The 110,042-nt window shown below is 72.1% G+C and carries 111 protein-coding genes, 1 tRNA gene and 3 pseudogenes (2 of these 115 running past the window's edge); 60 read left to right on the forward strand and 55 right to left on the reverse strand.

Features of this window, described 5'->3' with window-relative positions; translation table 11 throughout:
• Positions 1-695, reverse strand: partial view of an anthranilate synthase component I gene (locus HNR25_RS01015; RefSeq protein WP_184632613.1) — the beginning only. Its footprint begins 1,543 nt before the window's first position; only the first 695 of its 2,238 coding nucleotides appear in the window; the start codon lies at positions 693-695; its stop codon lies beyond the left edge, outside the window.
• A gap of 338 nt (positions 696-1,033) precedes the next feature.
• Here HNR25_RS01015 and HNR25_RS01020 point away from each other — a divergent pair, with 338 nt between their 5' ends.
• Positions 1,034-3,475 carry a HelD family protein gene (locus HNR25_RS01020; RefSeq protein WP_184632615.1) on the forward strand — a complete coding sequence of 814 codons (2,442 nt, stop codon included), beginning with the start codon at positions 1,034-1,036 and terminating at the stop codon, positions 3,473-3,475.
• Positions 3,476-3,541: 66 nt separating this feature from the next.
• On the opposite strand, the gene HNR25_RS01025 is transcribed toward HNR25_RS01020, so the two are convergent.
• Complete coding sequence (locus HNR25_RS01025) at positions 3,542-4,402, reverse strand: DNA glycosylase AlkZ-like family protein (RefSeq protein WP_184632617.1); 861 nt, start codon at positions 4,400-4,402, stop codon at positions 3,542-3,544.
• 88 nt (positions 4,403-4,490) lie between these two features.
• Complete coding sequence (locus tag HNR25_RS01030; RefSeq protein WP_184632619.1) at positions 4,491-4,679, reverse strand: hypothetical protein; 189 nt, start codon at positions 4,677-4,679, stop codon at positions 4,491-4,493.
• Positions 4,680-4,697: 18 nt separating this feature from the next.
• Here HNR25_RS01030 and HNR25_RS01035 point away from each other — a divergent pair, with 18 nt between their 5' ends.
• Together HNR25_RS01035 and HNR25_RS01040 are read left to right on the forward strand one after the other, a co-directional pair.
• Complete coding sequence (locus HNR25_RS01035; RefSeq protein WP_184632621.1) at positions 4,698-5,594, forward strand: alpha/beta hydrolase; 897 nt, start codon at positions 4,698-4,700, stop codon at positions 5,592-5,594.
• Between the two features lie 156 nt (positions 5,595-5,750).
• On the forward strand, positions 5,751-6,983 hold the full coding sequence (locus HNR25_RS01040) for an MFS transporter (protein WP_184632623.1): 1,233 nt from the start codon (positions 5,751-5,753) through the stop codon (positions 6,981-6,983).
• Here the strand turns inward: HNR25_RS01040 and HNR25_RS01045 are convergent.
• The 5 genes from HNR25_RS01045 to HNR25_RS01065 form a co-directional block, all read right to left on the reverse strand.
• Positions 6,946-7,977, reverse strand: coding sequence for a LacI family DNA-binding transcriptional regulator (locus HNR25_RS01045; RefSeq protein WP_221457396.1), 1,032 nt, complete (start codon positions 7,975-7,977; stop codon positions 6,946-6,948). The two genes, HNR25_RS01040 and HNR25_RS01045, sit on opposite strands and share 38 nt — an antisense overlap.
• Positions 7,978-8,236: 259 nt before the next feature.
• Positions 8,237-8,881 carry a TetR/AcrR family transcriptional regulator gene (locus tag HNR25_RS01050; protein WP_184632625.1) on the reverse strand — a complete coding sequence of 215 codons (645 nt, stop codon included), beginning with the start codon at positions 8,879-8,881 and terminating at the stop codon, positions 8,237-8,239.
• 61 nt (positions 8,882-8,942) lie between these two features.
• Positions 8,943-9,713, reverse strand: coding sequence for a methyltransferase family protein (locus tag HNR25_RS01055; RefSeq protein ID WP_184639723.1), 771 nt, complete (start codon positions 9,711-9,713; stop codon positions 8,943-8,945).
• 21 nt (positions 9,714-9,734) lie between these two features.
• A complete protein-coding gene (locus HNR25_RS01060; protein ID WP_184639725.1) occupies positions 9,735-10,241 on the reverse strand; it encodes a hypothetical protein in 507 nt (168 codons plus the stop codon).
• Positions 10,229-11,065: a hypothetical protein gene (locus HNR25_RS01065; RefSeq protein ID WP_184632627.1), complete on the reverse strand. Its 837-nt coding sequence runs from the start codon at positions 11,063-11,065 to the stop codon at positions 10,229-10,231. The genes HNR25_RS01060 and HNR25_RS01065 overlap by 13 nt, the downstream gene beginning before the upstream one ends.
• Before the next feature lie 118 nt (positions 11,066-11,183).
• On the opposite strand from HNR25_RS01065, the gene HNR25_RS01070 reads away from it, so the two are divergent.
• Both HNR25_RS01070 and HNR25_RS01075 read left to right on the forward strand, forming a co-directional pair.
• Positions 11,184-11,831 (forward strand): TetR/AcrR family transcriptional regulator, encoded by a 648-nt coding sequence (locus HNR25_RS01070; RefSeq protein ID WP_184632629.1) that lies wholly within the window; start codon positions 11,184-11,186, stop codon positions 11,829-11,831.
• 89 nt (positions 11,832-11,920) lie between these two features.
• Positions 11,921-12,439: a GNAT family N-acetyltransferase gene (locus HNR25_RS01075; protein WP_184632631.1), complete on the forward strand. Its 519-nt coding sequence runs from the start codon at positions 11,921-11,923 to the stop codon at positions 12,437-12,439.
• Positions 12,440-12,698: 259 nt separating this feature from the next.
• Here HNR25_RS01075 and HNR25_RS01080 read toward each other — a convergent pair whose 3' ends face one another.
• From HNR25_RS01080 to HNR25_RS01090, 3 genes are all read right to left on the reverse strand, one after another.
• Positions 12,699-12,905: a BBE domain-containing protein gene (locus HNR25_RS01080; RefSeq protein ID WP_184632633.1), complete on the reverse strand. Its 207-nt coding sequence runs from the start codon at positions 12,903-12,905 to the stop codon at positions 12,699-12,701.
• A 393-nt stretch (positions 12,906-13,298) separates the two neighbouring features.
• Positions 13,299-14,537 carry an acyl-CoA dehydrogenase family protein gene (locus tag HNR25_RS01085; RefSeq protein WP_184632635.1) on the reverse strand — a complete coding sequence of 413 codons (1,239 nt, stop codon included), beginning with the start codon at positions 14,535-14,537 and terminating at the stop codon, positions 13,299-13,301.
• Between the two features lie 255 nt (positions 14,538-14,792).
• Positions 14,793-16,229 (reverse strand): helix-turn-helix transcriptional regulator, encoded by a 1,437-nt coding sequence (locus HNR25_RS01090; RefSeq protein WP_184632637.1) that lies wholly within the window; start codon positions 16,227-16,229, stop codon positions 14,793-14,795.
• 215 nt (positions 16,230-16,444) lie between these two features.
• Between HNR25_RS01090 and aceA the strand changes: the two genes are divergently transcribed.
• The 3 genes from aceA (at position 16,445) to HNR25_RS01105 (ending at position 19,465) form a co-directional block, all read left to right on the forward strand.
• Positions 16,445-17,743, forward strand: coding sequence for an isocitrate lyase (gene aceA / locus HNR25_RS01095; RefSeq protein ID WP_184632639.1), 1,299 nt, complete (start codon positions 16,445-16,447; stop codon positions 17,741-17,743).
• A 236-nt stretch (positions 17,744-17,979) separates the two neighbouring features.
• Entirely contained in the window at positions 17,980-18,867 is an 888-nt protein-coding gene (locus tag HNR25_RS01100; protein ID WP_184632641.1) for a CPBP family intramembrane glutamic endopeptidase, read from the forward strand.
• 67 nt (positions 18,868-18,934) lie between these two features.
• Positions 18,935-19,465 carry a VOC family protein gene (locus tag HNR25_RS01105; protein WP_184632643.1) on the forward strand — a complete coding sequence of 177 codons (531 nt, stop codon included), beginning with the start codon at positions 18,935-18,937 and terminating at the stop codon, positions 19,463-19,465.
• A 42-nt stretch (positions 19,466-19,507) separates the two neighbouring features.
• Here HNR25_RS01105 and HNR25_RS01110 read toward each other — a convergent pair whose 3' ends face one another.
• Positions 19,508-20,755 (reverse strand): CynX/NimT family MFS transporter, encoded by a 1,248-nt coding sequence (locus tag HNR25_RS01110; RefSeq protein WP_312862288.1) that lies wholly within the window; start codon positions 20,753-20,755, stop codon positions 19,508-19,510.
• A 167-nt stretch (positions 20,756-20,922) separates the two neighbouring features.
• Here HNR25_RS01110 and HNR25_RS01115 point away from each other — a divergent pair, with 167 nt between their 5' ends.
• Positions 20,923-21,615 carry a FadR/GntR family transcriptional regulator gene (locus tag HNR25_RS01115; RefSeq protein ID WP_184632645.1) on the forward strand — a complete coding sequence of 231 codons (693 nt, stop codon included), beginning with the start codon at positions 20,923-20,925 and terminating at the stop codon, positions 21,613-21,615.
• Here the strand turns inward: HNR25_RS01115 and HNR25_RS01120 are convergent.
• On the reverse strand, positions 21,579-22,253 hold the full coding sequence (locus HNR25_RS01120) for a TetR/AcrR family transcriptional regulator (protein WP_184632647.1): 675 nt from the start codon (positions 22,251-22,253) through the stop codon (positions 21,579-21,581). The genes HNR25_RS01115 and HNR25_RS01120 overlap by 37 nt on opposite strands.
• Positions 22,254-22,382: 129 nt before the next feature.
• Positions 22,383-23,012, reverse strand: coding sequence for a TetR/AcrR family transcriptional regulator (locus HNR25_RS01125; RefSeq protein ID WP_184632650.1), 630 nt, complete (start codon positions 23,010-23,012; stop codon positions 22,383-22,385).
• A 148-nt stretch (positions 23,013-23,160) separates the two neighbouring features.
• On the opposite strand from HNR25_RS01125, the gene HNR25_RS01130 reads away from it, so the two are divergent.
• Positions 23,161-23,694 carry a cupin domain-containing protein gene (locus tag HNR25_RS01130; RefSeq protein WP_184632652.1) on the forward strand — a complete coding sequence of 178 codons (534 nt, stop codon included), beginning with the start codon at positions 23,161-23,163 and terminating at the stop codon, positions 23,692-23,694.
• Between the two features lie 402 nt (positions 23,695-24,096).
• The gene (locus HNR25_RS01135) at positions 24,097-25,722 is read left to right on the forward strand and encodes an alkaline phosphatase D family protein (protein WP_246463495.1); all 1,626 of its coding nucleotides are present in this window, start codon (positions 24,097-24,099) and stop codon (positions 25,720-25,722) included.
• Between the two features lie 99 nt (positions 25,723-25,821).
• Here the strand turns inward: HNR25_RS01135 and HNR25_RS01140 are convergent, their stop codons facing one another.
• A complete protein-coding gene (locus HNR25_RS01140; RefSeq protein ID WP_184632656.1) occupies positions 25,822-26,397 on the reverse strand; it encodes a TetR/AcrR family transcriptional regulator in 576 nt (191 codons plus the stop codon).
• Positions 26,398-26,486: 89 nt separating this feature from the next.
• On the opposite strand from HNR25_RS01140, the gene HNR25_RS01145 reads away from it, so the two are divergent.
• The gene (locus HNR25_RS01145) at positions 26,487-26,918 is read left to right on the forward strand and encodes a nuclear transport factor 2 family protein (RefSeq protein ID WP_184632658.1); all 432 of its coding nucleotides are present in this window, start codon (positions 26,487-26,489) and stop codon (positions 26,916-26,918) included.
• A complete protein-coding gene (locus HNR25_RS01150; protein WP_184632660.1) occupies positions 26,915-27,763 on the forward strand; it encodes an NAD(P)H-binding protein in 849 nt (282 codons plus the stop codon). The genes HNR25_RS01145 and HNR25_RS01150 overlap by 4 nt, the downstream gene beginning before the upstream one ends.
• Before the next feature lie 52 nt (positions 27,764-27,815).
• Here HNR25_RS01150 and HNR25_RS01155 read toward each other — a convergent pair whose 3' ends face one another.
• The 3 genes from HNR25_RS01155 to HNR25_RS01165 form a co-directional block, all read right to left on the reverse strand.
• Positions 27,816-28,490, reverse strand: coding sequence for an RraA family protein (locus tag HNR25_RS01155; RefSeq protein ID WP_376767396.1), 675 nt, complete (start codon positions 28,488-28,490; stop codon positions 27,816-27,818).
• A 205-nt stretch (positions 28,491-28,695) separates the two neighbouring features.
• Complete coding sequence (gene folP, locus HNR25_RS01160) at positions 28,696-29,571, reverse strand: dihydropteroate synthase (protein ID WP_184632662.1); 876 nt, start codon at positions 29,569-29,571, stop codon at positions 28,696-28,698.
• Between the two features lie 115 nt (positions 29,572-29,686).
• Complete coding sequence (locus HNR25_RS01165; protein ID WP_184632663.1) at positions 29,687-30,586, reverse strand: Lrp/AsnC family transcriptional regulator; 900 nt, start codon at positions 30,584-30,586, stop codon at positions 29,687-29,689.
• Positions 30,587-30,945: 359 nt separating this feature from the next.
• Here HNR25_RS01165 and HNR25_RS01170 point away from each other — a divergent pair, with 359 nt between their 5' ends.
• On the forward strand, positions 30,946-32,508 hold the full coding sequence (locus tag HNR25_RS01170; RefSeq protein WP_184632666.1) for an LCP family protein: 1,563 nt from the start codon (positions 30,946-30,948) through the stop codon (positions 32,506-32,508).
• Positions 32,509-32,652: 144 nt separating this feature from the next.
• Here HNR25_RS01170 and HNR25_RS01175 read toward each other — a convergent pair whose 3' ends face one another.
• Both HNR25_RS01175 and HNR25_RS01180 read right to left on the reverse strand, forming a co-directional pair.
• A complete protein-coding gene (locus HNR25_RS01175; protein ID WP_184632667.1) occupies positions 32,653-33,123 on the reverse strand; it encodes a GNAT family N-acetyltransferase in 471 nt (156 codons plus the stop codon).
• Between the two features lie 123 nt (positions 33,124-33,246).
• Entirely contained in the window at positions 33,247-33,696 is a 450-nt protein-coding gene (locus HNR25_RS01180) for a flavin reductase family protein (RefSeq protein ID WP_184638670.1), read from the reverse strand.
• 417 nt (positions 33,697-34,113) lie between these two features.
• On the opposite strand from HNR25_RS01180, the gene HNR25_RS01185 reads away from it, so the two are divergent.
• The 3 genes from HNR25_RS01185 to HNR25_RS01195 all read left to right on the forward strand — a co-directional run bounded on the left by HNR25_RS01185 (position 34,114) and on the right by HNR25_RS01195 (position 37,886).
• Positions 34,114-34,860 (forward strand): VldE C-terminal domain-containing protein, encoded by a 747-nt coding sequence (locus tag HNR25_RS01185; RefSeq protein WP_221457400.1) that lies wholly within the window; start codon positions 34,114-34,116, stop codon positions 34,858-34,860.
• Positions 34,861-34,974: 114 nt separating this feature from the next.
• Positions 34,975-36,462: a TldD/PmbA family protein gene (locus HNR25_RS01190; protein WP_184632670.1), complete on the forward strand. Its 1,488-nt coding sequence runs from the start codon at positions 34,975-34,977 to the stop codon at positions 36,460-36,462.
• Complete coding sequence (locus HNR25_RS01195) at positions 36,459-37,886, forward strand: metallopeptidase TldD-related protein (protein ID WP_312862290.1); 1,428 nt, start codon at positions 36,459-36,461, stop codon at positions 37,884-37,886. Before HNR25_RS01190 ends, HNR25_RS01195 begins: the two co-directional genes overlap by 4 nt.
• Positions 37,887-38,013: 127 nt before the next feature.
• On the opposite strand, the gene HNR25_RS01200 is transcribed toward HNR25_RS01195, so the two are convergent.
• Positions 38,014-38,223: a dodecin gene (locus HNR25_RS01200; protein ID WP_184632672.1), complete on the reverse strand. Its 210-nt coding sequence runs from the start codon at positions 38,221-38,223 to the stop codon at positions 38,014-38,016.
• 459 nt (positions 38,224-38,682) lie between these two features.
• Here HNR25_RS01200 and HNR25_RS01205 point away from each other — a divergent pair, with 459 nt between their 5' ends.
• The gene (locus HNR25_RS01205; protein ID WP_184632674.1) at positions 38,683-38,910 is read left to right on the forward strand and encodes a hypothetical protein; all 228 of its coding nucleotides are present in this window, start codon (positions 38,683-38,685) and stop codon (positions 38,908-38,910) included.
• A 266-nt stretch (positions 38,911-39,176) separates the two neighbouring features.
• Here the strand turns inward: HNR25_RS01205 and HNR25_RS01210 are convergent, their stop codons facing one another.
• Positions 39,177-42,371, reverse strand: coding sequence for an AfsR/SARP family transcriptional regulator (locus tag HNR25_RS01210; RefSeq protein WP_184632676.1), 3,195 nt, complete (start codon positions 42,369-42,371; stop codon positions 39,177-39,179).
• 224 nt (positions 42,372-42,595) lie between these two features.
• Here HNR25_RS01210 and HNR25_RS01215 point away from each other — a divergent pair, with 224 nt between their 5' ends.
• A complete protein-coding gene (locus HNR25_RS01215) occupies positions 42,596-44,224 on the forward strand; it encodes an MFS transporter (RefSeq protein ID WP_184632678.1) in 1,629 nt (542 codons plus the stop codon).
• An 85-nt stretch (positions 44,225-44,309) separates the two neighbouring features.
• Here HNR25_RS01215 and mobA read toward each other — a convergent pair whose 3' ends face one another.
• The 3 genes from mobA to moaA form a co-directional block, all read right to left on the reverse strand.
• The gene (gene mobA / locus HNR25_RS01220; RefSeq protein ID WP_184632680.1) at positions 44,310-44,915 is read right to left on the reverse strand and encodes a molybdenum cofactor guanylyltransferase; all 606 of its coding nucleotides are present in this window, start codon (positions 44,913-44,915) and stop codon (positions 44,310-44,312) included.
• A gap of 113 nt (positions 44,916-45,028) precedes the next feature.
• Positions 45,029-45,334 (reverse strand): RtcB family protein, encoded by a 306-nt coding sequence (locus HNR25_RS27000; RefSeq protein WP_376767399.1) that lies wholly within the window; start codon positions 45,332-45,334, stop codon positions 45,029-45,031.
• A gap of 25 nt (positions 45,335-45,359) precedes the next feature.
• A complete protein-coding gene (gene moaA / locus HNR25_RS01230) occupies positions 45,360-46,349 on the reverse strand; it encodes a GTP 3',8-cyclase MoaA (RefSeq protein WP_184632682.1) in 990 nt (329 codons plus the stop codon).
• Positions 46,350-46,668: 319 nt separating this feature from the next.
• On the opposite strand from moaA, the gene HNR25_RS01235 reads away from it, so the two are divergent.
• Complete coding sequence (locus HNR25_RS01235) at positions 46,669-47,151, forward strand: cation:proton antiporter regulatory subunit (protein WP_184632684.1); 483 nt, start codon at positions 46,669-46,671, stop codon at positions 47,149-47,151.
• A gap of 12 nt (positions 47,152-47,163) precedes the next feature.
• Positions 47,164-48,339 (forward strand): cation:proton antiporter, encoded by a 1,176-nt coding sequence (locus HNR25_RS01240; protein ID WP_184632686.1) that lies wholly within the window; start codon positions 47,164-47,166, stop codon positions 48,337-48,339.
• A gap of 62 nt (positions 48,340-48,401) precedes the next feature.
• Here the strand turns inward: HNR25_RS01240 and HNR25_RS01245 are convergent, their stop codons facing one another.
• A complete protein-coding gene (locus tag HNR25_RS01245) occupies positions 48,402-48,881 on the reverse strand; it encodes a DUF2000 domain-containing protein (protein WP_184632688.1) in 480 nt (159 codons plus the stop codon).
• Between the two features lie 103 nt (positions 48,882-48,984).
• Between HNR25_RS01245 and HNR25_RS01250 the strand changes: the two genes are divergently transcribed.
• The gene (locus HNR25_RS01250; RefSeq protein ID WP_184632690.1) at positions 48,985-49,488 is read left to right on the forward strand and encodes an Lrp/AsnC family transcriptional regulator; all 504 of its coding nucleotides are present in this window, start codon (positions 48,985-48,987) and stop codon (positions 49,486-49,488) included.
• Between the two features lie 97 nt (positions 49,489-49,585).
• A complete protein-coding gene (locus HNR25_RS01255) occupies positions 49,586-50,410 on the forward strand; it encodes an alpha/beta hydrolase (RefSeq protein WP_184632692.1) in 825 nt (274 codons plus the stop codon).
• Positions 50,411-50,536: 126 nt separating this feature from the next.
• Here the strand turns inward: HNR25_RS01255 and HNR25_RS01260 are convergent, their stop codons facing one another.
• Positions 50,537-51,052 (reverse strand): CGNR zinc finger domain-containing protein, encoded by a 516-nt coding sequence (locus HNR25_RS01260; RefSeq protein ID WP_184632694.1) that lies wholly within the window; start codon positions 51,050-51,052, stop codon positions 50,537-50,539.
• A gap of 108 nt (positions 51,053-51,160) precedes the next feature.
• Between HNR25_RS01260 and HNR25_RS01265 the strand changes: the two genes are divergently transcribed.
• Positions 51,161-52,036 carry an alpha/beta fold hydrolase gene (locus HNR25_RS01265; protein ID WP_184632696.1) on the forward strand — a complete coding sequence of 292 codons (876 nt, stop codon included), beginning with the start codon at positions 51,161-51,163 and terminating at the stop codon, positions 52,034-52,036.
• A 450-nt stretch (positions 52,037-52,486) separates the two neighbouring features.
• On the opposite strand, the gene HNR25_RS01270 is transcribed toward HNR25_RS01265, so the two are convergent.
• Both HNR25_RS01270 and yczR read right to left on the reverse strand, forming a co-directional pair.
• A complete protein-coding gene (locus HNR25_RS01270; protein ID WP_184632698.1) occupies positions 52,487-54,403 on the reverse strand; it encodes an AMP-dependent synthetase/ligase in 1,917 nt (638 codons plus the stop codon).
• A gap of 103 nt (positions 54,404-54,506) precedes the next feature.
• Positions 54,507-55,931 carry a MocR-like transcription factor YczR gene (gene yczR, locus HNR25_RS01275; RefSeq protein WP_184632700.1) on the reverse strand — a complete coding sequence of 475 codons (1,425 nt, stop codon included), beginning with the start codon at positions 55,929-55,931 and terminating at the stop codon, positions 54,507-54,509.
• Between the two features lie 112 nt (positions 55,932-56,043).
• On the opposite strand from yczR, the gene yczE reads away from it, so the two are divergent.
• From yczE to HNR25_RS01300, 5 genes are all read left to right on the forward strand, one after another.
• Positions 56,044-56,832 carry a membrane protein YczE gene (gene yczE, locus HNR25_RS01280; RefSeq protein ID WP_312862292.1) on the forward strand — a complete coding sequence of 263 codons (789 nt, stop codon included), beginning with the start codon at positions 56,044-56,046 and terminating at the stop codon, positions 56,830-56,832.
• 376 nt (positions 56,833-57,208) lie between these two features.
• Positions 57,209-58,996: a glycoside hydrolase family 15 protein gene (locus tag HNR25_RS01285; RefSeq protein ID WP_312862293.1), complete on the forward strand. Its 1,788-nt coding sequence runs from the start codon at positions 57,209-57,211 to the stop codon at positions 58,994-58,996.
• Between the two features lie 23 nt (positions 58,997-59,019).
• Entirely contained in the window at positions 59,020-59,754 is a 735-nt protein-coding gene (locus tag HNR25_RS01290; protein WP_184632703.1) for an MgtC/SapB family protein, read from the forward strand.
• A gap of 100 nt (positions 59,755-59,854) precedes the next feature.
• Positions 59,855-60,529, forward strand: a complete 675-nt coding sequence (locus HNR25_RS01295) for a uracil-DNA glycosylase (protein WP_184632704.1) — start codon at positions 59,855-59,857, stop codon at positions 60,527-60,529.
• 165 nt (positions 60,530-60,694) lie between these two features.
• Entirely contained in the window at positions 60,695-64,057 is a 3,363-nt protein-coding gene (locus HNR25_RS01300) for an NACHT domain-containing protein (RefSeq protein WP_184632706.1), read from the forward strand.
• Positions 64,058-64,104: 47 nt separating this feature from the next.
• Here the strand turns inward: HNR25_RS01300 and HNR25_RS01305 are convergent, their stop codons facing one another.
• Positions 64,105-64,878: an SIR2 family NAD-dependent protein deacylase gene (locus HNR25_RS01305; protein ID WP_184632708.1), complete on the reverse strand. Its 774-nt coding sequence runs from the start codon at positions 64,876-64,878 to the stop codon at positions 64,105-64,107.
• A 466-nt stretch (positions 64,879-65,344) separates the two neighbouring features.
• Here HNR25_RS01305 and HNR25_RS01310 point away from each other — a divergent pair, with 466 nt between their 5' ends.
• Complete coding sequence (locus HNR25_RS01310; RefSeq protein WP_184632710.1) at positions 65,345-66,250, forward strand: sulfotransferase; 906 nt, start codon at positions 65,345-65,347, stop codon at positions 66,248-66,250.
• 69 nt (positions 66,251-66,319) lie between these two features.
• On the opposite strand, the gene HNR25_RS01315 is transcribed toward HNR25_RS01310, so the two are convergent.
• Positions 66,320-67,060 carry an alpha/beta hydrolase family protein gene (locus tag HNR25_RS01315; protein WP_184632712.1) on the reverse strand — a complete coding sequence of 247 codons (741 nt, stop codon included), beginning with the start codon at positions 67,058-67,060 and terminating at the stop codon, positions 66,320-66,322.
• A 227-nt stretch (positions 67,061-67,287) separates the two neighbouring features.
• On the opposite strand from HNR25_RS01315, the gene HNR25_RS01320 reads away from it, so the two are divergent.
• Entirely contained in the window at positions 67,288-67,446 is a 159-nt protein-coding gene (locus HNR25_RS01320; protein ID WP_184632714.1) for a hypothetical protein, read from the forward strand.
• A gap of 121 nt (positions 67,447-67,567) precedes the next feature.
• On the opposite strand, the gene HNR25_RS01325 is transcribed toward HNR25_RS01320, so the two are convergent.
• Entirely contained in the window at positions 67,568-68,398 is an 831-nt protein-coding gene (locus tag HNR25_RS01325) for an aldo/keto reductase (RefSeq protein ID WP_184632716.1), read from the reverse strand.
• Between the two features lie 234 nt (positions 68,399-68,632).
• Positions 68,633-68,953, reverse strand: coding sequence for a hypothetical protein (locus tag HNR25_RS01330; RefSeq protein ID WP_184632718.1), 321 nt, complete (start codon positions 68,951-68,953; stop codon positions 68,633-68,635).
• A gap of 195 nt (positions 68,954-69,148) precedes the next feature.
• Between HNR25_RS01330 and HNR25_RS01335 the strand changes: the two genes are divergently transcribed.
• Both HNR25_RS01335 and HNR25_RS01340 read left to right on the forward strand, forming a co-directional pair.
• Positions 69,149-69,742: a 2-thiouracil desulfurase family protein gene (locus HNR25_RS01335; protein ID WP_184632720.1), complete on the forward strand. Its 594-nt coding sequence runs from the start codon at positions 69,149-69,151 to the stop codon at positions 69,740-69,742.
• 113 nt (positions 69,743-69,855) lie between these two features.
• Positions 69,856-69,929, forward strand: a tRNA-Pro gene (locus HNR25_RS01340).
• A gap of 79 nt (positions 69,930-70,008) precedes the next feature.
• On the opposite strand, the gene HNR25_RS01345 is transcribed toward HNR25_RS01340, so the two are convergent.
• The 9 genes from HNR25_RS01345 to HNR25_RS01385 form a co-directional block, all read right to left on the reverse strand.
• Positions 70,009-71,247 carry a tyrosine-type recombinase/integrase gene (locus HNR25_RS01345; protein WP_184632722.1) on the reverse strand — a complete coding sequence of 413 codons (1,239 nt, stop codon included), beginning with the start codon at positions 71,245-71,247 and terminating at the stop codon, positions 70,009-70,011.
• 28 nt (positions 71,248-71,275) lie between these two features.
• Positions 71,276-71,488: a helix-turn-helix transcriptional regulator gene (locus HNR25_RS01350; protein ID WP_184632724.1), complete on the reverse strand. Its 213-nt coding sequence runs from the start codon at positions 71,486-71,488 to the stop codon at positions 71,276-71,278.
• On the reverse strand, positions 71,485-73,176 hold the full coding sequence (locus tag HNR25_RS01355) for a replication initiator (protein WP_184632726.1): 1,692 nt from the start codon (positions 73,174-73,176) through the stop codon (positions 71,485-71,487). The genes HNR25_RS01350 and HNR25_RS01355 overlap by 4 nt, the downstream gene beginning before the upstream one ends.
• Complete coding sequence (locus HNR25_RS01360) at positions 73,176-74,594, reverse strand: FtsK/SpoIIIE domain-containing protein (protein WP_184632728.1); 1,419 nt, start codon at positions 74,592-74,594, stop codon at positions 73,176-73,178. Before HNR25_RS01360 ends, HNR25_RS01355 begins: the two co-directional genes overlap by 1 nt.
• Complete coding sequence (locus tag HNR25_RS01365) at positions 74,594-74,845, reverse strand: hypothetical protein (RefSeq protein ID WP_184632730.1); 252 nt, start codon at positions 74,843-74,845, stop codon at positions 74,594-74,596. The genes HNR25_RS01360 and HNR25_RS01365 overlap by 1 nt, the downstream gene beginning before the upstream one ends.
• 108 nt (positions 74,846-74,953) lie before the next feature.
• Positions 74,954-75,391, reverse strand: a complete 438-nt coding sequence (locus HNR25_RS01370; RefSeq protein ID WP_184638678.1) for a plasmid replication, integration and excision activator — start codon at positions 75,389-75,391, stop codon at positions 74,954-74,956.
• A 121-nt stretch (positions 75,392-75,512) separates the two neighbouring features.
• On the reverse strand, positions 75,513-76,244 hold the full coding sequence (locus tag HNR25_RS01375) for a GntR family transcriptional regulator (RefSeq protein WP_184632732.1): 732 nt from the start codon (positions 76,242-76,244) through the stop codon (positions 75,513-75,515).
• A 70-nt stretch (positions 76,245-76,314) separates the two neighbouring features.
• The gene (locus HNR25_RS01380; protein WP_184632735.1) at positions 76,315-76,533 is read right to left on the reverse strand and encodes a hypothetical protein; all 219 of its coding nucleotides are present in this window, start codon (positions 76,531-76,533) and stop codon (positions 76,315-76,317) included.
• Positions 76,526-76,816 (reverse strand): hypothetical protein, encoded by a 291-nt coding sequence (locus tag HNR25_RS01385; RefSeq protein ID WP_184632737.1) that lies wholly within the window; start codon positions 76,814-76,816, stop codon positions 76,526-76,528. The genes HNR25_RS01380 and HNR25_RS01385 overlap by 8 nt, the downstream gene beginning before the upstream one ends.
• A 289-nt stretch (positions 76,817-77,105) precedes the next feature.
• On the opposite strand from HNR25_RS01385, the gene HNR25_RS01390 reads away from it, so the two are divergent.
• The 3 genes from HNR25_RS01390 to HNR25_RS01400 are packed head-to-tail and all read left to right on the forward strand — an operon-like array spanning position 77,106 to position 79,727.
• Entirely contained in the window at positions 77,106-78,530 is a 1,425-nt protein-coding gene (locus tag HNR25_RS01390) for a helix-turn-helix domain-containing protein (protein WP_184632739.1), read from the forward strand.
• Positions 78,527-79,060, forward strand: coding sequence for a flavoprotein (locus HNR25_RS01395; protein ID WP_184632741.1), 534 nt, complete (start codon positions 78,527-78,529; stop codon positions 79,058-79,060). Before HNR25_RS01390 ends, HNR25_RS01395 begins: the two co-directional genes overlap by 4 nt.
• Positions 79,061-79,106: 46 nt before the next feature.
• Positions 79,107-79,727 (forward strand): hypothetical protein, encoded by a 621-nt coding sequence (locus HNR25_RS01400; protein WP_184632743.1) that lies wholly within the window; start codon positions 79,107-79,109, stop codon positions 79,725-79,727.
• 19 nt (positions 79,728-79,746) lie between these two features.
• Here the strand turns inward: HNR25_RS01400 and HNR25_RS01405 are convergent, their stop codons facing one another.
• From HNR25_RS01405 to HNR25_RS01415, 3 genes are all read right to left on the reverse strand, one after another.
• Complete coding sequence (locus HNR25_RS01405) at positions 79,747-80,640, reverse strand: hypothetical protein (protein WP_184632745.1); 894 nt, start codon at positions 80,638-80,640, stop codon at positions 79,747-79,749.
• 950 nt (positions 80,641-81,590) lie between these two features.
• Positions 81,591-81,800, reverse strand: a complete 210-nt coding sequence (locus HNR25_RS01410; protein ID WP_184632747.1) for a helix-turn-helix domain-containing protein — start codon at positions 81,798-81,800, stop codon at positions 81,591-81,593.
• A complete protein-coding gene (locus tag HNR25_RS01415) occupies positions 81,791-82,078 on the reverse strand; it encodes a hypothetical protein (protein ID WP_184632749.1) in 288 nt (95 codons plus the stop codon). Before HNR25_RS01415 ends, HNR25_RS01410 begins: the two co-directional genes overlap by 10 nt.
• Between HNR25_RS01415 and HNR25_RS01420 the strand changes: the two are divergent.
• The 4 genes and pseudogenes from HNR25_RS01420 to HNR25_RS01435 all read left to right on the forward strand — a co-directional run.
• Positions 82,032-82,658: pseudogene (locus HNR25_RS01420) on the forward strand (transposase family protein); the annotation flags it as partial. The gene HNR25_RS01415 and the pseudogene HNR25_RS01420 overlap by 47 nt on opposite strands.
• Positions 82,659-82,670: 12 nt before the next feature.
• Entirely contained in the window at positions 82,671-82,814 is a 144-nt protein-coding gene (locus HNR25_RS01425) for a VOC family protein (protein WP_312862294.1), read from the forward strand.
• A gap of 62 nt (positions 82,815-82,876) precedes the next feature.
• Positions 82,877-83,317 (forward strand): nucleotidyltransferase domain-containing protein, encoded by a 441-nt coding sequence (locus HNR25_RS01430; protein ID WP_184632754.1) that lies wholly within the window; start codon positions 82,877-82,879, stop codon positions 83,315-83,317.
• A gap of 22 nt (positions 83,318-83,339) precedes the next feature.
• Positions 83,340-83,498 (forward strand): NlpC/P60 family protein, encoded by a 159-nt coding sequence (locus HNR25_RS01435; RefSeq protein ID WP_312862295.1) that lies wholly within the window; start codon positions 83,340-83,342, stop codon positions 83,496-83,498.
• Between the two features lie 392 nt (positions 83,499-83,890).
• On the opposite strand, the gene HNR25_RS01440 is transcribed toward HNR25_RS01435, so the two are convergent.
• Positions 83,891-84,337, reverse strand: a complete 447-nt coding sequence (locus HNR25_RS01440) for a hypothetical protein (RefSeq protein ID WP_184632758.1) — start codon at positions 84,335-84,337, stop codon at positions 83,891-83,893.
• Between the two features lie 221 nt (positions 84,338-84,558).
• Between HNR25_RS01440 and HNR25_RS01445 the strand changes: the two genes are divergently transcribed.
• Positions 84,559-84,759 (forward strand): transposase, encoded by a 201-nt coding sequence (locus HNR25_RS01445; RefSeq protein ID WP_221457402.1) that lies wholly within the window; start codon positions 84,559-84,561, stop codon positions 84,757-84,759.
• Positions 84,760-84,773: 14 nt separating this feature from the next.
• On the opposite strand, the gene HNR25_RS01450 is transcribed toward HNR25_RS01445, so the two are convergent.
• Together HNR25_RS01450 and HNR25_RS01455 are read right to left on the reverse strand one after the other, a co-directional pair.
• Positions 84,774-84,923: a hypothetical protein gene (locus HNR25_RS01450; protein WP_184632760.1), complete on the reverse strand. Its 150-nt coding sequence runs from the start codon at positions 84,921-84,923 to the stop codon at positions 84,774-84,776.
• A gap of 132 nt (positions 84,924-85,055) precedes the next feature.
• A complete protein-coding gene (locus HNR25_RS01455) occupies positions 85,056-85,223 on the reverse strand; it encodes a hypothetical protein (RefSeq protein WP_184632762.1) in 168 nt (55 codons plus the stop codon).
• Between the two features lie 60 nt (positions 85,224-85,283).
• Between HNR25_RS01455 and HNR25_RS01460 the strand changes: the two are divergent.
• Positions 85,284-85,787, forward strand: a pseudogene (locus HNR25_RS01460) (transposase family protein); the annotation flags it as partial.
• 157 nt (positions 85,788-85,944) lie between these two features.
• On the opposite strand, the gene wrbA reads toward HNR25_RS01460, so the two are convergent.
• Both wrbA and HNR25_RS01470 read right to left on the reverse strand, forming a co-directional pair.
• Entirely contained in the window at positions 85,945-86,565 is a 621-nt protein-coding gene (gene wrbA, locus HNR25_RS01465) for an NAD(P)H:quinone oxidoreductase (RefSeq protein ID WP_184632766.1), read from the reverse strand.
• Between the two features lie 45 nt (positions 86,566-86,610).
• The gene (locus HNR25_RS01470) at positions 86,611-88,020 is read right to left on the reverse strand and encodes an MFS transporter (RefSeq protein WP_184632768.1); all 1,410 of its coding nucleotides are present in this window, start codon (positions 88,018-88,020) and stop codon (positions 86,611-86,613) included.
• A gap of 118 nt (positions 88,021-88,138) precedes the next feature.
• On the opposite strand from HNR25_RS01470, the gene HNR25_RS01475 reads away from it, so the two are divergent.
• The 3 genes from HNR25_RS01475 (at position 88,139) to HNR25_RS01490 (ending at position 91,645) form a co-directional block, all read left to right on the forward strand.
• Positions 88,139-88,789, forward strand: coding sequence for a TetR/AcrR family transcriptional regulator (locus HNR25_RS01475; RefSeq protein ID WP_184632770.1), 651 nt, complete (start codon positions 88,139-88,141; stop codon positions 88,787-88,789).
• Between the two features lie 285 nt (positions 88,790-89,074).
• Positions 89,075-89,860 carry an IS701 family transposase gene (locus tag HNR25_RS01480; protein WP_184632772.1) on the forward strand — a complete coding sequence of 262 codons (786 nt, stop codon included), beginning with the start codon at positions 89,075-89,077 and terminating at the stop codon, positions 89,858-89,860.
• 948 nt (positions 89,861-90,808) lie between these two features.
• Positions 90,809-91,645: an SAM-dependent methyltransferase gene (locus HNR25_RS01490; RefSeq protein ID WP_184632776.1), complete on the forward strand. Its 837-nt coding sequence runs from the start codon at positions 90,809-90,811 to the stop codon at positions 91,643-91,645.
• A gap of 171 nt (positions 91,646-91,816) precedes the next feature.
• Here the strand turns inward: HNR25_RS01490 and HNR25_RS25580 are convergent.
• Positions 91,817-92,230, reverse strand: a pseudogene (locus HNR25_RS25580) (DUF2243 domain-containing protein); the annotation flags it as partial.
• A gap of 26 nt (positions 92,231-92,256) precedes the next feature.
• On the opposite strand from HNR25_RS25580, the gene HNR25_RS25585 reads away from it, so the two are divergent.
• The 13 genes from HNR25_RS25585 (at position 92,257) to HNR25_RS01555 (ending at position 103,700) form a co-directional block, all read left to right on the forward strand.
• On the forward strand, positions 92,257-92,484 hold the full coding sequence (locus HNR25_RS25585) for a hypothetical protein (RefSeq protein ID WP_246463496.1): 228 nt from the start codon (positions 92,257-92,259) through the stop codon (positions 92,482-92,484).
• A gap of 624 nt (positions 92,485-93,108) precedes the next feature.
• Positions 93,109-93,891, forward strand: coding sequence for an ABC transporter ATP-binding protein (locus HNR25_RS01500; RefSeq protein WP_221457403.1), 783 nt, complete (start codon positions 93,109-93,111; stop codon positions 93,889-93,891).
• Between the two features lie 2 nt (positions 93,892-93,893).
• Positions 93,894-94,733 (forward strand): ABC transporter permease, encoded by an 840-nt coding sequence (locus tag HNR25_RS01505; RefSeq protein ID WP_184632777.1) that lies wholly within the window; start codon positions 93,894-93,896, stop codon positions 94,731-94,733.
• Between the two features lie 84 nt (positions 94,734-94,817).
• The gene (locus HNR25_RS01510; RefSeq protein WP_184632779.1) at positions 94,818-95,888 is read left to right on the forward strand and encodes an ABC transporter substrate-binding protein; all 1,071 of its coding nucleotides are present in this window, start codon (positions 94,818-94,820) and stop codon (positions 95,886-95,888) included.
• A gap of 54 nt (positions 95,889-95,942) precedes the next feature.
• Positions 95,943-97,094: an FAD-dependent oxidoreductase gene (locus HNR25_RS01515; RefSeq protein WP_221457404.1), complete on the forward strand. Its 1,152-nt coding sequence runs from the start codon at positions 95,943-95,945 to the stop codon at positions 97,092-97,094.
• 71 nt (positions 97,095-97,165) lie between these two features.
• The gene (locus HNR25_RS01520) at positions 97,166-97,765 is read left to right on the forward strand and encodes an amino acid synthesis family protein (protein ID WP_184632781.1); all 600 of its coding nucleotides are present in this window, start codon (positions 97,166-97,168) and stop codon (positions 97,763-97,765) included.
• A gap of 53 nt (positions 97,766-97,818) precedes the next feature.
• On the forward strand, positions 97,819-98,559 hold the full coding sequence (locus HNR25_RS01525) for a class II aldolase/adducin family protein (protein ID WP_184632783.1): 741 nt from the start codon (positions 97,819-97,821) through the stop codon (positions 98,557-98,559).
• Between the two features lie 50 nt (positions 98,560-98,609).
• Complete coding sequence (locus HNR25_RS01530; protein ID WP_184632785.1) at positions 98,610-99,542, forward strand: 3-hydroxyacyl-CoA dehydrogenase NAD-binding domain-containing protein; 933 nt, start codon at positions 98,610-98,612, stop codon at positions 99,540-99,542.
• Between the two features lie 9 nt (positions 99,543-99,551).
• Positions 99,552-100,430 (forward strand): alpha/beta fold hydrolase, encoded by an 879-nt coding sequence (locus HNR25_RS01535; protein WP_184632787.1) that lies wholly within the window; start codon positions 99,552-99,554, stop codon positions 100,428-100,430.
• Complete coding sequence (locus HNR25_RS01540) at positions 100,421-100,882, forward strand: YbhB/YbcL family Raf kinase inhibitor-like protein (RefSeq protein WP_184632789.1); 462 nt, start codon at positions 100,421-100,423, stop codon at positions 100,880-100,882. Before HNR25_RS01535 ends, HNR25_RS01540 begins: the two co-directional genes overlap by 10 nt.
• 150 nt (positions 100,883-101,032) lie before the next feature.
• Positions 101,033-101,797, forward strand: coding sequence for an IclR family transcriptional regulator (locus tag HNR25_RS26710; RefSeq protein ID WP_221457405.1), 765 nt, complete (start codon positions 101,033-101,035; stop codon positions 101,795-101,797).
• 136 nt (positions 101,798-101,933) lie between these two features.
• A complete protein-coding gene (locus HNR25_RS01550; protein ID WP_184632791.1) occupies positions 101,934-103,376 on the forward strand; it encodes an aldehyde dehydrogenase family protein in 1,443 nt (480 codons plus the stop codon).
• 27 nt (positions 103,377-103,403) lie between these two features.
• The gene (locus HNR25_RS01555; protein WP_184632793.1) at positions 103,404-103,700 is read left to right on the forward strand and encodes an aldo/keto reductase; all 297 of its coding nucleotides are present in this window, start codon (positions 103,404-103,406) and stop codon (positions 103,698-103,700) included.
• An 88-nt stretch (positions 103,701-103,788) separates the two neighbouring features.
• Here the strand turns inward: HNR25_RS01555 and HNR25_RS01560 are convergent, their stop codons facing one another.
• The 4 genes from HNR25_RS01560 to HNR25_RS01575 form a co-directional block, all read right to left on the reverse strand.
• Positions 103,789-104,646, reverse strand: a complete 858-nt coding sequence (locus HNR25_RS01560; protein WP_184632795.1) for a polysaccharide deacetylase family protein — start codon at positions 104,644-104,646, stop codon at positions 103,789-103,791.
• 13 nt (positions 104,647-104,659) lie between these two features.
• Complete coding sequence (locus HNR25_RS01565) at positions 104,660-105,418, reverse strand: SDR family NAD(P)-dependent oxidoreductase (protein WP_184632796.1); 759 nt, start codon at positions 105,416-105,418, stop codon at positions 104,660-104,662.
• Positions 105,415-106,755 (reverse strand): M20/M25/M40 family metallo-hydrolase, encoded by a 1,341-nt coding sequence (locus HNR25_RS01570; protein ID WP_246463497.1) that lies wholly within the window; start codon positions 106,753-106,755, stop codon positions 105,415-105,417. The genes HNR25_RS01565 and HNR25_RS01570 overlap by 4 nt, the downstream gene beginning before the upstream one ends.
• Before the next feature lie 98 nt (positions 106,756-106,853).
• On the reverse strand, positions 106,854-108,479 hold the full coding sequence (locus HNR25_RS01575) for a PucR family transcriptional regulator (RefSeq protein ID WP_184632800.1): 1,626 nt from the start codon (positions 108,477-108,479) through the stop codon (positions 106,854-106,856).
• Positions 108,480-108,600: 121 nt separating this feature from the next.
• Between HNR25_RS01575 and HNR25_RS01580 the strand changes: the two genes are divergently transcribed.
• Both HNR25_RS01580 and HNR25_RS01585 read left to right on the forward strand, forming a co-directional pair.
• Positions 108,601-109,716, forward strand: a complete 1,116-nt coding sequence (locus HNR25_RS01580) for a M20/M25/M40 family metallo-hydrolase (RefSeq protein ID WP_184632802.1) — start codon at positions 108,601-108,603, stop codon at positions 109,714-109,716.
• Between the two features lie 17 nt (positions 109,717-109,733).
• A protein-coding gene (locus tag HNR25_RS01585; RefSeq protein WP_184632804.1) for a DUF997 family protein crosses the window boundary here: on the forward strand, positions 109,734-110,042 show its 5' portion. 12 nt of this gene lie beyond the right edge of the window; the window shows 309 of its 321 coding nt (coding positions 1-309); it begins with the start codon at positions 109,734-109,736; its stop codon lies off the right edge, out of view.

The raw sequence follows: 110,042 nt of genomic DNA on the forward strand, positions 1-110,042 counted from the left end.
CGCGGGGCCGCCCCGGTGTCGGCGTCGGCGGGCACGGTGAACTCGTAGGTGTAGCGCAGGCAGGTCTCGCGCTTGCGGTCGTGCACGATGACGGCGTCGGGCAGGTGCAGTACCAGGTCGCGGTCGTCGGGGTCGCGTTCCAGGACGGGGGCGACGGGCTCGAACTGGAAGGCGAGATCGTAGCCGAAAGCGCCGTAGAGGCCCAGATGGCGGTCGTCGGGTGCGTAGAACAGGGCCACCGTCGAGCGCAGGACGGAGAAGACGCTGGGGCGGCGGCTGCGCTGCTCTTCGGTGAAGAACTCCCCGGGTGCGGGTTCGGGGACGGTGACGTCGACGGCCTCGCCGGGGCGGTGGTCGGCGTCGCCGTGCTCGGCGAAGGCCGCGGCCACCAGGGGCAGCAGCACCCGGCCGCGGTCGTTGAGCGCGGTGGCGCTGACGCGGCGGCCGCGTGCGGCGATCTCCAGGCAGGGGTCGACGTAGCCCATGTGCCAGCGGCTGTAGCGGCCGGGGTACTCCATGCCCGAGGACAGCACGCCGCCGCGGCGGTGCTCGACGGAGGCCACCAGGGCGGTGAGAGTCGCGGGGTCGCAGGGTGCGGCGGTGCGGTCGACGGTGACGCCGCCGGAGGTGCGGTAGGTGGTGTGGGCGTCCGCGGGCGTGCCGCCCGGGGTGTCGGTGCCTGTCGGTGTGGTCACGGCCGGTCCTTTGCGCTGGGCTGGGCGGTTGCACGTGGAGCGGCACCGGACCGGGGCCGGAAAAGGCGAAAGCGGCCGCCGGTACGGGCGGCCGCTGGGCTGATCCGGGGGAATCGCGTACCTGCAGGCGCCGCCTAGGAGCGGCGCCACCACTGTTGCCGAGCGGACGCGATTCGCATGCTGCCGAGCATAGCGCATGCTTCCCGCGGTGCGGGAGGGGATTCGCCCAGGACGCCCTCCACCCGCACAGACGGGGCGCGCGAAAACCGCCGTGCTATACTGGAGAGCTACCCAAATCAATCACAGAGCACAGGCTTCACTAGAAGTATATCAGGAGCATGCACGAAGTTCAACACAGCGGTCGGAGCGAGGACCGCGAGCAGGGGCGCGCCGCGGCCGTGCGCGCCGAACAGGGCTACGTCGACCTGCTCTACGCGCGCCTGGACGTGCTGCGGACGCGCACCTCGCAGTCGCTGTCGGAGGCGTTGGGCCGCGGCGGGGGCGGGGGCTACGCCATTCGGACCGAGCGGGAGGCCCAGGCCCACGAGAACGGGCGGCGACTGGCCCAGCTCAACTCCGTCGAGAACGGCCTGTGCTTCGGCCGCATCGACGCCGGCGACCGGGGTGCGGCCGCCGAGATCCGCTACATCGGCCGCATCGGCCTGCGGGACGAGGACCACGAGACGATCCTGATCGACTGGCGCGCTCCCGCCGCACGCCCCTTCTACGCGGCCTCGCCCTCCTCCCCCGAGGGCCTGGTGCGCCGCCGCCACCTGCACCTGCGCGACCGCACCGTCGTCGACATCGACGACGAGGTGTTCGACCTCGACGGCCTCACCGAGGACGACCGCCGCCACCTGGTCGGCGAAGCCGCGCTGCTGGCGACCCTGAACCGCGGACGCACCGGGCGCATGGGCGACATCGTCGCCACCATCCAGGCCGAGCAGGACCGCGTCATCCGCGCCGCCCTGGCCGGCGCCCTGGTGGTCCAGGGCGGCCCGGGCACCGGCAAGACCGTCGCGGCGCTGCACCGCGCCGCCTACCTGCTCTACACGCACAGGCGGACCCTGGAGCGCCGCGGCGTTCTCGTCGTGGGCCCCAACCCGACGTTCCTGCGCTACATCGGGCGGGTCCTGCCCTCCCTCGGCGAGACCGACGTCGTGGTGCAGACCGTCGGGCAGCTGTATCCGGGGGTGGCGGCCGGCACCGAGGACGCCCCCGAGGCGGCGGCCCTCAAGGGATCGGCGCGTATGGCCGCCGTCGTGGAAGCCGCGGTGGCCGACCGCCAGCGCGTCCCGGAGGGCGATCTGGTGGTCGAGACCGACGGGACCGAGTTGCGCGTGCCCCACGAGATCTGCCGGCACCTGCGTGACCGGGCCCGCGAGCTCGGGTTGGCGCACAACCGGGCCCGCAAGCTGTTCGCCACTGAGATGCTGTGGGAACTGGCCCGGGCGCAGGACGAATGGCTGGAGGCATCGCTGCGCGACGCCGAGGCGCTGCTGGAGGAGGCCGGACAGGCCGGCCGGGCCGGGCTTTCCGAGCTGGAGGACCCCGACGCGCGGCTGCGCAGCGAGGACGACACCGCCCATGCGCGCGAGACGCTGTGGGCCGACCCCGGGGTACGCGCGGCCGTGGACGCGCTGTGGCCGCTGCTCACCCCCGAGCGGCTCGTCGGCGACCTGCTGAACGATCCCGGACGGCTCGCCGCGGCGGCCGCGGGGGCCGAACGGATCAGCGCCGGTCAGGGCTTGGCCGACGGCGAGATGCGGCTGCTGTCGCGCCCGCCCGGGGCGCCGTGGACCGTCGGCGACGTCCCGCTGCTGGACGAGGCCGCCGAACTGCTGGGCACCGACGGCGGCGAAGAGCAGGACCGCGACCGCGAGGCCCGGCAGCGCCGGGAGCAGGCCGAGCTCTCCGCCCAGGATGTGGTGGAATACCTCGGCACGTATGAGACCGGGATGATGGTCGACTCCGCCGCCCTGCTCGCCGACCGGCAGGAGGAATCCTCGGCGCTGACCACGGCCGACCGCGCCGCTGCCGACCGCACCTGGGCCTACGGCCACGTGATCGTGGACGAGGCGCAGGAACTGTCGGAGATGGCCTGGCGCACGGTGATGCGCCGGGTTCCGGCGAAGTCGCTGACCGTGGTGGGCGACCTCGCCCAGACCGGCAGCGCGGCGGGTGCACGCTCCTGGCAGGAGGTGCTGGAACCCTACGTCGGCGACCGGCTGCACGAGGAGCGCCTGCTGGTGAACTACCGGACCCCGGCCGAGATCATGGCGGTGGCGGCCGACGTGCTGGCCGAGATCGCGCCGGAGCAGCAGGTTCCGGAATCGGTTCGCGAGGGCGGCGACGCACCTCGGGCGGTGCGGGTCGACGGCGCCGGCGGCCTGGCGGAACGGCTGGCCGAAGTGGTCGCGGCCGAACTGGCCGCGATCGGCGAGGGCCGGGTGGGCGTCCTCACCCCCGCGGCGCGCATCGCCGCCGTCGCCGCCGCCCTTCCCGACGCCGCAGCGCAGGCCGATCCCACCGCACTGGACTCCCCCGTGGCCGTGCTCACTCCCACCCAGAGCAAGGGTCTGGAGTTCGACGCGGTCGTGATCGTCGACCCGGGCGGCATTCTCGCCGCCTCGCCCTCGGGGGGCCGCGACCTCTACGTCGCCGTCACCCGCGCCACCCGCCGCCTCACCGTGGTCCACGAGGGCGGGCTGCCCGCGATGCTGTCGCGCCTCGGCGACGGCGGCCCCGTACCTGCGGCCACGGTGGGCGACCACGGCTGAGCGGGGGCGCGAGCGGCGGGACGGGGCCGGTGCGAGAGGGAGGTGCCCGCGGACCGCACCGGCCCGTCAGTCGAAGCTCACCGTCGCGCGGGAGGCCTTGCGGAGTGGTGCGACGGCTCGGGCCTCCTGTTCGATCGCCTCGCGATCCTTCGCCCCGAGGGACTCGAACGCGCTCACGGTCACGTTCAGCTGCGCGCCCTGTTTGCGGACGTTCCAGGCACCGACGATCCGGCCGTCGAGCAGGACGGCGCCGGGTGCACCGACCGAACGCCAGGTTCTGCGGTGCAGGGAGGTGTCCGCCAGGATCGTTTCGCGGTCCCGCTGCTGGGTGTAGGGGTCACCGGTGGGCAGCAGGCGCACACCGCGCACCGTCGCGGGCGACTCCAGCGCGTCCCGGTCTGCGTCCAGGATCCACAACGCCCGCCCGTTGTAGTCCACCTCCGCGAGCTCCTCCTCCAGCTCCTTGCCCAGTTCGTTGATCGCCAGCTCCCGGCCCGTCAGCACGCCCGGGAGCTTCTCCTCGGTCCGCTGCACCGCCTCGGTCAGGCTCATGTCCAGCTTCTTCAGGGCCGGTTCCACCCCGAAGACGAACGCGACGGTGTCCTGCTCCGTACGGGGAAGCAGACCGGTGGTGAAGACCGCGGTGTCGGCAGCGGGGAAGAAGAACGGCGAACCGCGCATGCACCACGTCTGCAGAAGTGTCTTGTCGTCCTCCACCGCCTGGTCGAACGCCTGCAGGGTCAGGTCGGCCACCCGGGCGTGCAGAGCCACAGCCGCGGAACCCGGCGGGCTGTTCTGCACGGCGCAGGCGCCCGCCACGTCGACCAGTTCCGAGAGTGAACGGCGCCGGTGCAGGTTGTGCCGCGCCAACCGGAAGGACCGCACCTGGTCGCCACCGACCCGCGGGACGGATCCGCCCTGTCCCATTCCACACTCCAATGCTGTCGTCGCCGGGGATAGGATTCCACTGGCTCCCGTGTCCGGCCACCTTCGAAGGAACCCTCGAACGGGCGTGTCACGAAAGGCGGTCGAGCGGCGGGAACGGGCACGAGCGGATCCACATGGAGAACGACGGCGGCGTGCCCTGCAGTGCGCGATCCGAAACGCTCGCACCGACCGCCGCGTGCCGGATCGATCGCCCGGGCGGCGCGCGTCCGGCCGTGGAGGCGGGCAGGGCGTCAAACGCGTTGCCGAAGCCGGTCATCGCCGATAGTCCTGGAGTATGAACGTCAACCACATCACCGCCGAACCCGACCCCGAGACGGCCGTCGCGGCCTACACGTCGCAGGCAGCGAAGCTGGGTGATCCTCCCACGCTTCCCGGCGACGCCGAGGTCGGGCCGGCGCTGCCCGGGGCGGCCGATCTGCCCGCGGTCCGGGTTTCGGCGGGCGGGGCCGCACCCGTTGCGGACGGGGCGGTGATCTACGTCCACGGAGGCGGGTTCGAGCACCGGATGCCGAAGGTGATCAACCTCGTCGCCCACCGTTTCAGCCGGACCGTCCGGTGTCCGGTGCTGTCCGTGCACTACCGGCTGGCGCCTGAGAATCCGTACCCGGCGCCGCTGGAGGACGTGCTGACGGTGTACCGCACGGCGCTCGAGCAGGGCGTGCCCGCCGAGCGCATCGTCCTGCTCGGAGAGTCGGCCGGCGCCGCGCTCGTACTGTCGGCCCTGCTCAAGCTCCGGGACTCGGATACGCCCCTGCCCGCGGGCGCGGTGACGTTCTCCGCGATGACGGACATGACCGCCTCCAGCTCCTCCGTCGACGCCGACACACCCGACGACCCCGTCGACCGGGCCATGCTCACCCGGATCATCGGCCGGTACCTGGGCGACGCGCGAGCGGACGAGGCCCCGCAGTCGCCCCTCCACGGGTCGCTGGAAGACCTGCCGCCCCTGCTCATGGCGGTCGGCGGGGCCGAGGCCCTGATCGACGACACCCTCCGTTTCGCCGAGTCGGCCCGGGCCGCGGGCAGCGCCGTGGAGGTGGACGTCTACGAGGCGATGCCGCACGTCTTCCACATCACGAGCATCGACGAGGACGATCCGACGGGCAGGAAGGTGCTGGAGCGCACCGGGGCCTGGATCGCCTCGCGGATCGGCAGCGCGGGCAGCGCCTGAGTAAGGCGCGGACGGCGGCGGGCCGTCCCCGCCCTCCGCTGCGCTTGCCGGTCGGCGCAGGGGTGTGCGAATCTGCCCGCACGGGAGTACTACGTAGTACTTCCCGCTTTCCCGCTCGCTTCCGCCCCTCCCCGACCCGGCGACGAAGGACCGCACGTGCTGCAGCCGTATCTCGCCCTGCTCCGCAAACCGCATGTCTTCGCGGCCCTGGCGACCAACATCGCGGGCCGGCTGCCCAACGGCATGGCGGTCCTCGCGCTCACCCTGCTGTTCCGGCACGAGGGCGTGGACTTCGGCGCCGTCGGCATACTGATCGCGGTCTACGGCGTGGGAACCGCGGTGGGCGGACCCGTGCTGGGCCGGATCGTCGACTTCTACGGCCAGCCGCTCGTCCTCGTCACCAGCGGCGCGGTCTCGGCCGGCGCCTTCCTCGCGCTCGCGCTGGCTCCGGGAGCGCCGCTGGCGGCGACGCTGCCGCTGACGGCCGTCGCCGGGGCGCTGACCCCGCCGCTGGAGTCGTGCCTGCGGTCGGTGTGGCCCACGCTCGTGACCGGCGAGCAGGAGCGCGAGACCGCCTACTCGCTGGACGCCGCGCTGCAGGAGCTCATCTTCGTGGCCGCTCCCCTGCTGGTGAGCGCGGTGGCGGCGCTGTTCCTGCCGATGCACGCGGTCGTCGCCACCGCGCTGATCACCCTGGCCGGCGCCGCCGTCTTCGCCGCTCTGCGGCCGGTGCGCCGGTGGCGGCCGGTCCCGCGCACGGCCAACTGGCTGGGCCCGCTGATGGAACCGCAGGTGCGCCGCGTTCTGGTGTGCTTCGTGTTCGTCGGGGCGGCCTTGGGGGCGCTCGCGGTGGGCGCCGTGGCCTATTCCGAACAGGCCGGCGACCGCGACGTCTCCGGGTTGCTGCTCAGCGCCAACGGCTTCGGCGCACTGGTGGGCGGGCTGACCTACGGCACCGTGCGCATCCCCCTGCCGCCGGCGCGGCGCTTCCGCGTGCTGCTGGCGGGGTTGGCGCTGGGCTACCTGCCGCTGCTGCTGATGCCCGGTCCGGCGCTGATGACGGTGCTGGCGGCACTGTCGGGCCTGTTCCTGGCGCCCGCCCTGGCCTGCACGTTCCTGCTGCTGGGCCGGCTTGCTCCGCAGGGCACCACGACCGAGGCGTTCTCCTGGCTGATCTCGGTGTTCATGTGCGGCAGCGCCCTGGGCACCGCGGCCGCCGGCGCGGCCGCCGACGCGGCGGGGGCGCTGGGCGTCTTCGCGGTCACGGGTGCGGTGACGGTGACCGCGGCGCTGCTGTCGCTGCGCGTCAGGGGCGATGCGGCGGCCGGAGGCGCGGCGGAGGCCGCCGAGGTCAGCGGCGCGGCTCCGGATCGGCCGGCGGAGCCGTAGAGCCGCGGACGACCAACCGCGCGGGCAGGCGTACGCACGCGCCGGCGCCGTCCGGCGCTCCGCCGTCCGGCGCCAGGCGGGCGATGAGCCGGCGCATGCCCGTCGCCCCGAGCTCTTCGCCGGGCAGGTCGACGGTGGTCAGTTCCGGCGTGACGGCGGTCGCGAGGTCGACGTCGTCGATCCCGGTGACCGACAGGTCGCGGGGAACGCACAGCCCGCGCGCCTGGGCGGCTTTGTAGACGCCGACCGACAGGAGGTCGTCGTCGCAGACCACTGCGGTGAAGGGGGGCCGGCCGCCGGAGTCGGCCGGCGGCAGCAGCGCGTCCGCCGCCGCGCGTGCGCGGTCGAGGTCCAGTGCGGAGTCGGCCTGCACGCGGTCCATGCCGCGTTGCGCGCAGGCGGCGTCGACGGCTTCGCTGCGCTCGCGGAAGGTCGCGGTACGCACCTCGGAGCGCAGGTGGGCGATGGAGCGGTGCCCGAGCCGGTGCAGGTGGTCGACGAGCTCCGTCAGCGCCGGCGCGATGTCGAACCGGACCGCCCCCTGCCCCTGCGGCGGTTCGGCGTCGAGCACGACCGCGGGGACGGGGGCCTCCAGCGGCGGGCCGCCGTCCTGCAGGGAGCACGCGAGCACGGCGTCGATCCGCTGGCCCGCCACGTCGGCGGCGACCGAGTCGAGGTCGCGCTGAACGGAGAGCACCACCTGGAATCCGGCATCGCGGGCCGCGGCGCGCGCGCCGGTGAAAACCCGCGCGAAGAACGGGTTCACGATGTCGGGGACGGCGATGAGCACCATCGGCGGCCCGCCCACGCGCAGCCGGCGGGCGTCGGCGTTGGGCCGGAAGCCGAGCCGGCGGGCGGCGTCGACCACGGCGTGCTGGGTGCGCTCGCCGACGCGGCCGCTGGCGGCCCCGCGGAACACCAGTGAAACGGTCGACTGCGACACTCCGGCCATCCGGGCGACGTCGTGGCTGGTGGGGGCTTTGCCGTTGCTCACGGACACCACCCTAGACGGGTAGGGCGGCAGGCGGGAGCTCGGCGCCGAGCGGGCTCACCCTAGTCCGGAACGACGCCTTCGGACGGGCCGACGGTGCCGGCCTCGGGCCCGAACCTGGCGGTGTAGGCGTCCTCGGTTCCCGGAAGCGGCCGCCGATCCGCGGCGGCTCGCCCTCCAGGTGGGCGGCCAGGACATCCAGACAGACGTGCCGGCCGGCGGTGCCGGGACGCCGATTCCGAAGTCCGGCACGTCCCGCTGGTCAAACCCTTTTCTGCGCACCGGGCTCCTGTGCCGGGCGGTGACCGGTGATCGCGCCGACGACGGCCGAGGTCAGGTCGTCCACGACCGCCTCCGCGGCGACCTCGGGGTGCTCCAGCCACCACTCCCCCGCCGCCTGGACCATGCCCACCACCGCGTGGGCGGTGATCTGGGCGCGCACCGGGTCGGCGACGCGCAGGTCGTCACGCAGCACCCCGGCCAGCTCCTCGCCGAGGCGGCGCACCATCATGCCCAAGTCGCCGCGGGTGCGCGGGTCCTCGGACGTGGCCCGGTCCATGAGGAACCGGTACAGGTTCAGATTGCCGCGGATCATGCCGAGGTAGGCGCCCACGGTCGCGCGGGTGCGCACGCGCAGCGAGGATCCGGCGTGCAGTTCGCCGCGGACTCGCTCCATCAGGGGGTCGACGTGGCGCTGCGCGAGAGCGCGGTACAGGCCGCTCTTGTCGCCGAAGTGGCGGTAGAGGATCGGCTTGCTGATGCCGGCCTCGGCGGCGATGGCCGACATCGAGGCGTCGGGGCCGTCGCGCTGGATGACGCGGTCGGCGGCGTCGAGGATGGCGCGGCGGCGCGCGGGGCTGCGGCCGCGGCCGGCGGGGGCGGTCTGCGGTACGGGTCGGGAAGCCACGCCTCAGACGGTAGCGCCCGGCCGCCCGCTGCGCAGGATCAGGGCCGCGAGGGCCGCTCCGCTACGGGTACTCGCGGTCGACGGCCGGGCGGGCGGGCCCGGGCAGGCGCCGGGGACCGGCGCCGAAGGCGTCGGCGGCGAGCTGCGCGAAGCCCGCCACCCCCGGAAGGCCGATCGCCCAGCCGCACAGCGCCCAGCCCAGGTGGATGTGCTCCATGGCGCGGGCGAGCGCGGCCACGCCGCTCGCGCGCACCCCCGCGGCGCTGGCGTAGGTGAGCCGGCGGGGCCGGCCGGGGTGCGTCTCGGCGGGCAGCAGGCGCAGCGCCACCGGGGCGCGGGCGGCGAGCCACCCGCCCAGTCCCGAGCACATGGAGCAGCTCCCGGCGATGTACAGGGTGGCGGGTGTGCGACCCGGCCAGGGGGGCAGGCGGGGCAGCCACGCGCGCACGGCGGTGCGGTAGACGAGCCACCGCTCGCCGTGGGCCCGGCGGAGCTGCGCGTCTTCATGCCACGCGGCCAGCCCCGCCGAATAGGCGGCTGCCACGACCGCGCCCAGCAGCAGCCGCGGGTCGGCGAACAGCGCGGCGCATCCGAGGTAGCCGAGCACGGCGGAGAGCTGCATGGGGTTGCGGACATAGGCGTAGGGTCCGCCGGTGACCAGGCGGCGGGGCGGATCGTAGGGCAGCGGGGTGCCGCGGCCGGCGGTCGCGAACTCCCGGGCGGCGGCCAGGCCCGGCAGCAGCGCCGGCGCGAGCAGCTGGACGCCCGCGGCGGTCCAGACCGGAGGCCACGGCGGGAGCGCTCCGAGAACGTACAGCGGAAGGGCGAACATGAGCGCGGCGGCGAGCCCGGCCTAGGCCGCGGCGCGGACCGGGCGGTGCCGGTCCAGCCGGGTCCAGCGCGCCAGGGCGACGGCCGGGACGAGGCAGGCGGCGATCCCGGCGCCCTCCCCCAGCAGCCAGGCTCCGCCGAGCCGGACGACGGGCTCGGCCGGCGGCATCAGGATCAGGTCCAGCCACGCCAGTACCGCCACCACGAGCGTGGCCGGCAGCGTGCGGATCAGGACCGCCGGAAGCGCGCCCCACAGCAGCGACCAGCCCAGCCACAGGTCCGCCGGGACGCCGCGCACGACGGCCCCGTGGGCGTCGAAGGTCCACCAGCCCAGCCGCAGCGCGGCGATGTTGAGAGCGAAGACGGTGGCGGCGCTCCAGGCGGTGGCCACGACGGCCGCGGCGGTGTCGGCCGCGGTGGGGCGCCGCAGCGCGAGCGCCGCCACCAGGGCCAAGGCGGGGGCGAACAGGGCCGCGGCGCGGATCAGGGCGGGGTCGGCCGCCGCCGCGGCGGGTGTCAGCGGTGGCACCGGGCAGCGCTGCCGGAGAGGGGCTCCGCCGGGTCGGCGGGTGCGGCCGCGCAGGCGAAGGTGTCGGCGAGGTAGCCGGCCGCGCGGTCCATTCCGTAGGACTGCAGGGGGCCCCAGTACCACGAGGGGTCGAAGGTGCGTTCGTAGTGCAGCGTCCATGCGAGGCGGGTGCCGCCCTGAGGCGTCGCGTGCCACTGGGCTTGGGCCCGGTCCAGGCGCAGCCACCGGGCGAGGGTGGTGTCGTCGGCGACGGTGAACACCGCCCGCCCCCCGTCCGGCCCGGTCCGGGCCTCGGTGACGCGCAGCACCATGCGGGTGGGGCGGTGCCCGCCGGTGAACCGCACGGTCCGCTCGTCGCCCGCCTGCAGGCCGGTCCCCTCGGCCCGCTCGGGTCGGGGGAAGGGCACCAGGCGCAGGAAGGCCGATCGGGGGGCGCTGTAGTCGGGGGCGCCGGCCAGGGAGGCGATGAGCCCGAACAGCACGGCGACCAGGTAGAACAGCGGGGCCGCCATGACGAGGCAGACCACGCCTTCGTCGAGCAGGGGGCCGGCCAGCAGCAGCCCGATCGTCGTGACGGCGACGGCGGTGCCGGCGGCGCTGCGCGGGCGGGCGCTGGACACCACGACGAGAGCGATCAGCGCCGGCAGGCCGACGTAGAACAGCGCGCTCTGTTCCAGGCCGCCCGCGCGCAGCACCTTGTAGCCCAGCATCGCCCCGAACAGGGCGAGGAGCGTGCCCGCGAGCAGCAGGCGCGCCCGCCCGGTCGCGGGGGGCTCGGGCGGCTCCTGATCGGGCGGTCGTCCGGGGTCCGCGTCTGCGGTCATACGTTCTCCTCCGCCGACTCTCTTCATCGGTCGTTTTAATCGGATGATTAAACCGTACGATGAAAGGGCCGGGTTGCACAGGGCCGCCCGGCGTCGGATTCGGGATGAGGGCAGGACCGTGGCACGAGGAACGGCACGGACACGCCAGTCCAGCGAAGAGACCCGCGAGCGGTTGATCACCGCGGCCGGGCGGGTGCTGCGGGAGGACGGCTACACCGCCGCATCGGCGCGCACCGTCGCGGCGACCGCCGGGGTGAACTCGGCACTGGTCTTCTACCATTTCGGTGGCGTCGACCCGCTCCTACTCGCGGCGCTGGACCGCTCTTCGGCCGAGCGCATGGCCATGCACCAGCCGGTGGCGGCACGCGCCGCGACACTGGAGGAGCTGGTCGAGGCGGCGATCGAGATCTACCGCACCGATCTGCGGCACGGCTACACGGCGGAGTTCTGCGAGCTGGCGGCCGCCGCGGTCACCAAGCCGCAACTGCGCACGGAGATCAGCACCCGCGCCGACCCCTGGATCGCGTTCGTCGAGGAGCACTGGGAGCGCGTCGTCGGCGGCTCCCCGCTGGGCCGGCTGCTGCCCGCGCGCGAGGTCGCCCACGGGGCCATCACCTATTACCTCGGTGTCAACTTCTTCTCCGTGCTGGACGAGGACAGCAGCCGCACCGAGGCGGTCTTCGGCCTCGCCGAACGACTGGCCCCCCGGGCGCGGCTGCTGACCATGCGCCTGCCCCGCCGCTCCGCCCCCGCCGAGGATCCGTAGCGCCGGGCGGGGCGGAGCGGAACTCCGCGAGCGCGCCGGCACTGCACCCGAGCGCCCCAGCGGCTCTCGGCCACCGAGAGGACGGCCCTGTGTTCACCATGCGCCCCGCCACCGGCGGCGACCCCGACGCCGTCGCGGCGATGATCCACGCGCGCTGCGACTGGATGGAGGCACGCGGCGTGCCGTCGTGGCGGGAGGACGCCGGGGATCTGGCCGGGCAGGCCGCGAGCGGCGCCATGTGGGTTCTCCACGCCGGCGGGCGCGTCGCCGGGTGCACCACGGTCCTGCCCCAAGCGCCGCCCGGGGACTGGACACCGGAGGAGACGGCCGACCCGTCCCTGTACCTGTTCACCATGGTGACCGACCCTGCCTACCGCCGGCACCGGCCCGGAACGCTCATCGCATCGTGGGCGGTCGACCATGCGGCACGGCACGGCCGAACCCGGGTCAGGCTCGGCTGCTTCTCCCCCGATCTCGCGCGCTACTACGAGCGGCAGGGATTCACGCCGGTACGCAAGCAGCAGCGCGCGGGGGCCCTCCAGTACCTGCTCGCCCGCCGAGCGGAGCGCCTCGACCTCGGCGCGCTCGGGCTGAGCTGCGGCACGTAGGGCCGGCCCCGGTCCGCTGAGCCCGGCCCCGCCTCGTTCACCGCGCAGCGCTCGGCGTAGACATCCGCCGAGCGCCGGCACGACCTGCGGCGCTCATCGGGGAGCGACCGGTGGGGCGCGGTGAAACCGCCCCGCGCACCGGCCCCACCCCGTCGACAGGGCGTACGCACCCCGCGGATGCGCTTCGTAGCGGATGGACCTCCCGCCGGACCGGCCGCGGTGGTGCGGTCGGCCCGGCGCACGTTCGACCGCTGCGGAATCAGGTCCCGTCTTCGGGCAGGGGCTCGATCGACTGGCGGTGCCGGAACACGTTGTGCGGGTCCCAGCGCGTCTTGACCGTGCGCAACCCCGGATAGGCGTCCTTGTAGTACAGCTGCGCCCACGTCTGCTCGGAGTAGTTCCACTCGTCGGCGAGATCGGCATCGGGATGATCGATTTGACTTCCCGGCCTAAGGGCTCTCCTCAAACCCGGGGATTCCTACAGCGGCCGGGCGACCGCTTCGGTGGGTTCCTGCTTCATCGCGCTGCGCCCGACCAGGGTCCGGTCTTACCTGCGCTCCCTCCCCTACTGTGCGAGCTCCGCATATTCGCACAGCGGCGCCCAGGCTGATGCCGCCGGCCCGGCGGCCGTGGCGACGTTGACCGCCGCATTGATGTCCCGGTCGAGGAAGGCCCCGCAGCCTTCGACTCGTCCTCGCCGCGGCTGTGCAGCCCGGCCCCGGCGCGGGACCGGCCGGCGACCGCGCTCGGCCCGCCCCGCGACGCGAAGCGGCGCCGCGCCCGTACCGGCGCGTCTCGGGCGCGGCGCCGCAGTCCGGGTGCTGCGTGCTCGCTTCGCACAGGAGCAACGGCCGAAGCGTCACCGCACCGGCAGCCCCGTGACCGCGCGGCCGATGATCAGGCGCTGGATCTCGCTGGCGCCCTCGAAGATGGTGAAGATGGTGGCGTCGCGGTGCCAGCGCTCCACCGGGTATTCGCGGGTGTAGCCGTTGCCGCCGAGGATGCGCACGGCGTTCTGGGTGACCCAGGTGGCGGTCTCGCTGGCGTAGAGCTTGCTCATCGACCCTTCGGCTTGGGCGAAGTCCTTGTCGTTGCGCGCCATCCAGGCGGCCCGCCACACCAGCAGCCGGGCGGCGTCGATGCGGGTGGCCATGTCGGCGAGGGTGAAGGCGACGGACTGGTTGTCGGCGATGGGCTTGCCGAACTGCTCCCGCTGGACGGCGTAGTCGCGGGCGTACTCGTAGGCGGCGCGGGCGCAGCCCACCGCCATGGCGCCGACGCTGGGGCGCGAGGCCTCGAAGGTCTTCATCGCGGCCTGGCCCTTGGACGTGCGTCCTTCTCGGGCCCGGGCCAGCCGCTCGTCGAGGCGTTCCTTGCCGCCGAGCAGGCAGTGGCCGGGCACGCGGACGTCGTCGAGGACGACTTCGGCGGTGTGGGAGGCGCGGATGCCGTGCTTGGAGAACTTCTGGCCTTGGGACAGCCCGGGCGTGCGGGGCGGGACGACGAAGCTGGCCTGCCCGCGCGAGCCGAGTTCGGGGTCGACGGAGGCGACGACCACGTGGACGTCGGCGATACCGCCGTTGGTGGCCCAGGTCTTGGTCCCGTTGAGCACCCACTCGTCCTTGGCCTCGTCGTAGACGGCGCGGGTGCGGATGGCGCCGACGTCGCTACCGGCGTCGGGTTCGGAGGAGCAGAAGGCGCCGAGCTTGATGTCGTCGGTGCTGCCGAACATCTGCGGCGCCCATTCGAACAACTGCTCCTGGGTGCCGTTGCCGGCGACGGCGACGGCGGCCAGCGCGGTGCCGGTGATGGACAGCGCGATGCCGGGGTCGCCCCAGTAGAGCTCCTCGAAGGAGGCGGGGATGCCCACGCCGCTGGGCTCCAGCCACTGGTTGGCGAAGAAGTCCAGCGAGTACAGCCCGATCTTGGAGGCCTCTTGCAGGACCGGCCAGGGGGTCTCTTCGCGCTCGTCCCATTCGGCCGCGGCCGGGCGGATGACGTCGCGGGCGAATCCGTGCGCCCAGTCGCGGACGTCGCGGACGTCCTCGTCGAGTTCGAAGCCGAATCCGGTGGCGGGGGTGTCGGCGGTGTCGCTCATCTGCACTCGTCCTAACTCGTCCTTGGGAGGGGTCTGGACCGGGAGGCCGCGGCGGCAGGGAGGCGGATCGCCGGTCCGGAGCCGGCGGGCGCGGCCGACTTACTGTTACCAACGGTAACATTAGGATGGGATCCGGGGAAGCGCGCCCGCGCCGGGCGCCGCTCGCAGGAGCGGCCCCGGACACGACGCGGCCCCGGACCCCGCCCTGTGCGGCGGGTTCCGGGGCGCGGCGGCGTACAGCGGCACGGCCGGCGGCTACTCCTCGGCGTGGCGCTCCAGGAAGGTGTAGACGTCGGTCTCGTCCACGCCGGGGAAGGTGCCCGAGGGCAGGGCCGAGAGCACGTGGGAGTGGGCGCGCGCCGACGGCCAGACCTGGCCCTCCCAGCGCGCGGCCAGGTCGGCCGGCGGGCGCACGCAGCACTCGCCGGTAGGGCAGTCGGACTGCGTGCGGTTGGTGGTCTCGCGGCCGCGGAACCAGCGCGAGTCCTTGTAGGGCACGCCCAGCGTTATGGCGAAGTTCTTCTCGCGGCTGGGGTCGACGTGGGCCACGCAGAAGTGGGTGCCGTTGGGCTTGTCGGTGTACTGATAGTAGATCGAGAACCGGTCGGGCGAGGCGAAGACCTGGCGGCCCGACCAGTAGCGGCACATCCGCTGGCCCTCGATCGCACCGGTGTCGTCGGTGGGGAAGGTCAGCCCGTCGTTCTCGTAGGCCTTGTAGATGATGCCGGTCTCGTCGTTGCGGATGAAGTGGCACACGAGGCCGAGGTGGCGGTTGGCCAGGTTGGTGAACCGGTGCGCCGCCATCTCGTAGGAGACCGAGAACACGTCGCGCAGGTCCTCCACCGACAGGTCGCGTGCCTGCTTGGCCTCCTGCAGGTAGGGCACCGCGCTGGACTCGGGGATGAGCACCGCCGCGGCGAAGTAGTTGGCCTCCACCCGCTGGCGCAGGAAGTCGGCGAAGTCGCGCGGTTGCCCGTGGCCGAGCACGAAGTGGCCCAGGGTCTGGAGCAGGATCGTACGCGGGCTGTGCATGCCCAGCGACTCGCGCTTGAGGTAGAGGCGCCGGTTGCGGGTGTCGGTGACCGACCGCACCGAACGCGGCAGGTCCTGCACGTAGCGCAGCGTGAAGCCGTGGTGGGTCACCATCGACAGGATCTGGCCCTGGGAGAGCGCACCGCTGCTGTAGCCCACCGCGTTCAGGGTCTCCTGGGCGGCCTTCTCGATGTGCTCGAAGTAGTTGCCGCGCTCGCGCATCTGCCGGCGCAGGTCGGCGTTGGCCCGCCGGGCCTCCTCCGGGGTGGCGGTCGGTTTGACGCTGCGCCGCTTGAGCTCGTCGTAGAGGCCGACGATGTGCTCCAGGACGTCGTTGGGCACGCGCTTGCCGACTTTGAGGTGGGGCAGGTTGAGCGACTGGTAGACGGGATCGCGCTGGGCCTCCTCGACCGCGATCTCCAGTTGCGCGCGCCGGCTCGGGGGCTGGCGCGAGAGCAGTTCCTCGACCGAGACGCCCAGCGCCTGGGAGACCGAGGTCAGCAGCGACAGCTTGGGCTCGCGCTTGCCGTTCTCCAGCAGCGACAGCTGCGAAGGCGCACGGCCGACGCGTTCGCCCAGGTCGGACAGGGTCATGCCGCGTGTGCGGCGCAGGTGCCGCAGTCTCTGCCCAAAGGTGACGAGATCCAGGTCACTTGGCAAAGACGGTATTTCTTCAGTCCCGAAGTACGCCATGGGTTCATGGTAGGGAAAGATCTTAAGATCTTCATCCCGATTGGGGTCGAAAAACCCTGGATCTTTGCAGAAGAATCGTTGTTACCGGCGGGGAACACGACCGCAGCAGGGCTCCGGCTCTGTCAGGCCCCGCTCCCGGCCGGCACGACTTCCAGGGGAAACACGTAAGGCGGTGACAGACCATGAGCATCAGCGGTCGTCAGCAGGAAGCGGCAGCGGCACTCCGGCAGGAGTGGGAGACCAACCCGCGCTGGGCCGACGTCCAGCGCACCTACTCCGCTGAGGACGTGGTCCGGCTCCGCGGATCGGTCACCGAGGAGCAGACGCTGGCCCGGCTCGGCGCGGAGCGCCTGTGGAACCTGCTGCAGAGCGAAGAGTACGTGCACACGCTGGGCGCACTCACCGGCAACCAGGCCGTCCAGCAGGTCCGGGCGGGCCTGAAGGCCATCTACCTCTCCGGATGGCAGGTCGCCGCCGACGCCAACCAGGCCGGCCAGACCTACCCCGACCAGAGCCTCTACCCGGCCAACTCGGTGCCGCAGGTCGTCCGGCGCATCAACAACGCCCTCATGCGCGCCGACGAGATCACCTGGTCCGAGGGCGACGAGGACGCCCCCCACTGGATGGCGCCGATCGTCGCCGACGCCGAGGCCGGCTTCGGCGGCGTCCTGAACGCCTTCGAGCTGATGAAGGGCATGATCGAGGCGGGCGCGGCCGGCGTGCACTGGGAGGACCAGCTCGCCTCCGAGAAGAAGTGCGGCCACCTGGGCGGCAAGGTCCTCATCCCCACCGGCCAGCACGTGCGCACGCTCAACGCAGCGCGCCTGGCCTCCGACGTCGCCGACGTCCCCTCGCTGGTCATCGCGCGGACCGACGCCCAGGCCGCGACGCTGATCACCAGCGACATCGACGAGCAGGACGCGCCGTTCATCACCGGCGAGCGCACCGCCGAGGGCTTCTACCGGGTCCGCAACGGCCTGGAGGCCTGCGTCGCCCGCGGCCTGGCCTACGCCCCCTACGCCGACCTGCTGTGGATGGAGACCTCCACCCCCGACCTGGAGGTGGCGCGGGAGTTCGCCGAGCGCATCAAGGCGCAGTACCCCAACCAGATGCTGGCCTACAACTGCTCGCCGTCGTTCAACTGGCGCCGCCACCTGGACGAGGCCACCATCGCCAAGTTCCAGCGCGAGCTGGCCCACATGGGCTACAAGTTCCAGTTCATCACCCTGGCCGGGTTCCACGCCCTGAACAACTCGATGTTCGACCTGGCCAAGGGCTACGCCGAGAGCGGCATGAGCGCCTACGTCAAGCTGCAGGAGGCGGAGTTCGCCGCCGAGGAGCGCGGTTACACCGCCACCCGCCACCAGCGGGAGGTCGGCACCGGCTACTTCGACCTCGTCAGCACGGCGATCTCGCCCGAGGCCTCGACCACCGCTCTCACCGGCTCCACTGAAGAGGACCAGTTCTCAGCGGCTCACTGATACTGGTCCTCGTCCCCCGACGGACGGCCCGCCCCGCTTTCGTGGCTGGGGCGCGGCGGGCCGCCGTCCTACCGCCGGCCCCGCGGCTCCGTGTCACCCGCGGGGCCGGCGGATTCGTCCGCGGCCGGCCCGGCGCTTCACGAACGCGCCGGGCCGGCCGCCGCCGTATGTGCGGCCCGGGGATGCGCCGCCGCCGGAGTGCGGCCGGGCGCACCCGCCGTGCGATCATCGGGACCATGCCCGACCCCGCCTCCTCCGACGCGCGCGAACGGCCCTCCGCAGACGGCTTCCCCGAGACGCCCCTGCGCGCCGGCAGGGCCCCGCGGCCCGAGAGCGCCGACCGGCTTCCCGCGGCGGCGCCGCTGACGCACCGGGGACTGGCCGGAGAGGTCCTGCTCGTCCTGTCCCTGTCGCTGGCCGCATCCGCGGTGGCGGCGGTGATCTCCTTCGTCGGCTCGCTGACGGCGCCCGAGTCGCTGTCGGAGCAGACCGCCGGCCTGGTCGGTTCGCAGGCGGCCGCCGAGCGCCCCTGGCTGGACCTCGCGCGCCAGATCGCGTCGCTGGTGTTCGCGATGGCGCCGGTGGCCCTGGTGGTCTACCTGCTGCACCGCAGCCGGGAGTCGGCGCGCACCATCGGCTTCGACCTCGCCCGCCCCGGCCGCGATCTGCTCGGCGGCGCCGTGCTGGCGGCGGTGATCGGCGGCGGCGGACTCGCGGTCTACCTGGTCTCCCATCAGCTGGGCCTGTCGGTGACCGTGGCGCCCAGCGCCCTCAACGAGCACTGGTGGTCGGTTCCGGTGCTGCTCCTGCAGGCCGTCAAGAACGGGGTGCTGGAGGAGGTCGTCGTGGTCGGCTACCTGCTGCTGCGCCTGGAGCAGCTGGGGTGGTCGCCGCTGCGCGCGATCGCGGCCGGTTCGCTGCTGCGCGCGGTCTACCACCTGTACCAGGGAGTGGGCATGTTCGTCGGAAACCTGATCATGGGCCTGGTGTTCTGCTGGTTCTACCGCCGCTACGGCCGCGTGATGCCCCTGGTGGTCGCGCACTCGGTCATCGACATCGTCGCCTTCGTCGGCTCGGCCGCCCTGATCGGCCACGTCGGCTGGCTGCCGGGCGCGGACGGCTAGGCGGTGCCGGGCCTGCCCCGGCGGAATGCGGACAGGATCCGGCCGCGTCGCTTCCTAGGCTGACGGCATGGACACCACGCAGGCCGGGCCGCAGCCCGCAGGAGAACGCACCGTCAACCCGTTCGTCGTCGTGGACGGCGTGGACGGCTTCATCGCGTTCCTCGCCGACGTCTTCGGAGCGACCGAACGGGCCGAGGCCCGCACCCCCGACATGTTCGCCGACGACGGCACCCTGATCCACGCCGAGGTGGCGATCGGCGACTCGCTCCTCATGATGGTCGACCGCAAGCGGGGGTGGCCGTTCATCCCCGCCCTCACCCAGGTGTGGGTGGCCGACCCGGCCGCGACCCTGCGCCGCGCGACGGCCCGGGGCGCCCGGGTCGTCACCGAGGTGCTGCCGTTCTACGGCGGATCCGACATCGCCCGCTTCCAGGACCCCTGGGGAAACCTGTGGTGGCTGTTCTCCCCGGCCGCCGACGCCGACGCCTCCGCGCAGGAATGGGACGAGGAGTCCTGGGAAGCGCCGAGCGAACCCGGCCCCGTCTACACCACGATCGTGGATGCGCTGCGCGACCTGGAAGACCCGGGGGTGGGCTGACGGTTTCCGTCGGGCTCGCATCCGGCGAGGCCCGCGGTTCCGTCAGCGCGAGTCCAGGGAGTCCTCCAGGTAGCGGGGGCGGCCCAGGAAGAGGCCGGAGACGAAGTTGGCGGTGATCATGACGCCCACCAGGGCCAGCGGCGCGTGCCAACCGCCGGAGACCTCGTGCAGCATGCCGAACAGGAAGGGGCCGGCTCCGGCCATCAGGTAGCCGATGCTCTGTGTGGAGGCCGACATCGCCGCCGTTGCGCCGGAGGTGCGGGTGCGCACCGCGAAGAAGGTCAGGGCCAGCGTGAAGGCCGCCATGCCGATCCCGATCAGCGTGGTCCACACCCAGGTTCCCTGCAGCGGCCAGAGCCACAGGCCCGTCACGCCTGCGGCGTAGCAGGCGAAGAAGGCGGCCACGAAACCGCGGTGGTCGCGCACGCGGGCCATCAGGCTCGGCAGCACCAGCGACGTGGGCACCGCCAGCGCGGTCAGGTACGACAGCATCAGTCCGGCCTCGGCGGCGCCCATGCCCTGGTCGCGCAGCATCTCGGCATACCAGCCGAACATGATGTAGGCGACCGCCGACTGGGTGCCGAAGAACAGCACACTCTGCCACCCCATAGCCGTGCGCAGGACCCGGCCCAGCGCGACCGGCGCCGATCCCGAGCCGCGCGGGGGCTCGTGGCGCAGCAGCGCCAGCCAGGGGATCAGTGCGATCAGCCCGAAGGCGCCGTAGAAGCCCAGTGCCAGCCGCCAGCTTCCGCCGGCCTGCTCGACGGGTACCGTGGCGGCGGCCGCCATGGTCGTGCCCAGCGCCAGGAAGGTGGTATAGACCGTGGTCATAGCGCCCACCCGGTCCGGGAAGTGCTGCTTGACCAGGGTGGGCAGGAGCACGTTGCCCACCGCGCCGCCCGACAGCGCCACGGCGCTCAGCGCGAGGAAGGGCAGCGGATGGTCGACCAGCGGCCGCGTACTCAACCCGAGCGTCAGCGCCAGCAGCGCCGCCGCCAGCAGGCGGTGCTCGCCCAGTGCGCGGATGAGCGCGGGGGTCAGCGACCCGAACAGCGCGAAGCACAGCACCGGCAGCGTGGTCAGCACTCCGGCCAGCACCGCCGACATCTGCAGTCCGTCGCTGACCTCGGTCAGCAGCGGCCCGACGCTGGTGATACCCGTGCGCAGATTCAGCGCGGCCAGCGCCACACCCAGGACCAGCAGCCACACGACGTGGCGGGGACGCCGTCCGGTGGCGGGTCCGGTGCCGCCCGCGGACGGCGCGGGAGGATTGGTCGAGGCGCCCGGCACGCTGGCCTCCGCATAGAAGAGATGGGATCACAGGATCTACATCATGACCGTAACGCATTCGGCGTCGGCACCGCCGTGAAGCCCGATGTGATCTAAGCTCCGCCCTGAACCGCCCGCACACCCGAACGGCCATTCCGAGCATGGCCGCCACCTGTAGGAGGTAACGCGTGCCTCTCGCTTCGACGCGCCGTACTGGCCTTGTCGACCAGGTCATCAGTCAATTGCGCGCCCAGATCGACTCCGGCGAGTGGGGCATCGGCGACCGCATCCCCACCGAATCGGAGCTCGCCGATCAACTGGAGGTGGGGCGCAACACCGTCAGGGAGGCGGTCCGCGCACTGGCGCATGCGGGACTGCTGGAGATCCGCCAGGGCGCCGGAACGTTCGTGCGCGCCTCCAGCGAACTCGGCGGGGCACTGCGCCGCCGGCTGGAGCGTTCCCGGCTGCGGGAGAACCTGGAGGTGCGGCGGGCCCTGGAGATGGAGGCGGCCCGCCTGGCCGCGCTGCGCCACACCGACGCCGACCTGGCCGACATCGACCACGCCATCGCGCTGCGCGATTCGGCCTGGCGGGACGGCGACATGGCCGACTTCGTCGAGGCCGACTTCTCCTTCCACCGCACGATCGTCAACGCCACGCACAACGCGCTGCTGATCGACCTCTACGACGACATCTCCCAGGCCGTCTACGACAGCATCGCCCACACGGCCTACGGCATCCCCGGCGACGACGGCGAGATCGACCACCGCGGCATCGACCACAAGGGCCTCGCCGAGGCCGTCCGGGCAGGCGATGCGGACCGGTCCCTGCACGAGGCCGCCTGCTATCTCGACGAGCTGCTTTCGCTGGCGGGCGAGTGAAGCAGCAGGCTGGAGCCCACGCGCCACATGGCCTCCAGCAGTTCGGCACGCGGCGGGTCGGCGTCGCCGCTGAGCGCCTCGGCCATGAGTTCGCGGAAGGCGCCCAGGGTGGCGGCCGCGGCGAACCGCGGTGAGAAGGAGCCGTCCAGCTCGCCCTCGCGCTGGGCCTTGGCGATGCTGCGCGCGGCGAGGTCGATCTGACCCGCCAGACGCTGGGCGTCGGTCTGGGCGGCGGCGCGCTCGCACAGCCGCCGGCCGATGACCATGCGTCCCAGCGGGGCGTCGCACAGGAAGTCGATCTCGCGGCGCAGGCGCGCGTGCTCGCGCTCGGGCCAGCTCAGCGCGCCGTCGAGGCGGGTGGCGAAGACTTCGCGGTCGTAGCCGTCGTAGAAGTCGTCGACGACGGCGGCCACGAGGCCGTCCTTGCCGGTGAAATAGCGGTAGAGCAGCCCTGCCGAGACCCCGGCCCGGCGCGCGACGGCGGCCACCTCCACGGTGCCGTCGCCCTCCAGGATCGCGGTGCGGGCCGCGGCCAGTAACCGCGCCCGGGTGGCCCGGCCGCGCGCCGAGACGGATCCGCCCGCCCCGCTGGATCCGCCTGCGGCGGCGTCGCCGCACGCATCCGCTTCGTCGCTCATCGTGGTCACCGGTTCCGAACCTGTTACCCGCGCTTGCCCGGGATCGCCTGGTACCAGTGTGCCGGGCGCGAGCGCTCCGCGGCGCCGCCTCTCCGGATCCGGCGGCGCGGAGGCCGGGCGGCGCCGCGGTCAGGCGCGGCCGCGGAAGGCCTCCTCGATGTCGTCGGCGCGCACGGCCGGGCCGGGCAGCTCGGACGGGCCTTCGGCCGCGAGTCCGTTGATGAATACGGCGATCTGGCGGCGTGCCATGCGGTCCCAGTCCGGGCCGTGTTCCAGCGGCTGGGTGATGAGCGCGCTGAAGGTGATGACGTCGGTGGCGTTGACGGGCGCGCGGACGGTGCCGTCGCTGCGTCCGGCCTCGATGAAGGCCTCCAGCCGCCGGTCGATCGATCGGCGCGCCTCCTGGGCCTCGGCGGTGACCAGCGGGGGCGCGCCGTGCAGAGGCAGGAACAGCCGGTCGCTGACGGCGCAGGTACCGGCCAGGAACGCCTCGATCGCGTCCGGGCCCCTGCTTCCGCGGTCCTCGATGTCGTCCAGGAGGCCGTTGAGCAGTCCGTAGGCGCGGTACTCCAGCGCGTGGAGCAGGGCTTCGCGGTCGGGGTAGCTGCGGTAGAGGGTCCCGACGCCGACGCCGGCGTCGGCGGCGACGGTGGCCAGCGGCACGTTGCGGCCTTCCCGCAGCATCGCCGAGGCGGCCGCGTCGAGCAGTCGGCGGCGGTTGGCCTCGGCGTCGCGGCGGGGACGGCGTGGGGCGGGCATGGCGCTCCTCAGCGGAGGCGGGGCGGCTCTGGGGCGTCTTGACGGGGGTGACCCGCCGAGACTAGTTTCCATTGAAACGGACGAAAAATTCCGCTTCAGTGTAGCCGAGGCGGGGCCGTTGCCAGCGCGCCTTTCGGAAGGAGTGGCCATGACCGGCCCCACGCCCTCGCAGTCCCCGGACCCGCCGCCGATCCCGCCGGACGATCCCCAGCGCCGGCTCACGGTCGCACACCCGGAATCGGACGGCCTCCAGCGCGTCGCGCTGGCCGGCGGCCGCTACACGATCCTGGTGCCGGGCGCGCGGACCGGGGGCCGGTACTGCCTGATCGACATGCGGATACCGCCGGGCGGCGGCCCTCCCCCGCACCGGCACGACTTCGAGGAGATGTTCACGGTCGTGTACGGGCGGATCCGGTTCACCTTCCGCGGCGAGGACGTGTCCGTCGGCGCCGGCGAGACGGTGAACATCCCGGCCAACGCGCCGCACTTCTTCCGCAACGCCGCCCCGGAGCCGGCGCGGATGCTGTGCATGTGCACGCCGGCGGGCCAGGACGAGTTCTTCCTGCAGGTCGGATCCCCGATCGACGGAGCGGCGCCTGGGGAGGCGGCCGAGGCGCCGCAGGGGGCGGGCCGGCCGCGGGCCGCCGAGCTGGCCGCCCGGTACCGCACCGAGCTCCTTTGACAAGGCCCGCGCCCGGCGGATCGCGCGGGTGCGCGGGATCCGCCGCCGCGCAGCGGGCGCGGCGGCGCCGTAGGCGGCCCCGCCCGCCCGCAAGCGGCTGACCGCGGCGCCGGCGGGCTCCGGCCTCCCCGCGCCCCGCCCCTGCTCCGCCGGGCCTTCGGCGTATCCGCGCCGGAGGCCTCCTCCGCGTTCGGGCGCCCTCCGCCCGCGCCCTCCTCCCGGCGCCCGCCCCGGCCGACCCCGGGGGCTCGCACACGCCTGCCCCGCAGCACTCCGGCGACGGTGTGTCACCGAGACTTCACCGCTGGGTGACTATAGCCTCGTCCTGCGGCCATGACGGGACCGGACGATCGCTTGCGGACGCATCGCCCGTCCGCGGCACGACCCTGCAGGAGGTCCTCATTGTCCCTCACCCCCGGACGTACCGCCGCCGCCTCCGCCCGATCCCGCACGGCCGCCCGCGTCGGCCGGCGCCGATTCCTCGGCATCGGTTCCGCCTCGGCCACCGCCGTCGCGCTGGGGACCGGCCTGGTCTCGGCCACCGCCGCCGCCCAGCCGGCCGACAAGAAGCGCGACTACCCCTTCACTCTCGGCGTCGCCTCCGGGGATCCGACCGAGGACGGTTTCGTGCTGTGGACCCGCCTGGCACCCGACCCGCTGGCCGCCGACGGCACGGGCGGCATGCCGGCGCGCCCCGTCACCGTGGAGTACCAGGTGGCGCTGGACGCGCGCTTCCGCCGGGTGGTCCACCGCGGCAGCGCGATCGCCGATCCCGAGCTGGGGCACTCCGTGCATCCGGAGGTGACCGGCCTGCCGGCGGGACGGGAGTACCACTACCGCTTCCGCGCGATGGGCGACATCAGCCCGGTCGGCACCACCCGCACCGCGCCCCCGGCGGCGTCGATGGCGCCGTCGCTGTCCTTCGCCTTCGCCTCCTGCCAGAAGTGGGACCAGGGCCACTACACCGCCTACGAGCATCTCGCCCGGGAGGACCTCGACCTGGTGCTGCACCTGGGCGACTACATCTACGAGTACCCCGTGCAGGACGGGCTGCGCGGCGGCGTCCCCGAGCACCTTCGGGTGGAGACCACCCGGCTGGAGCATTACCGGGTGCGCTACGCGCTGTACAAGTCCGACATCCACTTGCAGAACGCCCACGCGCGCTTTCCGTGGCTGGTGGTTCCCGACGACCACGAAGTCGACAACAACTGGGCCGACGCGACCTCCCAGGACGACGACCCGCCCGAGGAGTTCCTGCAGCGGCGCGCCGACGCCTTCCAGGCCTACTACGAGAACATGCCGCTGCGCCGCTCCTCGATGCCGGTCGGGCCCGACATGGGCCTGCACCGCCGGATCGCCTACGGCCGCCTCGCCGAGGTCACCATGCTCGACACCCGCCAGTTCCGCGACGACCAAGCCTGCAGCGGGCGGTTGGAGGCCGACTGCGACGCCCGGTTCGACCCGGACCGCTCCATCCTGGGCGAGCGGCAGCGCGAATGGCTGACCGACGGATTGGCCTCGTCGCAGGCGCGCTGGCAGGTCCTGGGCAACCAGTCGCCGATGACCCGCACCGACAGCACGCCGGGCGAGGGCACCGACGTGTGGATGGACCCCTGGGACGGCTACGCCGCCGACCGCGAACGGGTGCTGGACGCCGCGGTGCAGCGGGGCGTGCGCAACCTGGTGGTGGTCACCGGCGACCGGCACGAGAACTACGCGGTCGATTTGAAGGCCGACTACCGCGACGCGGACGCACCGACCGTGGGCACGGAGTTCGTGGGCACCTCGATCTCGACCAACGGCGACGGCGCGGACCTGAGCGAGCAGGGGCGGCGGCTGAAGGAGGCCAATCCGCACTTCGCGTTCGTCAACGAGCAGCGCGGCTACGTGCGCTGCACGGTCACGCCCGAGGAATGGCGCACCGACTTCCGGGTGGTGCCCTATGTGTCCCGGCCGGGCGCACCGGTGTCGACGCGGGCGAGCTTCGTGGTCGCCGACGGCTCGCCGGGCGTGGTGCAGCGGCCCTGACGCTCCGGAACGTTCACTGTGCCGTCGCCGTCGTCGGTCTCGTGCCTACCGGCACGGCACGCGTTTCCCGCTGCTGTGGGGACGGGGTCGACGGCGGCATCACCCCAGGACGCGGGCGGTGAAGGCGGCCAGGTCCGCACGCAGCCGCTCCCGGCCCAGCCCCTGCCGGCCGGCCAGGTGGTCGACCAGGTCGGCGCGTACCGCCGCGAGCAGCGCGTGGGCGGCGAAGTCGCCGTCGCCGAATCCGGGGACGGCCTCCAGCATGGCGCGGACCATGCCGTGCGCCCGGTCGTAGTGCGCGGCGCTGTAGGGGCTGTCGGCCCCGTCCGCTTCCAGCGCCACGGACAGGTGGCGGTTGTCGAGCTTGAGGCACAGCAGCGCGTCGAGGACCGCGGGCACGCGTCGGGCCGGCGGCGTTTCGGGGCCGAGGGGGGCGGGGCCTTCGGCGACGGCCCGCAGGAGCGGTTCGGACCGGGATCCGTAGAGCGCGCGGATCAGGCCGGTGCGATCGCCGAAGCCGCGGAAGAGCGTGCCTTTGCCGACTCCGGCGGCGGAGGCGATCTCGGCCATGGTCACCTCCTCCGGGTCGCCGCAGCGGGCGAAGAGGTCGTCGGCCGCCGCGAGGACCGCCTCGCGGTTGCGTTCGGCGTCGGCGCGGGGCTTGCGCTCGGGCACGGGTCTCCTCCGGTTGCATAAGCGAACCCTCGGTCCGTATATTCCTAGAAGCGGACCGACAGTCCGAATTCTACCGGAAGGGACCCCCTGTGACCCCACCGATGCGACCGGCGGAGCTGATCCGCCACAGCCTGCGGCTGCTGCTGGACAAGGACATCCCCGCCTGGGTCGGGCTGTGGTACGACGACGGCGTCGCCGAATTCCCCTTCGCCCCCGAAGGGTGGCCCAAACGGCTGGAGGGCAAGGCGGCCGTCGCCGGCTACATGCGCGCCTACCCCGACCACATCGACCTGCACGACATCCCCGACCTGCACATCCACGGGACCGACGACCCGGCGACCGCCGTGGTGGAGATGCGCGCGACGGGGCGGCTGGTGCAGACCGGCGACCCGTTCGAAATGGACTACATCACCGTGGTGACCGTCGAGGAGGGCCGCATCACCCGCTTCCGCGACTACTGGAACCCTCTTGTCCCGACCGGACACGGCGCGGCGGCCGACTTCGCCCGGAGCCGGGAGTGACCGGCGCCGCGGCCGTCCTCGTCGTCGGCGCCACCGGCACCACCGGCACCCGCGTGGCCGCCCGGCTCACCGCGCAGGGCGTCCGGGTCACGGCCGCGAGCCGCGGCGCCGCGCCCGTCGCCGGCGCCGAGGCCGTGCGCTTCGACTGGTACGACCCGGGCACGCACGACCGGGCGCTGCGGGGCGCGGACGGGCTCTACCTGATCCCGCCCCTCGGGTCCGCGGAGCCCGCCGGGACCGTACTGCCCTTCCTGGAGCGCGCCCGCGCAGCCGGGGTGCGCCGCGCGGTGCTACTCAGCTCCTCGGCGATCCCCGCCGGAGGCATGGCCGCCGGGCGCGTCCACGCGCAGCTGCCGGAGGTGTTCGGCGAGTGGGCGGTACTGCGGCCGTCGTGGTTCATGGACAACTTCACCGGCGACCACGCGCACGCGCGCAGCATCCGCGAGACCGGAGAGGTGCTGACCGCCACGGACGGGGGCCGGGTGGGCTTCGTCGACGCCGACGACATCGCGGCCGTGGCCGCCCGCGCGCTGACCGCGGACCGCTCGCCCGACACCGATCTGGTCCTCACCGGCCCCGAGGCGCTGAGCTACGCCGACGCCGCCGCGGTCATCGCCGAGGAGACCGGACGCGCCGTGGTCCACCGGCGGCTGACCCGCGAGGGGATGCGCGACCGGCTGGCCCGCGAGATACCGGAGGAGTTCGCGGCCGTGCTCGCCGACCTGGACGCGGCCATCGCCGAGGGAGCCGAGGACCGCACCACCGACACCGTCGAGCGGATCACCCAAAGCCCGCCGCGCGACTTCCGCACCCATGTGCGGCGGCACGCGCAGAGCCTGGGGTAGGGGGCCGCGCGGGCGGCAGCGGCCGGTGCGCGGGGTCGCTCCTGCGCCGCGCTCAGCCCGCGCGTTCGGCGGAGTGGCCGGCGGCGGCACCCGCACCGTCCCATCCGGCGACCCGTGAGGGGTCGAGGTTGAGCAGCTCCAGGGTGCTGCCGCCCGCGATCACCGCGTCGACGATGCGCTCTTCGGCGGCGACGGCTTCGACGGTGTCGGCGACGATGGCGGTGGCCCGGCCGCGCGGCAGGCACACCGCACCGTCGTCGTCGGCGACGATCCAGTCGCCGCGGCGCACGGGCGCAGTCGTGCGCTCGTCGCCGAAGGGCACGTCGCGGCCGACCTCGCCGCCGGCGTCGTGCCCGGGTGCGCGCACCGAGACGCCGGCGCTGACCACGGGGAGTCCGGAACGGGCGATGGCGGCGACGTCGCTGACGCAGCCGTCGATGATGATCCCGCTGAGGCCGCGCATGCGGGCGGCCACCGTCAGGATCTCGTCGACGTAGCCGTACTCGGGTTCGCCGGCGACGTCGACGACCAGGGCGGTCTCGGGCGGAGCCTGGGCCACGGCCACGTGCAGGGCGAGGTTGTCACCGGGTGCGCAGCGCACCGGCAGCGCGGTGGCGGCGAAGGACGCCCCGGGCCAGACCGCGAACAGGTGCGAGCCCAGGGGTCTGGCTCCGCACCGTGTCAGCGCGGCCGTACCCATCGCCGTCATGGTTTCCGCAAGCGCCACGTCAGCCTCCAATTGCAAGCGCGCCGTGCGGGCCGCGTGCGCCTCCTCGGCCCCGGCGGGGCGCACCCGGCGTCCCGACCGCGGGCGGCGCGGCGGGAGAGCCGGAGCTTCTCCCCCTGCGGCCCGACTGCTCTTATACTCACGGGTAACTTAACTGGCACGCAAGACGTGGGGAAGGGAAAAAACAAAAAGGCGCTACCGTCGGTTACATGCTGCGACCTCCGCTGCGGCCTGTGCCGAGTGCGGCGACCGCGTCCAGCGCGGCCCGCGCGGCGCCCACGTCGTGGACCCGGAACACCCGCGCCCCCTGCCAGGCCGAGACCGCCAGCGCCGCCAGCGTGCCCGGGCCGCGCCCGTCGACGGGGGCGGCCAGCGTCTCGCCGATGAAGTCCTTGTTGGACACCGCCACCAGGACCGGCCACCCGGTTTCGACCAAGCCGTCTAGGCGGCGGGTGAGCTCCAGCGAATGGTAGGTGTTCTTGCCGAAATCGTGGGTGGGGTCGACCAGTACCCGGTCGGGGCGCACCCCCAGCTCCACCGCGCGGTGCGCCAGGCCGCCGACGGTGGCGGCCACGTCGGCGAGCACGTCGGCGTAGTGCACCCGGTGGGGGTCGGTGCGCGGCGCCAGTCCGCCGGTGTGGCTGCACACCAGCCCGGCGCCGGCCTCGGCGGCCACCGCGGCCAGGGCGGGGTCGGCGCCCGCCCAGGTGTCGTTGATCAGGTCGGCGCCGGCCTCGGCGCAGGCGCGGCCCACCTCCGAGCGCCACGTGTCGACGGAGACGATCACCCCGGAGTGGCGGGCGCGCAGCGCGGCGACGAACGGCGCGGTGCGCCCGATCTCCTCGGCGGCGGTGACGTGGGCGCCGTGGCCCGCCTTGACACCGCCCACGTCGACGATGTCGGCGCCGTGGGCGACGGCCGCGTCGGCGGCGGCCAGCGCCGCGTCGAATCGGAACGTCGCGCCGCGGTCGTAGAAGGAGTCGGGGGTGCGGTTGACCACCGCCATCACCGCGTGGGCCCCGGGGCCGAATTCGCGTCCGCGCAGCCGCAGCACCCCTCCCGGCGCCGCCTCGTCGCTCATCGCCCCCCCCGTTTCCCCTCGATCGCCGCCCGTGCCGCCGGTCACGGCACCGCACCGCATCGGCCCCGCCGCGAAGCCGCTCGCGGCGGGGCCGATGCGGTCCCGGCGCGGCCGCTCAGTCGGCGGGCGCGGAGTCGCCGCCGTAGCGCTCCTTGGCCACCGCCAGGTGCTCCCAGGTCTCGACGTAGGTGACGTCGGAGCAGGAACGCACGGACTCCAGCGCCTCCACCAGCGACGGGCGGTCGGCGGCGCTGGCCGCGCCGATGGCGTCGTAGCGCCCGAAGCCGGTGGCGAGGAACGTGACCCCCGCCAGGCTACCGAGCCGCGAGGCGACCGCGCCCGAGTCGCCGCGGCAGCGCAGGCCGAATCCGACCTTCTCGCTGGCGCCCACCGCGGCCGGTTCGGCGATCGCGGTGACGTGGACGACGCCGGCCTCGATCAGGCGCACCACGCGCGAGCGCGCGGCGGCCTGGGAGAGGCCGACCTGGCGGGCGAGCTCGGCGTAGGACGCGCGCCCGTCCCGCTGGAGATGGCGGACCAGCCGCCAGTCCAGCGGGTCGATCGCAACGTCGCGCAGTTCGCGCACACTGCTGTAGGCGTCCTTGGCGATCGCTCCACCGCGGAAGGCCTCGGCCCCGGTGACGCCGGTCAGCGAGCGCAGCACGCCCAGCTCCTTGGCCAGCGCCTCGTCGTCGCGCACCCGGACGTGGGCCACGACCGGGAAGCGCCCGGCGGTCTGCGCTGCGAAAACCACGGCTTCGCGCTCGGCCAGCTCCTCCAGCACCGGACCCAGGGGCCCGGTGACGCGGAAGGATATGTGGGCGAACACCTCCATTCCCAGTACTCCGGCGTGCAGCACTCCCACGATCCGGATGGCACCCGCGCCGACGAGCTGCTTGACGCGCGCCCGGACCGCTGTCCGGGACAGCCCTACGCCGTCGGCGAGTGCCTGGTATGTCGCTCTTCCGTCCCCCTGCAGCGCTCTGATGAGCGCGGCATCGACCGCATCGAGCACGATTGCATGCCTTTCCCTTACATGACGGCACCCATTCCCCCCGGGCGCCGCCCCCTCCTGCGGCCAGATCATGGCAGTTGTTGCGACGGTTAACTACTGATCACGAAAGAAACAAGGACGACTTTGCCCCTCCATCGCCGGAGATACGGACAACCAGGTGGGTATACCGACATCCCGGGCAGACAACGATCATGGTGCGGATGGCCGTGCGTGTGCGAACAGCTCCGGCGAAGCGAGACACTGTTCTGCGGCATATCCGACGCCGTGTGCGGTAGGAGAAGGAAACGACGCCCCGCCGTCCGACGACCGCTGTCGTCGGACGACGCGCATGTGGGGACGGTCGGCTAGAAGGGGAGTCCATGGCACAAGCACGCGATCGCGAGGAGCCGGAGGAGCCCGGTGCGCCCGAGGCCGCCTCCCGCCCTGCGACCACCGCGCGAGCGCTGCTGTGGACGGCCGCCTCATTGCCCGTGCCCGGTATCGCCCACCTGCGCATGCGCCGGCGCGCCGCCGGATGGGCGATCCTGTGCTGCTACCTCGTGCTCGTGGCCGCCGCAGCGGTGGGCGCCTTCCTCGTCAACGGCGACGTCATGCGCGGCGCGCAACTGGCCGTGCAGGGGCGCTGGCTGCTGACCGCCTCGGTCGCAGCGTTCGCGATCGCCGTGCTGTGGATGACCGTGATCGTGCACGCCTGGACGATCCTGCGGCCTCCGGGATCGCGCCTGCTGCTGCGCACCGCGAGCGCCGTGGCGGTGGCCGTGCTGTGCCTGGCGGTGGCCGTACCGGCGGCCGCGGTGGTGCGCACGGCCTACACCGCCTACGACACCCTCAACTCCGTCTTCGGAACCGAGCCCGAGGGCGAGCCGCCGCACGACGCGTCCGACCCGTGGACCGGGCGCGACCGGGTCAACGTGCTGCTGCTGGGCGGCGACGCCGGCAGCAACCGCTACGGGATGCGCACCGACTCCATGATCGTGGCCAGCATCGACGTGGACCACGGCGACGTGGTGCTGATCGGGTTTCCACGCAACCTGGAGAACGCGCAGTTCCCCGACGACACCGCCCTAGCGGAGCGCTACCCGCCGCCCTACGGCTTCGACCATCTCCTCAACGACGTCTACCAGACCGTCGCCGAGGAGCCCGAGGAGCTGGCTATCGATCCCTCGGCCGACGATCCGGCCGCCGACACGCTCAAGCGCGTCATCGGCAACCTCGTCGACCTGGACCTGGACTATTACGCGCTGGTGGACATGAAGGGCTTCTCCTCGCTGATCGACGCCGTCGGCGGCATCGACGTGCACATCGAGGACCCCATCCCCTACGGCCAGGAGGGCAACATCCTGGAGGAGGGCGACCAGCACCTCGACGGATACGAGGCGCTGTGGTACGGCCGCAGCCGCGTCAACAGCGACGACTACGCGCGCATGGGCCGCCAGGGGTGCCTGCTGAAGTACGTCGCCGAGCAGACCGACCCCGCAACGGTGCTGACCAGTTTCCAGGAGCTGGCGGGGGCCACGAAGAAGACGCTGCGCACCGACATCCCCCAATCCAAGGTCGCGTCCTTTCTGGACCTGGCCGACCTGGTGACCGACCAGGGGCGGATGTCGACGCTGCAACTCTCGCCGCCCCAGGTCACCACCGCCCACCCGGACTGGAAGAAGATCCGCGGGCTGATCGCCGAAGCGATCGGTGATCAGGAGGAAGCCCAGGCGGCCGAGCAGGAGGGCCAGGCCGACGGCGACGACGAGGTCGCCCCCTCGGCCTCGCCCGGCGACGGCGGCTCCGGCGGCGCCGAGGACGGCGCGGGCGGCGCGGGCGAAACCGCATGGCAGGAGTACACGGGGCTGAACGAGCCCTCGCCCGAGGCGCCGGGGCGCCAGGTCGGCGACGACGCTACCGCCCTGGACGCGCTGTGCCCCTGACGCGGCGGCGGCACGGCACCGCGTGACCCCGGCCCCCGCGCCGGTCGGCGGGACCGGGGTCCAGTGCACCAGGGCGGCGCCCACGCCCGGCCGCGGCGGCGTCGGTGCCGACCGCGGGAGTGCGGCGACGGAGCGCCTCCCGGATCACCCGTCAGCGGACCCGGGGCGCCACGAATACCGGATGTCCGGCTCGCGTTCGGCGTTGCCCCGGCCGTCGGTGCGCTCCGCAGCGACGAAGCCGTGCCGCTCGTAGAAACGCCGTGCCGATTCGTTGACCTGGAAGGTCCACAGCGCCAACCCGGCCGGGCGACGCTGTTGGGCCAGGCGCACGAGGCGCCCGCCGATGCCCCGGCCCTGCCAGCGCGGATCGAGATAGAGCTGGGCGAGGTCCTGGCCGTCCAGCACCATCATCGCGACCACCGAGCCTGCGACGGTCGCCGCCCACGTCTCCTGCCCGGGTACGACGATCTCCCGGATCCAGGACCGGACCTGTTCGTCCGTATGGGCTCGGTCCACGGTCGGAAGCGCCGCTGCGAACGAACGCAGCCAGCCTCCGGCCACCGCGGCGGCGTCGGTGCCGACCGCACGGCGGACGGCGAAATCGGGTGGCTCCACAGACGCATACTCGCAGCGGCACGGCGCCGCCGCACCCGGAATTCTCCGCGGCACTGCGCGGCCGGTCCGCCGCCAGGAGCCGTCCGCGGGCGGCACAGCCTGCCGGCGTTTCCGGCCGCCGTACTAGGCGGAGAACCCGCCGTAGCGGCCGCGGTGGTACACCAGCGGGCGGCCGGCCTCGGCCGAAACCCGGGACTGGGCGACGCGGCCGACCACCAGCCAGTGGTCGCCGACGGCGAGGACGTCGTGCTTGCGGCACAGCAGGTGGCCCGCCGCACCGTGCAGCAGCGGCAGGTCCTCGGAGCCGCGCCGCCACCGCGTCGGCGGCGCGAAGCGGTCGACGCCGCGGGCGGCGAAGCGCGATGCGACTTCCTGCTGGTGCTCGCCGAGGATGTTGACCGCGAAGGCGGGGGCCTCACGCAGGCCCTGCCAGGTGGAGGAGCGGTCGTCGATGTAGAAGGACACCAGAGGGGGGTCCAGGCTCACGCTGGTGAACGAGGTCGCGGTCACCCCGACGGGCCCGTGCGGCGCCTCGGCCGTCACCACCACCACCCCGGCGGCGTGCTCGCCCATCACGCGGCGGAACCCCTCGGCGGCGACGTCGCCGTCCCGGTCCAGCCGCTGTGCATACCCGCCGTCCGAGCCGGGTTCCGCCTCCGCCGATCTGCGCACGCGCGCCTCCGTCCTGTGTGTGGGGCGTCCGCCCGTCGACACCGGTGTCCTCCGTCGGGTCAGCCGATCGCGTAGGCGCGCTATTCCCGCTCCACGCCCCGTGTGCGCAGGTTCTCACACGGCGTTCCGCCGCCTGCGGGCCGCTCGGCTCCCGTTCCCCGCACTCCGTCGCAGCGGGTGAAGGATTTCGCCGACAGCGAACGGGGGTGCCGCCTCATCGGCGGATGCGGTGCGCGTGCGCCCCCGACCGGTGCGGCGGCCGCGCACCGCACGGATTCGAACGCGACGCCGCGCACCGGGCCGACTAGAGTCCGGCATATGCGCACGTCTTCGTCTCGGGGCCGCCGTACCCTGGTGATCGTTGCGGTCCTGGCGGTGTGCGCCGGCGGGGTCGCCGTCGGCGGGCCGTGGCTGCTGGCCCGGGCCGGGCTCGACGGAACCGTGCTGCCCTGGGCCGCCCCGTGTTCGGTGGACACCGCCGACGGAACGGTCATGCTGTCGTCGGACGAGGCCCGCCGGGCGACCACGGCGGTGGCGCTCCGGGCCCGCGGCGCCGACGCGCCCGACACCTCCGGAATCGACGGCGACGCGCTCCGGCGCCTGCGCGAGGGACCGACCGACGGCCCCGGACCCAGCCTGACCTGCCGGGTCTCCACCGGGAGCGGGCTCGGCGAGCAGGAACTCACCGACAGCGGGCTCACCCCGCGCGCCCAGGCGCTGCTCGACTCCGCCGGCGAGGTTTTCGGCACCATGAGCGTCGGCGGCTACGAGACCGGCGGCGTCTCCTCCGGCCACGGCGAGGACTCCGCGCACTACGACGGGCGCGCCGTCGACGTCTTCTACCGTCCCGTCAGCGAGGAGAACCGGCGCGAGGGGTGGCTGCTGGCGCACTGGCTGGTCGCCCACGCCGAACAGCTGCACGTGGCCCACGTGATCTTCGACGACGAGATCTGGAGCGCGCGGGACCCCCGCGGCGGCTGGCAGCCCTACGAGGCCGGCGACCCCGACAACGCGATCCTGCGCCACCTCGACCACGTCCACGTCGACGTCCAGCGCGGCGGATGACCCCTGACCGCGGGCACGGCACGGCCGCGCACATCCGGGGCGCCGCGCGGGAACGCGTCCACAGGCCCGCGCGGTCCTGGCACCGGAGTGCGCGCTGTCGCTAGGTTGGCACCCGTGCCTGATATCGATGCTGACTTCCTCGCCCTGCCGATGCGGCGGCTCGCCGACGCCGCGCTGCAGCGGGCCCGCGACCTGGGCGCCGAGCACGCGGACTTCCGCCTGGAACGGATCCGCGGCCGCTACCTCGCCCTGACCGACGCTGCGCTGGACAGCGAGTCCGACAGCGACACCCTCGGCTTCGCCGTGCGGGTCGTGCACGACGGCGTGTGGGGCTTCGCCGCCGCGACCGAGCTGAGCCCCGACACCGCGGCGGCCGTCGCCGAGCGCGCCGTGCAGGTCGCCGCGGTCTCGGCCGCGGCCGCCACCGACCGCATCGAGCTCGCCGCCGAACCGGCCCACCCCGACGCCACCTGGGTGTCCTCCTACGAGATCGACCCCTTCGAGGTCGCCCCGCGCGAGCAGACGTCCATGCTGGCCGGCTGGAGCCGCCGCCTGCTCGACGACAGCCGGGTCGACCACGTCGACGCGTCGATGCTGGCGGTCAAGGAGCAGAAGTTCTACGCCGACACCGCCGGTACGACCACCACCCAGCAGCGGGTGCGCATCGCGCCGGGCGCCGAGGTGTTCGCCGCCCGCGACGGCGTCCTCGACAGCATGCGCACGATCGCGCCGCCGGCCGGGCGCGGATGGGAGTACCTCGCCCGGGTCGAACCCGAGATCGACTCGCTTCCGGAGCTGCTCGCCGAGAAGCTGGCCGCGCCCAGTGTCGAGCCCGGGACCTACGACCTGGTCCTGCACCCCTCCAACCTGTGGCTGACCATCCACGAATCCGTCGGCCACGCGACCGAGCTGGACCGGGCGCTGGGCTACGAGGCCGCCTACGCCGGCACCTCGTTCGCCACACCCGACCGGCTGGGCGGCCTGCAGTACGGCTCGCCGATCATGAACGTCACCGGCGACCGCACCGTGGAGCACGGCCTGGCCACCGTCGGCTACGACGACGAGGGCGTGGCCACCTCCTCCTTCGACCTCGTCCGCGACGGCGTCCTGACGGGCTACCAGCGCGACCGCCGGATCTCGCACGTGCAGGGCTACGCCTCCTCCAACGGCTGCGCCCACGCCGACTCCCCCGCCACGATGCCGATCCAGCGTATGGCGAACGTGTCGCTGGCAGCCGATCCCGACGGCCCGTCCACCGACGGGCTGATCGCCGGTGTCGAGGACGGCGTCTACGTGGTCGGTGACAAGAGCTGGTCCATCGACATGCAGCGCTACAACTTCCAGTTCACCGGGCAGCGGTTCTACCGCATCGCCGGAGGCCGCATCACGGGGATGCTGCGCGACGCGGCCTATCAGGCCACCACGACCGACTTCTGGGGTGCGATGCGCGCGCTGGGCGGCCCGCAGACCTACGAGCTGGGCGGTTCGTTCATGTGCGGCAAGGGACAGCCGGGGCAGGTGGCCGCGGTCAGCCACGGCTGCCCCAGCGCGGCCTTCTCCGGCATCCGCATCCTCAACACAGTGCAGGAGGCAGGCAAGTGAGCGGCACGACTCCGCAGGCGGTGGTGGAGCGGGTCCTGGGGCTGGCCCGCGCGGACGGCTGCATGGTGCTGGTCGAGGACGGCGCGAGCGCCAACCTGCGCTGGGCCGGGAACTCGCTGACCACCAACGGATCCACGCAGTCCCGCACGGTCACGGTGATCGCGCTGTGCCGCTCCGACCGCGGCGTGTCGGTGGGTGTGCGCACCCGTACCGGCGTGGCGGGCGGCGACCTGGAGGACCTGGTGCGCGCGGCCGAGGCGGCCGCATCCCAGGCCCTTCCGGCCGAGGACGCCGTGGCCCTGCTGGAACCCGGCGACACGGCGGTGTCGGAGTCCACCGACTGGGACGCCCCGGTCCCCACCACCGACATCTCGGTGTTCTCCGGACTGGCGCCGGGCCTGGGGCGGGCCTTCCGACGCGGGTCGGCGGCGGAGCGGCGGTTCTACGGCTACGCCGAGCACACCGTCGCCTCCACCTTCTTCGGCAGCTCCACCGGGGTGCGGCTGCGCCACGACCAGCCCTCGGGAACGGTCGAACTCAACGCCAAGACCGGAGTGTCCTTCTCCACCGCCGACGGCGGCCACTCGGCGTGGGCCGGACGGGCCACGCGCGACTTCGCCGACGTCGACGCCGAGGAGCTGGAGGACGAACTGGCGCGGCGGGTGCGCTGGTCCCGGCAGCGGGTCGACCTTCCAGCCGGGCGCTACGAAACCCTGATGCCGCCCAGCGCGGTCGCCGACATGATGGCGCTGCTGTACTTCTCCGCCACGGCCCGCGACGCCGCCGAAGGGCGCACCGTGTTCTCCGGCTCCGGTGGCGCCGGCGCCACCCGCGTGGGCGAACGGCTCGCGGACATGCCGCTGACCCTGTTCAGCGACCCTGCCTATGCGGGCCTGGAGTGCGCTCCCTTCGTCGCGGCCGGCGCGCCGGGGCGGCGGGTGACCGCCTTCGACAACGGCCGGCCGCTGGGGCGTACCGAGTGGATCTCCGACGGCACGCTCGCCGCTCTGCCCCAGACCCGCCGGTCGGCGGAGCTGACCGGTCTGGCGCTGACCCCGCACGTCGAGAACCTGGTGCTGGAGTCCGGATCCGCAACGGCGAGCCTGGACGAGATGATCGCCCGGACCGAGCGGGGCCTGCTGCTGACGTGCCTGTGGTACGTGCGCGAGGTCGACCCGCAGAGCCTGCTGCTGACCGGGTTGACGCGCGACGGCGTCTACCTGGTCGAGGACGGCGAGGTCACCGGCGCGGTGAACAACTTCCGGTTCAACGAGTCGCCGGTGTCGCTGCTCGACCGCGCCACCGAGGCCGGAGCCACCGTGCCCGCCCTGGGCCGCGAAATCGGCGACAGCTTTCCCCGCACGGCCATGCCGCCGCTGCGGATCCCCGATTTCAACATGTCCACGGTCAGCCAGGCGTCCTGACACCGCGCCGCCCGCCGCGTCCCGGACCCCGCACCGCCGGAACCGGGGCGGGGCGGGCCCGCCGGCCACCGGAGCCCGCCCCGCGGCACCGCCGGCGCCGCTGCAGGGCGTCGGCGGCGGTCCTTGGCTACTCGTCGAGGCGGAAACCGACCTTCATCCCCACCTGGAAGTGGCCGATCGCGCCGTCCTCCAGATGGCCGCGGATCTCGGTGACCTCGAACCAGTCGAGGTGGCGCACGGTGGCGGCCGTGCGGTCGATCCCGTTGCGGATGGCCTGCTCCAGGCCGTCGGGCGAGCTGCCGACGACCTCGGTGACGCTGTAGGTGCTGTGCGACATGGGTACTGCCTCCTCCTCGAGCGTATTCCCTCACACTTGCCGCCGCCGCGCTCGGCGGCAACGGGGGCTCGCCGGGACCGCTGACCGCTTTGCGTCGAGATAAGCACGCCGTTGCTTTTCCATGGCCCGCCGCGACCGCGCAGCGTGACAGACGTGATGTATGGGCGTTTGTTCATGTTCTGGGACTTTGGGCTCTCCGGGCACTGCACCCTCCCGAGACAACGTCGTAACTGAGTCTTGACGTACATCCGGGGTGTGCCGTGTACATTGGTGTCCAGCGCTTCGGTCCCCCGTCGGAGCGCTACCGCGGTGTTTCGAGCCCCCGTCGGAGCACCGCATGCGACGTCGGGTGGTTTGCCCCCGTAGCCACCCGACGTCGCTTTTTCATGCGCACCGACCGGTACTTTGCGTATCAGCGTCCGGGTGCGCCGGAGAACGAGCAGGAGGGGGAGGACCCCGGTGACGGAAAGCGGAGCAGCGCCCGAGGAAGAGGCGCCGCACTGCTCCCGCAAGGACTGCCGCGCCGATGCCGCGTGGGTCCTGGTGTGGAACAACCCGAAGGTGCACACTCCCGACCGCCGCAAGACCTGGGTGGCCTGCGACGAGCACCGCGCTTACCTGGCGGAGTTCCTCGACCGGCGCGGGTTTCTGTCGGAAACCGTGGCCGTGGCCGACTTCGAGGGCTAAGGGGCGTCCTGCGCAGGGGCGCGGCGCGCCGAGGCCGGCCCGAAACGTCGTTGCCCCCACAGGGCGCCGACGGCGGGGCCTCTGGAAGCCGCGGCGACGGGGCCGTGCGGCGCGCAGCGCCGTCCGCGTACTCGTCGGCGCACACCGGCCGCACCGTAGCGCGGGCCCGGTCGCTCCGTCGCGGACGGCGGTGCACCGACGCGGATCCACGCCGTCGGCCCCTCGCCGCACCCTCGCGGGATGACCGACCCGCAGATCGTGAAACGTCACGGTTGTCCGGTGTCGACCTCGTCGGGCCCCGCCGCGCGGCCGGCGGCGGTCTCGGCGGCGAACGCCCCGGCGCCGAGGATCCGGCGGGCGGCGGCGGCGATGCGGTCGACGTCGCCGCGTTCACCCGGGGGCAGGGGCATGCCCAGCGACTCCCGGGCGGCGGCGGCCGCTGCCAGCAGGCGGGCGCCGCGGGCGGCGTCGCCGGCCAGGATCCAGGCCCCGGCCATCCCTTCCAAGGCGAGGGCGAGCGCCAGCGGCGATCCCGTCGCGCGAGCGGCCGCCAGGCCCTGGGTGTGCACGCGCAGCGCTTCGCCGGCGTCTCCGCGCTGCTCGGCGACGAAGCCCAGTTCGGCCAGCACCACGGCCAGGGCCGAGGGCCCCTGGGACGCCCGGTGCCGGCGGAGCCAGTCGGCCAGGCGCTCGGCCGCCCGGTCCAACCGGCCCCCGCGGCGGTCGCCCATGGCCAGGCCCAGCTCGGCGAACCGCTCGCCGAACCGGTCGCCCTGCTCGCGCGCGAGGCCGGCGGCCCGGCGGTGGAATTCCTCGGCCGCGCTGTGATCGCCGCTGAGCAGGGAGAGCCGGCCCAGCTCGGACAGCCGGTAGGAGACCTCGGTCCACAGCCCCAGCCCCTCGGCGATGCGCAGGCCCGCGCGGTCGAGGCGGAACGCCTCGGTGTAGTCGCCGGCCGCCTTCGCGCGCTGGCTGAGCGCCGGCATCGCCTGCAACTGGCCCCATTGGTCGCCGACCTCGCGGAACAGCTCCAGCGCGCTGCGGGCGTCGGTCTCGAACCGCTCCAGGCGTCCGCGCGCGTGGGCGATCCAGGCGCGGGCGTTCAACGCGGCGGCGGTGCCCCAGCGGTCGCCGCGTGCGCGCACGGCCTCAAGGGCCTCCTCGACCAGCGGTTCCCCGGCGGCGGCTTCGCCGAACTCCAGCAGGACCGATCCCAGGAACCAGCCCACGCGCGCACGCTCGGCCTCCTCGTCGGTGCCGAGTGCGGCCAGGCCCGCGCGCGCCACCTCCACCGGTTCCTCGGGCGCGGTGACCAGCAGCTCGGCGGCGCACCGCCAAGCGCGCGCGGGCCCCGCTCCGCCGACGCGTTCGTCGGCGCGGACGAGCAGCCGGTGCGCCTCGCCGAAGCGGCCCCGCAGGTAGCGGTACCAGAACGGGGCGAGGGCCAGCCGCACGGCGGCGCCGGTGTCGCCGATGCGTTCGGCGGTGTCGAAGGCGGTGCGCAGGTTGGCGCTCTCCTGGTCGAGGCGGCGCAGCCACGACTGCTGGTCGTGGCCCCGCAGCAGTGCCTCGGCACGTTCGGCGACGTCGGCGTAGTGGCGCATGTGCCGTTCGCGCACCGCCGCGGCTTCGCCGGCCTCGGCCAGGCGCTCAGCGGCGTAGGCGCCGACGGACTCCAACAGCCGGTAGCGGGGTCCGTCTCCGCTGTCGACAGCGGTGACCAGGGACCGCTCGACCAGGCGGGCCAGCGTGTCCACGACGTCGCCGGGGCGGTCTTCCCCGTCGGCGCACACCTTCTCGACCGCCTCCAGATCGCAGCCCTCGGCGTGCACCGCCAGACGGCGCAGCACCGTGCGCTCGTCCTCGGAGAGCAGGTCCCAGCTCCAGTCGAAGACCGCCCGCAGGGTCTGCTGGCGGCGCGGCGCCGCGCGTCCGCCGGCGCCGAGCACGCCGAACCGGTCGTCCAGTCGGGCGGCGAGTCCGTCGGCGCCCAGCGTGCGGACCCGGTTGGCGGCCAGTTCCAGCGCGAGCGGCAGGCCGTCCAGGCGGCGGCAGATGTCGGCCACGGCCGGCGCGGTGCGTTCGTCGAGGACGAATCCGGGCGCGGCGGCCGCCGCGCGGGCGGCGAACAGCCGCACCGACCCGGGCAGGGCCGTCGCGTCGTCCACGCGCAGTTCGCCCTCCGGCACGGCGAGCGGGCGGACGTCGTAGACGTGCTCGCCGGGGATACCCAGCGGCTCGCGGCCGGTGGCCAGGCAGCGCAGGCCGCCGACGGCCCCCAGCAGCTCGGTGATCAGCCCGGAGACGGGCTCCACGAGGTGCTCGCAGTTGTCGAGCACGAGCAGGCCGCCGCCGGCGCGCAGCCGGTCGGCCAGCCGGGCGGCGGGGCTCGCGCCGGCGTCGCCGGCGTCGTCGCGCACGCCCAGGGCGACGGCGATCGCCTCGGCCACGCGCTCGGCCGGGTCGGTCCCGGCCGCGGGGGCCAGCGAGCCCAGTTCGACCAGGCATACCGCGCCCGCCGCACCGCCGGCGGATCCGCTCGCCGCCTCCTGGGCCAGCCGGGTCTTGCCGACTCCACCGGGCCCGGCCAGGGTGACCAGGCGTTCGTCGGCCAGCAGCGCCCGGACCTCGGCGACCTCGCGCTCGCGGCCCACGATGCCGCTGAGCGGGACGGGCAGGTTGGTTCGCGGACGCTGGGGCGCGGCGCCCTCCGAAGGGACGGGGACCTGGCGCAGGATCTGCCGGTGCAGCGCGGCGGTCTCCGGGGCGGGATCGGCGCCCAGATCCTCGGCCAGGCGGCGGCGCAGCCGGTCGAAGGCGTTCAGAGCCTCGGCCTGGCGGCCCGAACGGTACAGCGCACGCATGTGCACGCCGACGAGCCGCTCGCGCAGCGGGTGTTCGGCGACCGGATCGCGCAACTCGTCGGCGAGCAGGGCGTGCTCGCCCAGCTCCAGCCGGCACCGGGCCTGCTCCTCCACCGCGGTCAGCCGCTCCTCGGCCAGGCGGGCGGCCGGGGCTGCGGCGAACGCGTCGTCGGCGACGTCGGCATAGGCGGGGCCCCGCCACAGCGCCAGCGCCTCGGCGTAGCGGGCGGCGGCGACGCGGGGGTCGGAGGCCCGGCGGGCGCTCTCCACCAGGGCGCGGAACCGCCCGGCGTCGACCTCGTCGGGCTCGGCGGCCAGCCGGTAGCCGGCCGGCCCGTGCCGGAGGCGGTCGCGTCCCCCCTCCTCAGCGTGCCCCAGCACTCGGCGCAGCTGCGAGACCTTCGCCCGCAGCACGCGGGCCGGGTTCGCCGGCAGGTGCTCGCCCCACAGCTCGTCGACGAGGCGCTCGGCTGCGGCCGGGCGGCCGTCGCGCACCAGCAGCGCGGCCAGCAGCGCGCGCACCTTGGCCTCGGGCACGCGCACGGGCTCGCCGTCGGCGCGGCGGAGCTCCAGAGCGCCCAGCACCCCGAATCGCATGGCCCCACCGTAGTGCAGCGGGCACGCACGCGGCGGAGGGCGGAGCCGTCCCGGAGCCTTTCCGGAACCCGCGTGCGGAACGGTCGGACTGTGAGCGGCGGCAGGCCGCGGTTCCCGCGCGGTGGCCGGGCCCTGTGCGGCCACCGCCGACCGCCTGCCGCCGAACCCGTGCACCCGAGAGGCTCCACGGCGCCGCCTGGAGTCCGCTGACAGGAGGCCCCTCGATGTCGTCCGACACCGGAACCCCGCATGCCGGCCCCCGGGCCGGTATGCGGGAGTGGATCGGACTGGCGGTGCTGGCACTGCCGACCGTCCTGCTCGCTCTCGACTTCACCGTCCTGCACCTCGCGCTGCCGCACCTGACCGCCGAACTGGGACCCAGCAGCAGTCAGCAGCTGTGGATCCTGGACATCTACGGCTTCATGATCGCCGGATTCCTCATCACGATGGGCACACTGGGAGACCGGATCGGCCGCCGGCGCCTTCTGATGATCGGTGCGGCCTGCTTCGGCGCCGCCTCGGTCCTGGCGGCCTACGCGGTCAGCGCCGAGATGCTGATCGCCACGCGCGCACTGCTGGGCATCGCCGGGGCGACGCTGATGCCCTCGACACTGTCGCTGATCAGCACCATGTTCCACGACCCCAAGCAGCGCGGATTCGCGGTGGCGGTGTGGCTGAGCTGCTTCAGCGCGGGAGGCGCGATCGGCCCGCTCATCGGCGGCGCCCTGCTGGAGTGGTTCTGGTGGGGGGCGGTCTTCCTCATGGGCGTTCCGGTGATGGTGCTCCTGCTGATCACCGCACCGCTCCTGCTGCCGGAGTACCGCACCCCCGATCCGGGGCGCATCGACCTCATCAGCGTCGCGCTGTCGCTGGCCGCGATCCTGCCGATCGTCTACGCGGTCAAGGACGCCGCCGGGAACGGCTGGAGCGCGCCGGCGGTGGGCATCGTGCTGGTCGGCTTCGTGTTCGGCGGGGTGTTCGTGCGGCGGCAGCGGTCGCTGGAGGACCCGCTCATGGACGTCGGCCTGTTCCGGTTCCGGGCGTTCACCGTCGGGCTGGGCAGCCTGCTGCTGGGCACGCTGGCGCTGGGCGCGTTCGTGCTGCTGTTCGCACAGTACTTGCAGATCGTGCAAGAGCTGCCGCCGATCCGGGCCGGGCTGTGGATGGCGCCCTACGCGGTGGCCAACATCGCCGGCGCCATGATCGCGCCGGCGGTTGCCGCCAAGCTGCCCGCCAATCGCACGATCGCGCTGGGCCTGCTGGTGGCCGCGATCGGGTTCGCGATGTTCACCCGGATCGGCGGCGACGGCGGCCTGGTGCTGGGCATCGTGGCCAGTACGCTGATCACCTTCGGGCTCAGCCCTCTCATGGTACTCGTGATCGACCTGGTGATCGCGGCGGCGCCCAAGGAGCGCAGCGGGTCGGCGTCGGCGATGTCGGAGACGTGCTCGGAGCTGGGCATGGCGCTGGGCGTGGCGACCCTGGGCGCGGTCGGCACAGCCGTCTACCGCGCCGTGATCGAGCTGCCGGCGGGCGTGGCGGGCGCAGCCGCCGAGCAGGCTCGCGACGGCCTGCCCGGTGCCGCCGCGGCGGCCGCGGACCTTCCCCCGAACCCGGCCGGGGATCTGCTCGCTTCGGCGCAGAACGCGTTCATGACCGGCCTGTCGGCGGTCGGCTGGGCGAGCGCGGTGATGTGCGTGGCGATCGCGGGACTGACGTGGCTGTTCCTGAAGCCCGGGGGCGAGCAGAACGAGGACAGCGGCAGCAACGGCGAAGGCGACGCGGGGGATTCCCTCGGCGCCTCCGACGCCGGGGCGCACAGCGGGGAAGGGATTCCTACCGAGGGCCGCTGATTCCGCTCGCCGCGTCGCGTCCGGCCGCGGTGCCGTCCCCGGGGCGCCGCGGCCCGGGGACGGCAGCAACCGGACACGAAACGGATCAACCGGACGTGCCGTGCCCGCCGCGCGCATCCTGCACCGCGGCGTCGCCGGTGGCGCGGGCCAACTCTTCGGGGGTGTCGCAGTCCAGCGCCGCACGCGCGAGTGCGCCCTCGGCCGCGACCTCGCACGGATCCAGCGGAGCCAGCAGGCCGCGCAGCGAACGGCCGGTGTAGTCGGCCAGAGCGCTGCGCACCGCCGCAGCGCTCCACACACCCAGCAGCCACTGCACGCGCCCCTGGGCGTCGACGAGCACGGCTCCGCTGCGTCCCCGGGCCGCGCGGCGCAGGACGTCGAGATGACCGGTCTCCAGGAACGGCAGGTCGCCGGCCAGCAGCGCGAAACCCGGCCGCTCCACCCCCGCCAGTCCGGCGCGCAGCGCGGGCACCGGGCCCGAGCCCGGCGGGTCCTCGCGGACGTAGCGGGCGGCCGGGCGCTCGCGGGTCGGGCCCACGACGATCACCCGGTCGGCGGCGCCGGCGGCGTCCGCCACACGCTCGACCAGGCTCCTTCCGCCCACGTCCAGCCCCGGCTTGTCACCGCCGCCCATGCGCCGGGCGGCTCCCCCGGCCAGGATCACCGCGTCGAACGGATCGGGCTCGGTCATCGGGCCCCCTTCACGGTCGCGTGTGCGCCGCCGGCGGCGGCTCCGCTTTCAGCATTCCACCGCGCCCCGCCGGTCCGGCCCGGACGGGTGCGCTCGACGGCCCCGGCCGGGGTTCAGCCCTTCACGCAGATAACCCGGCGCAGGTGCGCCACGACCTCGACCAGGTCGGTCCGGGCCTCGATCACCGCACCCGGGTCCTTGTACGCCGCCGGGATCTCGTCGGCCCCACGGCGGCGCCCGTGCCGCAGTGGACGTCGGGCATGACGGCCCGGCCGCGACGCGCCGGGCCCGCCCGCCCCAGACGTGATGCCACGGGCGGTCGGTAACGCGGCTGGCGGGTGTCCGGCCGTGCCCGTAGATCGAACCGGAGTCGCACGCGGAGCGGCAACCGGTTTTCCCGGCTCCGGAGCCCCGCCCACCGCGGGCGGGGCCGTTTCCGGTCCCTCAGCCGCCGATGGCCGACATCGGGCGGGAGGGCTGCAGGAAGCTGGGGTCGTTGATTCCGTGGCCGGGCAGCTTGGTGGCGACGGCGGCGCGCCAGCGCTCGGCGATCTGCTCGTCGGTGCCGCCGTCGCGCAGCAGCGAACGCAGATCGGACTCCTCGCGGGCGAACAGGCAGTTGCGGATCTCGCCCTCGGCGGTCAGCCGCACCCGGTCGCAGGCTCCGCAGAACGGGCGGGTGACCGACCCGATCACGCCGACGGTCTCCGGGCCGCCGTCGACGTAGAACAGCTCGGCCGGCGCGCTGCCGCGGGTCTGGTCGTCGGCGGGGCGCAGGTCGTATACGGCGCTGAGGCGGTCGAGGATCTCGTCGGCGGTGACCATGGTGTCGCGGCGCCAGCCGTGCTGGGCGTCCAGCGGCATCTGCTCGATGAAGCGCAGCTGGTAGCCGTGCTCCAGGCAGAAGCGCAGCAGCTCGGGCGCTTCGGCGTCGTTGACGTCGCGCATCAGCACGGCGTTGACTTTGACGGGAGTGAGTCCGGCCGCGGCGGCTCCGGCCATGCCTTCCAGCACGTCGTCCAGCCGGCGGCGCCGGGCGAGCTGCTCGAACGTGTCGTGGCGCACGGTGTCCAGAGAGATGTTGACGCGGTCCAGGCCGGCGTCGGCGAGGGCGGGCGCCGTACGGTCCAGGCCGATGCCGTTGGTGGTCAGAGCGGTCTGCGGGCGGGGGTGCAGGGCGGTGGCGGCGCCGACGATGCCGGTCAGTCCGCGGCGCAGCAGCGGCTCGCCGCCGGTGAAGCGGATCTCCTCGATGCCCAGTGTCGTGACGCCGATGCGGATGAGCCGGTTCACTTCGTCGTCGGTGAGGACTTCCTCCTTGGGCAGCCACTCCAGGCCTTCGGGCGGCATGCAGTAGGAACAGCGCAGGTTGCAGCGGTCGGTGAGCGATACCCGCAGGTCCGTGGCGACCCTTCCGTAGGAATCGGCCAGCATGGGGCGTCACCTCTCAGTTTCAGGCGGCCGTCCAGCCTCAGCGATGCGGATGCGTCGGCGGTGACGTCACTCAGGTGGGTTCCCGGATCGGACCCACCTCAAAGATGCCTGCTTTGGCACGTTTGTACACCGCTGGGCTGACATCGGCGATTGTTCCACTCCGCGAACCATCGTCCGTATTGAGATCGTACTGCCGAAGCCGTTGCCCTGTATACAATCCCACGCATCGTGTCGCCGCCGGGAGAGCCCGGTCGGCCCCGTGCGGGTGCGGCCGGCCGCGCCCGGCGTAGCCGCCCGACACCCCGGGAACATCTCGGCCATGGAGGTCACCGAGGTTCTGCTGCCGGGAGTGGGCATCCGCTACGAATTCGCCACCGCGCGCGGCGCGCGTGTGGGTGTGGTCGCCCGCCGCACCGGCGACACCGAACTGCTGGTCTACGGCAGCGGCGATCCCGACACGCCGCGCCACCTGCTGCACCTGAACCGCGACGAGGCCGAGGCCGTCGCCGAGATGCTGGGGGCGCCGCGCGTGGCCGAACGCTTCGCCGACCTCACCCGCGAGGTCCCCGGCCTGGTCTCCGGCCAGATCGAGATCGGCGAGCACTCCCCCTACCGCGACCGCACCCTGGGCGACACCCGCGCGCGCACTCGCACCGGCGCGTCGATCGTGGCGATCGTGCGCGGAGAGGCCGTCATCGCCTCCCCCACGCCCGCCCGATCGCTGCACGCCGGCGACGTCCTGGTCGTGGTGGGCACCGAGGAGGGCATCGCCGGCGTCGAACGCATCGTCGGCGCCGTGTAGGCCGCGCCCGCCATGGACATCTCCGTCCCCCTCTTCCTGGAGCTCGGCGCGGTTCTGGTCGCCCTGAGCCTGGCTTCCAGCGTCGCGCGCCGCTGGGGGCTCTCCCCCGTCCCGCTGTACCTGCTGGCCGGGCTTGCGCTGGGCGAGGGCGGCGTGGCGCCGGTGCCGGCGGCGGGCGCGTTCATCGGCACGGGGGCGGCCATCGGCATGGTGCTGCTGCTGTTGCTTCTGGGGCTGGAGTTCTCACCCGCGGAGTTCTCGCAGAGCCTGCGGCTGCACCTGCCCTCATCGGTCCTGGACGCCGTGCTCAACGCGCTCCCGGGAGCGGCGGCCGGCCTGCTGCTGGGGCTGGACTGGCGCGGGGCCCTCGCGTTGGCGGGCATCACCTGGATCTCCTCCTCGGGCATCGTCGCCCGGCTGATCAACGACCTGGGACGACTGGGCAACCGCGAGACGCCCTCGGTGCTGTCGCTGCTGGTGCTGGAGGACATCGCCATGGCGGTCTACCTGCCGCTGCTGGGGGCGGCGGTCGTGGGCAGCACGCTGGGGCGCACCACATTCACGCTGGCCACGGCGCTACTGGCGGTCGCGGTGGCGCTGTTCGCCTCGCGGCGGCTGCGCGAGCCCATCAACCGCATCCTCGACACCGGCGACTCCGAGCAGTTCCTGCTGCGCATCCTGGGCCTGACCCTGCTGGTGGCGGGCGCGGCCGAAGCCGCCCACGCCTCGGCGGCGGTGGGCGCCTTCCTGGTGGGACTGGCGCTGAGCGGCCAGCTCGCTCAGCGCACGCGGGTGGCGATGGAACCGCTGCGCGACCTGTTCTCGCTGGTGTTCTTCCTGGCAATCGGGTTGACGATCGATCCGCGCAACCTGGTGCCGATCCTGCCGGCCGCGGCCGCGCTGGCCGCCGTGACGGCGCTGACGAAGACGGCGGTGGGTTTCTACGCCGCGGGTCGCGACGGCGTCGCCCGCCGCGGCCGGCTGCGCGCGGGCACGGTGCTCATTCCGCGCGGCGAGTTCTCCGTGGTGATCGCCGGCCTGGCCGCGGGCGCGGCGCCGGGCCTGGTTCCCTTCGCCGCGGCCTACGTGATCATCCTGGCGGTCGCCGGTCCGGTCGTCACCTATGCGGCCGGCCGGATGCCCACCCCCGTGTGGGCGGGCGGCACCCGCAACGGCGCCGAAGCCTGACCGGTCCGGCCGAAGCGCCGGGCGCCGCGGGCGGGCCGGCGGACGGGGCGGTTGCGCACGGGTCAGGTCAGCAGGGGCAAGCCGTGCACCATGGTGGAGATCCGGTTGCGGGGCCCGACCAGGCTGACGGCGGAGTAGTCGAGCTCGGTACCGGGCGTGGCCGCCACGTGCTGGAGATAGACGTCGTAGACGCGGGTCCGCTGCGCGGCGGCGGGCATGTCCACGACGTGGACTCCGTCGGAGGCCGCGGCCCGGGAGCGCAGGGCGGCCAGCCTCGCTCCGGTGGCCGACAGGATCGTGCAACCCGCCCACGGAAGTCCGGGGTGCAGCGACCCGCCGGCGTCCTCGGCGTCGGGCCCGAGCAGTCCCGACACCCCCTGCGCGGTCGCGGCCGCCACACACACGGCCGCGTTCGCCGCGCGGCCGGGCGGCGTCCCTTCCTCCACCACCACGACCCACTTCAGCCGCGCCGAGCGGGTGGGCTCGCCGGTCGCCACTTCGTCGGGGGCGAATCCGATCGCGCCGGTCGGCGTGTCAACCATGAACGGCTCCTTGATGTTCTCGATACGTTGATTCACCGATAACGTAGACGAACAACCGGAATGACGCCACTCCCTTCGTATTTAATACGACTAGAATGGAACGATGGAATCTCTCGACGAACTTGATACGGCGATCCTGCGGGAGCTGCAGCACGACGCACGGCGCACCAACCGCGACGTGGCCGCCGCCGTCGGCGTCTCCCCCACCACGGCGCTGGACCGCACCCGCTCGCTGTACCGGCGCGGCGTCGTCCGCGGCGCCCGGATCGAGGTCGACCTCGCCTCGATCGGCCGCCCGGTCCAGGCCCTGATCGCGATCCGGATCCGCCCCCCGGCCCGGCGCAACATCGATGCGTTCCGCAACTGGGTCAGCCGCTTGCCGGAGACCCTCGGCGTCTTCGTCACCACCGGCACCGACGATTTCCTGGTCCATGTCGCCGTCGCCGACAACGAGGCCCTCTACAGCTTCGTCATCGACCGGCTCACCGAGCGGGGCGAGGTCGCCGACGTGCGCACCTCGGTCGTCTACGAGCACCTGCAGAACGACTCGGTCGCCCCGCCTCCGGCGTCGGGGCGACGCCGCGGGCCCGAGGGCGGCGGCGTGTAGAGTGCAGCGCCGGTGCCCGGACCCGCTCCCGCGCAGGCGCGGGCCCGGGGCGTAGGCTGGCTGCGACACGATCGTCTCGAACGGGCCAGGAGCGGCAGTGGTCGTATCGCGCGCATGGGAGCTGGCCGGCGGAGCCAACGGGTCCGAGCGCCTGCACGCACGAGCGTGGGCACCCGAGGGCGCTGAGCCGACGTGGCTGGCGGTGCTGGTACACGGCTACGGCGAGCACATCGGCCGCTACGAGCACACCGCCGGCGCACTCGCCGCCGCCGGCGCCGCGGTCTACGGGCTCGACCACCGCGGGCACGGCCGGTCCTCGGGCGAGCGGGTGCTCGTCGACGACTTCGACGGCGTGGTCCTGGACCTCCACCGGCTGATCACCCAGGCCCGCAGTGCCTATCGCCGCCTGCCGCTGGTGCTCATCGGCCATTCCATGGGCGGCATGGTCGCCGCGCGCTACGCCCAGCTGCACCCCGACGAATTGGCGGGACTCGTGCTCTCGGGACCGGTGCTGGGCCGCTGGAGCGCCGCGAGCGAACTGCTGTCCGCGCCCGAGATCCCCGACGTGCCGCTGGACGCCTCGGCGCTGTCGCGCGACCCGCAGGTGGCCGCCGACTACGCCGCCGACGAACTGGTCTGGCACGGTCCGTTCAAGCGGGGGATGCTGCAAGCGATCGAGACCGAGCTGGCGCGCATCCGCGACCACGGCCGGCTGGGCGCCACCCCGCTGCTGTGGGTGCACGGCTCCCAGGACAGTCTGGTGCCGATCTCCGACACCCGGGTGGGCATCGAGGAGTTCGCCGGCGAGGACGTGGCGGTGCGGATCCTGCCCGGCGCCCGGCACGAGGTGTTCAACGAGACCGACCGGGACGAGGTGCTGGCGGAGGTCGTGCGCTTCGCCACGCGCTGCGCCGGCGCCTAGAGCGCGTTCGGCGGGTCGGTCCCGCTGCGCGCCGCCCCGCCGACGGCCCGTGCGCCCGGCCCGCCCGCCCTCCGGAGGCTTCCGGGCGCGAGCCCGCCCCGAGTAGGGCGCCGGCGCCTCGGCGCCCTACTCGGGGCGGGGGGCCTTCCGCTCCCGGGCCTGGTGCCGGCGGGCCTTGAGCCGGTTCCCGCAGGTCTTCATCGAGCACCACCGTGCGGTGTTGGCACGGCTGCGGTCCAGCAGGAACAGGCGGCATTCAGGGTTCTCGCACGGCCGCAGACGGCCGGGCATGCGCTCTTTGACGTCCGCCCACGCGAGCACGAGTTCCACGGCCAGCCTGCGCTCCGGCGGCGCCTCCAAGTGCCATTCGACGCCCGACGCGCCGGGTACCGGGACTCGGCGAACGCCGGCGAGCACTCGGCCCAGCCCGGGGTCCGCCGGCGTGCCCGACTCCACCGCCTGCAGCGCGTCCCGGGCCGTGCGCAGCCACCGGCGCTCCGCATCGCCGCCGATCCCCCCGTGCTCTCCGTGCTCCTGCGCCCACCGGTCCACCTCCCGGTCGGCACGCCACAGGTCCCGGCGCCGGCCGTCCGCAACAGGGGTGCTGTTCAGCGCCTGCATCAGGGCTTGCTCGTCCAGCACCTGCCCCACCTTCCCGACTAACTCCATCACGCCGTTTGACAGGTTACCCCCAAGGGAGTCTACTGGACACCGCAGCACAACCATCAAAATACACCGAAGGGGTTAGCAATGGTCGAGATCCGCCACCGATACGCGACGGTGCGGGGACACCGCGTCTTCTACCGCGAGGCAGGCGCCCGCGAGGCGCCCGCGCTCGTACTCCTGCACGGATTCCCCTCCAGCTCACGCATGTTCCGCCACCTCATCCCGGCGCTGGCCGACCGTTTCCACGTCATCGCCCCCGACCACCTCGGCTTCGGCAACTCCGACACCCCGGACGCGGACGCGTTCACCTACACCTTCGACTCCCTGACCGACATCACCGAAGCCCTTCTGTCCCAGCTCGGAATCGCCCGCTACGCCGTATACGTCCAGGACTACGGAGCGCCCATCGGCTGGCGGCTGGCACTGCGCGCCCCGGACGCGATCACCGCCGTGATCACGCAGAGCGGCAACGCCTACGAGGACGGTTTCGTACCGGACTTCTGGAAGCCCGTATGGGCGTACTGGGAGGACCCGGGCCCCCGGACCGAACCCGCCGTCCGTGCCGCCTTGTCGCTGGACGCCATCCGCTGGCAGTACCTGCACGGAGTGGACCGCCCCGAGCTGGTCGACCCCGACACGTGGGCCGCCGACCACCGCGAGGTCAACCGGCCGGGCAACGACCTCGTGCAGCTCGCCCTGTTCCGCGACTACGCGAGCAATCCGCCCCTCTACCCGCAGGTGCACTCCTACTTCCGGGAACACCGGGTTCCGCTCCTCGCGGTCTGGGGCGCCGGCGACGAGATCTTCGGCCCGGACGGAGCACGCGCCTTCGCACGGGACCTGCCGGACGCGGAGATCCACCTGGTCCCCGGAGGCGGACACTTCCTCCTCGAAAGCCACCTGGACACCGTGGCCGGATACATCCGCGGGTTCCTGACCGGCGCCGGATCACCGGAGTGAGGGTCGCGACGAGCTCCCGGGACGGGTGAGCGGGCGCTGCGCAGCCGATCCGGTCCCCCGCCGGCGCACCGACGCGCTCGCGACCGTTGTGCGGACGACGGCCGCGAATCCGAAGAGCGCGCCGCCGCGGGGGGCCGACGCCGCACGCCAGGCCCTCCGACGCCTTTTCACCGCGGACGTTCCCGCTGCTCGATGTAGTTCCGCAGCGCGGTCGACGGGGCACCGCCGGCCGGGCCGGCGGAGGAGGAGCCCGACCGGGTCCGCTCGGCGCGCCGACAGCGGCGGACACGCCCGCAGAACTCCCGGCGCGACCGGCGCGAGGACACCCCCGCCTGTGGAGCGCAGGTAAGACCGGCCCCCGGTCCGGCGCAGCGCGATGAAGCGGGAACCCGCCGAAGCGGCCGACCGGCCGCCGTAGGAATCCCCGGCTGTTAGCCCGGGGAGCGGACGTCAATCGGCGTAGAGCCCGTCGATGGCGTCGGCGTAGGTCTCCTGCACCACCCGGCGCCTGAGCTTGAGCGAGGGGGTCAGCTCCCCGCTTTCGACCGTCCACTCCACCGGCAGCAGCCGCCAGCGCTTGACCTGCTGGACACGGGCGAGCCGGGCGTTGGCGGTGTCGACCGCCCGCTGCACCTCCTGGCGCACCTGCGGGTTCTCGGCCAGCGCGGCCGGGCCGGTGTCGGCGATGCCGCGCGCCCGCGCCCAGCCCGGCACGGTCTCGGCGTCCAGCGTCAGCAGCGCCACCGGGTAGGGGCGCCCGTCACCGCAGGCCATGGCCTGTCCGATCAGCACGTTCTCCTTGAGAAGGTTCTCGACCGGTGCAGGGGCGATGTTCTCGCCGCCGGCGGTGACGATCAGCTCCTTCTTGCGGTCGACGACGTAGAGGAACCCGTCGTCGTCGACCCGTCCGAGGTCGCCGGTGTGCAGCCAGCCTTCGGGGTCGAAGAGCGCCTCGGTGTCGCCGGGCCGGTTGAGGTAGCCGGCCGTGTTGACGGGCCCGCGCACCAGGATCTCGCCGTCGTCGGCGACCGCCGCCTCCATTCCTTCGGAGGGCCGACCGACGCTTCCGAACTTGTAGGCGCCGTCGCGGTTGAGGGCGACCGCACCGCAGTTCTCGGTCATGCCGTAGACGTCGCGCACGAGCACACCCAGTCCGCTGAAGAAGCGCAGCGTGTCCGCGGGCATGGGCGCGGCGGCGGTGGTGAAGCTGGTGCAGCGGTCCAGGCCGACCAGGGACCGGATCGGCGCGAGCACCGCCGCCTCGGCCTCGGCGAAGCGCCGCTCCAGCGCGGCGCTGCGGCTGCGGCCGTACTGACCGGCCTCCAGATAGGCGCGGGCGGTCTCGGCGGCCTCGTCGACGGCGGCGCGCCGCTCCTCGGGCGCGGCCGCCAGCGCAGCCGCCAGGCTCGACTGCAGCTTCTCCCACACGCGCGGGACCCCGAAGAGCGCGTGCGGGCGCACCGTGTTCAGGTAGGCGCCCAGCCGGGCGGGGTCGGGGCAGAAGTGCAGGTGCCCGGCGATACGCAGCGGCAGGTAGACGCTCAGGACGCGTTCGGCGATGTGGGCCAGCGGCAGGTAGGAGATCGAGGATCCGCCCACGGGCAGGTCGTTGGCGCGCAGCGTCGAGGTGGCCTGGAACAGCACCTGGCGGTGGGTCTGGGGCACGCCCTTGGGGGTGCCGGTGGTGCCGGAGGTGTAGAGCAGTGCGGCGGTGTCCTCGGGGCGCAGTGCGCTCATGCGCTCGTGCACGGGCGCGGGGTCGGCGGCGTAGGCATCGCGGCCGCGGCGGCGGAACCCGCTCCACCCCACGAACGCGGTGCCGCCGGGGCCGGGACCGTCCGGAACGGCCTCGTCGTCGAGCAGGACCACGGTGTGCAGACGGCTCGGGGCCTCCAGGGCCGGACGCCACCGCTCCAGCTCCGCGGCGCCCTCCAGCACGGCCACGGAGGCGCCGCAGTCGTCGGCGACGTAGGCGACCTGCTCGGGCGGGAACGTAGCGTAGACGGTCAGGGGCACACCGCCGGCGTGCACGGCGCCCATGTCGGCGACGAGGTGCTCGGGGCGGTTGGGCAGCATCAGGGCGACGACCTCGCCGGGCAGCAGACCGCACTCGGCCAGGCCGGCCGCCGTCTCCAGCGCGGCACGGCGGTACTGGGCCCACGTCAGCGTGATCCCCTCCGCCTCGGCCCCCTCCTCCGTCTCGTCGGCCCCCTCGCAGGCGCCGCGCCGGGAGAGGGCGGGTCGGTCACCGTGCTCCTCGGCCGCCTGGCGCAGCCAGTCCACGAGGGTCAGCCCGGCGATCTCGGCGTCGACGTCCCGCCGCTCGCCCAGGACGTCGACGCCGGTGCCGCCGGCGGTGTGCCGCATCGAACCCCCAGATGTGTTCCGGATCACACTCCGTGGGGCGTATCGGACCACGACGGCGCGGGCGCCGCAAGGCCCCGGCCGCCGGGACGTCCCGGCGCGCCGCTCAGCCGTAGAGTCCCGCGCCGGGGCGGTCCGGGCGGGTGCGGGTCTCGGCCCAGGCGCGGGCCAACCGGTCGACGCCTTCGGCCAGCACCTCGGGCGGGTGGGCATACGACAGCCGTACGCGCCGCTCCAGGGTGCCGTCGACGCCGAACAGCGGCCCGGGCGCCAGATGCGCACCGTTCCGGTCGGCGGCTTCGGCCAGCGCCCCGGCGGCGGCGCGCGGCAGTCCCGCCCACAGCACCAGCCCGCCGGAAGGGCTGGTGAACTCCCAGTCGGGAAGGCGCTCGCGCAGGGCGGTGACCAGGGCGTCGCGGTTGCGGCGCAGTTGGCTGCTGCGTTCGGCGCGGATGCGCAGGGTGTCGGCCAGCAAGTGAGTGACGGTGAGCTGGTCCACCAGCGAACTGGACAGGTCCAGGCGGTGGCGGGCGGCGGTGAGCCGCTCGACCATGGGCGGGGTGGTGCGCACCCAGCCGATGCGCAGCCCGCCCCAGAAGGTCTTGGCCGCCGAGCCGACGGTGAAGACGCGGCCGTCGGCGTCGTGGGCGGCCAGCGGGGCGGGCAGGTCGCCGGAGTCGATCGCCAGCTCCGCCGCACTCTCGTCGACGATGAGGGCGCTGTCGGCGCGGCGGGCTGCGGCGGCCACGGCCGCGCGCTCGTCGTCGTCCATCAGCACCCCGGTGGGGTTCTGGAAATCGGGGATGAGGTAGGCGACGGCGGGTTTGATGCGGCGGAAGGCGTCGAGCACGTGGTCCATGTCCCAGCCGGAGGGGGTGACCCCGACGGTACGCACGCGGGCGTCCAGCCGTCGCGCGGCGTCCAGGGCGTGGGGGTAGGTGGGCGATTCCACCAGCAGGCTGTCGCCGGGCTCGGTGAGCAGGTCCATCAGCAGCGCGACGGCGTGCATGGCGCCGCCGGTGACGAAGATCTGCTCGGGCTCGGTGGGCAGGCCCCGCTCGACGTAGCGCCGGGCGACGGCGTGGCGCAGCTCGGGGAGGCCGCGGGGGCTGTAGCCGATGCCGCCGACGTGTGCGGCCAGCTGGTCCACGGCCAGGCGGGCGGCCGGCTGGATGCCGTCGACCGCGGCCGGTGCCGCCATGCCCAGGTCGATCCGGTCGGGGCGGGGCGTGAGCGCGCCCGAGCCCGCGCCCGAATCCGGCAGCACGGTCCAGCTCCCGGCGCCCTGGCGGCTGTCCAGGAAGCCGTTCTCACGCAGCCAGGAGTAGGCGGCGGTGACGGTGTTGCGGCTGACGCCCAGGGCTGCGGCGAGGTCCCGTTCGGCCGGAAGCCGCGTGAAGGTGGGCACTCGGCCGTCGAGGACGAGGCCGCTGACCGCCCGGCCCAGGGCGAGGTAGTAGGGGCGGCCCTCGGCGCTGCGGCCGACGAGCCGGGCGAGGAGGTGGCCGTTGATCCGGCGCTCATCAACCACGTGGGGTGCCACTTTCCCGAATTGGCTCTGTCGTATCCGGCCTTAATGGGGCCAACATTACCCCAGCGGCCCACCGGCCGCGGGAAGCGATTCAGCTCGGGAAGGCATCCGCGTGTCCGCTGCGCCCCGCACCTCCGCCGGAATCCGGCGCCTGTTCCTGCATCCGCTGCTGCCCCCGCCGCGGGGCCGCCGGCTCGTGCAGCTCTACGCGGGGCTGTGCGGCTTCGGTCTCGGCTGCGCGCTGCTGATCGTCTCGGACCTGGGCGCGATGCCGTGGGACGTGCTGCACCAGGGCCTGGCCCGGCACACCGGCCTGTCGGTGGGCGCGTGCAGCATCGCGACGGCCGGGGCGGTCATGCTGCTGTGGGTGCCGCTGCGCCAACGGGCGGGCGTGGGGACCGTCAGCAACGCCGTGGTGGTGGGGCTGGCGGTGGACGCCTCCGTGTGGCTGCTGCCCGAGGTGGAGGGCCTGGCGGCGCGCTGGGCCGCCCTGGGCGCGGGGACCGTACTGACCGGCCTGGCCACGGGCTGCTACATCGGCGCCGGGCTGGGCCCGGGCCCGCGCGACGGGCTGATGGTGGGCCTGGCGGAACGCACCCGGCTGTCGGTGCGCGCGGCCCGCACCGTTATCGAGGCGTCCGTGGTGGTCGCCGGAACCCTGCTCGGCGGCACGGTGGGAATCGGCACACTGCTGTTCGCGGTATCCATCGGCCCGTTGGCCCAGCTCGTGCTGCCGCTGTCGCGAGTGGCCCCCGCCGCCGCGGACTCCGCGGCCCCGGATGCGGATCCGGCCGACCCACGCCCCCGCCGCGGACCGCCGGAGCCCGGCCGCCGGGACGCGGAAACGGATAGCCCCGAACCCGGGATCGGGACCGGGCCCCACCCGCCCGATTCCCCATGACGGCGATCACGCCGGAATAACGGATTCTCAGTCGCGAACCGCCGGGCCGGGGCCGACCGGACCGCCGGACCGGGCGAACCGGCCGCTCCCGCACCGCCCGGGCGGCCGGTGAAGCGTGCCCGAGCCAGTGCCCCGGCACCCGCCGGGGTGCGTCCGTTCCGGCCTCCACCAGGGAAAGCGCTTCAACCGGTACCGTGACGGCAGTGGGCGGCGCACGCAGCCGTCCGGCCGACCGGCCCGCCGCGGCCCCGCCCCCGCGCGGAAACCTCCGCTGCGGCGCGCGCATGCGCCGCAGCCGAAGGGCCGCGGGGCGGTGCGGAGTTGGATACGGTACGTCCGCGTAGACGTGATCTCGGCAGAGAAGGGGGTGAGCCGCGTGTCCGGCTGGATTGAGGATTACGCGCTGATCGGCGACATGCAGACCGCAGCTCTCGTGGGGCGCGACGGCTCCGTGGACTGGCTCTGCCTCCCCCACTTCGACTCCCCCGCCTGCTTCTCCGCGCTGCTGGGCGACGAGCAGAACGGCAACTGGTGGATGCGCCCCGCCAACGGCGAACCGCGCGCAACGCGTCGGCGCTACCGCGCCGACACCATGATCCTCGAATCCGAGTGGGACACCCCCGAGGGCTCCGTTCGGGTCATCGACTTCATGCCCCCGCGCGGCGGCGCCCCCCACCTCGTCCGCATCGTCGAAGGCCTGGCCGGGACGGTGCGCATGCAGACCGCACTGCGGCTGCGCTTCGACTACGGCAACGTCGTGCCCTGGATCCACCGCAGCGGCACCGAACTGGTGGCCGTCGCCGGCCCCGACGCGGTGTGGATGAGCTCGCCCGTGCCGCTGGAAGGCCACAACTTCCTGCACGACGCCACCTTCACCGTCAGCGCCGGGCAGCGGGTGCCGTTCGTCATGACCTGGCACCCCTCGCCGGTGGAGGAGTCCGACCACCTCGACGCCGAGAAGGCCCTGTCGCGCACCGAGCGGTTCTGGCACCGCTGGGTGGAGCAGTGCACCTACCAGGGCGAGTACCGCGAAGCCGTGGTGCGCTCGCTGATCACCCTCAAGGCGCTGACCTACCGCCCCAGCGGCGGCATCGTGGCCTCGCCCACCACCTCCCTGCCCGAGGACGTCGGCGGCGTGCGCAACTGGGACTACCGCTACTGCTGGCTGCGCGACGCCACCATCACCCTCGAAGCGCTCATCCGCAGCGGCTACACCGACGAGGCACTGGCCTGGCGCGAGTGGCTGGTGCGCGCGGTGGCCGGCGAACCCCAGCACATGCAGATCATGTACGGCGTGCGCGGCGAGCGGCGACTGGCCGAGTGGGAGGCCGACTGGCTCCCGGGATACGAGGAGTCCCGCCCGGTGCGCATCGGCAACGCCGCCGTGGGCCAGTACCAGCTCGACGTCTACGGCGAGGTCATGGACGTGCTGCACCTGGCGCGGCGCAGCGGCCTGCAAGGCGGCGAGCACGTGTGGGGGCTGCAGCGCTCCCTGGTCAACTACCTCGAATGGTGCTGGGACGAGCCCGACGAGGGCCTGTGGGAGGTCCGCGGCCCGCGCCAGCACTTCGTGCACTCCAAGGTGATGGCCTGGGTGGCCGCCGACCGCGCGGTGCGCGCCATCGAGGACTACGGCAAAGAGGGGCCGGTCGAGCGCTGGCGGGCCCTGCGCGACACCATCCACGCCGAGGTCTGCGAATACGGCTACGACTCGGCACGCAACACCTTCACCCAGTTCTACGGCAGCAAGGAGCTCGACGCCGCGCTGCTGCTGATGCCCGAGGTCGGGTTCCTGCCCTACGACGACCCCCGCATCGTCGGCACCATCGAGGCCATCCGCGACGACCTGATGATCGACGGCTTCGTGATGCGCTACCGCACCGACCGCGAGGAGGCCGCCGACTGCCTCCCCGGCGACGAGGGCGCGTTTCTGGCGTGCAGCTTCTGGATGGCCAACGCGCTGCTGTCCATCGGCCGCGAGAAGGAGGCCCGCGACCTGTTCGACCGCCTGCTGGCGCTGCGCAACGACGTCGGGCTGCTGTCGGAGGAATGGGACGCCGCCGAAGGGCGCCAGGTGGGCAACTTCCCGCAGGCCTTCAGCCACGTGCCGCTGGTCACCACCGCCCTGAACCTGTCCCACCAGAACGGGCACCGGCGCGGCTGAGCGCCGCAGGGGAGCTGTCGACCATGGACGATTTCGTACAGACCCTCCTGAGGGGCCAGGGCTGGCCGCAGCTGACGGCGCTTGCGGTGGCACTCGTGCTGTGCACGCTCATCGGCCTGGAACGGGAGCTGCGGCAGAAGAACGCGGGGCTGCGCACCCACACCCTCGTGGGGGTGGGCGCGGCCCTGTTCATGGTGGTGAGCAAATACGCGTTCTTCGACGTCATCGACGATGACGACATCATGCTCGACCCCTCGCGCGTCGCCGCGCAGATCGCCTCGGGCATCGGGTTCGTCGGCGCCGGCGTCATCTTCGTGCGCCAGGACATCGTGCGCGGGCTGACCACCGCGGCGACGATCTGGGTGGCCGCCGCGGTGGGCACCGCCGCCGGCGCCGGCCTGTGGCTGGTCGCCGCCGCCGTGACGGCCGCCCACTACCTGGTGTCGATGGGCTACCCTCCGCTGCTGCGGTTGATCACGCGCCGCCAGCCACCCGTCGTCCCCGTGCGCCTCGCCTACCTGGACAACCGCGGAGCGCTGCGCGCCGTCCTGGCCGACGTCGCCGAACGCGGCTACCGGGTGCTGGAGGTCGACACCCGGCGCCGGGACGCCGACGGCCCCGACGGCGGGATCGTCGACCTGACCCTGCACGTGCGCGGAGGCACCCGGGACACGCGCATGCAGGAACTGGCGACCGCTCTCGCGGAGACGCCCGGCGTGGTGTCGGTACGCATCGGGGAACCGGGCAGCGAAGAGTGAGGCGCCGGACGAGCGGCCGGCGCGAACCGCCCGCTGCCGCGGCGGTGCGGGCTCTGCCGGGCGGGCACGCGGTGTCTCCCGGGCCCGCTAGGGTACTGCCATGCCAGGACGAGCCTTGAACGAGATGATGGACGACGGCTGGGCCGAGGCGCTCGCGCCCACGGCCGACCGGATCGCCCGAATGGGCGACTTCCTGCGCCAGGAGGTCGCCGACGGCCGCACCTACCTCCCCTCCGGCGACAACGTGCTGCGCGCCTTCCAGCAGCCCTTCGCCGACGTGCGGGTGCTCATCGTCGGCCAGGACCCCTACCCCACTCCCGGCCATGCGGTGGGGCTGAGCTTCTCGGTGGCGCCGGACTGCAATCCGCCCGCCAGCCTGCGCAACATCTTCCAGGAGTACAGCGACGACCTCGGGCTGCCGGCGCCCTCCACCGGCGACCTCGCCCCATGGACCAAGCAGGGCGTGCTGCTGCTGAACAGGTCGCTGACCGTGGCTCCCGGAAAACCCGCCGCGCACCGCGGCAAGGGCTGGGAAGAGGTCACCGACCAGGCCATCCGCGCCTTGGCCGAGCGCGGCACCCCGCTGGTGGCGATCCTGTGGGGCCGCGACGCCCGCAACCTGCGCCCGCTCATGCCGGGTGTGGGGTGCGTGGAGTCCCCCCACCCCAGCCCCATGTCGGCCAATAAGGGCTTTTTCGGATCGCGTCCGTTCAGTCGCGCCAACAAGATCCTGGAGGACCAGGGCGCCGACCCGGTGGACTGGCGGTTGCCGTAGCACCCGCTCATGGCCGCTTTCGGCCGCACGCGGCGCTGTACCGGGGTTTCGCAACGGTGCCCGGGCGTACTTGAATCGGCGGCGCCGGCGTGTCGGCACTCGGGCCCGCACGCGGAAGGGCACGGACTGCGGCGGACCGCGACGACAGGGAAGGGCGCCAGCGCAATGGGCAAGCGGCTCGGCTACGCCGACGCGTTGAAGATGCTGGGGCACGACGACTCGGCGGTGCTGGACTTCGCGGAGAAGCTGTCCGAAGGCGGGTTGGGTTCGCTCGGAGTACCCGGGGCGGCGAGTGCGGGCGGTGCGATCGCCGGCATGGGGCGCCGGGCCCTGACCGGAATCCGGGAGAAGATCACCGGGATCAGCCGCATGGACCGCACGGAGCGGGTCGCTGCGGCGCAGAGCGTTCTCGTGGCGGTCTCGGTGTTCGAGGCCCTCGACGAGGTGCTCGCGGACTCGCGCGCCCGGTTGCGGCTGTCCGACCTGGAGATGACCGGAGAGGAGCAGTCGGCCCTATGCGAGCACGCGCTCGACAGGAGTTCCACACACGTTTTCCGCCAGTCCGGCGGCCACGCCTACGCCGGATCCGCTCCCGTCGACACGGCATCGGTATCGCGGCCACTCGTCGAGTTCGTGAAGGGCCTGGCCGTGTGGGACGGACTGGACGCCACGGAACGCGCCTCGGCGGCCCGCGCCATCGACCGGCGCCTGCCCGAGCTCGCCCAGCGCCGGTTCACCGAGTCCTACCGGCAGCTCGCCGCGGAGGTCCCCGAGTTCGGCATCTGGGCGAACACGGCCGAGCACGAGGCGACCCGGAGACACGTCGCGGAGGTCGACACCGGGCTGGCCAGCCTGCACAGCATGGTCGAGGCGATCGACTCCACCGACCGCGCCCTCGACCGGCGCCGCAGCGAGCTGCGCGCCCTCTACGGGGCCGCCCTGGACCGCCGCCTGCTGCGCTCCGCCGACGCGCCCCCCGGTTTGCAGCTCCCGACGCTGGAGTCGGCCTACCTGACACCGCGGGGGCGCTTCATCCTGACCTACTTCGGTGATCAGCCGTCCACCGAAGCGTGGTGGCAGCGGGTCCCGGTGCACGGCGATGTGGAGGCGCTCCTGGTCGAGCGGCTGACGCGCCCGGAAGCCGCGGAGGCGCCGATCGTCATCCTGGGGCATCCCGGCGCGGGAAAATCGGTGCTGACCGAGATGCTGGCCGCCCGACTCTCCACGTCCGACTTCTTCGCGCTCCGCGTGGAGCTGCGGGCCGTTCCGCCCAACGCGCCGCTGCACGTGCAGATCGAGGAAGGGCTGGCGGCCACCCTGAAGACCCGGGTGCAGTGGCGGGAACTGGCCGAATCGGCCGACGGCGCGCTGCCGGTGATCATCCTGGACGGGTTCGACGAACTGCTCCAGGCCGGCGGGGTCAACCGGTCGGACTACCTGGAACAGGTCCAGGAGTTCCAGCGCCATCAGCGGGCGCTGGGGCAGCCGGTCGCCGTCATCGTGACCAGCCGGACCGTCGTCGCCGAACGGACCCGCTTTCCCGAGGAGACCCCGGTCCTGCGCCTGGAACCCTTCGACGACCGCCAGATCGCCCGGATGGTGGAGATCTGGAACCGCTCCAACGAGGCCGCCTACGCCGGCCGCGAGCTGCGGGCACCCGGCGCCGAGTCCCTCGGGGCCTACCGGGAGCTCGCCGAGCAGCCGCTGCTGCTGCTCATGCTGCTGATCTACGACTCCGATTCGAACGCCCTGCAGCGCTCGGACGGGGCGCTTTCGCACAGCGAGCTGTACGAGCAGCTGATGCGGATGTTCGCCGAGCGCGAGGTGCGCAAGCACCGGCCCGACCTGACGGACGCGGACCTGGCCCGCGCCGTCGGGGACGAGCTGCACCGGCTGGAGGCCGTCGCCGTCGCCATGTTCGTGCGGCGGCGGCAGAACGTCACAGCGGCCGAGCTGGACGCCGACCTGGCCGCGCTGATGCCCGAATCCGGGCGGCGCCCCGACGACGCCGACCTGCACGGCACGGTGCGCGACGCCCATCGGGTACTGGGCCGGTTCTTCTTCGTGCACGAGTCCCGGACCCGGGCCGGGGACGGCCCGGCGAGCGTCTTCGAATTCCTGCACGCGACCTTCGGCGAGTACCTGGTGGCACGCGCCGTCACCGACGCCCTGGACGACCTGCTGGAGGCCCGCCGGTTCGCCGCGCGGCGGCCGCGCGCCGCGCCGCCCGTGGACGACGGGCTGCTGTATGCGCTGACCTCGTTCGCCGTGCTCGCGGGCAGCACGGCGACGGTGGAGTTCATCGAGGACCTGCTGCACCGCCGGTTCGCCGGCGGTTCCGACGCGCGCGCCGAGTACCGCGAGCTGCTGCTGGAGCTGTTCGGCGAGGCGCCTTACCCGGCCGACAACCGCTCCTACACCGGCTACCGCCCCCAGCGCCTGCCCATCAGCGAGCGCCAGGCCGCCTACACCGCCAACCTCGTGCTGCTGATCAGCCGTGTGGACCCCGGCGGCGTCGACATCACCGAGCTGTTCGAGCGGGAGCACCCCTGGCAGAACCTCGGGGACTGGCGCTCCCTCGCCGGGCAGTGGCGCGCCCTGGGCAACCAGCAGTGGCACGGCCAGCTGAACGCGATCAGACTGCGCCACCTGGGCTTCGGCGGAGACGCGCCGCGCTCGGTGCTGGCGCCCAACCACGGCGGAGAGGTCAACGTCGGCGAGTGCATCGGATTCGAGATCACCTCCGACACCCGCGACCCGGTGTCGATGACCGACCCCTACACGGTCACGCTGGAGCACGGGACGGTCACCTCGAACATGCTGCGGTCGGCGGCGGTGCGCGTCACCGGCACGACGGCGCGCATGGCGATGCAGCTGCTGCCCTACCTGGCCAACGTCTCCCGCGAGCCGGTCGCGTGGCTGAAGGACGACGAGGAGGGCACGGTCTTCTCGACGGGGCACGACGTGCTGGAGCTGCGGCTCGCACTGCCCGAACTGGGCGGCGACGGCGCGTGGCGGCCGCGGCTGCGGCGCTACGAGCGGCTGCTGGCCACGCGTGTCCTCGGCCGGGTCGAGGCGCCGCTGCTGCGCCAGGCGGCGGAGGACCTGTCCCACGCGGCACGCCTGGACTCCTCCGACGCCGACGCCTACCGCAGGGCTCTGGTGCGGGTCCTGGCCGACTACCTGGGCAGTGTCGACACCGTCGCCCCGGCCGCGTCGACGTCGCCGGAGGCGCTGCGCGCCGTGTTCGACCGGCTGGGCCGGCACGCCGGGGACGGCGCCGGCCCCCTCACGAAGGCCCGCGCGGACATCCTGGCCCTCGCCGCCGAGGCCGCCGAGGCTGCGGAGGCCGCAGAGGACGGCGACGAGGGGGATCCCCCTTCCGCCGCGGCGGACCGGTCCGGTCCGCTCTCCGGCCCCGGAGGCCCGCAGGACGGTCCGGGAAGCGCACAGGACCCCGGACCGATCGGCGGGCGCACCGGAGGGGACGACCGCTTCGGGGCCGCCAACAGCGGCGCCTGGCACTGACCGCGACCGGGCGCCGACGCCCCGCCCCGGCGGGGCCCGGCCCGGCGCTACGCCTGCGCCCGCAGCGCGTACGCCGCCAGCTCCGGGACCACGTCGCTGATCGGGCCGCGCAGCACCGCCTCTGCGCGGTCGTCGTAGGGCGTGGGATCGGCGTTGACGACGACCAGCGGCGCGCCGTGATCCAGCGCGACGTCGCACAGCCCGGCGACCGGGTGCACACCCAGCGACGTGCCCACGGCCAGGAACACGTCGCCGTCGGCGGCGGCCTCGACCGCGGCGTCGAGCACGGCGGGGTCGAGGCGCTGGCCGAAGGAGACCGTGTCGGTCTTCTGGATGCCGCCGCAGGCGCTGCAGCGCGGGTCGGACTCCTCCTCCAACCGCTCCAGCACCTGCGGTGCGGGGGTGGAGGCGCCGCAGGCCGTGCACACCACCCGGTGGATGGTGCCGTGCACCTCCAGGACGCGCTCCCCGGCGGTACCGGCGGCCTGGTGCAGGCCGTCGATGTTCTGGGTGACCAGCGCGCGCAGCCGCCCCGCCGCGTCCAGGTCGGCCAGCGCGCGGTGGGCGGCGTTGGGCCGGGCCTGCCAGGCGGGGTTGTCCCGGCGCAGCTGCCACACGCGGCGGCGGACGTTCACGTCCGCCATGTAGGTGTCGAAGTCGAACAGCGCGGCCGCGCCCGGATCCTTGGTCCACATGCCCTGCGGTCCCCGGAAATCGGGGATTCCGGAGTCGGTGGAGACTCCGGCCCCGGTGAGCACGGTGACGCTGTCGGCGCCGGCGATCAGGGACGCGGCGTCTGCGGGCGGGGAGGCTGCGGTCATGGGCGGTCCTCGGCATCGGGGGCTGCGGCCGCTCGGAGCGCCGGCCGTGTCGCCGGCGGGCGCGGTCGGCGTGCCCGGCGCGGGAGCGGCCCCGGAGCCGCAGTGCGGCCCGGCGGGTCGGTCCCCATTGTGTCAGTGCGGCGGTGGCGTGTTCGCGAGGAGGCGTGTGCCGCGGGGAGATACGGGGAGATCACGTATGCACGACTTCTCGTCCACAAACGCTCCGGACATACCGTCGCATGGGGTACTTCGCGGTAATCTCTGCTCACAGCGGGGACACGCGGGCGCCAGGACGGGTCCCAGGGCGCTCGGCCGAGGAGGACCGGCGACGCGCCGAACCCCGGGAAAGCGGAGGTCACTCGCCACCGATGGGGTTTTCTGGGAGCAGACGGCCGCCGGGCGCACCGGCTCCGGAGTGTCGCGAAAGGCCCAGAAACCGCATAAGAGTGCAAAAGCCTTCTTGCCCATGAAACAGCCGCCCTACATCCTCATCGTCAACGGGACGAAGGTCCGCCGACCCGTCTTCGTCCTGGGCGCGCCGCATTCGGGCGTGCAACTGGTCGCCCGCGCACTGGGCAAGGCCCCCGGCTTCCATGTCGGCGCCGGCCACAAGGCGGTGCAGGACGCCGCCTATGCGCTGGCGCGCCGGCCGTCGATCGCCGAAGAGCGGGCATCGGGGACCTCCGACCTGCTGCGGGCGGCCTACGCCGAGGCCTGGCAGCTCACCCCGCACACCTGCCCGTACTGCCCGGAAGGGCCGGTTCCCGCGCGCGAGGCGTCGGCGCCCTGCCGGCACGCCGGCGACGTCGACCGCTTCGGCGACGCCAGCCCGGATCTCATCTACAGCGCCGCCGCCCTGCAGCGGGCGTTCGAAGACGCCGTGTTCGTCCAGATCATCCGGGACGGACGCGACGTCGCGGCGTCGATGCTCGGCGACGAGCAGGCGCTTTCGTGGTTCCGCCCGGCGCTTTCCACCCTCGACCACGAGATGCCCAACCCCTTCTTCGGAATCGAGGACGAGAAGGACCGGGCGCAGTACCCGCGGCTGTCCACCGCCGCCAAGTGCGCCATGCGCTGGCGCGGCGCGGTGCGGCTGTCGGCGCGCCTGCGCGGGTCGCTAGGCTCCGACCGGCTGATGACGCTGCGTTATGAGGACCTGTTCGGTTCCGAGGCGGCCACCGCCGAGCAGCTGCGCACGTTCACCGGCGCGCGGGTGTCGGCGGTAGAGCTGGTGCGCCGCGACTCCCCCGGAATCGGGGCCTGGCGCAGCCGGCTCAGCGCCGACCAGCGCGAGGACGTCCGCACGGTCGCGGGCGCCGAACTCAAACGCCTGGGCTACGCCGACACCAAGGCCAAGTCGAAGACGCGCTGATCCCGACGACCGGCCCGCACTCGACCGCACGTCCCCGCGCCGCTCGACTCGGCCGGCCGGTCCCTGCGGCTAGGCGGGAGCGCGCCCGATCCACTCCGCGGCCGCCTGCCACGCCGCGTGCCGGGGGGCGATGACCGCGACGTGGTCCGCGCCCGCGATCTCGGCGTACTCGACGGGTGCGCCTGCGGCGCGCGCCGCCTGGACATAGGCGCGGCTGTGCTCGACGGGCACCCGCGGATCGGCATCGCCGTGCACGATCAGCTGCGCCGTACCCGCGGGCACACGGACGGCCGGCGCGGCCTCGGTCCAGGCGCGCTCCCCGGGGTCGGGTCCGAGGAAGTCGGCGACGGCGCCCTCGCCCAGGCCCGCGCGGTGGGCGGCGGCCATATCGGTGACCGGAGCCAGCCCGACGACGGCGGTCAGCGGCGATTCGGGGGCGGCAAGCAGCGCCAGATGGCCGCCGGCGGAGTGGCCCACTGCCACCACGCGGCCGGGATCGCCGGGCTCGGCGCCCTCCGCCAAGCGGGCGCCGAGCATCCCCACGGCCGCGCGCACGTCGTCGAGGGTCTGCGGCCAGCCGCCGCCGTCGCCGCCGGTGCGGCGGTACTCCAGGTTCCACACCAGCCAGCCGGCGTCGGCGAGTTCGGCGGCCAGGGGATCCATCAGGCGCAGGTCGTGGGCGTCGCGCCACCAGCCGCCGTGCAGGAGCACCGCGACGGGGAAGGGGGCGCGCTCGTCGGCGTCGGGCTGGTGGATCCCGACCACCTGGCTGGGGTGGTCCCCGTATGCGAAAACGTGCCTGCTGGCCATCGTGCCTCCCCACTCGCCGCCCGGCGGCCCGCGCACAGCCGGGGAGCCGGGCGCTCCGGCCGACGTTCGACCACGCCTGCCCCGGGCACAGTGTCGCACCGCCCGGTGGCCGCGAGCGACCGGCCGGTGACGCTTCGCCCAACCCGGCCGGAGCAACGGCGGGCCCGGCCGGACGGGCTGGCGCGGACCCCGTCGCGGCTAAGGGTCGCCTGACTTACCATGGGGCCATGGGAGAAATCGGAATCGCCGCCTTGATCGCGCTGATCGCGGTCGTGGGAGTACCTCTCGCCATGCTCGGTGGCGGGATCGTCTACGTGGTGCGGCTGGCACGCCGCGGCACCCGGGCCACACTGGACGGCGCCGTGAAGCGGCGCGAACTGGCCTGACCGGCGGCTGCGGCCGCCGCACACGAACGCGCAGCGGCCGGCCGCCCTGTGGATCCGGGGCGGCCGGCCGCTGCGCGTCGCCGAAAGGGACCAGCGGGTCCCGCGCAACCGCGGGGGCGGCTCAGGACACGTTCATCGTGTCCGGGTCGGGGCCGAAGCGGTGGTTCTCGTTCAGCGCGGAGACCGCCTCGACGTCCCCGGTGGAGAGCTCGAAGTCGAAAACGTCGAAGTTGGCGCGGATCCGCTCGGGGGTCACCGACTTCGGGATGGCGATGGTGCCCAGCTGCAGGTGCCAGCGCAGGATGATCTGCGCGGAGGTCTTGCCGTACGCCTCGGCGAGCTTGGCGACGGCGGGATCCTGCAGCAGCTGCCCCTGACCCAGCGGGCTCCAGGCCTCGGTGGCGATGTCGTGCTCCTGGTCGAAGCTGCGCATCTCCTCCTGGGTCAGCCGCGGGTGCAGCTCGATCTGGTTGACCGTGGGTGCGATGCCGCCCTCGTCGAAGATGCGGCGCAGGTGCGCAGCGTGGAAATTGGACACCCCGATGGCGCGCACGCGGCCCTCGGCGTAGAGCCGCTCCATGGCCTTCCAGCTGTCGACGAACTCGTCGTTGGCGGGCATGGGCCAGTGGATCAGGTACAGGTCGAGGTACTCCAGGCCCAGCCGCTCCACCGACGCCTCGAACGCCCTCAAGGTGGAGTCGTAGCCCTGGTCGCTGTTCCACAGCTTGGACGTGACGAACAGTTCGCCGCGCGGCAGCTCCGACCGGCGCAGGGCCTCGCCCACGCCCTCCTCGTTGCCATAGGCGGCGGCGGTGTCGATGCTGCGGTACCCGGCCTCCAGCGCGGTACCGACCACATCGGCGGTCTCGCTGTTGTCCACCTGCCAGACGCCGAAGCCCAACTGCGGAATCCGCACACCGTTGTTCAGCGTCACGTCGGGAACCGTGGTCATGAATTCTCCCCCATAAAGCTCAGGTGCACGATCTTCCTACCCGCAGCGGCAACCTCCGCCGACTGGGACGCATTCCGGCACCGCGGGCGATGTGCACAGTGCCACGTCGCCGCCTGGGCCGGTGGAGCGGGGCCCCGGTGCCGGGATCGGCGCACGGCACAGGGCCGTCGCAGGAGGCCGCCCGCTCGCCGGACCGCGGCCGGGCGCCCCGGGCCGGCTCCGGCGGACGGACCTTCACCCGCCGAACCGGTAGACCACGCCGAAGACCAACTCGTCGTCGGCGTCCAACTCCGCGGCCATTCCGGGGTAGTCGGCCACGCGGCCCTGGCGGAGGACGTAGGGCTCGCCCGGGCGCAGCTTCTCGATCTCGGCGGCCACAGCGGTCCGGGCGGCGGCCGCGGCCACGTCGCGCTGCCCGTCGCTGTCCGCACCGGCCCCGCCCAGCGCACGGTAGACCACGTCGACGGCGCGCGCCTGGGCCGGAACGAGCCCGGCGATCCCGCCGATCTCCTCCATTCCGGGGTCCAGCCGCTTCTCGCGGATGCTCCGGCTCATCGCATACCAGCTCCTTACGGCAGACCGGGACCGGCGGCCGCCCTCGGGGACCCAGTAACCTCCCGGCGCACGCACGAAACGAAGCCGCACCGGACGGCGGGGCCACGCGCATAGCCTCGGTGGAGACCGGGTGCGGGAACGGCGGCACCGCGCCGACCGCCCGCGAGAGGGGACCGACGAACCGGACGGCGACGCATGGAATCCACAGGTGCTACCGCAGGCGACGGGGGCCAACAGCGCGCAGAGCGGCGTGGCGTCGCCGCCGACGGCGTCCCGGACGCGCCACCGGGCCGCATCCTGGTCAGCGCCTGTCTGCTGGGCAGCCGTGTCCGCTTCGACGGGCGCGCCAAAACCGTCGCCGACACGATCGTCGAGTGCTGGCGCGCCGAAGGCCGCCTCGTCGCCCACTGTCCCGAGGTGGCCGGCGGACTGCCCGTCCCCCGCCCGCCCGCAGAGATCGAACCGGGCGGTGACGCCCGCGCCGTCCTGGACGGGCGCGCCCGCATCCGCACACCCGACGGCGACGATGTCACCCGCCACTTCCTCGCCGGCGCCCGCGCAGCCCTGGACGCCGCAGCCGAGCACGGCGTGCGCGCCGCCCTGCTCAAGGACTCCAGCCCGTCCTGCGGGCTGCACCGCGTCTACGACGGCACGTTCACCGGCGCCACCGCGGCGGGTCCGGGCGTCACCACCCGGCTTTTGAAGGACAACGGCATCGCCGTCTTCGCCGAGACGGACCTGGAGGCCGCCGACGCCCACCTGCGCACCGCACCCGGGCACCCGGGGTAACCCACGTCACACCCCGGGAGAGCCGTCGCCGCCCGCGAAGCTGTCATAACCAGGGCTGCGAATGCTGTAGAGTTTTACTCGTCCGCAGGGCAGCGCAACGGCCCACCGGACACCGGGAAGTGGCGCAGTTTGGTAGCGCACTTGACTGGGGGTCAAGGGGTCGTGGGTTCAAATCCCGCCTTCCCGACAGAAGAACGGGCGTTCACGCAGGTGAGCGCCCGTTCGGTGTTTGCGGGGGTCGGTGGCTCTCCACCGCCCGTGCACATTCAGTGCACACGGCTTCCGGGGGTCACCTGGTTGTTCGCGGCGCGCGCGGCCGCCTTCATCCGGCCCGCATCCATCGCGTCGGCGATCTCGTCCAACCGGTCCGGGAAGAGATGCCCGTAGGTGTCGAGGGTCATCGTGGCCGTCGTGTGCCCGAGCATCTGCTGAACCACCTTCACGTCGGCACCAGCGGCGATGGCCAGTGACGCGGCAGTGTGCCGCAGCTTGTGCGGAGTCAGCCCGACGTCATCAAGGCCGACCGCCGCACGCGCCCGGTTGAACTCCCTGCTGCGCCAGTTGTGGCTGCGCAGCGGCGCGCCCCGTTTGGTGGTGAAGACGTACGCGTCTTCAGCGCGGTCGTGGACCAGCGGCTTCAGCTCGGGAGCGAGCGACGCCGCGATGGGCACGGTGCGGCGTTCGCCGGTCTTGGGAGCATGTTCGATCAACTTCCCCTTGGCTTCCGCGAAGGTGGTGGCGACGCGGATCCGGCGCCGATCCAAATCCACGCGCCCGACCCGCAGGGCCGCCGCCTCACTCCATCGGAGCCCCGTATAGGCGAGGAGGAGGATCAGCGCACGGTTGACGGCGGATGCAGCCGATGTCTGGTCGTACTTGGTGCGCAGCTCCGATGCTGCATTGGCCAGCGCCTCAACCTGGTCATAGCTGAGGTAGACGTGCTCGACTTCGCTCGGCTTAGGAAGCCGCACGCCCTTTGCCGGATTGAAGTTCAGCCGACGCGGGACGCACCAGTCGAGCACCATCGAAAGCACGGCATAGCAGTGGCGCGTCTGGGAAGCGCCGAGGTTGCTGCCGCCCTCGTCCCTCGGCTTCTGAAGCTCAGCGATCCAGACCGCCACGTCCTCGGTGTGGATCGCGTCGAGCGGAAGATCGCCCCAGCGCGGAAGGATGTGCGTGTCCAAGAGCCCGCGGTACTTCCACCAAGTGGAGACCTTGATGTCGGTGCGCACCGGTAGCCACTTCTCCGCCATGACGCCAAGAGTGACCTTGGCGGCGGAGGGATCGCGGTAGGTTCCCGCGCTCAGGCTGGACTGGAGTTCGGTCTGACGCCTCTCGGCGTCCGGTTTCTTCTGGTACGTCCCGCCGCTCTTGGAACGGCCGGCGGGATCGTAATAGCGCACCTGCCAGCGGGCAGGAGGCATGCGCTTCCCGGCTTTGGCCTTGGCCACCGCTTCCCGGTACGTCTTGTCACGCGTGCGGTCGTAGATCCACACCCGAGCCATGGTTTTCTCCCCTCCCCTATCGCCGCCGCTACTGAGCGCGGACCCAGTTGTGCACTTCCGAGGGCACGTAACGCACGTACCGACCAACACGGTGCGAGGGAGGACCGTCGCCCTTATAACGCCACTCATAAAGCGTCTTCGCCGGAACGCCGAGGAAGGCGGCAGCGTCCTTGACGGACCAGAGGCGGTACGTGGCGCCGCGTTGAGGTTGCGTTTCAGGGGCGGTCGTGGGTCGGCTCATGCGGCCCTCTCCGGAGTTGCCGAAAGATCATCGTTGAGTTGATGTTGCCGAACAGCGTCGAGCTGAGCGCGGCGTTTGAGCGCTTCGCCGACCGCCCGCAGTAGCCGGTGTTCGCGCGGCGGCACGTCGGGATCGGTCGGCCGGGCGAGTTCCCACGCGTGATCGCCGGAGGAGACCGAGGAGAGGGCCGGAGCGGCGCCGTCGTCCTGGCCCTCGTCGGGGTCGGCGTCGGGATCCACGCCCAACGCGTCCAGGACCCAGCGCAGCCGGTCGGCCTTGTGGTCGGCGACGGTCTTGCCCGACCATTTCCGAGACACCAGGACGCGGCGTCCGGCGTAGCCGAGGTGTTCGCGCCGGTGTGCTTTGGAGCGGCAGAAGCCCGGGACCATGCCCGCCTTGGCACCGTCCGGTTGCACGCCATAGCGGAGCCAGTTCGCGCAGCGCGGCGAGCAGGGTTCGAACCGCAGCGCTTCCACGAGGCGTTCTACGTGGCGCGCCTGCGCGTCGGTCTCCACGGCGTGGCATTCGGCGATGTCCTTGGTGAGGTACTTCGCCAGGTAGCGCACGCACCGGTCGGCGTCCTCGGTGCCGGCCACCACGCCCTTCGCGTCGACCTGCGGCCCGAACCGGACGACGTGCATCGGTTCGGCGTTCGGATCGGCATCGAGCGCGTCCAGCGCCTCACCCCAGGTCGGCAGCACCTCACCCGTGACCGGATCCACGTAGTTCCCGGTCGCCTCGTCGAAGACCGGCAGAGACTCCCCCGCATAGACCGCCTCGTCGGCCGCAGGCCACCACACCTGGTGATAGGTGGCCGCCGCGATCTGCCGCAGCTCCGCACGCGGAATGGTGCCCCTCGTCGCCATGTGCAGATGCGGCGCCAACCGGCGCTGCGGCTCCACGGTCGCGAAGTACTGGACATCGAACCCGGCCACGCGGCGCAGGTTCTGCACGAAGCGATCCACCAACTTGGAGAAGTGCAGCGCATCCCGAGCCGCCCGCCGGTAGTCATACGTCGAGGGATCCACCGGCGTCCCGTCGGAGCGCACCCGCCCGTAGGTGTCGCAGGTCAGCGTGAGGAACAGCGACGGCCGGAAGGTCCTGCCGGTCGCGGGATCCTCGTAGGTGCGGCCGAGGGTGGTCTTGGCCATCTGCCGCTTGGGCAGGTCCGGCGCGTCCTGGCGCCGCTTGGTCGAGCGCACCCGCCGAGACGTCGCCGACGAGGAGCCCCGCGACACCGACCCGCGCATGCCGGACGCGGTGATCTCGGTGTCCAAATCGGCGATGGCCTGATCCAGTGCGGCCACCTCGTCCGGATTGGCCCCGCCTGCCTCCACCAGCGCGTCACGTTGTGCGGTGACCACGGCGCGGCGCTCCACCCACGCCCGCTGAACATCGGACGGCTCCTCCGGCGTCACGGTCGGTTCCTCGACCAGGTGCCAGCCCTCTTCACACTGCGTGCGTCGGATGGAGCGCTTGCGCTTGGCACACGCCGGGCACCGAGATTCCAATGTGGAGTTGCACGGCACATCCACGATCTCGGTTCGGCCCGTGGTGATGTCGGTGCGGCGCAGCGACACGGGCCGGATACACACACCCTTGTCGGCGGCGATCTGCTCGGCCACCTCACGCGCCAGCGGTTGCGCTTGCCGCTCGGCCCGCGTGCTCTTACCGGTCGGGGTCGGCATCAGTCGCCCACCCCCGCAGCGGCCGGTTCAGCGGCCATGGCGTCGATGTCGGCATCGGAAACGAACGCGGCCCGCACCCGCACCGGAACCGGCGAGCCCTCCAGCTTCACGAACGCCACACCGGGAAGGTCCGGATCGAGCAGGTGGGCGTTGGCGCCCCGATCGCGCGCGCCCTCCCCGAGCACCATGTCCACCTGCGACGCCTCGTCCAGGCGCAGAGCCACCTTGTCGGGAAAGAGGTTGCGCAGGTTCAGCACCTCCTTGCGCGGATCCTGCAGCGCGGCCAGCACGCAGAACCCGACCGACCGGCCCTGACTGGTCAGCGTCGCTATCGCGTTCTCCGCCCGCCGGCGGATGTCGCGCTCAGGGTGGTAGGCGGTCAGGAACGCCACCTCGTCCAGCACCACCACCACGAACGGATCCCGCGTGCTGGGCACGTGCACGCGTTGGCGCCCCGCGTAGCGCTCGGCGCGCTCCTGCATCGCCGCAACCGCCGATTCCAGGAGGTCCACGGCGTCTTCGGCCGCATCGGCGTATCGGGCGAACAGCGGGCGTCCGAAGGAGAGTTCCATCCGCTTGGGATCGATCGCCCACACCTGCACCGTGCCCGCGTGGATGGCCGCAGTCATGGCGCGGATGGCCGACCACAGCACCGAACCCTTGCCCGCGCCGGTCACCCCGACCGTGAGCACGTGCGTGCCGTGCAGCCGCAGATACCACGGTTCGCCGTCCTCGCACCGGCCCACCGGCAGCCCCGACAGATCCGGATCCTCAGGCACCGGTAGCGCCTCGATCGGATCGGCGAGGGTGTCCCGGCGCGGGAACTCCAACACCACATCACGCGGCCCGCGCACCTCCACACGGCAAGAGGGAGCGCCGAAACCGTGCGCCAGCTCCGCCACACGGTTCTCGAAGTCGGCCGGGGCGGTACCGGCAACCAGGCGCACCCGCACCCGGTCGGCCCACGCCGAGCAGGTCACCCCGCGGATCTGCGGAAGGTACTGCCGTTCCAGGTAGGACTCGGCCAGGCCGGAGACGACGAGGACGGGTTGCCAGTGGCGCCGGTAGACCCACAGCCACCGCCAGGCGGCCAGCGCCCGACGCGCAAGGCGAGTCTTGAACGACTTCGGCCACCGGCGCCACCAGACCAACAGAGCCACGTCGGCGAGCGTCCAGGCCGCGGCCAGCCCCAGCCAGCCGACGAGGTACGCCAGCAGCGCAGAGGCGCCCGCAGTTGCGACGGCCACGGGGAAGCGGAGCGGCAGCAGAACGAGGAGCCGCACTAGGCGCCAGAGGAAGCCCGCCACGACGACGATGCCCGGCGTCTCGACTACCGGAGCCGAGAAGCGGATGGTCTGCGCCGGTACCGGCGCGGTCGGTTGCACCTGCGTTGCTCCGGCGCTCTTGCGTCCCAGCATCACCGACCACCCCCGCTCTCGTCGTCGGCGCGGAGTGCGGCCAGTTCGGCGCGAGCCTCGTCGGCCACGGCGCGGGTTTCGGCATCGTCGGTCTGGTCGGCGATGCGGCCGAGGATGCTGGACTTCCACGCCAGCAGCGCCGCATCCGGACGTGGCCCGGAGCCGTTGAAGGCGGCGTTGCGGTGGGCGCGCAGGGCGTCCATAAACTCGGCGATCTCGCGCGGGCTGACCCGCGTTGACGGATCGGACATACTGAAGAGACACCTCTTCCAGAGATTTCGCAGGTCTCGCAGGAGGGTTGAAGGGGCGGCCGAAGGTGTTGGCGCACCAGGCCGCCCCGCTTGCGTTCAGCGGACTTCTCAGCCCGCGTCCTTGCCGCCGGAGCTACCGGCACCGGAGGCGGCACCGGCGGGAGCCTTGCGCGAGCCACCGCCGCCGGGCGTCTTCACCCCACGCGCGCGCAGCGAATAGGCCACGCGCGGGCGGCGGCCGGAGTCGTCGACGTAGGGCATGACGGACATCTGCTCGAACTCGACGGGCCGGAAGGGCAGGCCGGGCACCTCGTCGGGCAGGGTCGGGCAGTGCTCGGCGGCCACCTTCACCTTCACGCTCTTGGCCTTGCCGCGGGCTTCCGGATCGGCGTCGATCACATCCACCGCCCACAGCGGCAGGCCCGTGTTCTTGTCCATCTGCGGACGCTTGGTCTCGAAGTCGGTGATCGCTTCCACTCCGAGCGCGTAGGCGCCGTGCGGGAACACCGTCCCGAACTCCACCGGCAGCGCACCCTGAATCGCCATCATCCACCTCATGAACTATCAGACATACATTGAAACAAGATCTGACCTATCAGGTCATGCTGCGACTGTAGTCGCGCCAACCTGATAGGTCAACTCCGAATCAGCGAAGATTCTGACAGGATCAGTCGAGCGGATACACGTCGCGCAGCTCGTGGCGGTCACCAGGAAGAACGGCGTCGATGAGCTGGAGCGCGCGACCATCAGCGTCGTGGCCCGTGACCACGACGTTCAGCACCGGTGAGCCGGTCTGAATGGACAGCGCCGATGCCTCGTCCGACGACGCGGGACGCGCGATGATGCGCTCAACCGCGTGGTCGATCCGGACTTTCTTCCGCTCCAGCAGGTGACGGCGGATGCTGGATCCCAGGGGGTCCGGGGAGCTGAAGCGGGTACCGGCGGCCAGGTCAAGCGGGAACCAGGCCGAGACCAGCTCGTTGGGGCCGTCCTCCTCCTGAAGGACGTACTGCCGCAGGAACGCCTTGGCCGGCCGCTCCAGCTCCAGCAGGTTCGCCACGTGCTCAGGGGCGACGACGATCCCGGCTTGCAGCAGCTCCGCCGCCTGCGCGTCCTCGGCGCCTTCCAGGAGTTCGAGCCCCGGACGCGCGCGCTCTTCGGCTGCCCTGGGCGTCTTGCCCCGGACGTAGGAGCCGGATCCCGTCTGCGTGAAGATCAGGCCCTCTTCGCGGAGCAGGTCGAGAGCGCTGATCACGGTCGGACGAGAGACGCCGAACTCGCTCGCCAATCGCCCCTCGGAGGGAAGCGAGTCCCCCGGTTGGTAGGTACCGGAGGTGATGCGTTCGCGCAGCGTCCGCGCCACTCGCTCATACTTGCGCTCGCCGCCGTTGGCTGCCATCCGGTACCGTCCCATAGTTCTCAGGTGCTCTATCAACTCAGGTTAACAACTGAATCTGTAGTTGACAGCCCTATAGGCGGTTTTCTCCTGGGCAGTGGTGCTGCCGCAGCACGACGGACAGCTCCCGGCGCAGCGCCTTGGCGTTGGGCGCCATCACACGCAGCTCCCCGTGCCACGCGGCCCACCAGCCCCGAGGCAACTGGCAGAAGTCGCACATGGGGAACTCGCGCCGCAACTCCTGTTCAATCAGGTCCCGTATGCGTCCGATCTCGGCCCCGAGGTCACCCATCAATCCGCGCCCTCTCGGACGGGAGGTAAGCGCGAGCGGCCCGCGCGATCTCCGGCGCCTCGTCGGCGGACGCCCACGCCGAGGAGAGCAGGAAGTCACCGTTCCAGAGGAGTACTCGGCCACGGCTGTCGGCGGTGATCCAGACGGCCTCATCGGCACCGGGCACGCTCACCCGAAGCCCGGTGACACTCTCGATGAGGACGGCGTCCAGACCGTGCCATTCCAAACGGACCCGAAGCCCGTTCAGCACGGCCAGTTCATAGGCGAGGTTGCGATAGGCCATCACGCCGCCCCCTCCTGCGACATGATGGCCCGCTCTCCGGTCCCACCGCAGTGCCAGCACGCTTCACGGGTGCGGCCGTCCTGCGGTTGTCCGATGTCATCGGGCCGGGTCGACCGGCGGAAGCGCACCCAGCGCCAGCCAAGGCCCCGGCAGGAGTGGCACGTTGTCCCCGCTTTCGCGTCCATGGCGGTCACGATTCCGGTTGCGGTCACGTAAACCCATCCACACCGGCTATCCCAACTGGGGATAATGACCGTGGCCGAGCCACGCGAGTGATCGAGAGGCCGCGATGCCGCCCGGACGAGCACTTGATCCGATCGACATCCCCGCATGGGCATGGAGCCGGGAGGACACGCGGAGACTGCTGCAGGAGCGCGACATCGCCGGGTTGCTGCGCTTGGCTCAGCGGTACGGAGGCGCGAGTCAGACTCGCCTTGCCGCGGCGACGGGCATCGCTCAGGGCCGTGTCAGCGAGATCCTGAACGGACGCAAGCAGATCACGGCGCTCGACGTGATCGAGCGCATCGCCGACGGGCTCAACATGCCCGACTCCGCGCGCATGCTGTTCGGCCTGGCTCCACTGGACCTGACGATCCTCACCCAGCACCGCAGCGCCACCGCCGCCGCTGCCCCGCTCGTTCCCCCGCCTAGCGTGGAACCAGATGGGCAGCAGGAGGAGAGCGTGAAGCGTCGCGAATTCGTCGGACTGACCGGGGCGGCCCTGTTCGAGGCGGCCACCGGCCCCGCGATCGGGCTGGAGGACATCGCCAGCGCCCTCACCCGCTATGCGGGAGCGGCGACCGGCCAGCCGACACACCCGCCCGACCTCGCATCACTCACCAAGGCGGTGCACGCGGCCAAGGCCGGGTACCAGGCGTGCCACTACGGCGAAGTCGCCCGACGACTGCCGGCACTGCTGAACCGGCTGGACGCGGCGACACGGCAGTTCGACGGTGACAGTCTCCTCACCGCGCACTCGCTCAGGGCCGAGGCGTACCACGTGGCGGCCAGCGTCCTGCTGAAGTCCGACGAACGCGGGTTGGCCTGGCTTGCGGCCGACCGGAGTATGCAGGCGGCCGAGAACAGCGAGAACCCGGCCACCCTCGGAGCCAGCGCACGAATCGTCACCCGAGCATTGATGACCGACCGCCATTACGGCGCGGCGACCGAACTGGCGACCACGATGGCCGAACGCGTGGACACCACGGCCGAGGAGCCGACGGCGGATTCCGTCTCGGTCTACGGCGCATTGCTGCTAAGCGGAGCCGTCGCGGCGGCCAAACGCGAGAACCGCGGCCAGGCACGCGCCCTTCTGGACGAGGCGGAAGAGGCCGGCCGACGCTTGGGCGGCGATCACAACTACCAGTGGACGGCGTTCGGCCCCACCAACGTGCTCCTCCACCGTGTGAACACCGCCGTCGAGATGGGAGACGCGGGAAGCGCCATCGACCACGCGCGGCGGATCCGCCTGGACAACATCGACGTGACCGAACGCAAGGTCACCTTGTTCGTAGACGCGGCCCGCGCGTACAGCCAGTGGGGCAAGCTCGATCGAGCATTCGAGGCACTGGTCACGGCGGAGAACCTGGCCAGCGAAGAACTCAGCGCCCGCCCCTCCGTTCACACCCTGATCAACGACATCGGCACCCGCGCCACCGGACACCTGCGCGGCAACATCACCGACCTCGCGGAAAGAGTTGGCCTCACCCGATGAGCGACAAGAAGGTCCTCTACATCATCGTCTGCGCCGCCGGCCCCGCCGGAGACGTCGGCGTCCTGATCGACCAGGCCCACGAACGAGGTTGGACCGTTCAACTCATCTCCACGCCGGCCGCTCTCGCGTTCATCGACACCGACGCCTTGGAAAAGCAGACCGGGCGCCCCGTCCGCAGCGCGCACCGAGCACCGGGATCCCCGCGATCTCCGAAGGCCGATGCAATCGTCATCGCCCCAGCCAGCTTCAACACCATCAACAAACTCGCCAACGGCATAGCCGACACCTACGCCCTAGACGTCGTCAACGAGGCCATCGGTCTCGGCATCCCCACCGTTATCCTGCCTTTCGTAAACTCCGCCTACGCCAATCGGGCACCATTCCGGCAAAGCATTGAATCGCTTCAGGCCGAGGGTGTTCCCGTGTTGATGGGCCCTGGAGCGTTTCAACCGCACGAGACAGGGGGTGGAGAAAGGATTCTAAATAGCTTCCCTTGGATTATCGCCTTAGACAGAGTCGAAACTACCTAAGTTCTTTACAGCCCCCTTCACCCAGTCACACGAATTCTGGTTTACCGTGACATCTATAGCCTCCCTAATTATCTCCTCATTCGCCGCGATAATCGCCCTTGCCGCCTTATGGAAAACTCATTTGGCAAGATTTCGCCCAATAGCAACCACAGGAAAGCTGCGACTTAGAATATATGAAATCGAAAATCAAGATAGTACTTGGTTTATACCTCAACTCGATGTTCCGATCATGCTCGTAAATACAGGCGCCAAGATCGGAACAATTAACGACATCCGCATTGTTGCGCGCTACCCAGATATTCCAATTCCGAACGCCCGGGAAATTTTTCCTTGGCATTGCGTGGTGGACTCTGGAGAGTTTGAACTGGAAGCTATACATAGATTTACTTGGCTCAAAAAGGCGCGTCTGCGTGATTCTTCTGGCATAGCTCTTCAGCCAGGAGTTCCCGTGAGCATGCACATCGTCCTAGACACTCGATGGGACGACGCAGTAATACAAAAGATTGAATTCGAGCTCCAAATTTCAAGTGACTCAAAACACAAATGGACTCCAATTGAACGGTGGACTCACCACATCTCCCCTTCAGTCTGGCAGCATCTTATAGACGGAACTTCCTTCTCTGTCGACCCTCATACCAGCCCACGCAAAGAACCGCTAGATCGGTGATGGGGGTTTGGTGGCCTGGTCAGTGGTCGTAGGCGATCAGTGACCGCTTGATCGGGGCATCGATCAGCCAGTTGTGCCAGATCGCGGCGTTGAGCGCGCAGATGCGCTGGCAGGTGCGCGCCCAGAGCCCTTCAGTGGTGCGCGCGGCGTGGCGCTCCAGCCCCAGCTGGTTCTTCAGCGTCCAGATGACCGCCTCGATCCGCTGGCGCAGCCACCCGGGAAACGAGGGGTTCTCGGGCTCGTCCGCGCGGGCCGGGCGGAGGAGCGGATGGCCCAGCCCGGCCGCGGCGCTCTCGATGCCGGCCCCGGCGAAGCCCTTGTCGCACACGATCGGGCCCGGCCCCGGTGCGGGCGGCTGGGCGTGGAGCAGGTGCAGGGCCTGCTTGCGTTCGTCCAGCTCCTTGGGGTGGGCCAGGCTGAAGGCGCAGACCGCCCCGTCGGCGGTGGTGACGAGCATGAGCTTGGCGCCCCAGTAGAAGGCGTGGTGGGAGGCGTCGCGGCCGTATCCGGCGATTTCGCCCAGGCCGGAGCGGTTGACCGTGACCCGGGAGGCGCCGCAGCGCAGCGGGGTGCCGTCCATCAGCCGCAGCTTCTCCTGCCAGGTCGGAACCGCCCGGGCCAGCCACATGGAGGCGGCGAGCAGGGCCGGTGCCGCATCGCGCAGGTGGCGGTTGTACTCGGACTGGCCGGGCAGGCGGGGGAAGAGGTGGCCGATCCGGTCGGGTGCGGCGCGCATCCAGTGGCGTTCGGAGTCGCAGCGCAGCAGGGCTTGGGCGATGGCGACGCAGACGAGTTCGGCGTCGGTGAGCAGCCGGGCGGGGCCGCGTTTTCCCGGTTTCCTGCCCGAGGGCAGGACGTGGTCGTCCAGGTGGACGTAGAGTGCGGTGAGAAGGGCGTCCAGGTTCGTGTTCACAGCTTGAGCATGGGCGCCCTTCGTCATGTCCGCAGGAGTTCCGACAAACTCCCATCAACGATCTAGTTGATCCTCACAATTTACATGACTTCACTCGGGGGAAATCTGATCTGCCGCGCGAACGTTTCACGTCACCGTCGCACCAGATCCTGCCCCCGAATACAGACGGCGACAGTGAGTGAACATCTCATAGTCTTTGCCGAATTGAGCTGTATGGGATCAAGGCGACGGCGCTCCGCGCCGTCGCGCCCGGCTTTCCGTCCGCACGCTCGGGCTGCGGGCTGGCGCCCGGTCCCGAGCGTGCGGACGGCCGCCGGGGGGCGCAGCACCAGGCGCCACCTGAACCACATCCGCCCCATCGGGGTCGCGCCGTCGCCGGAGCACAGCCAGCCAGAGCGCCGACAGGTTCACATGAAGAGCCGCCCTATGGTCACTGGCGTTCTGGGTCCCGAGGCACTCAGTCGCGCGACTCTGTCTGTCTCGGGTGACCGGCGCCAGCGCGACCGAGCACCTCGGACCGGGGCCGTGGTTGCCGAAGACTTGGGTTGCTGAAATCGTGGCGTGCCGTCGTTGTGAGCCCGACGCACGCGGCTGGTGCACGCACACCGCGGGAGGGGCGCGAAGCGCACCCGCACACCTGGGAGGACGACTTACCCGCGGTGCACATTCAGTGCACATGCCGTCGGGAAACAGCGGGAACCAGCGAGTACCGGCTGGCACCCATCCCCGCCTCGTCCCGCGAACTCATGATCGCGCCGCAGGCCTCTTCACCGCACCCGGAAGTCAAGGGGTCGTGGGTTCAAATCCCGCCTTCCCGACACGTTAGTGCAGGTCAGGAGCCCGATCACTGGGGTCAGTGGTCGGGCTTCTGCGCGTTTGACCGTCATTTGACCGTGGGATCGAGCGTCATCCGACGCCTCAGAATGTTCAAACGAGTTACTCAGCGACACTCAGCCGTCGTCGGGATCCACCCCCAGGACGCGCAGCAGGTCGGCGGTCGCGACCCGGTAGCCCTCGCCGAGCCGGATCATCTTGCACGGGAACTCTCCCGCTCGGGCCAGTTGGTAGGCCTTCGTACGACCGATCCCCAACATGCGCGCGGCTGTCATAAGACCGACCGTCGGCGGCAGGCGGCGTGCCTGCTCCAGCGTTATCGGCATAGCGCCTCCTCGTGGTGTCTGTAGCGGTTACTCGCCTTCAAGTCGCGGTCGTTCTCGAAGGAGGCCGGATCGGTGGCTCGCATCTCGGCCCAGGACTCGTTGGAGCGCAACGGGCACCCGATGCAGGCGGATTCGGGGGTGTCGCCGAGGCCGTGGAGGGTGAGGGAGGCGGCGCAGTCGCGGCGCGTCCAGCCGATGTCCAGCAGCGGGAAGACGTTGCGCAGATAGGACGAAACCATTACCGAGATCAGCGCCGGGTTCGCCGTCTCGGCCTCCACCGCCTGGCGCTACGTGGAGGAGACGGTGCGGATCCTATCGGCGCGCTCGCCCACGCTGGCCCGGGCCCTGCGCAGGGCCGCCCGCGAGGGGCTGACCCACGTGGTGCTGGACGGAACGCTCGTCCACACCGACCGGCTGAAGGCCGATCGGCCCCACTTTTCCGGCAAGCATCGGGGGCACGGGATGAACATCCAGTCCATCGCCGGTCCCGACGGGACGGTGCTGTGGACCTCGGGCGCGCTGGCGGGCAAGGCCAACGATCTGACCGCCGCGCGCGTGTGGGGAATCCTGCGCGCGTTGGAGAAGACGGGGGTCCTCACGCCGGCCGACAAGGGCTACCAGGGAGCCGAGGCCGCGATCGTGATCACGCCCTACAAGGGCCGCAACAAGCCCGAGGTGCAGAAACAGGCGAACCGGTCCCATGCGCGCCTGCGCGGACCGGGCGAGCGCGCCAACGCTCAGCTCACGTCATGGTGCATCCTGCGCAAGCTCCGCTGCAGCCCCTCCAAGGCCGGCCGCCTCGTCAAAGCCATCGCCGTCCTGCAGAACCACCACATCGCTCAAGCAACCACGGGTTGAAATGGGCTCCGTGTGGAGGACTTCGAGGAAACCTATACCCGGATGCGCGCCGCCGGGGTCGAGTTCGTCACAGACCCCCGAAGCGAACCCTACGGCCGCGTCGCGGTCTTTCTGGATATCGCCGGAAATCGCTGGGACCTCCTCGGCCCCGAGTAAGAGCCACCGAAAAGGGTGGAAGCTTAGCCTCGACCGAAACTCATCGGAGCGAAAGGATTCCTATGGTGACGGCCTCTCCTCGGCGGCGCGAGGAAGTAACGGCGCTTCTCGCCTGGGCGTCAGGCTGGGCGCACCGCCGCGGCGATGTCGCCGGCCTCCTGCTCGTCGGGTCCTGGGCGAGGGACGCGGCCCGCGACGACTCGGACGTGGACATGATCCTGTTGAGCGACGATCCCACTTTGTACAACGCCGCTTTGCTGACCGCCCAGGAGCCGCTCACCTCACTCATCGCCAACCGCGTATGGGGACCGGTCACCGAATGGCGGTTCCGCAGCAAATCCGGTCTGGAGATCGAGCTCGGCGTCGCTAGCCCGGAATGGGCCCGCACCTCGCCCGTGGACGCGGGCACCCGCCGTGTGGTGTCGGACGGGGTCCGCACCCTGTACGACCCTCGTGGCCTGATAGCCGACCTCATCGCCGAATGCGCGCCGACGGACTCCTGACTCGTCCGCGCCGTCACGCTGGGTGCGGCGCACCGGCCCCGCGCCCAGCCACGTCACGATGTACATCGGGGACGGACACATGGTCAACGCCCCGTCTCCCGGGCAGACCGTGCGCACCCAACCCGTGCACAACGACTTCTACAGCCCGCGATTCATGGGCGCTGTTCGACCATCCACATAGCAAGGCCGTAAGCACTAAGATTGGAGCTGGTCATCTTACCTTTCGTCTAGTCAACATTGGTAGTGACCAGGGAGTGGCCGGTTCCGACCGGCCACTCCTTCTTTTGGGCCGAGCCATGTTCTGCAGCTTGCCCTGTCGGGTTTCTTCGTTTCCGCCTCCCATCCCAGGTCTGCGGATGCCACTGTGACGCCGCCCTGGAGATGGCGTCGTGCTGCGCTGCAGGGTGGCCCCTGATTCGCTGTCTTGGCGTTTCCGTGATTGAGAGCGTCTGTGACGCGTCTCTGTGGACCCATCCGGAACCGCGCCGCGGATCTCCGTGGCCGGTGCGTACGCACGAGGCGCCTCGTCCGTACGCACTACTTCCTCCCTGCGGATGCCCACGCCGTCGAACGTCAGTCGGATGAGGCCTGCCGGCTGGGCGATGCGACGTCATCGCCAGCGGGGAGGGCTCCGGTACGCACGGCCCGCTCCATGCGGCGCCAGTCCGGTTCGGCCTCCTCCCAGATCACGCGGTCCACGAACCGGTGCACGGGCCGGTGGTCGGCCGTGTGAGAGGTGACCACCCGCATCCCCTCCGCGGTGAGCACGTAGGCCCACTCGATGTCGATGGGGCCGCATCCGTTCCGGTCGCGGGGGCAGCGGCACGTCAGGCGCTGGGGCGGCTCGTTGCGCTGGCCGTGGCAATAGCAATCCGGGTAGTGCCCTCGGATCGGCGAGGAGGCGCCGACGAAGCCGCTGAGGTCGAAGTCGGCGCGGGTGAACGGTCCCAAGGCGTCGGCACCGAGATAGAGCAGGCACGACCAGCCGGCCGGGTGGTCGGCGATCAGCGTTTGCGCCATCGCGGTGTGGTCGCGCTCGAAGGTGTGGTGATAGAGCCGGTACAGCCCGCGTCCCAGGCCGGCGGGGAAGCTGTCAGAGGGCGTTTCGTGGGTTGACGCCCGCGGTGTCCTGGTGTGATGACGTGGATGTGTAACGTTACCCCTGCCTGGTCGGCTTGGACGTGCTCCGATAGCCGGGTGACGGAACGCAAGCCCTACCCCAGCGACGTATCCGACCAGCGATGGGCCCTGATCGAACCGGTGATCACGGCCTGGAAAACCACCCACCTTCGGCCGGCGGCCACCAGGGCGCCTACGACATGCGCGAGATCGTCAACGCGATCCTCTACCAGGGCCGAACCGGCTGCCAGTGGGCCTTCCTCCCCCACGACCTCCCGCCCCGCAGCGCCGTCTACTGCTACTCCGCCGTCCGGCGCGAGTGAGGGCAGGGCTTCGTTCAGTCCTGCTCGGAGGGCGGGGCCAGGGTCAGGTACAGGTTGTCTCCCCGGGGGTTGAGGCTAGCTGCCAACCACTGGCCCTCGATCTCGACGACGAACCACCCGGACTTGTCCTGGTGGGGGCGCACGTTCACGTTCGGCTCGTCCATCCGGCCACCCTAGCGAGAGGTGGCCACGTCCCCAACGCCAACGGTGCGTACTCCAGCCAGGCCACCGAACTGGGCCGACATAATGGTCACGGACAGACCATCTGAGGTTCCCCCGCTTCGCCGGAGACGTGATTATCTGGCTCCGGTCGGGCTCCGATCGAGGGTACCGACCTTGCCCTGCCCTTCTCGGGTGCTGTAGGCCTCCTCGTACTCGCCCGGGGGCATGCCGCCGAGTCCTTCCTGGATGCGGAACAGCGCCGACTCAGCCTCGGATCGGGTGGCGAAAACCGGGTCTGTCAAGGTAACGACTCTGTCCCGCTTTCGGTGGTGACGCAGAGTTGATCCACGCCACGCTCTGACGTGCATAGTGTGAACGAACTTGTGCAGATCGTGTTCAACGGCCTGTCTCCCTTGATCATCGACGACGTCAGCAGTGAGGACGCAAGGATCCGAGTCCGAGCCCGCACCCCTGCGACACCGGCGCCCTGCCCCGTGTGCGGGACCGAATCGGCTCGTGTGCACGGCTACGGCGAGCGCACCCTGGCGGATGTGCCGGTTGACGCTCGACGTGTAGTCGTCATCGTGCGGATCCGTCGCCTGGCATGTGCCACCCGCGGCTGTACACGCCAGACCTTCCGCGAACAGCTCCCCGGGCTGCTGGAGCGCCACCAGCGGCGCACACCGCGCATGGCCGCCCAGCTCGGCTCGGTCGTGCGCGAGCTGACGGGCCGAGCGAGCGCGCGCGTGCTGCCCTTCCTGGCCATGGGCGCCTCCACGAACACCGCCCTGCGGGCGCTGCGGCGCCTGGCGCTCCCGGCGAGGCCGGTGCCCCGGGTACTGGGCGTGGACGACTTCGCGCTGCGCACCGAGGGCGTGAACACACGCACGAAGATGATCCACCGGCAGATGTACGGGCGAGCCGGCTTCCCACTGCTCCGCCACCGCATCCTTCTCGGATAGCACCACCCTCAGTCACCACCGAAAGCGGGGCAGAGCCGAAAGCGGGACAGAGCCGTTCTGTTTACAGTCCCGCGCGGCCCGCTTTGAGGCCGGTCGCGATCTCGGTGGTACGGCGCGCCTGGTAGCGGGCGCCCTCCAGGTGCGTCTCGGTGGGCGCGGCCGCCTCCATCCCGCTGACATGGGAGGTGCCGTAGGGGTTGCCGACCTCGAATTGGATCGGCGCGGTGTAGCCGGGCGGGACGATGACGCCGCCCCACCCGGCGAAGACGGTGTACATCGACAGCAGGGTGCTTTCCTGGCCGCCGTGTGCGGAGATGGTCGAGGTGAAGGCGCCGTAGGCCTTGTCGGCGAGCAGTCCCTGCTGCCACTCGGGGCCGGTGCTGTCGACGAACTGCTTGAGCTGGCTGGCCATCATGCCGTACCGCGTGGGGCTTCCCAGTAGGACGGCATCGGCCCACACCAGGTCGTGCACCGTCGCCTCGGCGATGTCGCGCGTCTGCCGCAGGTGCTCGGCCCAGGCGGGATTCTCGGCCACGGCCGATTCGGGGGCGAGCTCGGGTGCCCGGCGCAGGCGGACCTCGGCTCCGGCCTTTTCGGCGCCCTCGGCCGCCGCCACGGCCAAAGCGTGGACGTTACCGGTGGCGCTGTAGTAGACGACGGTGGCCTTCGTGGTTTCCGGCATGGTGCTCTCCTTTGCGAATCGCGGTGTACGGGAGGGGTTCGGGGCTCAGCTCGGACGGTCGTAGCCGCCGGCCACGGCGGCAGGTGTCGGCATCGGGGGGCGGCGAGCGATGAGCAGCACCGCGAATGCGGCGAGGGCGCAGCCGGCCAGGGCCCACACTCCCGCGCGCAGGCCTGCCTCGCCGCTGCCGGCCATGGCCCAGGCCAGCGCGGCGATCGCGGGACCGACGGTGTTACCCAGGGTCCGGGCCAGGTTGGCGACACCTCCGGCCGTGCCCTCTTCTCCCACGGGCGCGGCGCCCAGCAGCGCGGTCATCACCGGCGCCATGAACAGGGCCATGGCCGCACCCACCAGCGCCATCCGCCAGGACAGGCTGTACAGGCCGCTGCCGGCATCGAGACCGAGCATGGTCAGCAGCGCGAGCGCGGTCAGCGCGCTGCCCAGGCGCGCGACGGCCAGCGGGGTGAAGCGGTCGGCCAGGAGCCCGCCCAGCGGAGAGAGCGCGGCCGCCGCGGCGGTGAACAGCATCATCGCCACCCCCAGGACCTCGGGGCTGCGTCCCATGACTTCGGAGACGAAGTAGGGCAGCGACACGATCGTCAGACCGGAGAGCGCGGCCACCAGCACCAGTGCCGCCGCCGCGGCTCCGAAGGCCGGGCGGCGCACCAGCGCCACTACGGGCGCGGCGGCGGGCAGTCGCAGCCAGACGGCGCCTCCGGCCGCCGCGGCGATTCCCAGAGCGAGGGAGATCGGCCAGGCTCCGCCGATCCGCTCCACGGCCAGCAGGCCCAGGCCTACGGCGCCGCCCAGCACGACCGCGTCGGTGAGCGCGGAGGCGGCGGGCGCCGGCAGCCGCGGCCCTGCCGCCCGCCGCGGCGGGATCGCGCGCCAGCCCCACCACAGCAGCGCGGCCAGCAGCGGAAGCTTGAACACGAAGACCGCGCGCCAGCCGAACGCCTCGGCGACCACGCCGCCGACGGGGGCCACGGCGATACTGCCGATCATCATGACCGTCTGGATGAGGCTCATCGCCCGCCCGCGCTGCTCAGCGCGCACGGCGTCGGCGACGACAGGCAGGTATACGGCGAGGTAGAGGGCCGAAGCGACGCCCTGGACGGCGCGCGCGGCCAGCAGCGCCCACAATGTCGGCGCCAGAGCGGCGAGGGCACCGGCCGCACCGACCCCCGCCAGCGACAGCGCGAAGACCGCCCGCAGGTCGGCCTGGTCGACCCAGCGGCCGGCGGGGATCGCCAGCGCCGCCAGCGGCAGCGCGTAGGCGAGCACGACCCAGGCGGTGGTGGTGGCGCCGACCCCGAACTCCGCGCCGACGAGGGGAAGGGCGAAGGCGGCGAGGCTGGATTCGCTGGCCACCAGCAGTGTCGCCAAGCCGAAGGCGAGCACGGCGCTCCAGCGGGTCCGGGCGCGGGGCTGTTTCGGGGCGGGGTCGTCGCTCACGCCTGACAAACTAAACCCATACAAGCAATCATGTAAACTACATAATGCAAATCAATGCGCGTTCCGCGACCGGCGCGCCGATAGACTGGCCCCTTCCGCAACGCCGATGGGAGCGACGATGCTCAGGCAGGACGCCGCAGACGAGCGGCCCCGCCGCGGTCTGGCGGCCAAACATGCGGCCATCACCCACGCCGCGCGCCGCATCTTCGGCCGCGACGGCTACGCCGCCACCAGCATCGATACGGTCGCCGCCGAGGCCGGAGTCTCCAAGCGGACCGTCTACAACCACTTCGCGGGCAAAGAGGACCTGTTCACGTCGGTCGTACAGGAAAGCGCGCGGCTGTGCGCCGAGGCACTGAGCGAGATCATCGAGCGCTGCCTGGACGACGCCGCCGACCTCGAAGCCGACCTCATCGCGCTGGGCCGTGCCTGGGCGGGAGTCCAGGCCGACTACGCCGACCACTTCACCCTGTCCCAGCGGATCAGCGCCGAGGGCGCCCACGTTCCCGCCGCGGTCCGGGACTCCTGGCACGAGACCGGACCGCAGCGGGCGCAGAACGCCCTCGCTCTGCGCATGCGCCTACTGGCCGAACGCGGTCTGTTGAGCACCGACGACGCCGCGCTCAGCGCCAACCACTACATCTGGCTGGTGCTGGGGGAGATCACGGCCCGCTCCCACTACGGCACCCGCCCGCTATCCGACACCGAAGTCACGGCGATGGTCACCGCCGGCGTGCGTGCCTTCCTCTACGGCTACCTCCCGCGCTGAACCGGCGTCGACGCACGGAGCGTCCCCGCTTGAGGAGACGGGAGTCCAGCGGAACACGTGACGCTCCCGCTGCCCCGCCGCCAGAAACCGGAACCGCGGATCACCGGGCCGAGCCCCGCTTGGCGGATCACCCACACACAGATACCGTCTTTCACGTAAGGGTAGAGTCGGGCCAGGAGGTGCGTAGGTCGCCCAACGCACGGGCCTGTCGCTGCGGACCATCCGCTACTGGTAGTACTTCGTTAAGTTCCTGAATTCGCGGGCCGTTCTGGAACGATCGCAGACGTGGATCCGGCCGCCGTCGACGAACTGCGCGAGGACCTCGACGCGTTCTGCGCCGAGGTCTTCGCCTCGATCCCCCGCCGCGACACCCGCGCGTGGGGCCACCGCTACCTGCGCGGACTCATGCTCGACGGTCGCCGCAAACCCATCCAACCCATGGCCGGTCGCCTGCCCGACGGCGGCATGCAGACCCTGCAGCGGTTCGTCGGCCAGTCGCCCTGGGACCCCGCCCCCGTCCAGCGCGGTATCGCCACCAAGGTCAGCCGGGCCATCAGCCCCGCCGCCCGGATCGTCGACGACACCACCGTGCCCAAGGCCGGCTCCCAGTCGGCGGGCGCGGCCCACCAGTGGTGCGGCGCGCTGGGCAGCAGGCCGTGTGCCAGGACTTCACCAGCCTGCACGCGGTCACCGACGCTGCCTCGGTCCCGCTCGCTGTCCTGGCGACTGTTCCTGCCCGAGTCCTGGGCCGATGCGGCCGACGAGCGCCGCGCGAAGACGGGTGTGCCCGAGCATGCGGGTCACCGCGAGAAGTGGCGCCTGGCCCTGGACATGATCGACCAGGCCCGGTCGTGGGGGCTGTGGTCCCGCCGGTGGTGGGCGGTGACGCGGGCTATGGCAACAACCACGGCTTCCGCGCCGGGCTGGCCCGGCGCGGCCTGGACTACGTGGTGGCGGTGCGCGGTGACCTCAGCGCCCATGCCGGCGATGCGGTGCCCCAGGCGCCGGAACGCACCGGAGGCCGGGGGCCGGCGCCGCTGCCGCGCTACCGCGCCCCGGCCCGGTCGCTGAAGGACCTGGCCATCGCCCAGGGCCGGTCTGATGCTGCGGCGCTGCACCTGGCGCCGGGGCTCGCGCGGGTCGAAGCGGGGCCCGTTCCTGGTCATGGCGGTGCGTCCGGCCGGGGTGGCCGCACGCAGTGCGGCGCTGGAGCGCACGGGCGGGCGCACCGGCTGGGACGGGCTTCTGCCCGCCGAGACGCTCATCGCCGAATGGCCGCCCCACGAGCCCGAACCCACCGGGTACTGGCTGTCCAACCTGTCGGCCCACACGCCGCTGCGGCACCTGGCAGCGCATCGCCGACCGGCTGCGCATCGGCGCCGGCTCCGGCCAGCGGGGCGACGCTCCGATGTTCGCGCCGCTGATGGGCGATTCGCGGCTGCCCCGCAGCCGGGGCCGGCCGCGCACGCGCCCGGACCGGGTGCTGGGCGACACGGCCTACTCCTCGGCGGCCATCCGGTCCCACCTGCGCCGGCGCGCCATCACCGCGACGATCGCCCAGCCCGCCGACCAGCGCCAACGCCGCAGAAGCAAAGGCGCGGCGGGCGGCGATCCTACCGGGGCCGCACCACCGTGGAGCGGGCGATCAACCTGGTCAAGCAGAACCGGGCCGTGGCGACCAGGTACGACACGCGGGCCGCGGTCTATGACGGCACGATCCAACTCGCCGCGATCCGGATCCGGCTGCGCGACCTCACCCGTTCAACAAACACGCCCTACGCCCCGTCTCCCGGGCAGACCCGTGCACACCCGCCCCGTGCAGGACGACTGCTACAGCCCGCGGTTCATGGGCGCCGTCCGCCCATCCGAATAGGGCCGATTCCGGCCATCACACAGGAAGATCCGCATCCCCACGATCCGCTTACGGTGTATACGGCTGTCGGGGGTCTACCGCACGCCGAAACGGGGCAGGCCCCACAGCGCTACTCCCCGCACCCCACCGATCGCTAGGAGCCCTCCGTGAGCGAATCCACCGGACTCGACGTACCGCCGGGGGTGGATCCCACCACGGCCAGCTCGGCGCGGATCTACGACTACATGCTGGGCGGCAAGAACAACTACGCCGTCGACCGCCGGACCGGCGAGCAGATCCTGCAGGCTGTGCCCGAGACCCGCATGCTCGCCCACGCCAACCGCGCCTTCATGGGCCGGGCCGTGGACGCCATTGGCGAACTCGGCGTGGACCAGTTCCTGGACATCGGCGCCGGGCTGCCGGCCCAGAGCCCCGTCCACGAGGTCGCCCGACGCCGCCACCCCGACGCCCGCGTGGTCTACGTGGACCACGACCCCGTGGTGCGCGTGCACGCCGAGGCGCTGCTGGCCGAGAGGCCCGACATCACCGGGGTCGTCGAGGCCGACATGCGCGAACCGGAGACGATCTTCGCCCACCCCGAACTGACCGGACGTCTGGACCTCGGGCGCCCGGTCGGGCTCCTGCTGGTGTCGATGCTGCACTTCCTCACCGACGCCCAGCAGCCCTACTCCCTCATGCGGCGCTACCTGGATCATCTGCCGGCCGGCTCCTGTGTGGCGATCAGCCACATCGAGCACGACACCCATCCCGAGCGCGCCCGGTACCTCCAGCGGGTCTACGCGTCCACGAGCTCGCCCGGCCAGTCCCGTTCCCTCTCCGAAATCCGGCGCTTGTTCTCCGGCACCACGCTGCTGGAGCCCGGCCTGGTGCATCTGGGCGACTGGCGCCCACGCAGCGACGAGCCGTACTACAGCTCGGAGCAGGTGTGGATGGTCGGCGCTCTCGGCCACTTGGAGGGCACGGATACCGCTGCCCGAGCGTGACCCGCGAGCCCGGGCGCCCAGGCGCCGCTCATGCTCGATCACCGTCCCGACCTCCCGGGACGGCAGCAGGCGCTTTCGTCCAGTCACCATTGGCAGTGACCCAGGAGGGACAGAGAGCTCGGGGCCAAAGCACTGCCCGCTGTGCTGGAGCAGGTATCCGGGACCGGCGTAGACACGGTGAATGGCGAGTAAGCGGTGGTCGAAGACACCTTCTGCGAGGTTGCAGACACCCCAGCCGGCGGGGATCCATCCCCACGGCACTCGGCAGGTCCATACCCGGGGGCGGTTCTTCGTGAAACGGGAATAGAGGATGGCCAGCCCCACCGGCACGGTCCCGGGGAGCACGGGACTGCGCGGCCTGTCGCGTCCGGAGCCGGGTTTCCTCGCTATCCTCTCTCCACAGAAACTGACGGCTTCGTGCTCCCGAGTGAATCCGCCTGCCGACAGGTTCTGCCCGATCACGCCCGTCGGCTCCCGGCTGTTGTCGCCGAGCAACCACTGACCTCTCGGCTCGCGGGCATGCGTCCCGGCGATCCTCCGTCCGTGAAACCGGTCGTCACGTCCCGGTTGGTGCGGAACCCGCACCGGGCGCCGATTCAACGGCTGTCCCCATGTCGACCATGACCGCCGAGAACGCCGACGGCGTTCGCGGACGTGTGCAGGGGATCGCCCCAATCGCGGTGGGCGATACCGCGTGTGCCTTCGGCCCTGCTTGCGGGACCGACATCGCGCCGGACCTTGGCCATCAGGCGTGGCGCATTCACGACACGGTGCTGGACGGACCCGGCTCGCTTGAAGGTGGCGCGACGCCAACGGCGCGGCAGACGGGCCGTCGGTGACACCGATACCGACGACTCGCCGTCGCGAAGGTCGAGCGCCGTGGCGGTACGCACCTCCAGGCGCTCGTGGGCAGGGGCGCAGCTGCAGTCCCCCGCGCCGGCGCCTCTGCGTACACGGAAGCCCTTCGGCCTTGGCGAACATCCGAGGCCAGTACGCCGACGACTGGTTCCACCGCCTTACGTGCATGCGGGCACCGAACAGCGCTTCGCCCGCCTTCGGGGCTTCGCATGACGGAACCGCCCCGCCTCGACGCCCTTCCCGCCGACTCCGCAGGGCCACGACGGCCGGCGGATCGCGTTAGCGGAGCCCCACTTCGCCACCCGCAAGGACAAATGTATTCTTCGGAGCCCTTTTTCGTGTTTGTCATATTTTGACCGAATCAACGAAAAGCCTGACACAGCAGTCCTTTCGCACCTCTACGCAGAAGCGTGTGATGACGCAGACACGGAGAGCAATCAATTTCCTCGTTGTAAACATGCTGTGACCAGGTGTTTTCTTGCACAACCCCCCTTGACTCCCCAGTTCTCGGTTCTTAGCGTAGTGACTCTAATAGGAGGTTATTAGAGAGTAATAACCCTTGGAGCGCTGCTGTCGTCCGATCAGCACACGGAAGGACCGGCCGCATGGAATCGAGATTCATCTCCGCACATGGCATCGGGATGCGCTTCGGCGGAACCAGCACCGCACAGCCCGTCCTGGAGGCCCTCGACCTGACCGTCGCCCCCGGAGCCTTCGTCACCCTGCTCGGACCGTCGGGCTGCGGCAAGAGCACACTGCTGAAGATCCTGGGCGGCCTCCTGGAACCCACCGACGGAGAGATTTCGATCGGGGGCCGACCGCCCTCGGAAGCAGTCGACCGGCGCCAGATCGGCCTCGTTCCGCAGCGGCCGGCCCTGCTGCCGTGGAAGACCGCTCTGCAGAACACATGTGTACTGCGCGACGTCGCCACCGGAAAGGGCCGCAGCGCCGAGTCCCTCCGGGCGGCCGAGAACGCGCTCGCCTTGGTCGGCCTACAGGACGCGGCCGACAAGCTGCCTCATCAACTCTCAGGCGGTATGGCCCAGCGGGTCTCTATCGCCCGCGCGCTGGCCATGGACCCCGAGATCCTGCTGATGGACGAGCCCTTCGGTGCCCTCGATGCCATCACCCGCGACGAGATGAACGAGAAGCTCGCCGAAATCTGGGCCCAGACGGGAAAGACCATCGTCTTCGTTACCCACGCGATCGGCGAAGCGGTCTTCCTTTCCGACACGGTGCACGTCATGGGCGCCGATCCCGGGCGGCTCGTGAAGACGCTCGATATCGCCCTCCCCCGCCCGCGCGACCGCGACGTGTTCGACGACCCGGTGTTCACCGACTACACCTCCCGGCTGCGCGACCTGCTCGAACCGAAAGCGACGGTGTGACCATGGCGACCGCAGCACCCAGCGTTCCCGCCCGCGGCCGTAGCCGACCGGGCCCGACCGCCCCCGGTCGGCTACGGCAGTGGTACTCCCGTACCTGGCCCAGCGCCCTCCTGCTCCTGGCCGTGCTCGCGGTGTGGGAACTGGCGGTAGCCCTTTTCGGGGTCTCGGAGTTCGTCGTCGCCCCGCCGAGCGCCTTCGCCGCCGAGACCTGGAACTCCCGCGAGTTGCTGCTCGCAGCCGCCTGGATCACCACCCAGGAGATCCTCTACGGATTCCTGATCAGCATCGCAGTAGGTGTAGGCCTGGCCGTGGTGATCGCGCGGTTCAGCTGGGTCGACCGGGCCGTCTACCCGCTCGTGGTCCTGTTCCAAGTGGTCCCCAAGGTGGCGCTGGCCCCGATCTTCATCCTCTGGTTCGGCTACGGCATGACACCCAAACTGCTGCTGGTCGTGGTGATCGCATTCTTCCCGATCACACTCAACATGCTCGTAGGGCTGCGCAGCATCGACCCGGACCTGCTGCTGCTGATGAAGTCGGTCGGCGCCACCCGCAACCAGATCCTCGCCCGGATCCAGATCCCCACCTCACTGCCCTATCTCTTCGCGGGGATGCGGATCGCCATCACGTTGGCGGTGATCGGCGCCGTCGTCGCCGAGTTCGCCGGAGCCTCCGACGGCCTCGGCTACCTCATCCAGTTCGCCTCGACCCAGCTCGACACGCCGCTCATGTTCTCCGCCCTGATCCTCGTATCGCTGCTGGGACTGGTCCTGTACTACGGGATGTCGCTCGCCGAGTTCACCCTGGCGCGCCGGTTCCCCCACATCACGGCCGAATCCCACTAGGCCCGGCGCGGTCGTCGCCGCGTATCCGGCCCCCCGCACCGACATCCCCGAGCGCTCCCTGCGCATGCCCTTTTGGAGTACGCCATGCCATACACCGCCTACCACCGCTCACCGATCCGATCCGTGCTGCGCGCGAGCACCGCCATGGCCGCCTCGGCGCTACTGCTGGCCGCCGCGGCCTGCGGGGCCGACGGCGCCGAAGACCAGGGCTCCACAACGGTCACCGTGCAGCTCGACTACCAACTGCGCGGCAATCACGGCATGTTCCACGTCGCCCAAGAGGAGGGCTACTTCGAGGACGCCGGGATCGAGGTCGAGGAGATCACCACCGGCTCCGGCTCGCCCGACGCCCTGCGCACCGTCGGCAAGGGCCAGGCCGACTTCGGCTTCGCCGACCTGCCCTCCCTGGTCACAGCACGTTCCCAAGGTGTTCCCGTGCAAGCCCTCGCCGCGGTCAACCAGGTCTCGCCGCTGGGCATGTGCACGCTCGAGGACAACGTGCAGCTGAGCTCGGTCACGGACCTGCGCGGCCTGAAGATCGGGGTGCACCCCGCCGGATCGACCTACATCTTCTACGAGGCCATGATGGCCGCCAACGACCTCGGCCGGGACCAGGTCGAGGAGGTCACCGTGACCCCGCCCTACGAGAACTATTTGCTCGAAGGGCAGGTTGACGCCGTCATCTGCTACGTCGACGCCGAAGTTCCCCTTCTGCGCCAGCATGCCGGCGGCGAAGGCTCGCTCAGTGTCCTGCTCGGTGCCGACGCCGGCTACGACGCCTACGGATCCGGCCTGACCACCAATGACGACATGATCGAACAGAACCCCGAAACGGTGCAGGCGTTCACCGACGCCTACCTCAAGGCCTTCGAGTACGTCGCCGACCACCCGGATGAAACCGCGGAGATCCTGGCGGCTTCCGCACCGGAGCAATCAGACAACGCCGCTCTCTTCCAGAAACAGCTGCAGGCCGACATCGATCAGACCTTCACCAGCCCCGCTACCGAGGAGAACGGTCTGGGAGCGATGGAACAGCAGCGGTGGCAGGCGACCGTCGACATCCTCGCCGAACAGGACGCCCTGAAGGGACAGGCTCCGCCGGTGGAGGAGGTTTACGACCCCTCGTTCCAGGAGTCCTACCACTCCGGGAGCTGACCGGATCGCAACGCGCCGCACGCTGAACGCCGACACGAAGAGGCGAAGAACCTGATGACACACACCACCGGCGGCCGCGGCCGCCACGCCGAGATCGCGGGCGCGGGGTTCGCAGGGCTGACCGCGGCAGCGGCCCTGGCCCGTCTCGGCTGGACGGTACGCGTCCACGAGAAGGGCGAACATCTCCGCGAGCAGGGCGCCGGCATCGTGCTCTGGCACAACAGCATCCGCGTCCTGGAGGCGATCGGGGCCTACGAGGAGGCCGCGGCGGACTCCATGACTCCCCCGTACTACGAAACGCGGATGCACGGCCAGACCGTGTCCAAGGAGGACTTCGGTGGCCTGCCCTGGCGGACCATGAGCCGCCCGCACCTGCACCGCTGCCTGCTGGAGGCGGCGCGGCAGGCCGGGGCGGAGATCCGCAGCGGCTCGGAAGCGGTGGCCGCCGACCCCGCCGGGACCCTCACTCTGGCTTCCGGGGAGACCCGGGAGGCCGACCTGGTCGTCGGCGCCGACGGAGTGCGCTCCCGAGTGCGCGACTCGATCGGTTTCGAGCAGGACCGGTGGAAGTCCACCGACGGGATCATCCGCTTTCTCGTACCGCGGCACAAGACCGAATTGGGGCCCGGCGAGTGGGACAACGTGATCGATTTCTGGAATCTGGAGCCGCGCTACCTGCGCGTCCTCTATGTGCCCTGCAACGAGCGCGAACTCTACATCGCACTGGGAGCTCCCCGGTCCGATGAGCAGGGCAGCCGCACCCCCATCGACCTCGACCTGTGGACCTCGGTCTTTCCGGACCTGGCTCCGGTGCTGCGCTCGGCTGCCGTCGCCGAGGACGCCCGTTACTACGGCTACCAGACCACGCAGCTGCACAGCTGGACCAGCGGGCGGGTCGCGCTGGTCGGGGACTCGGCCCACGCCATGTGCCCGGCGCTGGCCCAGGGCGCAGGGACCGCGATGGCCAACGCCTACACCCTCGCCCAGGCTGCGACCGCCGCAGACCCCGGCTCCGCGGCGGTCACCGGCGCCCTGGCCGAGTGGGAGCGGCGGGAACGGCCCATCACCGACCGCTGCCAGCGCCGCTCCGCCGATTACGCCGCCACACGCCGGATGTCACAGGGCCATCAGTTCGGCCCCGAAAACCTGGAAACCGCTGTTTACGACCCCACCGATCCCCGACGCCACACCGCCGGGGCGCACTAGCCGGACCGTTCCGGCACTTCGCCTGCGGCCCGCCGACCGCAGCGACAGCCATCGTGAGAGGAGCACCGGCCATGACCGGCGCAGCTGAAGTCGAAAAGCACTACCGGGTTCGCCGCTGGGTGGGCACCGTCGAGGAGATCGTGCACGAGAACGGGCCCCGGCCCGACGAACCCCTGGTCAAGGCGGCCTGCGGCGTCGTGATCGGCAATCCTTTCGCCGGCTCCTATGCCACGGACCTTTCGGCGCTGACCGCTCCCAGCGCCGCCCTGGGCACGGAGCTGGGTCGGCGGGCCGCCGCGCTGCTGGGCGACCGCGAGGTGCAGAGCTACGGCAAGGGCGGCATCGCCGGAGTCAACGGCGAGCAGGAGCACGTTGTGGCCTGCGTGACCACCGTCTTCGGCGATGCCCTGCGGGCGGCGGTGGGCGGAGGCACCGCCTGGATCTCATCGGCTACCAAGACCGCTGCGCCGGGTACTCCCATCGACATCCCGCTGGCGTTCAAGGACGAGATCTACGTGCGCTCCCACTACGACGCGATCACGCTGAGCGCGCCCGACGCTCCACGCCCCGACGAACTGCTGATCTGCGTCGCCGTGGCCACCCGCGGGCGCGTTCACCACCGCGTCGGCGGCCTCGACGCCGAAGAGGCTCGGGCGGCGTCCTCCTCCTGAGCACGGTTCGAAACCACAGTTCCATTCGCACCACCCCGCACGGAAGGTCCGCCATGTCCCACAGCGACGCCCTGTACAGCCAGGACGAGTCGATCGGCAACGTGCTGTGCGAACTCGCCCGTGCCCACCGGATCCTCGAGTTGGAGGGGCACGGCGACATGTCCATGGGCCACCTCTCCTACCGCGATCCCCACGGCCGCGGACTCTGGCTCAAACAGGGCAATCTCGGCTTGGAGGAGGTCGAGGGCCACCACTTCGTCCTGATCGACTTCGACGGCAACGTGCTGGAGGGCCAAGGGCTGCGGCACCTGGAGTGGCCGCTGCACGCCGAGATCATGCGCGCCAGGCCCGACGTGGCCGTGGTCGGGCACTCCCACGCCTTCTACGCCACCGTGTTCGGCGCAACGGACGGCGAAATCGGCCCCTACGTCAACCACGCGGTGTGGTTCGCCGACCACGGCGTGCCCCGATTCAGCGAGACCAGCCACATCGTCACCACGCCGGAGCTGGGCAGGGCCGTGGCCGCCGCCCTCGGCCCGGCCGAGGCCGTCCTGCTGGCCAACCATGGGATCGCCTTCGTCGGCAAGGACGTCGGCGACGCCACCCTCGCCGGGATCTTTTTGGAGTGGGCGGCCAAGGCGCAACTGGCGCTGCGCTCGTCCGGACTGGCACACACGCCTCCCGACGCTGCGGAGACCGTCGACAAGCACCGGCGGATCTACCCCCAGCGAGCCCGCAACAACTACTGGATGTACTTCAACCGAAAGCTCGACGCGCACGAGACCCGGCGCTGAAAGCGTCCGCGGCGCCCCGCGCCGACACGACTCGCATAGGAGGAACCGCCATGAACGTCCCCGGCATCTGCGCCGTAATCGGCTCGGGCACCATGGGCCCCGGCATCGCCGCGCTGCTGGCACGCCACGGAGCCGACGTCCGCCTCAACGACATCAGCCGGGAGGCCCTCGACCGCGCCGAATCCGCATGCACGGCCGCCGCCGGCGCACTCGACCAACTCGGCACGCCCGTCACCGAGGGCGGATCGGTCTCCTTCGAGCTGGACGCGGCGGCGGCCCTCGACAGCGCCGAACTGGTCATCGAGGCCGTACCCGAAGAGATCGGACTCAAGCGCCGCGTTCTAGAACAGATCGAGGCCGCTGTGGGCACCGACGTCGTGATCGCGACCAACACCTCCGGCATCCCGATCTCGGACATGGCCGCCGCCATGGAACACCCGCAGCGCCTGATCGGCATGCACTGGTCCAACCCGCCGCACCTGATCCCGATGATCGAGGTGATCCGCGGCGAGCGGACCGACTCCGCAGTCGAGACGGCGACCGTGGCGATCGTCGAGGCGCTCGGCTATAAGGCGGTGATGGAAAAGGAGGTCCCCGGATTCGTGGAGAACCGGGTGCTCTACGCGATCATGCGCGAGTGCCTGTCCCTGCTCGAACAGGGCGTGGCCACCCAGGAAGACATCGACACCTGCGTGAAGTGGGGTATCGGCTACAAGCTGGCCGTGATCGGCCCCATGCGTCTGCTGGACATGGCCGGCCTCGACATCTACTCGTCGGTGTCGGGCTACCTCAATCCCGACCTGTCCGATGAGAAGGGGATCTCCCCCATGGTGACGAAGCTTACGGAGCAGAACCGCCTCGGGATGAAGACGGGGGACGGGATGTACCCCTACGCCGAGGGAGAGGTCGCCGCCAAGCGCACCGACATCCTGCGCGGCCTTGTCACCGTGCGCAAGGCGCTCTCCGAGATCACGCCGGTCTGAGGCGGACCGATGACCGAACCCCTGTCGTTCACCCGATCCGCGCCCGCCGAGCTGTGCTATCGCGAGCAAGGCTCGGGGCCGAACGTGGTACTGCTGCACGGCACTACCGCCAGCCTGGGCGTATGGGATCCGGTGGTGGAGCTGCTGGGCAGCGGTGTCCGCACGATCGCACTCGACCAACGCGGGCACGGCCGCAGCGCCAAGCCCGCCGACGGTTACACCGCCGACCGCTTCTGCGCAGACGTAGGCGCCCTCCTCGACGAACTCGGCTGCGACAGGGCGGTGCTCTGCGGCCACTCGCTGGGCGCCCGCAACGCGGTGGCGCTCGCCGCCGAGCGGCCCGAGCGCGTGGCGGGTGTGGTCGCGGTCGACTACACGCCCTACGTCGAGCCCGCCGTGCTCGACGACCTCGAATCGCGCGTACGCGGGGGCGACCGGCTCTTCGATTCCGCGACCGAAGTCGAGGAATACCTGCGCAACCGCTACCCGCGCACACCCCGCGAGGCCCTGCGACGCAGAATCGCCTACGGCTATACCCGCGTCGACGGCGGCCTGCGCGCACTGGCCGACCCCGACGCGATGCACCAGACGGTCCAAGGTCTGCGTACCGACTTCGCCGAGGCGATGCGCGACGTGGCCGTCCCCGTCACCCTCCTGCGCGGCGAAGCGAGCCGGATCGTCTCCGAGCGCGCCTTCGCCGCAACCAGGCGATTACGTCCCGACCTGCGGGCGCTGGAGGTGGCCGAGGCCGACCACTACGTTCCCGAGCAGCATCCGCGGACCGTCGCCGACGAGATCACCCGCCTGCTGGAGGAAGCGGAGCGAGGCACCGCGCCGCTCTCGCTATCCGACACCGACCACCGAATAGGAGACGAACCATGCCTTTGAACATCCGCGACCTCTCGATCGCCGCCGATCAGTTCGAACAGGGTGAGCGGATCCCCGACGTCCACGTCGGAAACGGCGGCGATACCGCACCCGACCTGGAGATCTCCGGAGTCCCGGACGGGACCGTGGAGCTCGCCGTCGTCTGCCACGATCCCGACGCGCCGCTCCCGCGCGGGTTCACGCACTGGACGGTTTACGGGATCGCGCCTTCCACCGCCCGTATCGGCGGGAACGGCGGAGGCTCCGACCGCCGCGAAGGCCCCAACACACTCGGGGAGAACGCCTACACCGGTCCCAACCCTCCCCCCGGCCACGGCACGCACCACTACTACTTCTGGGTCTACGCGCTCGACACCCGAGTCGACGGCGCACCCTCGCGCGAGGCGTTCCTCGCCGACTACGCCGGAAACATCATCGAGCAGAACCGGATCGTCGGCATCTACTCGGCCTGAGGCCGGGTGGAGGTGCGCCCGCCCCGTGCGGGCGCACCTCCACCCGCATCGGAGCTTCCCGGTCCCCGGCCTCTGGCACTCTGTGAATGCCCGCCAGCGCGGCCCGGACGCCGCACGACCAAACAGGAATGAAGAGAGGAGGGGGACGCAGTGACAGAGGTGCGAGGCCGCACCCCCGGCGTGGACAGCGCGCGCCGGGTCCTGAAGGCACTGCTCCAGTTCTCCGAGCAGTCTCCCGAGCTCACCGTAGACGACGTCGCCCAGGGCGTCGGCATCTCCACACCCTCCGCCTACCGGTTCCTGTCCCTGCTGCGCGAGCTGGACCTCGTCGAAGACAACGACGCGGGCGGCTACGTCCTCACCCCGCGCATCCTCGCCCTCGCCGAGACCGCCGAACGCAGCATGCGCATGTCCCACGTCCTGCGCCCCATGGTGGAACGCCTTTCCTCGGTCACCGGGGAGACCGCTCTGGTCATCCGTCGCGCCGGCGACTTCGCCACCTGCACGGAGATATCCCAAGCCGACCGGTCCATCCGGCTGTCGTTCCGACCCGGCCAGACCATGAGTCTGCACCATGGCGCGGGTCCCAAGGCGCTGCTCGCCGGTATGGGCCGGGAGTGGGCCGAGCGCTACTTCGACCGGCTGGACAACCGGCCTCCTCCCGCCGAACGCGATGCGGTGCTGGCCGAGCTGCCGCTCATCACGGCGCAGGGCTGGTCGCAAAGCGTTTCGGAGGTGGACGAGGACGTCTGGGCGGTAGCGGCACCCATCACGGTGTCGAACCGGATGGTGGCGGTGATCAGCGTCGCCGGCCCCCAGTACCGAATCGACGAGGAACGCGCCGCCCGCATCCGCGAGGAAGTCGTCAACGACGCCGCCGAGGTCTCACGCAAGTTGAGCACCTGGCGTGATTGAGCCCGCAGAGGCGCCGACCGCCCGCCGCCCTTACCCCTGGCCTGGAGCACGCACCGGGCCCTGGCGAGCGGGGGGGTTCCGAACATGCGGCACCGCCCGCTTCACGGCTACGGCACAACACCGAAGGCAGGATGGTATGAGTACACCGGTTCCGTTCTGGGTCGCGGGCACCCCACGCCACAGCACCGAGTCCACACCCATCACCCACCCTTACGACAACGCCCCCGTCGCCCGCGCCTCCATCGCCACCGACGCCGACGCGGCCGAAGCGACCGCGGCCGCACACGCCGCCGCCGAACCCTTCGCCCGCGCCAGTGCAGCACAACGCTCCCGCTCCCTGGACCATGTCGCCCGCCGCCTCACCGAACGCACCGACGAAATCGCCGAGCTCATCACCGCCGAAAACGGAAAGCCCCTGCGCTGGGCACGGGCGGAGACCGGCCGTGCCGCCTCGGTATTCCACTGGGCGGCCGAGGAAGCTCGCCGCTTCGGCGGAGAGTGGCAACGCCTCGACACCGACCCCCAGTCACCCGGCGGAGTCGCTTTGGTCGCCCGGCACCCGCGGGGACCCGTCCTGGGCATCACCCCCTTCAATTTCCCCCTCAACCTCGTGGCGCACAAGGTCGCACCGGCACTGGCTGTGGGCGCCCCCATCATCGTCAAACCCGCCCCGGCCACGCCCTTGAGCGCGCTGCTTCTAGGAGAACTGCTGGCCGAAACCGCCCTTCCCTCCGGTTCCTGGTCGATCCTGCCTCTGCCCAACGACCGCATGCCCAGACTCGTCGCCGATACGCGCCTTCCGGTGGTGTCCTTCACCGGATCAGGACCCGTCGGCCGATCCATCCGCGAGGCCGTTCCGCACAAGCACGTCACCCTGGAGCTGGGCGGCAACGCCGCAGCGGTCGTTTGCGACGACTGGTCCACCCCCGCAGACCTCGCCTGGGCCGCCGACCGCATCGCGGTATTCGCCACCTACCAAGCCGGCCAGTCCTGCATCGCGGTGCAACGCGTCTTCGCCGACAGCACGATCGCCGCCGAACTCACCGAGCGGGTGGTGCAGCGTGTCGCGACGCTGGCGACGGGAGACCCGCGCGATGAGCACACCCAGGTCGGGCCGCTCATCGACGAGGAGGCCGCCCGCCGCGTGGAGCAGTGGGTCGCCGAGGCCGCCGACGCAGGCGCGCGCATCCGTACCGGCGGTCACCGCACCGGCGCCGAATATGCGCCCACCGTGCTCACCGGTGTGCCGTCCACGGCCAGACTGGCCTGCGAGGAGGTCTTCGGCCCGGTCCTCACGATCGACGAGGTCGACGGGCTCGACGAGGCGTTCGACCGGGTCAACGACTCCCGGTTCGGGTTGCAGACCGGGGTGTTCACCCACCGCAGCGACTCCGCCTTCGCCGCGCTCGCCCGGCTGCACGTGGGCGGCGTCGTCATCGGCGACGTGCCCAGCGTCCGCGCCGAACACGTGCCCTACGGCGGCGTGAAGGAATCGGGCGTGGGCCGCGAAGGGGTAATGGCCGCCATGACCGACCTCACCGAACCACGTGTCCTGGCCTTCCCCGGCGTATCCCTGTAGGGACGGCGGAATGCTCAGCTCACGATCATGAGGCCCATAGCAAGGCAGCACGTACCTCATAATCCGGTCATCGGCGAGATCGCCCGAGCGCACGCCGAAACCCCGGCCCAGGTGATGCTGCGCTGGCACCTCCAGCAGAACCGGCAGGTCATCCCCAAGTCTGTCACGCCCTCGCGCATCGCCGAGAACTTCGACGTCGTCGACGTCGCACTCACCGCCGACCGGCTCACCGCCATCGACCGGCTCGACACCGGCGTGCGCGGCGGGCCCGCACCCGAAGACGTCACCCGCCAGAACTTCGGAGTCGACATCCCGCAAGCCTGACCCCGCCCGACCCGCCCCACGAAGACCGGGCGGGCCGGAACCCGGGCAGAACCGGTACCGTGCCGCACCGCGCGGTCCGGCGCCGGCATCACTCCGCCGGCGCCGCCTTGGGCCGGCCCAGCTGCGCGCCTCCGGCCGCGAGGTCGGCGACGGCGCCCACGGTGGCGAACTCGACACCGTAGGCCGCGATGCGGTCCAGCCACTCCTCCAAGCGCAGCAGCCGGTGGCCGCGGCCGATCACCTGGGGGTGGCAGGTGACCGTGAGCACGCCCTGCTCGGTCTCGCGCAGCATGTAGCGCAGGTCCGCCTCCCAGTCGGCGAACATCCGCTCGGCGTCGCCCAGTCCGGGCAGGGTGCGCGCGGGCGAGCTGAGGAACTCCAGGTGCGGCAGATCGTCGAGGGTCCAGCTGACCGGAACCTCCACCAGCGGGGTCTCCTCTCCCCACCGCGCGCTGTCGGCGTCCACCCGGTCGCCGATGCGGCACCGGTAGGGGGCGTAGTCGTGGCCCATCAAACTGCTGTCGTAGCGCAGCCCGCGCTCGTTGAGCAGCGCCACGGAGTTCTCCGACAGGTCCCAGGCCGGCGCGCGGAACCCCGCGGGCTCGACGCCCGCCGCTTCCCGCAGCGCCTCGACCGAGCGGTCCAGAACCGCCCGTTCGGCGCCCTCGTCCAGGGCGGCGACGTTCTCGTGGGCGTAGCCGTGCAGGGCGATCTCGTGTCCGCGGTCGCGGATCCGGCGGCACAGGTCGGGGTAGGTGCGGGCGGTGTGGCCGGGCACGAACCAGGTCGCCGGCAGACCGCGCCGCGACAGCAGGTCCAGCAGGCGGGGCACGGCCACCGCGCCGAACTCCCCGCGCGAGCGCGGTGTCGCCGACAGCTGGCCGCGGTCGACCCACACCGACAGCGCGTCGAAGTCGAACGTGAGGCAGACGTATCCGTGCGGCATCGCGCGGCTCCTTTCAGGCCGGCGGGAGCGCGGCGTTGCCGGCTCCCACTCCACCGTCGACGGCGACGGTCGTACCGGTGATCCACTCGGCGCCCGCCGAGCACAGGTACGCCACGGCCGAGGCGACGTCGTCGGGCACGCCGGGCCGCGGCCAGGGCCGCCCGGCCTCGACGGTCCGCACGTACTCGGCGCTGAGCGGGTTGAGGTCGCTGCCGACCTCGACGAAGCCCGGGGAGACGGCGTTGGCGCGGATGCGGTGCTCGGCGAACTCCAGGGCCAGCGCCCTGGTGAGCATGGTCAGCCCGGCTTTGGAGGTGCAGTAGTGCGCCGCTCCCCGCCGCGCCCGGTCTCCGGCGCCGGAGGTGATGTTGACGATGTCTCCCGGCCGGCCTTCGGCGACCAGCGCGCGGGCGAACTCGGTGGACAGGGCGAAGGGGCCGTCGAGGTTGGTCGCGAGCACATCCCGCCACTCGGCGTCGCTCATCTCCAGAAGCGGCCGACTGGGATACATTCCCGCCGCGTTTACCAGCACGTCCAGCCCGTCGGCGTGCTCCCAGGCGGTGCGCACGCAGGAGCGGGCCGATTCGGGGTCGGCGACGTCGGCCGCGACGGTGCTGACACGCTCGGGAGCCGCGAGCTCCTCGGCCGTGCGGGCGCATCGCGCCTCGTCGCGGTCGCTGAGCACGACCCGCGCGCCCTCGGCGAGGAACCGGCGGGCGATCGCCCTTCCGATGCCGCCCGACGCCCCGGTGACCAGCACTGTGCGACTCACGCTTCCTCCTGGATCTCGTGGCGGTTCATGCCCCGGCGCAGGGCCAGGTACTGCGGTAGCGACAACGGCGGCGGCGACGCGTGCAGCACCCGGCGGGCCTCGCGGGCGCCGTCGGCGAGCAGGTCGACGACGGCGCCCGCGAGGTAGAGCGCGGGCTCGACGGCGGCGGCGCGGTGGTCGACGATCCGGTAGCCGGTGCTGTGGTGGTCGCCCTCGGCGCCGCCGCTGTAGGGGTGGGAGACGGGCATGACGTGGGCGAGGTCGCCCATGTCGGTGCAGGCTCCCAGGTGGCGGCCGCGTGCGGTCGCCTCCGCGCCCATGAGGGGGTGGGCGTTGCGCGCGACGACGTCGTCCAGCCCCGGTGCGGACGTCAGCGGGAGGTAGGCGAGCAGGGTGTCGGTCTCCACCCGGGCGCCCAGCGCGAGCGCTCCGGCGCGTGCCGCGCGGGTGAGTGCCTCGGCGGCCCGCTCCAATCCCTCGACGGTGCGGGCGCGGACCATGGTGTGCAGCACGGCCGATGCGGGCACCGAGCCGAGTGCGCCCGCGTCGCCGGTGATCCGGTAGTTCAGCCGCACGTCGTCGCCGTCGGGGAACGTCTCGCGCTGAGCGTCGACGGCGTGGGCGGCCACGGTGGCGGCCTTGAGGGCGTTGACGCCCAGCCACGGACTGGAGCCTGCGTGGGCGGAGCGGCCGGTGAAGCGGGCGCGCACCACGCAGGAACCGTTGAGGGTGTCGCCCACGGAGAAGCGCGGGCCGCCGCCGCGCCCGGTGTGGGCGAGCAGGGCCATATCGACGTCGTCGAAGGCGCCCAGGCGCAGCAGTTCGGCCTTGCCGACGGGGAACTCGACGCGGTCGGAGCCGCCGGCGGGTGCGCCGGCGGCGTCCATGATCCCGTCGACGTCGCCCAACTCTTCGGCGGGGGCCGCGATCAGCGCGGCGGAACCGTCGAGTTCGGCCATGACCTCGCCCAGTCCGATCGCGGCTCCGGCGACCGCCGCGAGCTGGGCGTGGTGGCCGCAGGCGTGCGCCGCACCGGTGGCGGGGTCGGCCAGCGGGTGCTCGGGCAGGGTGAGCGCATCGAGTTCGCCGACCAGCGCCACGCGCGGGCCCGCACCGCCGCCGGGCAGTACCGCCTTGACCCCGGTGCGGGCCAGCCCGGTACGCGGCTGCAGACCCGCTTCGGTCAGCCAGGCGGCGAAGCGCTCCGCGGTGGCGTGCTCGGCATAGCCCGGTTCGGGGCGGCGCATCAGCTCGTCGCTCAGGGCGGCGATCTCCTCGGCGCGGCGTTCGACGGCAGCGTGCGCGGCCGCCTTCAGGCGCGGGGCGGTACCGCTCATGGGCGCCCGCATCGGCGGGCGGGCGCGCCGCCGAACGCCGCGTGCTCAGCTCGGATGATCACGGCAGCCAGTATGGGGGCGGCGGGTGCCGCGTGGCCTCATGCCGGGCTCCGAACTTCCGGCGTGCTCCTTGTCCGCAGGTCCAAACCGGCGCGGCGCAGGCACACGGCTGCGACCAGCCGATCGTCGGGGTCGTCCAGGTCGATCCCGCAGATGGGATGCATCCGGCGCATCCGGTAGCGCAGCGTGTTGGGGTGTACGTGCAGTGCCCGCGAGGCGGCGATGATGTCGCCGAAGGCGTCGAAGTAGGCCGCCAGGCTCGCGGCGTAGGAGGTGTGGTGCCGGCTGTCGTAGTCGAGCAGCCGGGGCACCGGCCCCTCGGAGAAGCGCGGGTCGGCGGCCGCCGCGTCGGCGAGCACCAGTGCGCCGGCGGCGGAGCGCACGTCGTCGAACACCGCCACGCAGGTGTGCGCGGCGCCCCGGTTGCGCAGCACCCGCAGCACGAGGTCGGCTTCGGCGAGGGAGTCGGGCGCTCTGCCGGTTTCGGGTACGACTCCGCCCAGCGCGCCCAGCACCGCGCAGCCGGCCGCAGCCGCGGCGCGGTCGAGGACCTCGCGGGCGGCGCGGGCGAGCTCGGCGCAGCCGCGCCCCGCCACCCCGCACAGCAGCACGTCCACGCGCCCGCGCGAGGGCACCGGCACTGCGGCGCAGTCCAGGGCGGGCAGATGCACGCACAGCAGGTCGGCGAACGCGCGCGCGTCGTGGGTCCGTTCGCCGGCGAAGACGCAGCTGAGGACGGCGCAGGGACCGTCCGCGCCGATGTCGAGCCACTCCAGGGCCTCGTTCTCGGTGGTGGTTCCGGCCAGAAGGCGGCGGGCGACGGACTCGGCGGCGCGGCGGCGGGTCTGGGTGCGCACGCCCAGCCGGGACAGGTACTGGCCGGCCGAGGCTGCGGCGCGGCGCAGCACCAGCGCCGCGTCGTCGGGAAGCGGGGTGTCGCGCTCGGCCACCCAGATCGACCCGAGGATCTCGTCGCCCGAGCGCACCGCCACCGCGATGCGCCGGTTGACGCCCTCTTCGGGCACGGCCGGGATGTCGACGACGTCGTCGCCGCGCCACAGGCGGCGGTAGACGCCCTGATCGCGCAGCCGCGCCCGGTACCAGGTGGGGCCGCGCTGGTCGAGGGCGGCCTGGCGGCGCATCGCGTCGTCGGACTCCACGAGCCGGGAGGAGGCCAGTACCTCCTGCTGCGGGTTGAAGATCATGACCGAGCCGCCGACCGACTCGCACAGGGCGTTGGCGAAGACCGCGAGCTCGCGGGCGGGCGGCCCCGACGAATCGGCGTCCAACTCGGCTCCGGTGGTGGTGAGCAGACCGCGCAGCTGTCCGGAGAACTGCGCCCAGCCGATGCCCGGCTCCAAGCCCAGCAACGCGACCCCGGCGCGCCGGGCCGGCGCGCTCAGGCGCTCGCGCAGCTCGGCCGTGCCCCGTACGACCACCGCCGCGACGCCGCACCGGGCGGCCTCCTCCAGCACCGCTTCGGCGCCCGATTCGTCGAGGCCCACAGCGAGCAGCAGGTCGCCGGGCCCGGCGGAGAACGTGTCGGCGGCGTCGTGGATCACGACGTCGTGGCAGCACACGTCCGCGTCAGGCGCGTCGGCCCACACCGACAGCACGCTCACGCCGATGGCGTCCAGGACGGTGCTCAGCGGCGGCCCCTGCATATGCCCACCCCCTTGTCGCCGACGACAAGTCCCGACCCGTTCTTCATATCAGCGCATCATTACAGCGCGATGATCACTCGCCGACACTGGCGGCCAGGTTTCGGCGAAGGAGGCAAGGTCCATGGTGGAGGGGTTCACCGCAGCACTGCGCGCACTGGTCGAGGCGGAGTCGCCGTCAGCGGACCTGCTCGCGGTCGAGGAGTGCGGGGATCGCCTGGCCGCTGTCGGCGAGTCGATCACCGGCGCGGCACCGGAGCGCATCCCCCTGGAGGGCGGCCCTTCGGCGCTGATGTGGCGCCGGGGCGAGGAGGACGCGCCCGGACGGGTCCTGCTGCTGGGCCACCGCGACACCGTGTGGCCGCGGGGCACGGCCGCGCAGCGCCCGATGGCCGCCGAAGGCGGTCGGATCCGCGGCCCCGGCGTCTTCGACATGAAGGCGGGACTGCTCGTGGGCCTGTACGCCCTGGCGCGGCTGGATCCGCGGGTGCCGGTCACACTGCTGGTCACCGGCGACGAGGAGATCGGCTCAGCGTCCAGCCGCGAGCTGATCGAGGCCCAGGCGCGCGAATGCCAGGCGGTGCTCGTGCTCGAAGGGGCGGCCGAGGGGGGCGCGCTCAAACGCGCCCGCAAGGGATGGTCGATCTACACCCTGCGCTGCCGGGGCCGCTCGGCCCACGCCGGGTTGGAGCCGCACAAGGGCGCCAACGCCCTGGTGCGCATGGCCGAGCTCGTCGCCGAGGCGGCGCGCATCGAGGCCCCCGACCGGGGGCTGACCGTCACACCGACGCTGGCGCAGGCCGGCCAGACCGTCAACACCGTCCCGGACTGCGCCGAGCTCCACCTGGACGTGCGCGCCGCCCGCTCCGCCGACCAGCACAGCGTCGACGGCACCATCCGCGCCCTGGCCGCAGCTCCGGGCGAGGTCGCGGTGGAGGTCGAGGGCGGGCGCAACCGGCCGCCGATGGAGGAGGACGCGGCGGCCGCGTTGCTGGAGAGGGCCGCTCGCCACGCCCGCGAGCTGGGCGAGCGGCCGTTGGAGTCGGCAGCCGTGGGCGGCATCTCCGACGCCAACCTCTGCGCCGCCATGGGGGTGCCCACCCTCGACGGCCTGGGCGCTGTGGGCGGGGGACCCCACGCCGAACACGAGTGGGTGGACATCGACGCCACCCTGCACCGGATTCCGCTGATCTCGGCGCTGGTGGACGGCCTTGCCGAACACCCGCTTCCGGACCGCTGAAGGGACGTGAGAGTCAAATGCCCGACACCGAACCCCCCGTTCGCGACGCCGGATTCGAGGAGGACCCCCGCTACCGCACGGCCAAGCGGGAACTCGCCATCGCGCTGGCCTACTGGGTCGCGTTCACCACGGCCGTCACCGCGACGGCCTGGCTCCTGGGCGGCCACAAGACCGCCGACGAGTTGACCTTCGTACTGGGCTTCCCCGCCTGGTTCTTCTGGTCCGTACCGGTGACTTGCCTGGTCTTCTCCGGCATCGCCTACGTGCTCGTCCGCCGCTTCTTCACCGACATCCCCCTTTCCGCCGACGGCGACGCCGGCGGGCCC

Origin of the sequence: Streptomonospora salina (assembly GCF_014204715.1) — a bacterium.
In the GTDB taxonomy this organism is placed as follows: Bacteria; Actinomycetota; Actinomycetes; order Streptosporangiales; family Streptosporangiaceae; genus Streptomonospora; species Streptomonospora salina.

What these genes read in the sequence shown, in the direction of transcription:
- HNR25_RS01020 (WP_184632615.1), top strand. Translation starts at nt 1,034, where the DNA reads ATGCACGAAGTTCAACACAGCGGTCGGAGCGAGGACCGCGAGCAGGGG.
- HNR25_RS01025 (WP_184632617.1), bottom strand. Translation starts at nt 4,402, where the DNA reads ATGGGACAGGGCGGATCCGTCCCGCGGGTCGGTGGCGACCAGGTGCGG.
- HNR25_RS01030 (WP_184632619.1), bottom strand. Translation starts at nt 4,679, where the DNA reads ATGACCGGCTTCGGCAACGCGTTTGACGCCCTGCCCGCCTCCACGGCC.
- HNR25_RS01035 (WP_184632621.1), top strand. Translation starts at nt 4,698, where the DNA reads ATGAACGTCAACCACATCACCGCCGAACCCGACCCCGAGACGGCCGTC.
- HNR25_RS01055 (WP_184639723.1), bottom strand. Translation starts at nt 9,713, where the DNA reads ATGTTCGCCCTTCCGCTGTACGTTCTCGGAGCGCTCCCGCCGTGGCCT.
- HNR25_RS01065 (WP_184632627.1), bottom strand. Translation starts at nt 11,065, where the DNA reads ATGACCGCAGACGCGGACCCCGGACGACCGCCCGATCAGGAGCCGCCC.
- HNR25_RS01085 (WP_184632635.1), bottom strand. Translation starts at nt 14,537, where the DNA reads ATGAGCGACACCGCCGACACCCCCGCCACCGGATTCGGCTTCGAACTC.
- aceA (WP_184632639.1), top strand. Translation starts at nt 16,445, where the DNA reads ATGAGCATCAGCGGTCGTCAGCAGGAAGCGGCAGCGGCACTCCGGCAG.
- HNR25_RS01100 (WP_184632641.1), top strand. Translation starts at nt 17,980, where the DNA reads ATGCCCGACCCCGCCTCCTCCGACGCGCGCGAACGGCCCTCCGCAGAC.
- HNR25_RS01105 (WP_184632643.1), top strand. Translation starts at nt 18,935, where the DNA reads ATGGACACCACGCAGGCCGGGCCGCAGCCCGCAGGAGAACGCACCGTC.
- HNR25_RS01120 (WP_184632647.1), bottom strand. Translation starts at nt 22,253, where the DNA reads ATGAGCGACGAAGCGGATGCGTGCGGCGACGCCGCCGCAGGCGGATCC.
- HNR25_RS01125 (WP_184632650.1), bottom strand. Translation starts at nt 23,012, where the DNA reads ATGCCCGCCCCACGCCGTCCCCGCCGCGACGCCGAGGCCAACCGCCGC.
- HNR25_RS01130 (WP_184632652.1), top strand. Translation starts at nt 23,161, where the DNA reads ATGACCGGCCCCACGCCCTCGCAGTCCCCGGACCCGCCGCCGATCCCG.
- folP (WP_184632662.1), bottom strand. Translation starts at nt 29,571, where the DNA reads ATGAGCGACGAGGCGGCGCCGGGAGGGGTGCTGCGGCTGCGCGGACGC.
- HNR25_RS01170 (WP_184632666.1), top strand. Translation starts at nt 30,946, where the DNA reads ATGGCACAAGCACGCGATCGCGAGGAGCCGGAGGAGCCCGGTGCGCCC.
- HNR25_RS01180 (WP_184638670.1), bottom strand. Translation starts at nt 33,696, where the DNA reads ATGGGCGAGCACGCCGCCGGGGTGGTGGTGGTGACGGCCGAGGCGCCG.
- HNR25_RS01185 (WP_221457400.1), top strand. Translation starts at nt 34,114, where the DNA reads ATGCGCACGTCTTCGTCTCGGGGCCGCCGTACCCTGGTGATCGTTGCG.
- HNR25_RS01200 (WP_184632672.1), bottom strand. Translation starts at nt 38,223, where the DNA reads ATGTCGCACAGCACCTACAGCGTCACCGAGGTCGTCGGCAGCTCGCCC.
- HNR25_RS01210 (WP_184632676.1), bottom strand. Translation starts at nt 42,371, where the DNA reads ATGCGATTCGGGGTGCTGGGCGCTCTGGAGCTCCGCCGCGCCGACGGC.
- HNR25_RS01215 (WP_184632678.1), top strand. Translation starts at nt 42,596, where the DNA reads ATGTCGTCCGACACCGGAACCCCGCATGCCGGCCCCCGGGCCGGTATG.
- mobA (WP_184632680.1), bottom strand. Translation starts at nt 44,915, where the DNA reads ATGACCGAGCCCGATCCGTTCGACGCGGTGATCCTGGCCGGGGGAGCC.
- moaA (WP_184632682.1), bottom strand. Translation starts at nt 46,349, where the DNA reads ATGCTGGCCGATTCCTACGGAAGGGTCGCCACGGACCTGCGGGTATCG.
- HNR25_RS01235 (WP_184632684.1), top strand. Translation starts at nt 46,669, where the DNA reads ATGGAGGTCACCGAGGTTCTGCTGCCGGGAGTGGGCATCCGCTACGAA.
- HNR25_RS01240 (WP_184632686.1), top strand. Translation starts at nt 47,164, where the DNA reads ATGGACATCTCCGTCCCCCTCTTCCTGGAGCTCGGCGCGGTTCTGGTC.
- HNR25_RS01245 (WP_184632688.1), bottom strand. Translation starts at nt 48,881, where the DNA reads ATGGTTGACACGCCGACCGGCGCGATCGGATTCGCCCCCGACGAAGTG.
- HNR25_RS01250 (WP_184632690.1), top strand. Translation starts at nt 48,985, where the DNA reads ATGGAATCTCTCGACGAACTTGATACGGCGATCCTGCGGGAGCTGCAG.
- HNR25_RS01265 (WP_184632696.1), top strand. Translation starts at nt 51,161, where the DNA reads ATGGTCGAGATCCGCCACCGATACGCGACGGTGCGGGGACACCGCGTC.
- HNR25_RS01270 (WP_184632698.1), bottom strand. Translation starts at nt 54,403, where the DNA reads ATGCGGCACACCGCCGGCGGCACCGGCGTCGACGTCCTGGGCGAGCGG.
- HNR25_RS01290 (WP_184632703.1), top strand. Translation starts at nt 59,020, where the DNA reads ATGGACGATTTCGTACAGACCCTCCTGAGGGGCCAGGGCTGGCCGCAG.
- HNR25_RS01295 (WP_184632704.1), top strand. Translation starts at nt 59,855, where the DNA reads ATGCCAGGACGAGCCTTGAACGAGATGATGGACGACGGCTGGGCCGAG.
- HNR25_RS01300 (WP_184632706.1), top strand. Translation starts at nt 60,695, where the DNA reads ATGGGCAAGCGGCTCGGCTACGCCGACGCGTTGAAGATGCTGGGGCAC.
- HNR25_RS01305 (WP_184632708.1), bottom strand. Translation starts at nt 64,878, where the DNA reads ATGACCGCAGCCTCCCCGCCCGCAGACGCCGCGTCCCTGATCGCCGGC.
- HNR25_RS01310 (WP_184632710.1), top strand. Translation starts at nt 65,345, where the DNA reads ATGAAACAGCCGCCCTACATCCTCATCGTCAACGGGACGAAGGTCCGC.
- HNR25_RS01315 (WP_184632712.1), bottom strand. Translation starts at nt 67,060, where the DNA reads ATGGCCAGCAGGCACGTTTTCGCATACGGGGACCACCCCAGCCAGGTG.
- HNR25_RS01320 (WP_184632714.1), top strand. Translation starts at nt 67,288, where the DNA reads ATGGGAGAAATCGGAATCGCCGCCTTGATCGCGCTGATCGCGGTCGTG.
- HNR25_RS01325 (WP_184632716.1), bottom strand. Translation starts at nt 68,398, where the DNA reads ATGACCACGGTTCCCGACGTGACGCTGAACAACGGTGTGCGGATTCCG.
- HNR25_RS01330 (WP_184632718.1), bottom strand. Translation starts at nt 68,953, where the DNA reads ATGAGCCGGAGCATCCGCGAGAAGCGGCTGGACCCCGGAATGGAGGAG.
- HNR25_RS01335 (WP_184632720.1), top strand. Translation starts at nt 69,149, where the DNA reads ATGGAATCCACAGGTGCTACCGCAGGCGACGGGGGCCAACAGCGCGCA.
- HNR25_RS01345 (WP_184632722.1), bottom strand. Translation starts at nt 71,247, where the DNA reads ATGGCTCGGGTGTGGATCTACGACCGCACGCGTGACAAGACGTACCGG.
- HNR25_RS01350 (WP_184632724.1), bottom strand. Translation starts at nt 71,488, where the DNA reads ATGAGCCGACCCACGACCGCCCCTGAAACGCAACCTCAACGCGGCGCC.
- HNR25_RS01355 (WP_184632726.1), bottom strand. Translation starts at nt 73,176, where the DNA reads ATGCCGACCCCGACCGGTAAGAGCACGCGGGCCGAGCGGCAAGCGCAA.
- HNR25_RS01360 (WP_184632728.1), bottom strand. Translation starts at nt 74,594, where the DNA reads ATGCTGGGACGCAAGAGCGCCGGAGCAACGCAGGTGCAACCGACCGCG.
- HNR25_RS01365 (WP_184632730.1), bottom strand. Translation starts at nt 74,845, where the DNA reads ATGTCCGATCCGTCAACGCGGGTCAGCCCGCGCGAGATCGCCGAGTTT.
- HNR25_RS01370 (WP_184638678.1), bottom strand. Translation starts at nt 75,391, where the DNA reads ATGGCGATTCAGGGTGCGCTGCCGGTGGAGTTCGGGACGGTGTTCCCG.
- HNR25_RS01375 (WP_184632732.1), bottom strand. Translation starts at nt 76,244, where the DNA reads ATGGCAGCCAACGGCGGCGAGCGCAAGTATGAGCGAGTGGCGCGGACG.
- HNR25_RS01380 (WP_184632735.1), bottom strand. Translation starts at nt 76,533, where the DNA reads ATGGGTGACCTCGGGGCCGAGATCGGACGCATACGGGACCTGATTGAA.
- HNR25_RS01385 (WP_184632737.1), bottom strand. Translation starts at nt 76,816, where the DNA reads ATGGCCTATCGCAACCTCGCCTATGAACTGGCCGTGCTGAACGGGCTT.
- HNR25_RS01390 (WP_184632739.1), top strand. Translation starts at nt 77,106, where the DNA reads ATGCCGCCCGGACGAGCACTTGATCCGATCGACATCCCCGCATGGGCA.
- HNR25_RS01395 (WP_184632741.1), top strand. Translation starts at nt 78,527, where the DNA reads ATGAGCGACAAGAAGGTCCTCTACATCATCGTCTGCGCCGCCGGCCCC.
- HNR25_RS01410 (WP_184632747.1), bottom strand. Translation starts at nt 81,800, where the DNA reads ATGCCGATAACGCTGGAGCAGGCACGCCGCCTGCCGCCGACGGTCGGT.
- HNR25_RS01430 (WP_184632754.1), top strand. Translation starts at nt 82,877, where the DNA reads ATGGTGACGGCCTCTCCTCGGCGGCGCGAGGAAGTAACGGCGCTTCTC.
- HNR25_RS01440 (WP_184632758.1), bottom strand. Translation starts at nt 84,337, where the DNA reads ATGGCGCAAACGCTGATCGCCGACCACCCGGCCGGCTGGTCGTGCCTG.
- HNR25_RS01445 (WP_221457402.1), top strand. Translation starts at nt 84,559, where the DNA reads ATGGGCCCTGATCGAACCGGTGATCACGGCCTGGAAAACCACCCACCT.
- HNR25_RS01450 (WP_184632760.1), bottom strand. Translation starts at nt 84,923, where the DNA reads ATGGACGAGCCGAACGTGAACGTGCGCCCCCACCAGGACAAGTCCGGG.
- wrbA (WP_184632766.1), bottom strand. Translation starts at nt 86,565, where the DNA reads ATGCCGGAAACCACGAAGGCCACCGTCGTCTACTACAGCGCCACCGGT.
- HNR25_RS01475 (WP_184632770.1), top strand. Translation starts at nt 88,139, where the DNA reads ATGCTCAGGCAGGACGCCGCAGACGAGCGGCCCCGCCGCGGTCTGGCG.
- HNR25_RS25585 (WP_246463496.1), top strand. Translation starts at nt 92,257, where the DNA reads ATGTCGACCATGACCGCCGAGAACGCCGACGGCGTTCGCGGACGTGTG.
- HNR25_RS01500 (WP_221457403.1), top strand. Translation starts at nt 93,109, where the DNA reads ATGGAATCGAGATTCATCTCCGCACATGGCATCGGGATGCGCTTCGGC.
- HNR25_RS01505 (WP_184632777.1), top strand. Translation starts at nt 93,894, where the DNA reads ATGGCGACCGCAGCACCCAGCGTTCCCGCCCGCGGCCGTAGCCGACCG.
- HNR25_RS01510 (WP_184632779.1), top strand. Translation starts at nt 94,818, where the DNA reads ATGCCATACACCGCCTACCACCGCTCACCGATCCGATCCGTGCTGCGC.
- HNR25_RS01515 (WP_221457404.1), top strand. Translation starts at nt 95,943, where the DNA reads ATGACACACACCACCGGCGGCCGCGGCCGCCACGCCGAGATCGCGGGC.
- HNR25_RS01520 (WP_184632781.1), top strand. Translation starts at nt 97,166, where the DNA reads ATGACCGGCGCAGCTGAAGTCGAAAAGCACTACCGGGTTCGCCGCTGG.
- HNR25_RS01525 (WP_184632783.1), top strand. Translation starts at nt 97,819, where the DNA reads ATGTCCCACAGCGACGCCCTGTACAGCCAGGACGAGTCGATCGGCAAC.
- HNR25_RS01530 (WP_184632785.1), top strand. Translation starts at nt 98,610, where the DNA reads ATGAACGTCCCCGGCATCTGCGCCGTAATCGGCTCGGGCACCATGGGC.
- HNR25_RS01535 (WP_184632787.1), top strand. Translation starts at nt 99,552, where the DNA reads ATGACCGAACCCCTGTCGTTCACCCGATCCGCGCCCGCCGAGCTGTGC.
- HNR25_RS01540 (WP_184632789.1), top strand. Translation starts at nt 100,421, where the DNA reads ATGCCTTTGAACATCCGCGACCTCTCGATCGCCGCCGATCAGTTCGAA.
- HNR25_RS01550 (WP_184632791.1), top strand. Translation starts at nt 101,934, where the DNA reads ATGAGTACACCGGTTCCGTTCTGGGTCGCGGGCACCCCACGCCACAGC.
- HNR25_RS01555 (WP_184632793.1), top strand. Translation starts at nt 103,404, where the DNA reads ATGAGGCCCATAGCAAGGCAGCACGTACCTCATAATCCGGTCATCGGC.
- HNR25_RS01560 (WP_184632795.1), bottom strand. Translation starts at nt 104,646, where the DNA reads ATGCCGCACGGATACGTCTGCCTCACGTTCGACTTCGACGCGCTGTCG.
- HNR25_RS01570 (WP_246463497.1), bottom strand. Translation starts at nt 106,755, where the DNA reads ATGAGCGGTACCGCCCCGCGCCTGAAGGCGGCCGCGCACGCTGCCGTC.
- HNR25_RS01575 (WP_184632800.1), bottom strand. Translation starts at nt 108,479, where the DNA reads ATGCAGGGGCCGCCGCTGAGCACCGTCCTGGACGCCATCGGCGTGAGC.
- HNR25_RS01580 (WP_184632802.1), top strand. Translation starts at nt 108,601, where the DNA reads ATGGTGGAGGGGTTCACCGCAGCACTGCGCGCACTGGTCGAGGCGGAG.